This window comes from Algoriphagus oliviformis (assembly GCF_017254915.1).
GTDB classification, from domain to species: domain Bacteria; phylum Bacteroidota; class Bacteroidia; order Cytophagales; family Cyclobacteriaceae; genus Algoriphagus; species Algoriphagus oliviformis.
Map to the genome: position 1 here is coordinate 115343 of NZ_JAFKCT010000009.1, position 115343 is coordinate 230685.

Here is a 115343-nt window from a genome sequence, read left to right on the forward strand (position 1 = left end):
GTTCAGCACCGACGGTACCACCTACTTGGACAACCAAGGCCTGTTTGTAGATATGGCCCCAGGAGACTACCAAGTCTGGGCGAGAAATAAGTCTACGGGATGCGAGGATAGCGTGGCGGTGACACTCACGCAGCCCGCCGAGCTGCAATTGACCTTGGTCGAAAGCCTGCCTGCGTTTTGTGACGACGGCAACGGTACGCTGGAACTGGCTATCATCGGAGGAACGCCCGGCTATATCCTAACCATGAATGGTGCCGCGGTGCAAGGGTATAACCTGGATAGCGACGGTTCTCAGTTGGTATTGGAAAATTTGACTTCAGGAGACTACCTGTTTAGTGTGGAAGACTCCAATGGCTGCATCACGGAATTGCAGGTCAGCTTGGCTCTTACCCCCAAGTCTGTCTTCGAGGCAAAAGGTGCCGAGATCTGTGAGCTGGACGGAGCGACCGGAAATGCAAATACCGCCGTTTTGGAGCCCGTGGCGGTAGAGTTGGCCGGTTCAAGTCCTGTCTATTCTTGGTATTACAAAGATGCGCAAGGACAGGAGATTGAGATTCAGAGTGGAGATAAAGTGATGGGGGCAGACGCATCGATCACTTCCTCTGGAGTACTTTCCCTCACAGGTCTACTCGGCTCGCCTGATCCCTATCTCCTGTATATGGGCGTGACGGGTGACAAGGTCTGCGACCAGGAGCTGGTAGAGGTAGAAGTAGTGGTCAATCCGCAGCCTGAAGTGGAATTTGACATCTTGATGCCTTCCTGCAACGGAGGTGGAGATGGCAGAATCCAGGTCGCTGCAGGGGGAGAAGCCGGATTTGTCTACAGTCTCAGCACCGGCACCAGCAATACCTCCGGCACTTTTACCGGCCTCAGCGCAGGCAAGTACACCGTGAGGGTAGAGTCCGCCAGCGGTTGTTTTACCCTGTATGACTTGGAAGTGGCTCAGCCCGAGCCCTTGGCACTTGCGGCGCTCAATTTTGAAAACCCATCCTGTGGCAAGCCAAACGGGGTGATCTCCTTTGCCGTCACGGGCGGTACTCCTGACTATGTAGTCAAGATCAACGGGCAGCCAATTGACGGATTTGTCTATCAGGAAAATGGAGGGCAGTTCACCGTCACCGGTTTGGGGCCTGGCTCCTACAGCGTGGACGTAGCCGATCAAAACGGATGTCTGGTGGCCCCGGTCAGATTGTTTGATTTGGTCAACAATGACGGCTTTGACATAGACTCACAACCCATCCAAGACCAGATCTGCGAGGGGGAAACGGCCGATTTGCAGCCCTCCATCACCATGCCTCCTACCGGAACACCGATGTTTGAATGGTTCAGTGACGGGGGGATGACCAAGCCGATCAACAACGGTGCAGACCCAGCCGATGCATCCTTGGTCTATCGTCTCGGTGCAAACGGAAGGCTTTCCATCGATGGCTTGGCTCCAGGAAACCATCAGTTCTACCTGAAGATTTCAGGGGAGGGGCTGTGTACCCAAGTGACCGTCGCGGACGTGGAAGTCTTTGCGGAGATTACGGCGGTGGTATCTACATCGGATGTTTCCTGTTTTGGAAATTCGGACGGCGTGATTACCCTCTCAGACCTCAGTGGCGGAAACGGGACTTATGAGTTTAGCCTCGACGGAACTGCTTGGCAGTCAGATCCGGAATTTGCTGGTCTCTTGGAGGGCGACTACACCGTCAGGGTGAGGAGTGTGGAAAATAGTACGGTGTGTGCTGTAGTGCTTCCTGTTGCCACGATCAATGCCCCCGCGAGCGAGATCACGGCAAACAAGCCGGACATCCTTCGCGCTTCCTGTGATTTGCCAAACGGAAGTATCGAAAATCTGGCCGTAACAGGCGGATGGGGGGACTTCACTTTCGAGTGGAGAAAAGACGATCCTGCCACGGGAGCGGTGATGGCCCAAGGAAGCCTTATTGGACTTTCGGACATCTACTCAGGGAGCTATTACCTCAACGTCGTTGACGCGGGAGGCTGTGCGCAGACATTTGAGTTTGTGGTCGAAGAATCCTCCGATCCGGAGTATTCTATCGTTCCTCCTATCAACGGCTGTGAGGGAACGCCTGTGGAGATAGCCCCTCTGCATTTGGCACCAGATCCGTCCTTGCCTCCGACCGCCTATACCAATGTGTTTTGGTACAAAGGAGCAGGTCAGGTAGGGCTGATCGAGGAGGGGACAGACTCTGCGGATCCTGCGGTCAGCTACCAGGTCGATGACACAGATTGGATCAATCCAAAATTGCTCGTTTCCGGTCTCAAGGCTGGAACCTATACCTATTATTTCTTTGTGGAGTGTACCGGAGTGGAGATTCCCGTCGAAGTGATCGTGCACCCTATTCCCGCCCCGGTGTTTGAGGCGGATAAAGAAAGCTGTTCTGGCAGTGAAGATGGCAAGATCAGAGTCGTCGCCGGAGCTGATCCTGGACTGACCTACTCCGTCGATGGCGGTAGCTGGATAGACCAGGCCCAGCTGGAAGCACTGGATTTCGCCCCAGGTTCCTACTCGGTAGAAACCAGAAGTACGCAGGGTTGTAGCCCTGAAGCCGCTATCGTGGTAGTGGAGGGGACAGCACCTCTTCTGCTGGATCTCGTGGATTCAAAAAATGCGGCATGTGGCCAGGCAGACGGATGGATCAAGGTAAGCCTCCAGGGGGGATGGGCACCTTATCAGCTCACGCTTCGAAACACCACTACCAACACGTCCAGCACGGTAGTCACATCCGATTCGGAATATACCTTTGACGGACTGGATGTGGGAAGCTATGTAGTCGAAGTGGCAGACGCCGAGTCCTGTGTCGTCAGCTTGTCCAGCCCTGTTTCCATCGTGGATGGCCCGACGGAAATCCTCTTGGACGACCTTGTTGAAATCTGCGAGGGCGAGCAGGTGGTTTTGGCACCACAGATTAATCCCGACGCAAGCCAAAAAACATTCACCTGGTATCTCAACGCCGTGGCCCCTGCCAACGTGATCACCGATGGACAGACCGTGGCCGGTGCGACGTTTGCCATCCGAAACGACGGGGCTTTGGTCGTCACAGGGCTTACCACTGGAGACTATGTTTATTGGGTGACGGTGGATGGACCGGAGATTTGTGCTGGGGATGAGAAGAAAGTCGATGTCAGCGTTTTCCCCGAGCCCCAGTTTACGGCAACGGCGGAAGCTGAGCAGTGTTTCGGAGAGGGCGGAGCTTTGGTCATTTCGCCGATAGTCGCAGCATCCAATATTACCTACAGTGTGAACGGTGGTCCATTCATCACCTACTCCGACAATAGGATAGTGGGCCTAGCTCCGGGTAGCTATACCTTGGTAGCCAAGCATGGCTCCGGCTGTACCTACAGTCTGCCGATTGCGCTGGTCGTGGACGGGCCTTCCGGTCCGGTACAGGTTGACCAGGCGTCTTCATTTGATGCTACCTGTGGGGAGTCCAACGGCGGCATAGACCTCTCGGTTTCCGGTGGTACCCAGCCTTACACCGCGGTCGTCAGAGATCAAAATGGTGTCCAAGTTGCCGCAGCCGTCCAGTGGAACGGTACCCAAGGACAGGTCTCAGGACTAGCTGTTGGTACCTATACGGTTCAGGTGCTTGACAGCTTTGGGTGCAGTGCGGCGGAGACAGGGCCCCAGACGATCAGCAATAGTCCCACCCAGATTCAGATCGATGATGTGCAGCTTTGCGTAGGTGAAACGGCAAGCTTGACCCCAAGGACGCCGAATCCGGGACTATCGCCCAGCTATCAATGGTTTTTTGACAGCGAAGGAAAGCAGGCGATACCGGTCGGTACCTCACAAAGGGGAGGTGCCACCTATGATCTCAATCCTGCAACGGGACAGCTGGAGATCGAGGGATTGCCTGCAAGCGATACACCACTTTCATTCTATGTGACCGCCACGGGCAGCGGCGTTTGTAGGGACGGACTGGAGGAAGTACAGGTGATGGTCAGCCCTATCCCTAATCTGAGGACGTCTAACCCATCCATCGTGTGCGATCCTACCCAAACGGTCGATTTGACCCAGTTTATCGAAGGGTTTAACCCTGACGTATATGAATACCTCGTGACCAGTCCATCGGGAGCAAACATGAGGCTGGAAGACCTGAGAAAAATCTCTGTCTCCGGGTCCTACCGGGTCAAGACAAAATTCAAAAACGGCACCTGCTATACCCCCGAGCAAAGAATACTGGTCTTGATCTCGGATTTTGAGCTGATAGCGGCATTTGACTACGCGGTGGAGGTTTCTAGTGGCCAGTTTGTGGTAAACCAGGACGTCAATATCCAGGAGGAAGTCGAGTTTTCCGACAGCTCACAGGGCGATGTCGCGATATGGCATTGGGACTTTGGGGATGGAAGCACTAGTGCAGAGGAAAACCCGGTGCATACCTATGCCGAAAAAGGCACGTATGAAGTGACTCTGAGCACGATCGACCAGATGGGTTGCCAGTCGGAGTTTAAGAGGATCATCCAAGTGGTGGACGACTACTATGTCCAGATACCCAACGCGTTCACACCGTCGCGACTGGACGGCAAAAACAATTTCTTCAAGCCTTTCTACCGGGGTGTTACCAAAATGGAGTTTATGGTGTTTGACACCTGGGGCAATTTGTTGTTTATGACCACCGACATGGAAAGCCCAGGCTGGGATGGCCGATACAACGGGGCTGATGCTCCAAACGGCAACTACGTGTACCGAGCCGAATTTGAAAGCCTGGGTGGAGAAAAGATCAGCAAAGCAGGCGCATTTATCCTGATTCGTTGACGGGCCAGCTTGGCAGTAACTAGTATTTTTGAATGAACTGTACCCTTTTGAATATCCCCAACTTTTGTAGCTCTTACTACCTGTTGGGACTTAGTAAGCATCTCCGACTACAATACTCTGGAAAGGGGGAGTTTTCCCGCTTTGATTTCCGGCCTTTGGCCATCATGGAGATAGGAGGAAAGCTGGTCGTGGTGGACAACAGCGACCCTGTAGGAGTCGATGCAGGACTTTTGGCCCAGGCAGATCTCTACTTTGCCACAAACAAGCTGTCCGACAGTCCCAACTATGCACACGACAAAATCATTCCGCTGGCTCCCCACTACCCGGTGAACAGTGCCTCTGTTTTTTTGAAGGTTTTTTGGACTAGGCTGTTTGGCAAAGAGGGCAAGGAGGTGGCGAAGGAACTCTACAGGCTTCAGAAAAGGCCACAGTTTCAAATCGAGCAGGAAAACAGGGTAGAGGGAAACAGCCTCTTTTTTGCAGGCTCGATCTGGAAAAAGGAAATGGAAGCCAACCAGCTGAGGTATTCCTTTATCAAGGCTTGCCAAAAGCACCCCGGAGTGGATTTTGAAGGTGGCTTTTTGCCCCGGGACGACGGAGACAATCTGGGCTTTGACGATGCGCTGGCACCCCGGCGCTATCCCCCAAGGGAGTTTATGGATTTGTCCAGAAAGTCCCTCTTTGGGTTCAACAACGCGGCGGTGCTGGGGGCCATCAGCTGGAGAGTAGCAGAGTATCTGAATATCGGTATCCCCATCGTCTCCCTGCCTTTCCGGATCGAGCTGCCCGAATATCCCGCCCATGGGGAGCAGATTCACATGATCGCCGAGATAGGGGAGATCCCGGAGTTTTTGGACTTTGCGGTAGCCAACCATGACTATCTGAACAAGCTCTCCAAAGGAGGCAAAAGGTTCTTTGTCGAACATTGCCTTCCTGAAGTACAAGCCAAGCGAATTCTTGCTTACCTATAGTGCTTTAGTATACTCGGTGATGGGTATCGTGTACCAAATCGCGACAGTTCTCAAAACTGAAGCTTGACCGGCATCGGTCTTGCCTTAGCCAGTCCTCCGAAAGGGGGATTGTTTTCTTTCAAGAAGTCTGCTGCGAGAGACCGGGATTGCTGAAGATGGGCGATTTTGCCTGTCTCTCTTCCAGCGTGTCCAAGTAGGCGGGCAGCATCCCTTTGGCGAAGTTTTCATAGGCTTGATTGACCGACTGCTCATCAAAGTCCTTGTTTCGGTAGTATTTCTCTGCCAATTCGGGAAAATACCCTTCGGGGATCTCTTCCAACGACCCAGAATGGATGAGAAGGGATTCGCATGTCTCAGCCGCATCAGCAATCAGCCTGTTGCCTATCGTGTGCATGCTGTCCCAAGGGTGTATCCTCGCCCGGATCTGGTGGATGATCTTTCCAGTGTCTATACCGCTGTCGATGTGCATAAAGGTGACACCTATGAACTCCGGCTCCCCATTCACAAACGGCCAAAAATTGGTTCCGGATCCTCGATAGTAGGGAGACAGTCCAAGATGGACGTTGATGAATCTGTTTTCGAAATGCTGGATCAATTCGGACTTGATGATCGAGCATCCATAGGACACGATAAAGTCCGGATTTAGCCGGATGATTTCCCTCACGTGCACTTCGCTGTTGATTTCGCCCTTGGGGATGACCAAAGGATTGGAGCTGTCCGGGACGCGCTGGACGAAGGCCTGGAAAAAATCCACTTCGGTTTCCGTCCGCTGCTTGAGGTGGGTGGATCGGGCCTCGCTTTCCGACTCTTTGTTCACTTTTTCTTCCAGGGTGGCGGCAGATTCACAAAAGGTTTTGAGTACGTTTATTTCCCGGGAACTTCCCAAAAAGGTTCTAAAAAAGTTGTGCCGCAGCTCATTGCCGGTCAGTATGACGATTTTTTTCATTTAGTTTGGAAATTGGTGCCTTTCTGGGAGGATTTTGTGAAAAAGGCTGGAATTAAGAGCCAATTTAGCCATTGGATCCTAGAACCGGGGCCTGATCTCTGTTTTTTGGTTGAATTCATCAAAACATTTGGCGATTCTTGTACCCGTTTGACAGACAAAGGCTGAGTTTGGCGCTTGCGGGCTTGGAGTATATATGGGCTACAGTGGCTATGGGATGCGACTGCGTTGACTTAGCTGATATTCCTCTCCCTCTGCATGTTTCTCCGCAATATGTTCGACGGAGTGATAGACAAAACCAAAGAGGATGTTGAGCCGCCCGCCGACGGAGCCTTCCCATATCGGGCAAAAGAATCCGAACTGTGCCCAGTAAAGTTAAAATGCTAATTTTAAGTTTTTCCATTTCATAAATAATGATTCTTTCCTATCTCATTGTCTTTCTCTCCCTCTTGCTAGCCGGTCTGATCTACTACCGGATGGCCAAGCAGTTTGGCATTGTGGATAGGCCCAATCAGCGGTCTTCGCACTCCAGGGTGACGGTGAGGGGAGGAGGGATTCTCTTTCCACTGGCTGTCGTGTTTTGGTGGATGTCCCATGACTTTCCCCACACGTGGATGGTGCTGGGCATGGTGCTGATCTCGGTGGTCAGTTTCTTGGACGATATGTACGAGATGTCCAGAAAGCTGCGTTTCGGCATACAGTTTCTCGGGCTATCCATGGCCTTCCACGACCTTGGGGTCTTTGCTCAGGAGGCTTGGTGGGCGCTTCCCATACTGTATTTTGTCGCCTTGGGAGTCATCAATGCCATCAACTTTATGGATGGCATCAACGGTCTCACAGGACTATACGGGCTGGTTTTTATGGGTTCCCTTTTGGCGGTGAACATCTACACGCCCATTTTCTCCGATAGCCTGATCCGATATTTGATTTTGGCCATCCTGGTCTTCCTGATTTTCAATTTCCGAAGAGACGCCAAGATGTTTGCCGGGGATATCGGGAGCATCTCCTTGGCTTTTATGATTATTTATTTTCTGGTGCAGTGGTATCTGGCCTCCCAGGCCTGGACTATTGTACTTTTTCTACTGGTCTATGGCGCCGACAGCTTGATCACCTTTGTCCATAGGCTGGTACGTAGAGAAAATGTCGCCCTTCCCCATCGGACACACCTTTACCAGATCTTCGCAAACCAGATGAAGAAGGACCACGTGACCATCGCGCTGATCTATTCCGCGCTTCAGTTTGCAGTCAATTTCATCCTGTTTATCTACCCCCAAACAATCCCCGGCAGCCTATTGGCTTTGGGCGTGTTGGCGGTGACTGCCCTGCTTTACCTGGCTGTCAAGCTTCCCTTGGTCAAGAAGTACGGGGTCTACACCCATTGATTTTTGTGCTTTCACCTCGAGACTGGCGGCCATTTTATTAAATTGAATAGCGCTTGCCGCGCCAGATAGGCCTTCCTTCCCTTTTCAAAGGCCGATTGAAGCGCTCTTGTCGAGTCTAGCGGCAGCTCCCGTCGTTCAAACCGTATTTGCAGCGACGATTTCACCTTAAAAAACGACCTTACCATGAAAGCACTGAAAATCCTCCTAATCATCCTCGTAGCCGTGGTCGCTTTGCCGCTTCTGGCCGCTTTGTTTATCTCCGGCAACTACGACGTCACGGAGACCATTGTCATCGATAAGCCAAAAGAAGAAGTCTTCGCTTATGTCAAGAGCCTTAAGAATCAGGAGTTTTACAGCAAGTGGCAAAAAATGGATCTCCAGATGGAGCATTATTTCGAAGGGCAGGATGGGACGGTGGGTTTCGTGTCGGGCTGGAAAAGCCAGAATCCGGATGTAGGTGCCGGCGAGCAGGAGATCATCGCGATCGAGGAGGGGGAGCGCATAGACTATGAGCTGCGCTTTTTGGAGCCTTTTGCGTCCACTTCCGGTGCCTTTATGACGACCGAAGAGGAGGGGCCCGGCAAAACCAAGGTCAGCTGGGGATTCACTGGGGACATGGAGTACCCCATGAATCTAATGATCCCGCTCATGGGGATGAAAGAATCCATCTCGGCGGACTTGGCCGAAGGACTCGCCAATCTCAAGGTTTTGCTGGAAAATGGAAACTAGCCCTCGGACTTCACCACGCGACTTTCTGCGTATTAAAAAAGGCCTCCGGAATCCGGAGGCCTTTTAATTGTTGGCTTTCGCCTGATTTAAAACTTAACACTATTCAAATTTCCATTAAAAAAAGAGGTAAAAAAATACCCTGTACAGGGTATTTTTCATGTAAATATGAAATTAGTTAGGTGTTTTTGGCAGTTTTTCATGTAAAAAATCAAATTTCGGGTCTTACTTCCCTAAAATTTTTCCAAATTGAAATTTCCAAATCATAAGTCCCGAGTGGCCTCTTAAGGCCTTGGGTTTCCGACATGCGGAGGCAGGTTTTCGCCTCGTCGGGAGAAACTGTCCTTTCCCAACAAAATGACCAGAGGATATGAGTGGCCGTCACTGAGCGGCGACCTTGTTAATTTTGCAATTTGCCACTTTTACGGATCATTTTTCCAGTATCAGGGCTCCTCACCATTTCTTTTTGGGAATATTAACCATCCAAAAAAAATAACGCTTCCGTTTAGGAATGGCGTTTGCTTTAAAGTGCACAGTTTTTATTTACTTTGCACGCAAATAAAATCGCCCCAATCCGGCAATCTTTAGTCCAATTCTTAAAAACCTAATTTATTAAAAAGATGAAACAATCCTTGTTCGCTTTTTCGCTGAGAAAAACCCTGTTCCTGGCACTGTTTGCCATGTTGGCAATGGGTGCTTGCAAAAGCAAAAAGAAAGCTGTACAGCCCGCCCCGACTCCCGCCCCGGTAGAAGAGGTCACCAAGCCTACCCCTCCTCCAGCACCGACTAGATCTGCGGAAGAGATCGCTGCCGAAAAACTCGAAAACTACTTCAATGCAGTAGCTGCAGCAGGAAGCGTCAATGCCGCCAACCAGTCCATCCAAGAGACTTTGGCTATGTTTTCCAATCAGGAGACTCCGGTTTTGATCGTGATCCACGAGGAAAACGGCATCAAGGACTACGATGAGCCTACCACTATCAAGAAGTACCTGGAATACCTGAAAGACACCAAGAAAAACCTCAATTACATCTCTGACATCAGAATGGACGCCAGCGGTAAAGTGTCTGAATTGGAACTGAGAAGAAAGTAAAAAACCACCCCGAAAATCTGATTTAACATGAAAAATAAATTTATTCTCTTCCTGGGACTGTTCCTCTCCGCTTCCGTAGCGGTAATGGCTCAGGACAACATCAGCCCAGCCAGAAAGCAGGCAATCGACTCCCTGGCCCTTGAAAAAGTAAAGGACCTCTCCAAGTACATCTCCATCATCGGCAGCAAAGAGACACAATTCTCCGAGGCCAACCGCGTTATGGATAGAGCTGAAGAGCTTTTCGCTCCGGGTGCTGAGATGGGCGTATCCTCCATCAACACCCAAGAGATCGCTTACTACAAAGTAAGAAGATACTTCGAGCGTCTGATGGCTCTGAACTACGACCGAGTGAACATCACCTGGTACGACATCCAGTACATCTCTGACCTGGAAAGACAGCCCGACGGCCGATATGTAGGCGTGATCACTATCTACCAGAGATTTGAGGGTACTTCTATCGAAACCGGCATGAACTACAAAGACACCACCAAAAAGGACATCACGATCTACGTCGAGAAAAAGCAGACTCAGATCGCCGGTCGTACCATCGAGTTTTGGGATGTCATGCTTGGTGACGTGAGAGTGACTGAAACCTCCGCATGAGAAAAACCTTTCTGATTATTGCGTTCTTTATCGCAATCATCTCTAATGTTCCGGGGCAAGGCATAGGCAGCCCCGGAACTATTAAGGATGATGGCAGATTCACCGCTTCCACGAAGCAGCTCAACCAATTTTTTCGAAGATTCAACGGCGAGGAGTCCGTGGACGGTACCGTCCGATTCTATCCCGGAGATTCCCTCTACCGAAACCTTCCCCTCAGGAAGGGATTTCTCAGCGTCCTTTTCGACAACCAGACCTCCTCGATTTCCCCGGATCTGAAAAACCAGTTTACCCAAAACGTCCTTTCCGACGTGTATCCGCATTACCTCAATTTCCACAGGGAAGGCTGGTATGCAGAGGTGGAGACTGCTTTTCTCTTCAAGGGAAAAAGGGAGAAAGTCACTCTCATCATGAAAATCCAGTCCGAAGGGCTGGGCTATGAGTGGGTGATCGACCAGGTCATCTTTGACCCGTTCAAAAATCTCTTCAACAAACCCGTGGGGGACGGCAAGGACTTCCTGCATCCCCTGAGCCATGAATTGGGTTTCATGAACCTCCGACGGGCATTTCAGGACTCCAATCTGCCCGAGTCTTTTACCGCCAATTCCTACAAGCCGGATTATCTGGCAATCTTCTTGTATGAGATGAAGCAAAACAACCTCCGATTTGAAACGGTCACGGGTCTGAAGTTTCACTTCTTCCAGATCCAAGGCTGGTACTTCGAGGTGAACCAATTCAACCGCCCCGGCTTCAACACCGGCTGGCTGATCTCCAATCTGGTGAGACTCGGCCCAGGCGACAAAGAGACTATTCTCAAGTACATCTATGATCAGGAGTAGACATTTACTGTTTTCAGCTCTTTTCTTCCTGCTTCACCTTTCGCTGAGTGCCCAGACTATCAAGGGCTACAGCAAGGAGCAAGTGCAGGAGTTTTCCTCCAAAGTGGAAGACCAAGTCAGGTTTTTGGAGTACCTGCTCAACACCGTGGGCAGCTCGGAGACCTCAGCCAGAGACAAAGACATCATCATCCGCGAGAGCTATCTGAAGATCTTTCGCGATGAAAAGGTACAGGTGGAGGATGACCTCCTGCTGGACCGAAAGGTCGTGACCAACAAGGACGTCACCGCCTACATGAAAGACATCGAGTTTTTCTACAAAAACGTCGAGTTCAAGTTTAAGATCCGGGAGGTAAAGCCTTCCCAAAAGGACAACGGGGATGTGTTCTTCCTAGCCTCGCTGGATCGGACTATCTCCGCCACCACCCTGTCCGGGGAAAAAATCACCAACACGAAGCCCCGCTTTGTGGAAGTCAATCTTCAGGAAAAATCCCAGGACCTAAAGATCGTCAGCGTCTATACGACCAAAGTAAGCCGCGATGAGGAGCTCAACGCCTGGTGGAACGGGCTGGGCTCGCCTTGGAAAAACTACTTCAAGGAGCGCTTTGATATGGCCCCCGAAGATTCCGTGACCTTGGATTGGCTCTACCGCTTCGTCAGCGTGGACTCTCTGGACATCTCCGGTCGCCGCGAGATCTTCGGACTCCAGGCGCTGTCCGAACTTCGGGATTTGAAAGTGATGGACATCTCCAATACGGCAATTACAGACCTGGGCCCCATCTCCAACGTCACCTTTTTGGAGAGCCTCAACCTCACCAATACGCCTACTTCTGACATCCAGTTCATCAAGTATTCCGATAGACTGAAGCATCTGGATATCTCCAATACCCGGATAGAGGACATCTCCCAGCTGCTCAACCTCAAGAGTCTGATTTCACTCAAGGCGGAAAATACGCCGATCATGGGTTTTGCCGTGCTCAACGAGTTTAAAAACCTGACCCATCTCGACCTAGCAGGCTCCGGCTTCAACAACGTCGAAAACATCAAGGACCTCAACAAGCTCGAGAGCCTCAATCTCAGCGGAAACTACATGATCAACTTCTCGGCGCTGTCCGGTCTCAGCTCCCTGAAAAGTCTGGACCTCTCCAAGTCCAACCTCCAGGATGTGAGTCCGCTGAAAGGCTTGACAAACTTGGAGTTGCTGGATATATCCGAGACCCAGGTCGCCGATATTGCACCTCTGGAGTCGCTGGCCAATCTGAAGAAAGTTTCCGCCGACGAAACGAAACTCACTCCGGCTGCGGCAGACAACTTTGTGAGAAAAAAGCCCAGCGTGCTGCTGATCCACCATGTCAAGGATTTGGAAAGCTGGTGGGCGGGTCTTTCCGCGGAGTGGAAGGCTGCTTTGAAAAAGAACAATCCGCAAATCACCAACGACAATCCCGGTATCGAGACCCTCACCCAGACCGTGACCCTGCCTGAGCTCAGCCTGCAAGGCGACAGCATCACGGATCTCGTTCCGATCACCAGATTTGTCAACTTGTCCAGCATCGATTTCTCCGACAATCCGGTTTCCGATCTCTTCCCGCTCAGCGAGGTGAAGACGCTGGTGTCACTGGTGGGGAAAAATACCCAAGTGGCAGACCTGTCCATGCTGAGGGAAAATGAGCTGCTGGAGCACATAGACCTGGAGGGTAGCCCCGTGGCTGGCATCCGGGGTGTCACAGCGCTGTCCAAGCTCACCTACCTGAACGTGGACGGATCGGGGATTTCTGGTGACGAAGTGGCGGAAGTACTGATACAGATGCCAGACCTCATCGTGGTATATCGATCCGAAGACCTTGCCTCTTGGTGGCAGGGACTGGATCCACGCTGGAAGGATACGTTTCGTGGAAAGTATTCCCTTGGCGAGGATCCCGATACCAAGCAACTGCACCAGCTGGCCAGCAGGCCAGAGCTGAAGTTTGAGCGTGCCAATATTCCAGACCTCACCGCACTCGCAGTCTTCGATAATTTGAGAAGCCTGGAGGTTTTTGACGCCCCGATTTCTTCCGTTGCACCGCTGAGTGGACTCAACTTGCTGACCAAGCTCCGCCTTTCACAGGTGGCTGTGACGGATTTTCTGCCGCTTTCGGGCTTGGGACTCTTGGAAGACCTAGACCTCTCCAATACCGGGATTGAGGACCTTTCCCCCATCTCCAACCTGCGACAGCTAAGAAAGCTCAACATATCCGGAACCAACCTAAGGACGCTCAAGGGGCTGGAAGGCCTCACTGCGCTCGAAGAGTTGGATGTGGCCAGCACCAACCTTCGTTCCCTGAAGCCTCTGGACGGGATCTCAAGCCTGAGAAAGCTCTCCTGCTTCAATACCAACCTCAGTTCGCGAGCAGTAGATTCTTTCCGCTCTTCGCATCCGGACTGTGAGGTGAGATACTATTGACCTTTCTTTCGGTTTCTATACCGAAAAGTACATTTCTGCAAAGGGCTCTTCGGAGCCTTTTTTTGTTTTCCCTATTCCAAAGTCACCCTGTTTAAAGTCGCTGGCAACAAGGGACATTGGCTCCCCAATTTCCTGGTTCTTGCGGATTTCTGATGAACTAGCGTAGAGGTGTTGGTAGTGATGGGGTAAAAAAAAAGTGTTACCCGGCACCGCTGGATAACACTCTTCAAGCTTTTGTCGATCCCAAATCGCGCCTGCTGAACTGATCGGAAAATTGACTTTCCAGCTGGCCTGAGAAATCACTCCGCGGTCTGCGGAAGCAAAAGATAAAGGGGGAAAAAAGTGCTAAAAAAAATCCCTTTGATATTTTTTATAAAAAGTGATGAGAAAAGTTGCTTAATCACCCTGACCAAAATTACGCTCTTGCCATTTCCCAAAAATACCCTGTACTGGGTATTTTTTGTTTTTAGGCTTTGAAGTTTTCCACAAAATTGCACTTAACTGTTGTTGGTTTGTGTATATCTAATTTGTAAAAAATTGAAATTCTTGGGCCTTGGTTCGTGATGATCGAGCTAATAGGGGGTAGGATGGAGTTGGACTTAGCGCTATGCGCTCAAAGCAGTCTGTAGTGTTGGCGATTTATTCCACGCCACTAGCCAGATCAATCCAATCTCCTTATTTTCGGCCATGGTGAGGATTTTGGCAGGCACTTCCCTGGTTTGTATAGCAATGGTACTTGCAGTCGCAAATCGGGGATTTGATATTTCCGACGAGGGCTTGTACGTCTTGTTGGCCGATCCCCTTCAGGAAAACCAAGCGGGTATTTTCAACTATGACCTGTTTTTTAAACTTCTGTTTCGCGCCACTGGCTATTCGTTTTCCTTGGTTGAGCTGAGGATACTCCGTCTGCTTAGCTATCTGCTGGGGGCTTGGGCGCTGGCGGCTTTTTGGAAAAACATTCGCTCGGAAGTGAAACTCAGTGCGGAGATGTTTGCCCTTTGCTTTCTGGGCTTGCTGTTCGGATATGGCTTTCTGCCTCCCACGCTTTCCTACAATTCGCTGGCTGTGGTGCTCCTGTGTTTTTGGCTTTACCACGTTTCCTTTCCGCAAGCAGATCTTGGGAGGATGCTATTCATCGGTGTCATACTGGGCCTGTTGGTCTATGTGAAGATTTCCCTTGCATTGGTCTTTTATCCCCTCACGCTTTTTATCCTTTGGAAAAAAACCAGGCCAGCGTCTCTCTTTGCGCTGTTCCTGCCATTGCTTTTGCTGGAGCTGCTGTGCCAGGCGGTGGTAGGGGAGAGCGCCTCCAGTAGGCTCGCGCTGGGGATTCCTCAGACAGGCCTAAGGCCCGGATACCAAGTCGGGGTGATGCTGAAAGTCATTGCTGTAGGAGTGCTTTGGACGCTCCTTCCTGCCGGAGCTTTTGCTTTGCTCGGCTACCTCCGGCGGACGCGCCAAGTCTATTTTTACCTGCTCCTCCTCCCGGTGATCGTGGGGGCCATTTGGATTTGTAAGCTCACCAGCATCGCAGAGGAATGGACTCACGTCGTTCTGATTGGGGGGGCTGGACTGCTTGGCTTTTGTTTTGCGTACTACCCCCGACTCCCTGTGAAATTTAACCCTTGGGCGGTGCTGCTCTTCCTTTTTCCATACCTCCTGCATTTTGGCAGCAACGTTTACTGGCTAAGGATTGCCGTGCACTATGGTGTGTTTTGGATGTTGGGATTGTATTTTTGCTTTGGGCACCTTAGGAAAGAGGTCTTGGTCTTGGCCTCGGTTTTTGCTGTCGTTTTGGTTTTCAACGGACTGTGGTGGCATCCTTTTGGACAGGACGAGGCCCTTTGGAAGGAGAAGGTAGCCTGGGTGAGACCCGGAGGAGGACAGGTTTACCTGGATCCGGTACTGGTGAAGATCTTGAAAGGGATGGACGGCGACAAGACCGGCGAGCGTGCAGGAGAGCTCCTAGCTATCTACCGGATGCCTGGGCTAGCCTGGCTTTCCGGGAAGCGGCTGCCAAATACACCCGGGATCTGGGACAGGGAGCAGCTGGATTTTTTCATAAGGCATCAACCTGAGCAGGTGGTTTACAACCAGCAGCAGGCCCTTCCCGCTGAATGGGTTTTTGGCCATCGGCACGTTCTTGGAACCTATCAGCAGGACAGCCTCATCAAGCTATGGAAGTGATCAGAAAGAACAGGCTACTTGCTTTTTGGGCAATTGCAGCCGGACTGGCGGCAGTATTGATCTGGCACCTGCCCTGGAGATTCCAGGTCAACGACGACGAGGTGATGATGTGGCTGGTGTCGGGAGCTTATACGGGAAGGCCAGCGCCCTACGCGGTTTTTCTCCACCCGCTGATGAGCTGGTGCATTTCCGGACTCTATGGCCTTGCCCCTCAGCTTCCCTGGTATCCATGGCTTTGGTTCCTTGGTATGTTTTCCAGTTTTGTTCTTTTGGCGTCCCTGGTCCAAGACAAGTTTGGTACTGCGCTTCAAGGGCATGTTTGGACGCTCTTTCTTTTTGCTTTTTACATCCACTTCCTGTTTTTTCTACAGTTTTCCATTGTCTCAGGCTTTGCGATTTTCGCAGGTTTGCTTGCGAGGTATGGAACTGTGGGCAAAGGGGGGCAGCAAAAGACCTTCTTCAGGCCGACGGATCTATTTTTGGTCATTGGGTTTCTTGTCAGACCGGAGGTTCTGCTTCTTTTTTTAATGGGAGTATTCGTGCTTAATCTGCTGTTTTTCAGGGAAAAATGGTTTTTCGGATTGAGTTTTGTTCCCTTTTTGGTAGCCGTCGTCGGCTACTCGATCAGCTTTGTATGGATAAGCCAATCGGGGCTTTCGGAATTCGAACGAGTGAACAGGCTCAGGTCGCAAGTCTTTGACCATCCAGTCTTGCAACTTCAAAAAGAAGAAATCAAGCAGAGCCATCCCGACCTGTATCACTTTTCCAACGGTCTGATCGATTTCCAAAACGATCCCCAGCTGGTCGGACAGCTGCGGCACTGGAAGCAAGAACTGGACGCGGCTAGATGGGAGGATTTTGGGGCTGGAGCTGTCGCAAAGTCCTTTGGGACCTATGTAGAGCACGAGCATTTCCTGATCGGGCTTATGGTTCTTTTCAGCCTGTTTTCCCTGTTTTTTGCGGGGGTCAAGGCTCTCCGGGTGTTGCTCGCGTTGGTGCTTGGAATGCTCGCACTGAGTCCTTTTTTTCTCCTCAAAGTGCAGATCTACGGATTGGTGTTTTTGGTGCTGATGTTGTCGGTGTTCTGCTTCCTTCCCCATTCACCGGGGCAGCGGCCAGTTTCATGGCTGTTTGCATCGCTGGTGGTCTTGGCGGTCGTATTTCATTTTCGCTCTTTTTTCCTCAGTTCAGCCAATTGGGTTCCAGCCGAGGGGCTTGACCAACGCTTGGGTCGATTGCAGGCAGACGGCTACGAGGACATCTTTGTCATTGCCCCAGCCAATGTCTATTCCGAACTGCTTTTTCACAATCCCGGCAGGTTTAAAGTAATGGGCTGGCCGACACTTTTGGAACAATACCAAGGAAAGCTCCCCTCTGACTCCAGGGCCTATCTGGTGGACTCGGCTACCTATCGGGGCAACGAGGCGTATTTTGAGGGGGATGAAATGGCCGGATTTGAATCGGGATTGTACCTTTTACTTTCCAGACCATGAGGGAAAAGCGCTTTTCATATTGGACATGGGTATCGCATCTGGGGGTGGCCGGGATGTATTTTCTCACGTTGGCCTACATGATCAAGTACTTTGATGTCCAGTCATTCGACATCAAGGTCCACAATTTCCTGCTTGAGGACTACCTGGCCCAAGGTGCCTTTCCCGTGCCTCCGGGATACTATGCGCTGATCTACGGAGTGGACATGCTGCTGCGCTACAAGTACCCCTTTGTGCTGAGCGCCTTGCTGGTGTTGACCGTGTTTATGTGGCTTAAGTTTCGCATCACCTACCGCTGGCTGGATCAAAAACTCGGCATCGGGGATCGCCAAGTGGCATTGCTGTCAGTGAGCATGCTTTTTATCAGTCCGATTTTTATTCCCTACATCGACGGTTCCTATTGGTACCTGGGCAAGTTCACGCCGACCATCTGGCACAATTCTACGCTCATCACGGTATTTCCTTTTTGTCTCTTGCTTTTTTTTCAGACCCAGCGCTGGGAGGTTTCCGGGGATTGGCGGGCCTGGTGGGGTATGCTGCTGTGCGGCGTCCTTATCGTCCTGATCAAGCCCAGTTTTCTGTTTTGCTATATTCCGGCGCTTCCGCTCTATGCCTTGCTGCAGGACAAGGGGCTTGGTCCACGATTTTGGTCGTCCCTGGTGCTTTCGGTGGTCTTCTTGGCCATGTTGTTTTTGGAGAAAGCCTGGATCTATGAGATGGATCCCATGATCGACCTCATGTACACGCCGGAGGAAAGGTCCGCTGTGGTGCTGAACCCGCTGCGAGTCCATCTTTATTTCGCCAAAGAGCCCTTTTTTGACCTGTTGTGCAGCTTTCCCAGCACCTTGGTCTTTATGGCCTTTTGGGGGCGGGAGGCTTTGAGGGACAGGTCCTTTGTCTTTTCCTCCATTTTGCTTGTTTTCGCCCTGATGGTCTATTTGCTATTGGCCGAGACGGGTTTCAGGGAGCTTCACGGCAATTTTTACTGGCAGATTCCCATCGCTATGTACCTCCATTACCTCTGTATGCTCGTTTTCTACGTCCGAAAGCTTCGTGGCGAGAAGCGACCCGGCTGGCAGTTTTACCTGTTTGCCGGAGTTTACCTTGTCCAGATTGGGATGGGGCTGGCCTATTGGCACAGGATATTTTTTGGACATGCGCTAAACTGACCTGGTGAGAGCTCAACGAGCTGATGGCTGGCCGCTGTGCCGGGATGCTCGTAGTAGGGGAGGATGTAGCGAATCGGCCGACCGCTTTCGGTTTTCACCGGAAGTTGATATAGTGCCAAGCTTTCCAATACTTGTTGGTCGACATAGACCAAGGGGCTGTCCAATCGTTCGAGTTCGGCCTTCAACGTGGCAGATACCGCATGAATGCTCGGCCGGTTTCGGATGGAGATCAACACGCTTACCAGAGGCAGGATCAACAAGAGCGAGCCGAAATTCATCGCTGCCAGTCCTCCCATCACGGTGCGATGCCTTTGGCTTTTCACCATAGCCAATACCAGGAAAAGCACTACAGGACTCAGTATCCGCAGCTCGACCCAGCCGTAGTTTTTGTAGACCAGTAGGTTGAAAACCGCCAATAAAAGGGTCATGGCCAGGCCGAATCTGACCTGGTGGTCTCTTCTGTACAGCAGCAGGGCGGCCAGTATGGCGAGGACAATAAAGGCTTTTTGCAAAGTGTAAAACCAGCCCTCGGTGTAAAATGCCGTGAAATAGAGGTTTCTTTTCAGGTTAAACAACAAGGAGTCCGCAGCCAGACCCAGGGAGCCATCCCGAATGTGCCCCAGCGCCTGCGTGAAAGCATTGGTAACTTGCTCGTGCAGAAAGTGCTGATGGAGGTAAGCCAGCACTACTGCCGCTAGTGCGTAGCAGAGCTTGGCGTATCCTTTGATCGGTCCGGGGATCGCCATCATGCCCAGAAGTGCAAAAAACCAGGTGCTTCTGAAAAATCCCAAGACCAGCACCGTGGCAAGTAGTCCGATGAAATTGGACAGACTTTGGTTCACCAGATACCGCCTGCTCATCACATACAGCCAGACTCCCCCTGCCAGGTGCAGCAGCTCGGGCATGAATGTGAAGGCGTAGAAGAGCGCAATCGGACTGCCCGATACAAACAGCAGCTGTAGCCAAACCGTGGACTTGTCCCCGCGGCCAGACCGGTATAGGGCATACAGAGACGCGAGAAATACCAGGAAATTGACCAGGGGGATGGTGAGCTTATGCCAGCCTGTCAAGCTGGATGTCAGCCCGTACAAGAGGGGATAGGCTGGGCCATGGGCGTCAGTCCCGAGGTAGTAGGAGCCGGTGCCGCCGTAGGTGAAGCTGGCTTGGAGCGTCTTGTTCTCGGCAAAGTTTCGGGCATTCTGAAAGTAAAAAAACTCGTCGCCATAGAATGGGGAAAACCCGGCTTTCATCAGGGAGAGGCAGTAGCAGAACAGGCAAACGGCCACTGCGATACCCAAAGGCAGTAGCCAGTCCGCCAGGCTATGAATAGGTTTTTTTCTCAAGGTAAGCCTACTTGGTTTGCGCGAAAAATATCCAAAGGATCCGTGGATAAAGATTGGCAATAAAACTTCGGAATCCTATCCCCAGCTTTTCGCAAGTTCATCAGCCTGGCCTTTTGGCGGCTCCCTTTGCAGCTCTTTGGGCAAGCTGCTCCCAGACTGCTGCTGGCCCTTTTGATGCGCTTGGGGATAATCCGCCCATTTTTTGGAGAAAAGTCCAATTCCTTTAAATTTGGCTCACCGAGTAATTTTTTTACTCACTCGCTAGGCAGTCCTGTGGCCGACCGGGCGAAGCTTTCATTAAGAATTTGAAGTTTAAAGTGAGGGGTTTAAAGTTTAAAGTGAGGAGCTTAAAGTGAGTTCTTCTTTGTGTTCATTAGCCCTAACTAAAACTCTAACCTCTTCCCTTTAACCCCTTCACTCTAACCTTCCGTAGTTGCTCGACTCTCTCGTTACTTCCAAGACCCGCGTCAAACTTCTGCTGAAGTTTTTCTCCCATTCCAACTCCGGTTACCTGCGTTCGCTGGCCAAGGAGTTTGATGAGTCCACCAATTCCGTCCGCGTGGAGCTCAACCGCCTGACCGACGCCGGCCTGCTCTTGGCCGAGGACGAGGGAAAGACCAAAGTCTATCGGGCCAACCATTCCCATCCTTTTTTCTCCGAAATCAAGGGGATGGTGTCCAAATTCCTCGGGCTGGACGAACTGATGGAGAAGATCGTCAAGCGCATGGGCAATGTGGAAAAAGCCATCATCGTGGGCGACTACGCGCAGGGCCTGGACTCTGGCACCATCGATTTGGTGCTGGTGGGCCGAGACCTGGATCTGGAGTACCTGGACTTTATCGTCAACAAGACTTTTGAGAAAATCAACCGTCAGGTGAGGGTGCAGGTGCTGCCGGAGCTCACGGACGAGATCCACGGTCTGCTGGTTTACGGCAAATAGCGTGGTGTTGCGAGGGGATTTTCTTTTCCCATTTCTTTTGAAAAACTGATAGCGGCGCGGCTCCCGGTAGGAAGCAGGTCGGGCCACTACTTTTAGACCTTGCCCGGTCGGGCACCGAGTCAATTCTAAACCCAAAAGACAAAATTTTTGAAAGCTGGACTGGTATCCATCCTGGTCGCCAACTACAACAAGGACAATTACTTGGCAGCCACGCTGGAATCGATCATCGCACAGGACTATCCGGACTGGGAATGCATCGTGGTGGACGACCATAGTACGGATACTTCCTTGGAGATCCTCCGTAGTTTTGGCGAAAGGGACCGGCGGTTCAAAGTCTTGGAACGGCCACTCGATATGCCGAAAGGGGCCAACTACTGCCGCAACTATGCCTTTTCGCATAGTCAGGGCGAATTCATCCAGTGGTTTGACAGCGACGATCTCATGTACCCCTGGTTTTTGAGAGAGAAAGTAGCCTACCTCACAGCCAATCCCTCCATGTCCTACGTGGTATGCAGGGGTGAGATCGAGTTTGACAGTGAATTTGAAGGGAATACCAAGTTTGGGCAGCGCATCCAAAGTGATTCGCCTATCGCAGACTACCTGAGGTTTCGTCTGCTGTTTTTCATCGCTGGGCCACTCATCCGACGCCGGGTATTGGAGCAGATCGGCCTTTTCAATTTCCGCCTTCGCCGCCATCAGGAGTGGGAGCTTTTTTTCCGGATGCTGTTGCTCCAGGCGGACTGGGGCATTGTCGATCGGGTGAGTTTTCGCTACCAAGTCCACAACGAGTCCATCACCTCCCGCCACCAGGAAAAAAGAAAGGTGGTGGAGTCGGAGTTGATCCTCTTCCAGGAGGTACTCCGCCTGTCCAACCGGAATTTTACCGGGGCCATTCCTCTCCGGGAGAGGCGCAGGCTGGCCTTCAAATACCTGCTGGTGGCGGCTTACCATCGTAGATTGGGCTATGCCGCCAGCTACTTGGGCATGCTGCTCCGGGAGTTGGCGAGGTTTTGAGCTAATGAGAAAGAGCCCTGCGCGCCGCACATTCCCCCAGCTTTGGCCTGTCCAAGCTAAAAATCAATCAAGGAAACCACCATTCCAACCAACCAGAAATGTCCAGTCCCCAAGCCCAACAGCCCACCCACTATAAAGTCATCGAAGCCAGCTCCGGTTGGAAGATGGTGGACTTCAAGGAACTCTGGAGGTACAAGGATCTCCTGTATTTCCTGACCCTGCGCGGGATCAAGGCCCGCTACGCACAGTCCGTATTGGGGGTGGCCTGGGCGATCATCCAGCCGCTTTTCACTACGCTGGTGTTTACGCTGGTCTTCGGTGGCCTGGCCAAGGTGGATTCCGATGGGATGCCCTACGTGCTGTTTTCCTATCTCGCCCTTTGGCCTTGGAATTACTTTTCGGGCACCTTGACCGAGTCCGCCAACTCGCTGATCCAAAATGCAAACATGATCACCAAGGTGTATTTTCCCAGGATGGTGTTGCCCCTGTCGGCGATCCTGTCCAAGCTTTTGGATTTCACCATCGCCTTTGTCGTCGTTTTGGGAATGCTGGTGTATTTCGGGCAAGTACCGGGTTGGGGTGTGGTCTTTCTGCCCCTGCTGATCGTGCAGCTGCTGCTCTGCAGCCTGGGGATAGGGATGTTTCTTTCTGCCTTGGCTGTCAAGTATAGGGATGTGAAGCATGCTCTGACCTTTGTAGTGCAGCTGCTGCTCTACGCCGCGCCGGTGGTGTATAGTACCACGGCTGTTCCGGAGGCGTATCGGCCTTTTTATATCTTCAACCCGATGGTAGGAGTGATCGAGGGATTCCGTGCGGCATTTCTTGCCCGTCCAATGCCTTGGGACTGGATCTGGCCGGGCAGTATCGTGGCAATGGTGTTTTTTGTTTTCGGCATGTTTTATTTCCGCAGAATGGAGCGGATTTTTGCCGATGTCGCGTGAGGGGAAGTTGGAAGACGGGATGCCGGGAGGCAGGAAGATCTACCCGCTTCGGTCTTCCGGTCGATCAGGGACAAGTACGAAATACGAGGAATAGAGCACCTCAGGGGCTTTTTTCGATTTTAGCGTGCTTCATCTGACGCCGGGCATCCAATAAGTACGATCTACGAAGTACGATTTACGACGTGTAAAAGAACCTCAGGGGCTTTTGCGATTTTAGCGTGGTTCATCTGACATCGGTCATTCAGTAAGTACGATCTACGAAGTACGATTGACGACGTGTAAAAGAACCTCAGGGGCTTTTGCGATTTTAGCGTGGTTCATCTGACACCGGGCATCCAATAAGTACGATTTACGAAGTACGAAATACGACGAACAGAGAACCTCATGGGCTTTTGCGATTTTAGCGTGCTTCATCTGGCACCGGGCATCCAATAAGTACGATCTACGAAGTACGATTGACGACGTGTAAAAGAACCTCAGGGGCTTTTGCGGTCTCAGCTTTCGAAATTCAGCCGTCAGCTTTTATACTTCAGCCTTCTCTATCGGTCTCCGTACTCCGGCAGGGGTTTAGGTGGTCTCGGGGGCTGTACTGCGCCGGAGGGAATAGGCTTTTGTCTGGCTTACCCGGGGTTTTGCCCTATCGGGCTTCACCCCGGGCTATTCACATTTGACCCCTTCAGGGTCAGGAGGCATTCGGGAAATACGATCTCCGAAGTACGAAATGCGAGGAATAGAGGGCCTCAGGGGCTTTTGCGATTTTGGCGTGCTTCATCTGGCACCGGTCATTCAGTAAGTACGATTTACGAAATACGATTGACGACGTGCAAAGAACCTCAGGGGCTTTTGCGGTCTCAGCTTTCGAAATTCAGCCGTCAGCTTTTATACTTCAGCCTTCTCTATCGGTCTCCGTACTCCGGCAGGGTTTTAGGTGGTCTCGGGGGCTGTACTGCGCCGGAGGGAATGGGCTTTTGTCTGGATTACCCGGGGTTTTGCCCTATCGGGCTTCACCCCGGGCTATTCACCTTTGACCCCTTCAGGGTCAGGAGGCATTCGGGAAATACGATCTCAGAAGTACGATTTACGGCGATCTACCAGCTTCCGTCTTCGGTCTTCCGCCCCATCAGACACAAGTACGATTTACGAAGTACGAAATACGGGGAAAAAAGAACCTCAGGGGCTTTTCCGTCTTTCAGCTTTCGAAATTCAGCCTTCAGCTTTCAATCTTTAGCCTTCAGCTTTTTCCATCCGGCATCGGACACCAGACATCGGACACCAGACATCGGACACCAGACATCGGACATCGGACACCGGTCATCGGACACCGGTCATCCGACATCGGACAGCAAGCATTCCTCACCCATGATCACCGCCTTCTAAACCATGTATCTCTCCATCGTATCGCCGGTATTTAGAGCGGAAAACATCCTTCATCAATTGGTTGCCAGAATCAAGACGGCGGTGCCCGTAGCGGATTTTGAGATCATTTTGGTGGATGATTGCAGTCCGGACAATTCTTGGCAGAAGATCACGGAACTGGCTGCAGACCATCCCGAGGTCAGCGGCATCAAGCTTTCGCGCAACTTTGGCCAGCACTATGCGATCACAGCCGGTCTCGATGCGGCCAAGGGGGAATGGGTGGTGGTGATGGACTGTGACCTGCAGGATAGGCCCGAGGAGATACCTGCCCTGCTTGCCAAGGCCAAGGAGGGTTTTGACGTAGTACTCGCGCGAAGGGCCAATCGTCAGGATGGCCTGCTCAAGCGTCTTTCATCCAGGGTCTTCTACCGCACCCTGGCTTGGCTCACCGGCTCACATCAGGACGAGACCATCGCCAACTTTGGCATCTACAGCAAGGCGGTAGTCCGGGAGATTTCCAACATGCGCGAGAGCATCCGGTACTTCCCCACCATGGTCCGATGGGTAGGTTTTCGACAGACCGTCATCGACGTGGTACATGCCGGGAATGAAGGACGCCAAAGCAGTTACAACTTCAAAAGACTTTTTAACCTGGCCTTGGACATCATGCTGGCATACAGCGACAAACCCATACGCCTCACCGTCAAACTTGGTCTCTTGGTGGCCCTTTCTGGGTTTGTATTTGCTTGCTACACCTTGTTCAGGTATCTGCACGGCGACATCATCGTGGCGGGCTATGCTTCGCTGATCATCTCCCTGTGGGTGCTTACGGGGTTTGTGCTCGTGACTTTGGGGATGGTCGGGTTGTATGTGGGAAAGACCTTTGAGGGGGTGAAAAGCCGCCCTATCTACATTGTCGAAAAAAGGACGGGGGGAAGCAGTGTAGACAGGAAGCAGTAGGCACGATTTGCGAAGTAGGGTCTGCGAAGGACGATGTAAGAAATACGATCTCCGAAGTACGAAATACGAGGAATAGAGGGCCTCAGGGGGTCTTTAGCGATTTTAGTGTGGTTTATTCGGCACCGGTCATTCAGTAAGTACGATTTACGAAGTACGATTTACGACGTGTAAAAGAACCTCAGGGGCTTTTGCGGTTTCAGCTTTCGAAATTCAGCCGTCAGCTTTTATACTTTAGCCTTCAGCATTCTACTTCGGTCTCCGTACTCCGGCAGGGGTTTAGGTGGTCTCGAGGGCTGTACTGCGCCGGAGGGAATGGGCTTTTGTCTGGATTACCCGGGGTTTTACCCTATCGGGCTTCACCCCGGGCTATTCACCTTTGACCCCTTCAGGGTCAGGAGGCATTCAGGAAGTACGATCTCCGAAGTACGATTTACGGCGATCTACCAGCTTCCGTCTTCCGTCTTCGGTCTTCCGCCCCATCAGACACAAGTACGATTTGCGAAGTACGAAATACGGGGAAAAAAGGACCTCAGGGGCTTTTCGGGATTTCAGCTTTCGAAATTCAGCCGTCAGCTTTTATACTTTAGCCTTCAGCATTCTACTTCGGTCTCCGTACTCCGGCAGGGGTTTAGGTGGTCTCGGGGGCTGTACTGCGCCGGAGGGAATAGGCTTTTGTCTGGCTTACCCGGGGTTTTGCCCTATCGGGCTTCACCCCGGGCTATTCACCTTTGACCCCTTCAGGGTCAGGAAGCATTCGGGAAATACGATCTCCGAAGTACGAAATACGAGGAATAGAGGGCCTCAGGGGCTTTTCCGGATTTCAGCTTTCGAAATTCAGCCGTCAGCTTTCAATTTTTAGCTTTCCACCTCGGACATCCGACCTCGGACATCCGACATCCAACATCCAACATCCGACATCTGACATCTGACATCGGACATCTGACATCCGACACCGGTCATCCGACCCCCGACAATCCACATCCATGATCACTCCATTGCCCTTTGATTCTGCGCTCTTTGGCTATTCCGTGGGGAAATGCGTAGTCGGGCAGGGGTGGACCGAAACCGGTTTTCTCATCGAAGCAAAAGGCTTTCAATTGGTTTATCTCTTTTCAGATGCGCCAATCGAGCCGCTTTCTCCTAGGTTTTCACTGGTGGATACCAAGCTTATTTTCGAAAAAAAGCTTTGCGGCCTCAGTGAAACCAAACCGGAAATCAGGGCTTACGTGGGCGGGGTGACGGACGGGCTCTTGGCTCTGGCCATGGAAAGCGGTATTTTTTCCAGATTCAAGACAGATCAGGGGTTTACTGAGGGGGAGTTTGAAAAGCTCTATGGGAAATGGATAGAAATGGCGCTGGAAAAAGAGGTGGTGTTCATGGGGCCGAAGGGGGAGGGCCTGGTGAGCGTTTCCGTGGAGGGGGCTCAGGGGAAAATTGGCCTTCTGGCAGTGGAGGCGGCGCACCGAGGACAGGGCTGGGGCAAAAGGCTCGTGCAGGCGGCCGAGTACTACGCCCACGAAAAGGGAGCCGATTGCCTGCTCATTCCCACACAGGAGGCAAACGTCCCCGCATGCAGTCTGTATCGAGCCATGGGGTACAGCAAAGCCCAGCGCCAATTTGTATACCATTACCGATAGGGGAGGTGTGAAATACGATCTCCGAAGTACGAAATACGGGGAAAAAAAGACCTCAGGGGGGCTTTTGCGATTTTAGCGTGCTTCATCCGGCACCGGGCATTCAGATAAGTACGATTTAGGAAATATGATTTACGATGTGTAGAGAACTTCTGGAGGCCTTTGCGATTTCAGCGTGCTTCATCCGACATCCAACATCCGACATCGGACATCTGACATCCGACATCGGTCATACAGTAAGTACGATTTACGAAGTACGAAATACGAGGAAAAAAGGACCTCAGGGGCTTTTGCGGTTTCAGCTTTCGAAATTCAGCCGTCAGCTTTTATACTTTAGCCCTCTCTATCGGTCTCCGTACTCCGGCAGGGTTTTAGGTGGTCTCGGGGGCTGTACTGCGCCGGAGGGAATGGGCTTTTGTCTGGCTTACCCGGGGTTTTGCCCTATCGGGCTTCACCCCGGGCTATTCACCTTTGACCCCTTCAGGGTCAGGGGCATTCGGGAAATACGATCTCAGAAGTACGATTTACGAAGTACGATTTACGACGAGCAGAGAACCTCAGGGGCTTTTCCGGATTTCAGCTTTCGAAATTCAGCCTTCAGCTTTCAATTTTTAGCTTTCTACACCGGACATCCGACACCGGTCATCCGACATCCGACATCTGACATCTGACATCCCACATCTGACATCCGACATCCCACATCCGAAATCCAAAATCCGCCGTGATCCCTTTTAACAAACCCTTTCAAACCGGACGGGAACTGGAGTACATCCAAGACGCGATCCAACGGGGAAAAATCTCAGGCAACGGCCACTACACGCAAATGTGCCAGGCGTTTTTTGAACAACGCTATGGCTTTGTCAAATGCCTGATGACGACCTCCTGTACCGATGCCTTGGAGATGTCCGCGCTCCTGCTGGATATCCAACCGGGTGACGAGGTAATCGTTCCCTCCTTCGCCTTTGCGTCTGCAGCCAATGCCTTCGTGCTCCGGGGGGCGAAGATCGTGTTTGTGGACTCCAAAAAAGACCATCCCAACCTGGACGAAAGCCTCTTGGAAGAGCTCGTCACCGCCAAGACCAAGGCCATAGTGGTCGTGCACTATGGAGGGGTAGCCTGCCAAATGGACGCCATCATGGCTATCGCCGAAAGGCATGGGCTTTTTGTGGTGGAGGATGCCGCCCAGGCGATAGACTCCTATTTCGAGGGCCGGGCACTGGGTAGCATCGGCCATCTGGGGGCGCTGAGCTTCCATGAAACCAAAAATATCCAATGCGGGGAAGGGGGGATGCTCCTGATCAACGATCCGGCCTTTGCCAAGAGGGCCGAGATCATCTGGGAAAAAGGAACCGATCGGGCGGCCTTTTTCCGTGGGGAAATCGACAAATATGGCTGGGTGGACATAGGGAGTTCATTCCTTCCCGCCGAACTCAATGCCGCCTACCTCTGGGCGCAGCTCGAAAATCTGGATGCCGTCCAAGCGCTGAGAAAGGCGATCTGGGAAGACTACCGGGGTATCTTTGCCGACTCGACTTTTACGCCCCAGGTCCTCGGTTTCGCATACGCCGACGCGGTCCGACTGCCAAATTCCCCCTCACCGGAGTTTCGGTTTTCTGATGGCCAGTCTGCCAACCACCACCTTTTCTACCTGGAGTTTTCCGATTTGGAAAGCCGTAGCTCCTACGCCGCCGCTTTGAGGGAACAAGGGATTTTGGCGGTTTTCCACTACCAAAGTCTCCACAAATCCTCATTGGCAGCAAGACTCTTTCCGGATCAGTTTCAAAGATGCCTGCCCAATTCCGACCGCTTCGCTGACTGCCTCCTCCGCTTGCCCCTGTTTTGCGAATTGCCGGAATTATCCAAAAATTGGAGTCCTATTTCGACAACCCATTTGACCCAAAACAAACAAGCGCGATGAAGACCTTGCTAACCTACCCTTTCCCATGCTGATCGCCGGTGCGGGAGGACACGCCCTGGAAGTCCTCGACCTATTGGTCTGCGCAGAGCCAGAGGCCAGTTTCGTTTTTTTGGACGAACTCAGCCGCAGAGCTCTGTTTCAGGAAAAATACCCCGTCATCCAGAGCCAAGAGGAGGTCCTAGAGGCCTTTCTGTCAGATCCCCGTTTTGTCCTTGGCACCGGCAAGCCCGCGGTCAGAAAGCGCCTGTACGAAAAGCTGCGTGGCCTGGAGGGACGCCATGTGGGACTCAGGGGCACGGGAAGCCTTATCAGCCCAAGTGCCCGTTGCGGCGAGGCGGATATCCTGAATTTCTGTTTTGTCGGGCCCAATACCCAAATCGGCCTCGGCTGTCTGATCAACACCGGCGCACAAATCCACCATGAGGTGATTCTAGGGGAGTTTTCCGAAGTGAACCCCGGGGCGATCGTGCTGGGGGCTGCCCAGATCGGGAGCTTTTCCAGCATCGGCGCCAATGCCACTGTCCTGCCCAAAGTCAAGATCGGTGACCGGGTCACCGTTGGCGCGGGAGCCGTGGTCACCCAAGACCTGCCCGATGGGGCTACGGCTGTGGGCGTGCCTGCCCGGGTCATCAAATAATCCCTTTCCCTGGATGGGGTTGGGAACCTAAAGTCGCCCACTATTTTGCCCCGGGCTCAGCCTCGGGGTATTTTTTTTGCTTTCGGGCTCTGCCTGCTTGGCCTCTGTACCGGGAGCATCCCCCGCTCTTTCTCCCGCCGGACAGCGCCAATCCCTACTTTTTCGTCACCGGCTGGATCCAGGCTTCCTCCATGTCTCCGGGTCTATAGGGGTTTTCCTTGGACTTGGAGGAGGTGACCTTGGCGCGGACGTAGAGCTCTGTCCCGTCGAGGAGATAGCTGCCCTTCGTGCCTTGGATCTCCTGCAGCAGGACTCCTGCCTCATCGGGATTGGATTTTTTGGTTCCAAAAAAGCGGATGGTGTAGCTGACTCCCGCTTCGGGCCGTATCGAGAGGCTCAGCTTTTCCCCATCAAAAGCCAGTTCCTCGAGCAAAACCCCGGTGCTCGCATAAAAGTCCCCAGCCTCCATCGCCTCGATCAGGTCCTCTGGGCTGAGGGATTTGGCGCGAACTTCCACCCAGCCTCGGCCGGGGTTGCTTTGTTTTTCCCCAAACACATGGTAATGGTGCGCATCGTCCACTGCCAGGCCATACAGCAGGGGCTTGGCGGACAGGAGGTAGGACACCTGTACCCGATCCCAGAGCGCTTCCATGCTCGGCCGGAGGCTGTCTCCATAGTTGTGGACCTCCGGATGTCCATTGTACACCTCAAAAAAGCGCTCCCCGCTCAGGGCCATCATGTCCTCCGGGGTGATGGCCCAGATGAAGTTGGGGTGGTTGATATGCAAAAACATGGGGTGCCCCGTCTCATCCCGTTGCTTTTTGACCAAGTCCAGATTGCGCTGCAGCACTTCGGAAACGGAATTGCCCGTCGCCGGCTCGATGTACTGCTGGATATTGGTCACGTTCATGTGCAGGGGTTTTTGCTCAAAGCTGGCGGAGAGCTCCTCCGAGGGGATGATCAAAAACTTCCCCTTTTCCTCAAAGAGGGGGCGGTATTCCCCCAAGGTCTTGAGGCGTACCTGGACTCTTCCCGCAGAGTCCGTGCGCTGCTCCACCCAGTCTTCCCCGTATTTTTCGAGGTAGTTTTCCAGGGCCTGCTCATGCATGGGGGATTTTGGAAGCTGCTTCCACCGTTCCCCCACCTGCAGGGTGTTGTGGTCGGAGAGCACGGCAAAGTCATAGCCCTGGGTCTTGTACCAGTCCATGATCATCTCGGGATAGTTGTCCCCGTCGCTCCAGTAGGAGTGGGTGTGGAGGTTCCCCTTGTACCATTCCCTGGAGGAGGAGCAGGAAAAAAGGCAGGTCAGGGCGAGGCAAAGGAGGTAAAAGATAGGTTTCATAGCGAAGGGTTTGGAAAAAGCCGGCTGCCTTCTGGGGCAAAAGCTCCGGCCACGTGCTGGGAATTTAGGGAAATCTGCCCGCAAAGGCCTTAGCATACCCTTACCCAACTGGGAAATAATGCCTGGAAATCAATTTTCCGCCCTCCCTCCCCGGTTGGTGTCTTCACCAAGCGGAAATATCCCTTCCGCCCCGGTTTGTGTCCCCACAAACCGGAAGTACCAAACCAGCTAACAGTTAAGAAAGATTGGTTGAGATTGCTTCACTGCGTTCGCAATGACGACTTTCCCGTCACTGCGAGGTACGAAGCAGTCTAGTCTCTTCTGGTCAACGTGAGATTGCTTCGTCGTACCTCCTCGCAATGACGAATCCGGGCCGTCACTGCTCCTTCCCGTCACTGGGCCTTCCCGCCGTCACTGCGAGGCACGAAGCAGTCTTTACTCACTACAAATCTTTTAGATTGCTTCGTCGTACCTCCTCGCAATGACGAATCTCGACCGTCACCGCTCCTTCCCGTCACTGCGCCTGTCCGCCGTGGCGGGAGGTACGAAGCAGTCTAGCCTCTCCGCCCCGGTTTGTGTCCCCACAAACCGGAAATACCAAACCAGCTACTAGTTGGGAAAGATTGGCTGAGATTGCTTCGTCGTGCCTCCTCGCAAAGACGAATCCCGACCGTCACTGCGCCTGCCTCCTGCTTGGACAAAGTCCTATTCCCTTGCAAATCAGCGCCTATGCCGCCCATCCGCCAAATCAGCGCCCCAGTCTCTTGCAAATCCCAAATGACCGAGTAATTTTATTACTCAGTCGCCATTGGGCTGGTCCGCCTGTGGGAAGTGAGGTATCAACAAAGGCAAGCTTGCCTGGACCAGCCACGGATTCGTTCCTCGCGATTGTCCCGAGCGATTCGGGACTGACAAGCCTCTGAAAGCCATTGCGATTGGCTGCTGTAGCGGAAAGCAAGCTTTCCGGAAATCCCCGATTCTGCTAAGTTTCCCTCCAAAACGATGGGACTGAAAGGGCGAAGCTGTGGAAGTAGGGAGATGGAAGCGTGGAAGACGGGAGGTATGGAAGTTGGGAAGTGGGGAGCCTGGAGGTAGGGAAGTCGACCAAAGTAAAGCGATTTTTAACTAGAAGGAGTGGCGCTGCAGTTCAAATTGCCTCAGAAATTTGAGTCAGACTTTTGACTGTCGGTTTACAAACGGGTTTTGCTATACCAATGAAATATGAAGGGCTCGTGATGTTGGAGTTTTTTCCAGATTTATTTGGATCTAGTTTTACTTACTAGTGAATAAATCAATTATTTTGCCCTTATTTATTGAATTAGTGAGGTCATACTGTTAGAAAAAAGATCTGAATACTGTCGTATCTCGAGATATGTAGTGAATAGTTTTGTTCGGAAACATACACCATATTTTTTATATAATACTAATTTGTGGAATTGGTTTTTATAGCTTTTTATATTTTTTAGTCTTTAAAAATTAATATGATATCGATAATTGTCTGTTCAGTTGATAATTTGCTATTTGAGCGATTTTCTCAATCAGTTAGTGATACTATTGGAGTTCCCTACGAAGTGTTGAGTTTTGATAATAGAATTGATCGACTATCGATTGCAACGGTATATAATAATGCGGCCAAGGCAGCTGTCTTTAAAATTTTGGTCTTTGTTCATGAAGATGTTGTTTTTCATACTATAAATTGGGGTAAGAAGCTGGTGAGCTATTTTGCCCATTTGGACAGGCCGGGCGTGTTGGGTGTAGCAGGATCTTCTTACTTGCCCATTTCACCTTCTGATTGGTGGCTATGCGATCCGAATTACCTCCATGCCAATTTTATTTCCAATAAAAAAAATGGAAGAATGGGCGAGGGATATCTTAAAAAATGGGGAGAGCAGATGGCTCAGCCTGTATTTGCGCTGGATGGTATGTTTCTGGCAATGAAAAAGTCTGTTTGGAAAGATTTTCATTTTAACGAAGATCTTTATGGATTTCAGGGTTATGATACGTCCATCTGTTACCGTGTTTCCCAGAAATATCAGAATTATTTTATCCCCGGGATACTTATGGAGCATTTCTCCAAGGGATGTCCCAATTCTATTTGGCTTATAAATACGGTCAAAGCCAATGAGTCCATTGCGCAATTCCTAAAAAAAATAAGAAAGGACCAAAAGCTGGATAGGAATCTTGAAGTGAAGGCCTACCATTTGTTTCTAAATCAACTTGCTAAGTATTCAAATCGCTGGATTTTCAATTTTCGGTATTCCTTTATTTATGGATGGGAAATTACTAAATGTTTTTTTTCCTTTCGAACAATATACCTTTGGCTTGTATTTCAGGTCTTATACTTTACTAAGATTATAAAAAAATGAAAGGGTTGCTTCGCAGGTTTCTTTACCCACAAAAGACCTATTCCCTAAAAGAAATCCATGAGGGTCACTACAAGATGGAATATAGGGGAGTAGCCTGCCAAAAATGCCCATTTGACTATGTACTCTATCAGATGATTATTCACGAGGTCAATCCGGACCTGATTATCGAGATTGGCACCAATAAAGGTGGTAGTACCTTGTATTTGGCGGATTTGTTGGAAATCAATGGTAATGGAATAATACATTCCATCGATATATCGGATAATTGTTCCCCATTGGTCAAGAACCACCCCAGAATCAGCCTTTTCCACCAAGGTTGGGAGCAATATGATCGGACTTTGGCAGCCGGTTTTGAGCGGGTATTGGTTATTGAGGACAGTTCTCATACCTATCAAAATACTTTGGATGTGATGAGTAGGTTTAAGGACTTGGTGAGCGTAGATTCTTATTTGATTGTGGAGGATGGGATCGTTGAAGATTTGGGTTGGGGCAAAAGCTATCAAGGTGGTCCGGTCAAAGCCATCAAAGAGTTTATGCAGACTAATAGCAATTTTGTTGTGGACCTCCGTTGGGAGAATTTTTTTGGGAAGAGAGCAACATTTAATACTAGCGGTTTTTTGAAAAAATCTCAATTATGAATTTAAGAAGGAGGATCTATTCTAAAATATTGGAATATTCTTATAAAATGCAATCCTTATATGATAAGGATTTTATTTCCATTTGTCATAGTGATCCTTCGATTAACCATCTTAATTGGAAATTTTTTATTTTAGATAATTTCGATAGGCCTGGGTTGAAAGTTCTAGAGGTAGGAAGTCGAGAGGTTACTGGGAAGTCTTTCTTTAAAGACAGGTTTAAACAGGCGAATTATGTCGGATTTGATTTTTATCCTGGGGTTAATGTAGATGTCGTTGGTGATGTGCATAAGCTCGTTTCATATTTTGAAAATGAGAAATTCGATTTGATATTTTCTTCAGCTTGCTTCGAGCACTTTGCTATGCCATGGGTAGCTTCTAAACAAATTATTCAATTACTAAATGTTGGGGGAAGGGTATTTGTGGAGACACATTTTTCTTTTGGATTGCATGAGCTCCCATGGAATTTTTTTCAGTTTAGTCATTTTGGTTTGGAGGTACTGTTTCCGCCAGTATTTGGGATTAAAAAAATTGATTCTGGGGTATCGAATCCAATCGTTGGAAGGTTTTCAAAATTTGCATCGCCATACCTAAGGTATAAAAAGGTTAAAAATTTATTTTGTCACAGCTATTTTTTTGGAGAGAAAGTAGAAGATGTGAAAGAGTTAAATTATTCTGATATCGATCTTTCAAAATTGTTGACAGACTCTGTATATCCTGTTCCAAAGTGACTGAGATTTTTTCCTACTATCTTCCACAGTTCCATTCTATTCCTGAAAACGACCGTTGGTGGGGAGCAGGCTTCACCGAGTGGACCAACGTCAAAAAGGCCAAGCCGCTATTTCACGGGCATAAGCAGCCCATTATTCCTGGCGAACTGGGCTACTATTCTTTAGACACGACTGAAATTCTACGTAGGCAAGCGCTACTTGCAAACCAATATGGAGTGGATGGATTCGTGTTTTATCACTACTGGTTTGGAAGTGGGAAGTATCTTCTGGATAAGCCGTTGTTAAATTTTTTGGCCGATCCGACCATAGACATTCAAATTTGCATCTGCTGGGCCAATGAGTCCTGGAGGGGTACTTGGCATGGAGCTGCTAAGGATCAAATGCTTCAAGAACAAAAGTATCTGGGGATAGAAGACTATAAAAAACACTTTGAATTTCTCCTTCCCTTTTTTCAGGATTCCAGATGTCTTCGTATAGAAGGTATGCCCGTCTATCAGATTTATGTTCCAGAGTCGATTCCGGATTTGGCTGTATATATTTCTACTTTCAACGGTCTCGCTACTGAAAATGGTCTGCCAGGGATTTATTGGATTGGGGTAAAAGCTTCCTCTGGTTTCGACCCCCAAAGCTTCGGGATCCAGGGGATGGTCAATGGGAATTTGGCCAATATCAATCGATATCACTTTCGTTCTTTTTCGGGATTTTTCAATCGCATCGTACTTAGCAACCCAGTGGTAAGGAAGTTGTTTAAATGGCCCAAGCGAATCGCATACGGAATAGTAAGGGCGTGTCTGGAGGATTTTAGCACATCCTATTCCTATGATTTCTTTCCCTTAGCAATACCCAATTGGGACAATACGCCGAGGGTGAAACATGAGGGTACGGTCTATACCGGGGCATCTCCATCTTCCTTTGGAAAGCACTTGCTCGCCTGCATCCAAAGGGCAAAGAAAAATTCCCCAGGAAAAAAATTGGTGTTTATCAAGTCATGGAATGAATGGGCTGAAGGAAACATATTGGAGCCTTCCCAAGAGTACGGAAGGGGATATTTGGAAGCTTTAAAGTCAGTAGTTGATGGGTAAGACGATCATATCAGTTCAGAATCTTTCCAAGCGCTATCGGCTCGGTCTGAAGGAAAAGCAAGCTGAAACGCTGGTGGGGCAAATTGGCAATGTGATCAAGTCCCCATGGCAAAACCTCAAAAGGCTGCGTGAAATGAATCGTTTTGGTGTAGAAGACGAGTCGGTTTTCTGGGCCTTAAAGGATATCAATTTCGAAGTAAAGGAAGGAGAAGTGCTGGGCATCATCGGTAAAAACGGAGCTGGGAAGTCGACATTACTTAAGATTCTTTCCCAAATCACCGAGCCCACTTCTGGGAAAGTGGAAATATTTGGTCGCGTGGCCTCTCTTTTGGAGGTGGGAACTGGATTTCACCCCGAGCTTTCGGGGCGTGAAAATATCTATATGAACGGAACCATCCTGGGGATGACTCGCCGGGAGATCGATTCCAAACTGGATGAGATCATTGACTTTTCTGGTGTGGATAAATTTATTGACACCCCAGTGAAGTTTTATTCCTCCGGGATGAAAGTGAGACTAGGTTTCTCCGTAGCAGCCCATCTTGATCCTGAGATTTTAATTGTTGACGAGGTGTTGGCGGTAGGGGATTTCGAGTTTCAGAACAGATGTCTTGGGAAGATGGAGGATGTGAGTAAAAATGAGGGGAGGACAGTTTTGTTTGTAAGTCATAATTTGGAGGCTGTCAGGGTTCTTTGTTCTAGGCTAGTTGTTTTAAAAAATGGCGAGGTTTCTTTCGAAGGGGTTGTCAATAACGGAATTGCTAGCTATTTAGAGTCCAGGAAAATAGGTGGTACATCTAAAATAGATTTGACACATCACGAAGACAAAATCAGACCAAACTTAGGTTTAACTTTAGCAACAGTTTTTGTAGATGGGAAATTGGGAAATGAAATCCATGCTGGACAGCAATTGAAGGTTGTGCTAGAGTATTGTGTTGAGGAATCCCATTTGAATACTCCAATGGATATCGGATTCGGATTGTTTGATCAGTTGGGGAATGCTTTGATGGCATTTAATAATTCTAATTTCAAGCAGAAAGTTGAATTGAAAAGAGTAAGAGGGCAGGTCGAAGTATGTGTTCCAAAGTTCCCTTTGTATAGATCGGAGAGATTAAATTTTTCATTTTATTTTGGTTATATGGGGGATTACTACGAGGTTCTTAATAATGCTGCATCTTTATATTGCGTCCATAGTGACTATTTAGGGACTGGAAGACCATTGGATGATCGGTTAAATACCGTGTATCTTCCGGAAATTTTATATAAAGTAAGTTGAGCCTTTTTCGAATTTTTATTCTCGCGGTTTTGAATAAGTTGCCAGGACATTTGAAATGGCAGGTTTATTCTAGTCCATTCCTTAGAAATCGACTAAGAATCGATTTTTTTCAAACCAGAAGACGCCTTTTATCAAGCGCAAGTAAATTGATTATAATCGGCGCAAATGATGGCTTTAGTTTTGACGATTTGTTTCAGAACCTGAATCCGGATTTTGTGTCGGGATTAGTTATTGAACCATCCAAAAAGTATTTCTCCATACTCAGACAGAATCTGGTAAAGTTTAAAAATGTTGAATTTTTGAACGTAGCCATAACCCATTCAAATAGTTACTTCTCTCTATATCAATTAAATGAGCAGGGCTTAGGCAAGCTTCCAGATTGGGGGAAAGGATTGGGATCTTTATCAAAACAGAACCTGTTAAAATTTGATGAGATTTCAGAAATGGACATTGAAGTAGAAGAAGTCAAGGGCTTGACCTTTGATAAAATAATTGAAGATTACTCATTGACCAATGTTGATTATCTTCAAATTGATACAGAAGGATTTGATGGGAAGATAATTAGAATGATTGATTTTGAAATTTTCACTTCCCAACTTATTAAATTTGAGTGGGTTAATCTAGCTCAGTCCGAGTTGGAGGAGTGCAAATTGACTTTGGTGAATAACGGCTATCACATTTCGGTGCTTGGTGGTGACGTGGTTGCATATTCTAGGGATTTAAGTATATTCTTCTATTGATACCAAAGACTGTCCATTATTGCTGGTTTGGGCCCAACAAAAAGCCAAGTTATTTTTATAAATGTAGAAATTCTTGGATTAAGTTTTTCCCAGGGTTTGATTTCGTTGAATGGAATGAGTCAAATTGTGAATTGTCCGATCCCTTTTTAAGGGAAGCAGTGAGACGTGAGAAGTGGGCCTTTGTGAGTGACTACATACGGATTCAAAAACTGTTAGAGCATGGGGGTGTGTTTCTTGATACAGATATGCTTTTTATTAAGCCATTCGATTTGACTCTATTGACAAATAGTTACTTTGTAGGGATGGAAAACTCTCAGTATATAAGTGCTGGCGTTATCGGATCCGAAAAAAACGGAGAATATCTGGAGTTGGTGTTTGATTTCTACAAAAGCTTGTACCAGTTTGAATTTGATAAGCTAACGATCCCGACTATTTTGACAGAGGTTTTTAAAAAATATACAGGAGATGATTGCAATCCAGGATATGTGAAAGGTGGATTAGTTTTATGGTATCCAGTGTTTTATCCACTTCCTTTCAAATTGAGAAGTTTCCACTGGAATAGATTCGTTTTGGAGGAAACCTTGGCCGTTCATTTATGGGCGGGTTCATGGTTGGTAAATCAAAAATTATCATTATTTCAAAAGTCGATTTATGTTATTAAATATCATATTTCCCGTTTTTATGTGCCTCATTCTTTGATCAACTATTCCAGAAATATTTGATGGAAAAAAGAATTCTATTTTTATATTTTATTTTGGCCTTAGGGATAAAATTGGCCCTGTTTTTTATATTGAATCAATCTAAAATCTTTCAATTCTCTGGATTTATAGGGGAACTTTCAGGTGATTCAAATGGGTATTTAAATCCAGTAGATCAATTGTTTGAAACAGGCGTTTTTTATTCTGCCCATAGGATGCCGGGATATAGCTTGGTTTATTTTTTCTTTTCTTTATTTTTCAATAAAGTATTAAGTCTAAATCTTTTGGTCATATTTCAAGTTGCTATGTCTGCACTGTCTTGTGTGATATTAGCACATTTGAGTTATTTGATATCACATAAGATGTGGGTTTTTATATCCACATTTATTCTCACTTTGTTTTCCACCTACCTAACTTGGTACGACGGATATGTTTTGACAGAAAGTCTTACAGCGTCCGTGTTAATCCTTTTGGTTTATTTTGTAGGCATCTATTTCCTAGTGAAGAGAAATTGGAGATGGATGCTAGTAGCGGGGTTATTGTATTCATGGTTGGTTTTCTTGAGACCAGTCTTTTTTCCCCTAAGTTTTCTATTTTTTTTACTTTTTTTTATAAACAAGTTGAATTGGAGGGCATTTGGATTTAACGTTGCAATCTTTATCTCTCCCTTTCTGTTTTTCGACTCCCTGTGGATTTTAGCTAATTGTCATTGGCATAAAAAGTTTGTTCCTTTACAAGTGTCGTTTTTAGGGCCATCTCAAAGCAATGTATTCTTTGAGCCAGCCTTTCGTTTTATACAAACTTGGGGAGGCAACTACCAATGGTGGGATCCCGGGGCGGAGATACGATATTTTGGGGTAGGACATGACAGTCTTGTTTATTCTGATCAAGATAAAATTGTGTTTCCCAAGGAAATATTTACAAGTGAATTTACTATTGACTCATTGGAGGTCTTGCGACAAGAGTTGCTTGCTTTAAAGCTTGACTCTGGCTTTATTATCGAATCGGAATTCGACTTGCGTTCAAAATCGATTTACCGAAAATTTGAAGACTATTCTATGTCTATCAAAAGGGAAAATCCGAAACTCTACTGGTTTGATTCTAGACTTTCGCTTATTCATCAGTTTTTTTTTACCACCAAGATACGAAATCCCTTTTATAATGTAGATTTTCCATTAAGAGATCAGTTTATTTACATAAAGTCATTGGCCTATATTGGAACTTTGGTTTTCGGTTATATTTCATCTGTCATACTATTGTTTTTCTTGAAGAGAGAACCCGTACTTATGCTACTCACAGGTATAGTTTGGTATGTGTTCCTAATACACCCTATTGTACTTCGGGTAGTTGAAAACCGGTATCTTTTACCTTCCTATCCGTTTTTGGTGCTTTCTATTATATTAGGCTTTTATTTTGTTACTAATAAATATGTCTTTAGAAAAAAGCAGGTTGACACTAGTGGTGCCCCAGCATAACGACTGGGAATGTGCTCAGGTACTTTTAGATCAGATTAACGAGCTTGCCGATCGTTTTTCTGTTGATAAAATCAGCGTTGTGCTTGTTGACGATTTTTCGGATCAAATAAACGGATTAATCGAATTGGATTGGGATAGGCTAGATATTAAGATTATTCGATTGGTGCAAAACTTGGGACATCAACGAGCAATAGCGATTGGTCTGTGTTATGCTTATGACCATTACGATGGTGACTGGATCGGTGTCATGGATGCGGATGGAGAGGATCGTCCTGAGGACCTATTCAAATTGTGGAATCAAGCGAAAAAGCAATCAGCCAGTGTTTTTGCACATCGTAATAAGCGAAGTGAAGGAATGTTGTTTAAGCTTTTTTACTGGCTTTATAAGTTTGTATTTTGGATTTGCTCTGGAAAGAGGATTAGTTTCGGAAATTTCAGTGTCATCAGAGGAGATAGATTAAAGGCGCTCGTTCATGATCCAAATCTTTGGAATAATTATCCAGCGGCCTTCCTTAAATCCAAAATTGGCTATTCAACACTATCAACGAGCAGAGGAGTTAGATATCATGGCTACTCCAAAATGAATTTGACTAGCCTTGTGATTCATGGGCTAAGTGGAGTTGCGGTTTTTGCCGATGTTGTAAATACTAGAATGATTATTTTTTCCCTTGCGATCATATTGTCGGCACTTTTAGGAATAAGTATCGTTGTCAGTATTAAAATCCTTACAGATTCGGCAATTCCAGGATGGGCAACCTATTCAGTACTAGCCTTTGCAATTTTGTTGTTTCAGGCCTTAATTATTGCGTTTTTTACACTTTTCATCTTTTTGTCAAACCGTAGCGTGATGGCAGTGCAGCCTGTCAAAGCATACGTCAATTATATCGACTGATGGAGTATCCGGGAAATGAACTCGAGCTTTTTGAAAATGCAATAAACTGGAAGGCTTATTTTGCTTTCAAGCTTTCTCCATATATTAAGGGACATGTAGCCGAGGTAGGTGCAGGAATCGGCGGATCAACTACATTTCTCTTTAATTCTCAGGTAAAGGATTGGACTTGTTTTGAGCCGGATTTGAGATTGTTCAAACAGCTGAAAAGATCGAGTGATTCCTGGTCATTTAATTCTCAGCTCATTTTAAAAAACGGTTTTCTGCCGGATGAAATAAACCTATATGACACTATTCTCTATATTGATGTTTTGGAGCATATAGCAAATGATAAAGAGGAATTAGAGAAAGCATTAACAGCGCTTCGTAAAGGTGGAAACCTTATTGTCCTAGTTCCTGCCTTTAAATATTTATTTAGTCCATTCGATGTCAGTGTCGGACACTTTAGGAGGTATACCAAAGCAATGCTTAAATCGCTTGTGCCGAATAGCTTAAATAATTACGAGTTTTTTTATTTAGATAGCTTGGGCTTTGTTTCGAGCCTAGTAAATAAATGGGTTTTAAAGCAAGCCTATCCTAGCCTTCAACAAATTCAATTTTGGGACCGGGTATTGGTTCCAATGTCGAAGGTATTAGACCCAATCCATGGCCACAGTTTTGGTAAATCCTTGGTTATGAGGATAGAGAAATGACCCTTAGTTATATTTAAATGATGTCTAGACTATATCATTCCCAATATCAACAAGATCTTTTTCTTGACCAAATTGTCTTTAATGGAAAGAGGAAGGGGGTATTTGTCGACATTGGTGCTTATGACGGGACTACAATCAGCAATACTTTATTTTTTGAGCGGGTAAGAGATTGGAAAGGAATCTGTTTTGAGCCAAATCCAGAAGCTTTTGAGAAATTAATTGCTAATAGGAGTTGCGAATGTCACCAAGTCTGTATTGGAAAAAAGGATAATGAGGTATTTTTTACCCAAGTGGTCGGAGGCTCGGAAATGTTAAGCGGGGTAAGCGATGAATATCACTCATTGCACTTGTCCCGTATCAAGAAAGAAACTTTAGCAAATGGTGGATGTACAAGGGAATTAAAGGTTCAAATGCGAACTTTATCCGGTTTTTTGAAAGGTGATTTTGCCCAAGTCGATTTTGTGAGTATTGACACAGAGGGCAATGAATTGTCTATTTTGGAGACGCTCGATTTTGTAGGCTATACCATCACCGCATTTGTAGTAGAAAACAACTACCGTAATAACAAGGTCAGGGAGGTTTTGGAATCGAAGAATTATGTCTGGATGGCTAGATTGACCTGCGACGAGGTTTTTGTTCACCGATCTCAAGTATCTTTCGCTATGCTCTTGCGTCTAGGGCTTTTTCTGTTTCAAAGGAGAATGAATCTGCATGGTAAGGGAATGCGTAAAAGGATAAGGAATCTATGGCGGTGAGAATTCGTTTTGTCGATTTTTTTTCGGGTTTTGATCAGGAGCGGAATGGAATATTTGTTCTTCTCTCTCGATTTTTTGAACTTCAGATATCGGAAACGCCTGACTTTGTGTTCTATTCAGTATGGGGGAATAAACATCTTGATTATTCTTGTACCAGAATATTTGTTACTGGTGAAAATATCCGACCTAACTTTTTTTTATGTGATTATGCAGTAGGTTTTGATTTCTTATCCAGAGACAACTATCTAAGGCTTCCTTTATATGTGTATTGGAAAGAATTTAATTATAGGAATTTGCTGCTTCCCCATTATCACAGGATCATTGAATCCCATCCCAAATCGAAATTTTGTTGTTTTGTTGTTTCCAATGGTGTATCAAAAAGACGACTCGAATTTTTTGACAAACTGTCTACCTATCAATTGGTCGAGTCTGGGGGGAAAATAAAAAACAACCTTGGTTATGTTGTAAAGGATAAGTTAGAGTTCATGAGTCCTTACAAGTTTATGATCGCATTTGAAAACTCCAGCTATCCCGGGTACGTCACAGAAAAAGTGTACGAATGTTTTTTCACAAATACGATTCCGATTTACTGGGGAAGTGAGAAAATAGGCCTAGACTTCAATCCATCTCGCATTCTGAGTAGACATGATTTTGATTCAGACGAAGCTTTGATTGAACGCATCGCATACTTGAATGAAAACCAACTAGCTTATCAAGAGTTCATTTCTCAGCCGGTTTTCGTTGGCAACGAGCCAACTGAGTTTTTCGATGAACAAAGAATCCAATCCTTTTTTGGACGTGTATTTTCGGGACCTATTAAGACATCCAAAATTGGACTTAGCCAATCTATTGGAATATTGGAGAGAAAGCGAAGGAATTTCTTTGCAAAGTATATCGATACACCCTTTCGATGAGCGTGCCCACGATTTCCCTGATAATTCCCTGCTTCAACCAAGGTCACTTCCTCCGAGCTTGCTTAGATTCCATCTCCCGACAGACTTATCCCTACTGGGAAGCGTTGGTGGTCAATGATGGCAGTACCGATATTACATCCTCAGTTGCAGCCGATTATATCGCTAGGGATGCCCGTTTCCGATATATCGAGCAGCCTAATTTAGGACTTTCAGGAGCCAGAAACAGTGGGTTGGAGGGAGTTCGGGGTGAGTTTGTCTTGTTTCTAGATGCAGATGATTGGCTGGAACCAAAATGTCTGGCAGTTTTTGTGGCCGCATTTCATGCACAGCCCGACAAGCTTCTCTATCGCTGTGGCTATTCCTACTGGGATGCTCCAGCTGGAAACAAGTACCACACACATGTTCCTGTCGCCAATGGTGCAATTTTTCCGGGTGTATTGACTTCTAATCTAGGTCCATGTCATTCTATCTTGATTCGACGGGATTTTGCGATGTGTTTGGGTGATTTTGATACTCGACTCAAGAGCTGCGAAGACTGGGATTTTTGGATTCGTGCGGGAAGGATGGGCGCCTCGATTCACTCTATTCCCGAAGTATTGGTAGCCTATCGCTATGTAGCGAACAGCATGAGCCGTAATCCTATCGTGATGTATGAGGCGCTCACTGAGGTCAGTCGACGTGCGGGTGAGGCAGACGACCGTCTGCCCGACAGCGCTCTTCATAACAAGCCCACCTCATTAGACTATCCGTCTATTCAAAGGAAACATCTTATTGTCTTATTGGGAGTGATGCTCCACCAAGGACGTGTGGAAGAGGCTGCGAAATGGTATTGCCGTGAGCAGGCTAAATGGATTTGGGAAGTAAGGGACGAAGACTGGAAAGGCTTGGCTTCCTACTTGAGTTGGGGATATTTTTTTGGCCTTCTGGACATTGAGGCGTTGCTACGGGAGACCTATCCCTTGGTTTGTCAGTTTTTTGGGGATATCGGATACGGGGTTTCCAAATCTAAACGGTTGGCAAAAATGGCATTTGATGCCCAACTGAAGAAAAGGAACCATTTGCTTTTCGGTCGCTACACGGGGGCAGCTCTCAATAGGCTGGGAATCTTTCCACTTTAGCATAGACGAAGGTGATGATGAACAAGTCTATTCTTTTCCTATCCGAATCCGGCCCATTTCCTCCCAGAGACGGGAAAAAGCAACGTACGCTTGCATTGCTAGATGCCCTTGCCGAAGCATATCAGATAGATTACTTGATAGTTGGTAATAGACGTGATTTCGAAGTGGCTCAGAACGAAAATCCGTACGAATCGACACAGTTTCACTATCTACCGGTGACCACGTCGCGAACTGATTATTGGAAAAAGAAATTGGGCTATGTCTTTGGGTACGATGCCAATCTAGTCCAAGCTTGTCGTGCTATGGTGCTTGGCAAGGAGTATCACTTGGTTTTCTCGAGATATATCAAGCCAGTTCACTTGGTACCTGAAGGAATTAGAATCGTTGCAGATGTGGACGATGATTTCGAAGAGCTGTACAATTCACGAATCAAGCGGGCGACGTCCATGTGGGAGAAGGTCCGCCTTTGTCAGATAAAATGGCTTAACCTCGGAACATATCGGAAATTGCAGTCCAGATTGAATTTGGCGGTAGTCACCAAGCCAGAAGGACTGTGTGTACGCCAATTGGTTTTACCGAACCTTCCTTTTCAGAGCATGGTGAAAAAGAAGGTTTCATTTACATCCTGCTCGGCACTTCGGATTTTATATGTTGGAAAACTTAGCTATGAACCAAATATCAAGGGTCTTACCTGGTTTTTGGATTCGGTGCTTCCCATCCTCCGGCTGCTCTTGCCGAGGATGGTGACAACGGTTGTTTCAAGCGAAGTGCCCCAAAACCAGGAGTTGGCCCAGCTGCTGGATGATTCCGGTGTCGAGGTATTTTACAACGTGGAAAGCCTCGATGTTTTCTATGCGAAAAGCGCTGTGGTCGTAGCCCCCGTCTTCCAGGGGGCTGGTACCAACTTGAAGGTAGTGGAGGCCCTATTTCATGGAAGGCCAGTAGTAAGCACGGAGTTTGGATGCAAGGGCTTTTCCTCGGAAGTTCCTGAAGGATATTTATTCTGTCATGACTCTCCCGAGGACTTTGCCAATCAGGTATCAGTACTTTTGCAATCGAGTGAACTTTCGACATTGCAAGCTAGCCTTAGAGATTGGGCGATTGCAAAATACTCCATAGAAGCTTGGTCTAAAAGTTTGTTGGAAGCATGTGTTTGATATCGATCATAGTACCAACTATAAATAGGGGGGCGCAACTCCTTCAACTTGTAGAGGAGTTGGAGAAAGTATATCAAGAGCGAGTAGAATTGGTAGTCGTGGATGATTCTGCCCAACCCGCCCAAGTTGATTTTGCCAATTGTAGATACCCCGTGGAATACCTTTTCAGGGGAAAGAAGCTGGGGGTGAGCTCAGCTCGAAATATGGGGGCTCAAGCTTCGAAGGGTGAATACTTGATTTTTTTGGATGACGATGATCATTTTACGGATTGTTGGCTAGGGGATTTTGTCCAATCGACAGGCACATGCCCCGACTTGGTATGCTGTAATATGAAAAGAGTGGAGCCCAATGGGGCGGAGTCGTTTGTGGACTGTAAGGACTTTGGCTTTGGAGGTAGAGGAAACGGCATTGTTATTCCTGGAGCATGGATGATAAAAAAAGAAGTGTACAATCGCGTAGGAGGGTATGATGAAAGGTTGTCGTACTCAGAGAATACCGAGCTGTATATCAGAGTTGACAAAATGGGGGTGGAAAGGAATTTTATCCCAAAGGCTAACTTTCTCTACTATCCATCTCCTACAGGCGGTTCCAAGAACCTCCAAAATATGGTCGATTCCTTGACCATCATTTTGGACAAACACCGTGATACCCTTAGCGGGCATGTGAAGCACCTCTACCATCAGATCATCGGGGTCAACCAGATGCGTTTCCGCAATTTTAGCCAAGCTAGGTACCACCTCTGGAAGTCCATCCAATTCAAGCCAACCAAGATGGCCACTTGGGCCCGTTTTTCCCTGGCATGTATGCCATTCCTGGCCAAACACCTCTACTCCGAAACAGTCACCCATGACTAAGCTCGGAGCTTTCGTCATCACCTACCAGCGTCCCCAAATCCTGGTGGAGACCATCCAGTCTATTTTTGCCCAGACGACTCCCCCTGACTTTGTCTGGATCATAGACAATTCGGAGGATCTGGAGACGGACCATGCTGTGGCGACACTGCAGGATCGCCGCATCCGCTATCATCGCATGGGATTCAATGCGGGCCCGGCAGGAGCTGCGGCCGTGGGCCTACAGCTTTGTGTACATGACAGAGCCGACTGGATCTATTGGGGAGATGACAATGATCCTCCCTTTCGTGCCGATTGCTTTGAGCGCTTGCTCGCCATCCGCGAGGTGAATCCCTTTTGCGGGGTTTTGGGAGCTGTAGGACATTTCTTTGACCGTAAAAAGGGCGTGATCAAGCGTATCCAAACCCGCCTTTTGGAAAAGAAGGAATGGGTAGAGGTGGATTCCATTGCGGGCGGCATGTGCATGCTGGTATCTGCGGAGCTGGTGAAGGCAGGAGTGTTGCCAGACAAGGATTTGTTCTTTGGATTTGAGGAGCTCGACTTTTGTCTGAAAGCCTCCCGAAAGGGCTTTGCTTTGGTAGTGGACTGCGCGTTGTTTTTGGAAGCGAGGGCACAGGCAGGAAGATTGGAATTTGAGCGTCCGGTCTATCAGCCCAAAAAGAATCTATCCAGGGAGTACTACAGCCTGAGGAACCTCCTCTTTATTTCCGATACGCTCACGCTCAATTCCATGAAAAAGCAGCTAATCCTAAAATGGACAGGAAAGGCTTTTTATGGCTACCGCTATGGTCTGGGCTATGGGTGGGAAAATATGCGGATGATAGTTTTGGCTTTTTGGCATTATTTCAAGGGGATAAAGGGAAAGACCATTCCCCTGGGCTGACAGATCCGTTAGGCAGTCTTTCTATCCAAACGACATGGACGGTACCCACCCCGGTCGGTGTCCCCACCGACCGGAACACCTTCACGCTTAACTCCCACTCTGGTCGGTGTCCTCACCGACCGGAACACGCCTATTCTTTAGGTGGTCGCCGACCGGAACACTTGGCTTTTACGGCTAAGTCTGCTCCCATGGAAGAGAAGCCGCTAGATTGCATAGGGGAGTGTATTAGCAAAGCGAACAACATCAGCAGGAGGCCTGTAAAAGTGGAAAAGTTGGCCTGGGTTGGCACTTGCTAAGTAGAGTGACTACAGACAGTGGCCTGTGGGGACACAGGCCACGGAGAAAGTGATAGCCCCGGATGGTGTCCACCCTGGTCGGTGTCGCCACCGACCGGAACACGCCTATTCTTTAGGCCGCCGCCGACCGGAACACCTCCCTTAGTCTACATCCAGGCCAAGAGCCCCACGGCAAAGATCGCGAATTGAAAAGTTTCCGCTATGCCTTCAACACCGAAGCGAACAACATCGGCGGGAGGCCTTTAAAAGTGGAAAAGTTGGCCTGGGTTGGCACTTGCTAAGTAGGGTGATTACAGACAGTGGCCTGTGGGGACACAGGCCACGGAGGAAGTTTTAGCCCCGGTTGGTGTCCACCCTGGTCGGTGTCCCCACCGACCGGAACACTTGGCTTTTACGGCTAAATGTGCCCCCATGGAAGAGAAGGTCTTAGATTGCATAGGGGAGTGTATCAGCAAAGCGAACAACATCGGCGGGAGGCCTTTAAAAGTGGAAAAGTTGGCTTGGGTTGGCACTTGCTAAGTAGGGTGATTACAGGCAGTGGCCTGTGGGGACACAGGCCACGGAGAAAGTGATAGCCCCGGTTGGTGTCCACCCTGGTCGGTGTCCCCATCGACCGGAACACTTGGCTTTTAGGGCTAAGTCTGTCCCCCTGGAAGAGAAGGTCTTAGATTGCATAGGGGAGTGTATCAGCGAAGCGAACAACATCGGCGGGAGGCCTGTAAAAGTGGAAAAGTTGGCTTGGGTTGGCACTTGCTAAGTAGGGTGATTACAGACAGTGGCCTGTGGGACACAGGCCACGGAGGAAGCCACCGACCGGAACCCAATCCCAACCACACAATTTCTAGCTAACCCAGCAGATGAGCGATATTTTTAGAGAATCCAGAAATTCACATATGGCCTTTGATCGGGTATATTTCTGGACGGACACAATCAAGGATTGGAGGCATATACTGGTAAATGAAGAGTATAAAAAACTCATCATTTCTAGCCTTGCTGAGCTGGTCAACCGGGGGACAATTCTTGTGTACGGATTTGTGATCATGCCAAACCATCTTCATCTGGCCTGGGAAATGAAGGAAATGAACGGAAAGGAGACCCCTCAGGCAAGCTTCAACAAATACACCAGCCATATCATTTCGAGTTCCCTGAAGACTTCCCAGCCCGAAGTGGCCGAGAAGTTCCGTGTAGATGAGCCCGATAGGAAAATTCGGATTTGGCGGCGCGATCCTCTGGCGGTAGAGATGGATACCCTCTCCAAAATGGAGCAGAAATTGGATTACATCCATTGCAACCCACTGCAGGCCCATTGGAATTTGGCTGTGAGACCTGAGGACTACGTATGGTCTTCCGCGGGCTTTTATGAAACTGGGAGAAAAGACTATAGTTTTCTGACGGACTATCGGGAAAGGTTTTAAGCTGAACTAACTGCTAGGCAGGATAGAGTGGCCTGTGGGGACACAGGCCACGGAGGAAGTTTTAACCCCGGATGGTGTCCTCCCTGGTCGGTGTCCCCACCGACCGGAACACCTCCCTTAGTCTACATCCAGGCCAACAGCCCCGCGGAAAAGAACGCGAATTGAAAAGTTTCCGCTATGCCTTCAACACCGAAGCGAACAACATCGGCGGGAGGCCTTTAAAAGTGGAAAAGTTGGCCTGGGTTGGCACTAACTTCGGTCATTACAGACAGTGGCCTTTGGGGACACAGGCCACGGAGAAAGTAATAGCTCCGGATGGTGTCCACCCTGGTCGGTGTCCCCACCGACCGGAACACGCTTATTCTTTAGGCCCTTACCGACAGAGGGCTTTTCCATTAGATGCTTGCGGACCAGTTTGCCGACAGAGGCGTTTTGTCGTAAGGAAGTGAAGAGTAATTTCTGTCAGCTTCACAATGCCAAAGGAAAAAATGCCTGTATTAGCCTGTTCATCGGGGTACTGGTCGTGGATTTTCGGTTGAAGAGCTGTTGTTAACTTATAGTCAAAAAACGATTTGTTGTCAAGCAAACCTGTCATTGTTTACCTTATAGACGGCTTGCAAGCCGGAGGAGCTGAGAAGAGCCTGTTGGAAATCACCAAGCGGCTTTCAAGGTTTGTTCCGATAGTCTGTGTTCTGTCGGATTCTCTGGAATTGAGGCAATCCTTTGAAAATGAAGGTGTCAAGGTAATTCCATTGCATTTAGAGCGATCTTATAGATTTCCAAAACATGCCAAGCTGATACGCGACACTCTACTGGGGCTAAATCCGGCGGTGATACATTCCTGCCTGTTTCATGCAGACATGACGCTACGGTACCTGGATGTTCGAACTCCCAGGGTTACGGGCTTGGTCTCAAACATGTATTCCAGTCGGCGCCTGAGGCAGCTTCCCCTTACCACCCGGATTAAAGTAAAAATGCTCAGACACTGGGATCGCCATACCTCAGGTAGAATTAATCATTTCATTTCCAACTCATTTGTAATCAAAGAAGCATACAAAAGAATCCTGGGAATCGAAGATCAAAAAATCACTGTGATACCCAGAGGTAGGGCTATTCAAAAGCCTGCCGAGTATCTTGAAAGACCTGGGCAATATCTCCTTTCCGTTGGAAGGTTGATAGCCTCCAAAGGCTATTATGAGTTGATCCAGGCATTTGGGCAATTGGCAATGGAAAAGCCAGGCTTAAGACTGGTGATACTCGGGGATGGGCCGGATCGCAAGCGTTTGGAACGATTGACGGAAAGATTGGGCTTAGCGACGCGGGTTGATTTTAGGGGAACGGTGGCAAATGTGAATGACTTTTTGCATGAGGGTAGACTTTTTGTGTTTCCATCCCACTACGAAGGCCTTCCTGGTGCTTTGATCGAAGCGATGCTAGCCAGAATTCCTATTGTCTGCTCGGACATTCCGGAAAACAAGGAGTGCGTGGATGAGTCCATGTGTTTATTTCACAGGGTAGGGGATTGGCGCGATTTGGCCCGACAAATAGAAAGGGCTCTGACCCTGGAGGATTGGGACTTGCGGACCCATCGTGCATTTGACTATGCTGCCGAGCACTTCGAGATCGGCCAGGTCGTACGTCAATATGAGGAGGTCTATCTGCGGCTGTTGGACTCTTGAGTAGATCGTGGCAGAGTGTGAGCCTGTGAAGTCCCTCTGCATCGGAAAACAAGTAGTTTCAAACGTTTTTGTCTCAGCGAAAATCGTTTTCGAAACCTAGGGATTTGGTCAGAATATCGTCCATTTTCCTTTTTCACCCCCCAGTATGAAAATTCTCCAACTTATTCAAAAGCCCCAGCTCCGAGGAGCGGAGATTTTTGCCTTCCAGCTAGCAAGTAGATTGGAAAGTAGGGGGCACCAAGTGAGATTGGTGGCTTTGTTTCCTGGAGAGGCAGACTTGGGGGATCAAGGTCTTATCCAACTTCATGCTGATCCAAGTGTGCGGCTTCTTGACTGGAGGGCTTGGAAAAAACTAGCCGAAATTATCCGGGAATTTGAACCGGATATTGTACAGGCCAATGCCGGAGACACTCTGAAATATGCAGCTTGTTCTCGTGTTTTTTTTCGGTGGGGAGGCAAATTGGTCTTTCGCAATGCTAACCTCATTTCCGGATTTTTGGACTCAGGAGCAAAGCGCCGTTTCAACTCGCTGTTGCTAGGCCAGGTGGACGGGGTAGCCTCTGTCTCGGAGCACTGCATGAGGGATTTTGTAAGTGTTTTTCAATGGAGGAAGCCCATCGTCCACTTGCCAATTGGGGTGCCACAGGCATTGGTCGAGCCTGCCTTGCCGAATGACCTAAGGCTGCTGTTGCAGGATACACCGTTTCTGATCCATATTGGGAGCTTCGTACCCGAAAAGAACCATGCTGGCCTTTTCCAAATCTTTGAGAAAGTAAAGTCGCGGATGCCTAAGATCAAGTTGTTGCTTTGCGGTTCGGGGCCTCTTTTTTCGCAGATTTTGCAATCCCTTCCCGATGGAGTCATTGCCTTGGGAGCCAGAGCGGATGTAGGAAATATTCTGCCGTTTGCCCATGCGCTGGTCTTGCCTAGCCAGATAGAGGGGCTTCCGGGAGTGATCTTGGAAGCAATGGCGGCAAGGGTTCCGGTGGTGGCGTATGATGTGGGAGGGGTTTCTGAGGTTATTAGGCCTGGACAGACTGGATCTCTGGTACCAAGAGGGGAAGCCACTCTTTTTGCGGAGGAATTGGTACAAATACTGTCTATGGATAAAATCACCATCGCTCCGGTATTGGAAAACGCATCGAATCTAGTCCGAGAAAACTATAGTTTGGATAAAGTGTGCGATGGGTTTGAGAAGTTCTTCTTTAGGTTGCTCAAGGGATAGTTTGAAAATACTCTTTGTTGATACTTCTCCTGTTCGAAGGGGGGCGCAGGTTTTTGTGGAGGAACTGTCGTCCCAACTTGATCTGCTGGGACTCGTCACCAAGAGGGTCTATCTTTTTGAAAATGCCGGGACTACATCAGTTTCCCTGCGGCGCCAAGATCTGGTTTTGCCCTATCTGGAGTCTTCTTTTTTTGAAAAGATCCCCTCGTTTCATCCCGGGCTTCTCCGGTCTCTTGGCGGCTTGGTTGAGGAATTCGACCCGGATATCCTCCTTTTTAATGGCTCCAGGACGCTCAAGTATGCGGCTTGGCTGAGATATTTCGGTTACGTAAAAGGAAGGCGGCTAGTCGGGAGGTTCATAGACGACGCGGAATTTTGGAATCCTGGGGGCATAAAAAAATGGGCCTACACGCAATGGATTGGGCAACTGGACGGGATCGTTGCCGTGAGTGCCGCCTCTTTGGACTCGGTCGTGAGACATTATAGTTTCCCTGGGTCAACTAGGGTGATCCATAGGAGTTTCGACCGGAACAAGTTTGGAGGGGTGCCCGGTAGAGAAGAGGCAAGAAAGATACTGGGGCTCACGCGAAACGATGAGGTGCTGCTTTTCCTTGGGAATCTCACCGCCCAAAAGCGCCCGGACAAATTTCTCCAAATCGTCCAAAGCTTAGCCCAGACCCGCCCGCAGCTGAAAGCCTTGCTCGTCGGTGATGGGACTCTGAGAAGGGAATTGGAGGATCAGGTAGCGTATAGTAGGGGTAGAGAATCAGGAGCAGGGATGCTTAACACGGGATTTAAGCCATCGAACGTCATTTTTTCAGGGTATCAATCGGACGTCGGTCCTTTTATCTCTGCTGCGGACATTCTGGTCCTTACTTCCGATACGGAGGGCCTTCCGGGAGTCGTGCTCGAGGCCGCTTATCTGGAAGTACCCACAGTGGCTACCGAGGTTGGCGGGATTCGCGAATGCTTACTGGACGGGGAAACCGGCATATTGGTTCCAGATCGTTCGGTTGGTACTTTTTGCGAAAGGATCGAGTCACTCCTGGACGACAGTTCAGTCCGCAAAGGGATGGGAAGAAAGGCAAGAGTTTTTGTTGAGAGTCATTTCAGAATGGAGTCCATTGCGGGTCAATACCTGGATTTTTTTGGCAAGATTCTTTCATCTACTTCCCGGTAAGGCGCTACCGCCTTTAGCTCTCTGATTGTTTTCTGTCCATTTCCTTCCTCCGACAGGCTTTTAGGTATTGCATAAAGTACGAAATACGAGATACGAGGTACGGCGCTGCCGCTTTCAGCTTTCTGATTTTTTTCTGTCCATCTCCGTCCTCCGGCAGGATTCTAGGTATTGCATAAAGTACGAAATACGAGATACGAGGTACGGCGACTCCAACCTCAGCTTTCCTACTTCAGCTTTCTGATTTTTTCCTTTCCGTCTCCGTCCTCCGGCAGGTTTTTTGGGATTTCTGGGGACGGTACTGCGCCGGAGTCCATGGTGTTTTGGTCTTTTCTACCCGGGGTTTCACCCCGGGCTATTTACATTTGACCCCTTCAGGGTCATCGGTCTCCAGTTTTTTGGATTGTCCCGGCGACCAAAATACGACCTGGAAGGTACGAAATACGAGGTACGAGGTACGGCGACTCCGCTTTCAGCTTTCCTCCTTCAGCTTTCTCCTTTCGATCTTCTTTCTCATCCGACATCGGACATCAGACATCCGAAATCCAAAATCCGACATCCAAAATCCGACATCCAACATCCCCCATCCCCATCCACGCCCGACAAGCTCCCAACATTTCCCTATCTTTAGCCCTGACTAACCTGTAACACCTTGTTTGGCGCAGCACTGCTTGTCCTTTTCCTGTTTTTTGCTTCCCAGCCCATCCTTGCGGCGCTGCAGCGGGAGCATAAGTGGCTCAAGGCCGGCCTGCTCAACCAAATGTATTGGTACCATATGTTTTTTGGCTTGGTGTATTGGACTTACTCCCAGTTCAACAGGTCGGATTCGGTTTCCTATTTTTTGAGCTACAAACATTACAGGAATTGGTTTGAAGCCTTCGTGCCCGGTACGCTCTTCATCGAGTGGGTCAACTATCCCTTTGCCAAGTGGCTGGGCTTCAACTATGACATGATGATGTTCTTCTCCACTTGGGTGGGCTTTTGGGGCTTCGTCTATTTTTATTGCTTCATGAAGGAAAACCTGCGCTTCAACCCCAAATTTGAGGGTTGGGATGCAATTACCATCTTTATGTTTTTGCCCAACATGCACTTCTGGACCGCCTCTCTGGGAAAAGGGGCTTACATTTTTGCAGGGTTGGGGCTCTTGACCTATGGGCTGTCTTGGCCGGGTAGGCGGATCACCCACATGGCTTTGGGCGGCTTCATCTGCTATATGATCCGTCCTCACATCCTTTTTGCCGTGTTGATCGGTATGGGCGTCGGGTTTGTTCTCGGCAAGGAAAAGGTGCCTACCTATCAAAAGTACCTGGCGGCTCTCGGGGGGATTGCGATGAGCATATTTGTATATGAGGATTTGCTGTTGTTCCTGGGCTATGACCCAAACAACGTGGTGGAAAGCTTTGAAGAGGAGTCTGCACTCAATTCCCAACGCCTGCAATCCGCGGGATCGGCTGTGGACATGTCTTCCTACAGCCTCCCGATGAAGCTTTTTACTTTTTGGTTTCGCCCGCTTTTTGTCGACTCTCCCAATGCCATTGGCCTGATCGTGTCCCTGGAAAACGCCCTCTATATCTACATGTTCAGCCGAATACTCAAGAAGGACTTCATCACCTACATCAAGCAGGCTCCCGCCATGGTCAAGATGTCGGCCGTGGTCTTCATCTCCATCTCCATCTCCATGACCTTCGTCATGTCCAACTTGGGTATCATCATTCGACAAAAGTCCCAGATCATGTACTTCATGCTCTTTGTGATCGTGGCCTATATGGATTGGGAAAAACAGATCCGCATCCGCAAGCGGGCGGAGATATTCAACCGTATCGTGGAGGAAGAGCGGAAAAACCGGGAGCTGTCCGAATCAGCTTCCTAATACAGTCAGGGTGCCCAGCTGCACGGCGCTGTCGTCTGCCTCAGCCCGTTCCAGGTCGGTTTTCCGTTTTTGGGGACTGGCTCGGCTGTCGCCTTCGAGTTTGCGCCAGGGCAAAAAAAGAAAACCCCAATCACCATTTTGTCAAGGCAACTGGGGTTTTGACTCGCAGAGAGTGGGGGATTCGAACCCCCGGTACAGTTTGACCCGTACGACAGTTTAGCAAACTGTTGGTTTCAGCCACTCACCCAACTCTCTAATCCTGTTTAGCCCTTCGGCTAAAGTGTTGCAAATATAATCCAATTGATAAGATTTAAACAAGCCTCCGCGTATAATCAGGCCCACTTTCCAGCATTCGGGACTAATCCTCTGGAAATCAACTTCAATATTTCCGGTATTTTTTAGCTCTTTGCCCTCCTCTGGGCTTTGTGGCGGTAGGGAAGGCTTTTGCCTGTTTTTTCAACCCGCCGGAAACTCCCTCGCACCGCCCAGGTTTTTTCCGCTTTCCCATGGAAGCCCTTGTTGGGGATTTAGTATATTCGAGGAGCGGATACAGTTTTGATTTGTTTCATTTTGGCTAAAAATACCCAGTACAGGGTATTTATTAGAGAGTGTAAGAACCTACTTTTATCAAAATTCTGAGAGATTATGATTATCCAGACTTCAAAGTGCGATTTTTTGATCGAAGAAAACAGCGTCAAATCCGGGTATATTTCGGTTTACTCCGAGAACCTGGAGGAAATGCAGCGGTTTTTCGGTTCCTCGGAGACTGAAATCTCTGCCAAGGGCGAATGGAAATACTGCGTCTCCATTTGCAAGCAGGATTTGGCAAACGCGCTTATTTTGATGGTGAAAGAGGTGAACTACCAAACCTTCACTCCGGAGAAACTCCAACAGGCCTGATTTTTTTCGATCTGCTGCATTAGGCAAGCCCTTTCTAAAACCTTGCTACCTAAATCCCTAGATTGTTATGCCGGCAACGGGACAGCGGCTCGAGGCGTCGATGGTGTTTTTTTCTCTCCGCACGCTATGGGCTTGATCTTTTGCCAGTGTTTCGGCGAGGTCTGCCGTATCCGGATTGATCTTTTGGATTTGCTCGCCTCTTGGGTTGAAAAGCATTTTTGTCTATTCCATCTACCTTTATCTCGCTTGATTTGGAATTTTATGCTGAAAAAGGTAAATAATTGGTATTTAATTTCAATCCTATCGGTTTTTGTACAATAAAGTTTTTTGGTGACCTTTGTGGCAATCACCCTATCCCCACCCAGAGACGGTCTTGATTAGCACCAAAAGCCTAGAACATCTGATCCCGGACTTCCTGATGGAGTCCAGCCTTTTCCACTTCGTGATCATCGATGTGGAGGGAAAGATCCTGCGGTGCAATGGGAGTTTTTCTAAGTTGGGAGGGCCTCAAGGCGATACGCAGTTTGGCGACTTTTTGACACCTGGTTCCTCCGCCGAATTTCACTATTCCCTCGAGCTTTTGCTCAGCGCCCCGAAAATCCGCCGCCACCTGATGCTGGACCATCCTGAGCCGGAAGGGGAAAAGGCTGCCAAGGTCTGGTGGGAGTTTTCCGTGGTGACCAACCCCGAGATGGATTTGTCGGGGATCATCGGGATCGGTGTGGGAGTGCATTTCCTCGAGCAGGAGATGCCCTGGGACAACCTGGCCGACGTGCTCGACTTTGGAAAGATCACGCTGGACGCAGAGCAGAGGATCCTTGGTTGGGATGGGCAGATATCGGGCTGGTTTGATCCCGAGGGGGAAAACTGGCGGGGCAGTCTGCTGACGGCGGTGCCTGCTTTTGAAGGACTGGAGTCGCTGGCCGAGGTGCTGGAGCACATGTCTCCCCAAAGCAAGCCCAAATGCTTTCCGCTGGAGCCTCAGACTTCGCTGGAGCCCGTTTTTGCCGCACTTTTGGCGAGCACGGCAGGGGGCTATCATCTTTTTTTGGTGCCAAAAGAAATGCGGACCAACGTCCGCTCCCAGAAACAACTGATTCCCGCTCGGGTGCTGGATACCCTGCCGGGAGCCGTGTTTGTATTGGACAGGGCGGGAAAGCTTTCCCAGCAAAACGATGAGGCAAAGGCCCTTGGCCGGGTCTGGAAAGGACGAGCTTATTCCGAAGGGTTTTCCCTGACCTTTCCAAGCCAATCCAACCGCTTTTCCAAACTCTTGAGAGCTATAGAGGATGCCAAAAGGGGAGTCAGCCACGAGATGGAGATCAGGATGCTGATGCCTGAGCAGGAGTTTGGCTTCTGGAGCGTAGTTGTCCGACCCATCTCTCTGGAGACGGGTTTGGCTGAGGGGATTTTTATCCAGGTGATCAACATGTCGGACGTCAAGGCAGAGCTATTTCGCGTAAACCGGGAAAACGAGCGCCTGAGGGATTTGGCGCTGAGCCCTTCACACATCTTGAGGGGGCCGCTCTCGTCCATGATAGGCTTGCTTGAGCTCATCGATGCGAAGCAGCTTGATGCCGAAAACCAAAAGCTCTTTGGGTACCTCAAGCCCCTCACCAAGGAACTGGACGAGATCATCCGGCAACAGGCCAAAAAAATAAGCACCTTTGGCTAAGGTGCTTATTTCTGAAGGGGGGAGTCGATGCTTTGCGCCAGAGGTCGGGAACGACAGCTTTTCAGCCCGCCGCTCTCGCAGCCGCCCAATCAGGTTTGATCTCAATGCGGGCTCATTTTTGGATCGCCGTCCGCCGTTATTTCAGGATTTTTAGACCCACTGCCTCTAGGCCGACTAGGCTCTCCTGCCTCATGTATTGGACAAAACTCACTTGGGCAGTTCCCTCGGAAAGTTCAAAAGGAAGCGTGTCGTACCGTGTAAAGGTGTTTCCAAATCCCTTGCCCATGGGCTGTCCGGACTTGGAGTCAAACAGCGGGACGTTGATCAGTTTGTTGTCCAGGACAGCGCCGCTGCTGTCGCTGCTGATCACCCGCACGTAGCAGTTGGAGAAGGGATACTCTTCGTTGTACTTCAGGGCAATGAGTTTTGGCCCGGAGGCTGACTGCAGTGCAGAGAGGTCAAAACTCGCCGTGTCCCTTTCGCTCCAGGCCTGAGCCTGAAAGGAGTGGAATTCCTCGAAGGCCCGATCCCCGCCGCAAGCGGATGCCACCGCCAAAAGAGCGACCGCAGCGAAAGTGCTACTTTTATTCATTGCCTCCGTTGTTTGGACCTTGGTTTCTACGCGGCGGAAATCTGCGTTTCCCTTCTCCCGACTTGTTTCCCTGGTTTTCGCCTTTGGGTGCGGGATTCTGGTTTTCCTGCTTTGGTCCCGCGTTTTGGTTCTGTGCGGGACGAGGCCTGTTTCTGCTTTTCCTTCTCCGGTTGTCTCCCCCTTCTTTTTGCTCCGGTCTGCCACCGGTTTTGCCATCTTGGGCTTTTGCCTGCTGTGGGTTGCCGGCAGGCTGATTTTGACGGTTTTGGGGCTTCTGTCCCTGGGATCTTGGAGATTGGGATTTGGGAGAGGCCGAGCGGGTTTGCTGGGCGGGTTTGCTTCCGCTGTTGTCGGCTTGGGCTTCGCCTTGGGGCTTGGTTCTTGGCTTTTTCTTCTTTTTCTTCTTGGCAAATTTCTTGTCCAGCAGCTCGAGCTCCCTTGTGGATTGGGCTGCCAAGTCTTCCAGGTCGGTGGACTTGTCCACCTGCAGGTTGAAGACCTTGATGCCTTTTTCGTTTAGCGCCTGGATCTCGCGAACCCGGTCGCAGCTGATGCTGTGCCAGTCGTTGTCATTGTTGTAGCTGAACCACATCAGTCTTCTGAAGATGTCGGTCTTTTGGAGCTTCACCGGGCCTGACTCGGTTTGCAGGGGTTTGTCCACCTGGGGGATGTCCTTGATCGCATCCATGTAGGTGTCCAGCTCATAGTTGAGGCAGCACTTGAGTCTGCCGCATTGGCCGCTGAGTTTCCCTGGGTTAAGGGAAAGGTTTTGGTAGCGTGCTGCGGAGGTGGTGACGTTTTTGAAGTCCACCAGCCAAGTGGAGCAGCAGAGCTCGCGTCCACAGACCCCGATGCCACCCAGCCTGCCGGCTTCCTGGCGAAGGGAAATCTGGCGCATTTCCACCCGGATCTTGAACTCCCCGGCCAGCGCTTTGATCAGCTCCCGGAAGTCCACGCGGTCCTCGGCTGAGTAATAGAAGGTCGCCTTGGAGTTGTCCGCCTGATATTCCACGTCGGACATCTTCATCTGCAGCTTGTATTCCTCCACGATCTGCTTGCAGCGATAGAGGGTAGGGATCTCCCGGTTTCGGGCTTCTTCCCATTTCTCCATGTCTTTTTGGTTGGCCACGCGGTAGATGCGGGTGATGTTGTCATCGTTTCGCACCTTGCGCTTCTGCATCTGCAGGCGTACGAGCTCCCCTTGCAGGGACACGTAGCCGATGTGGTGGCCGTTGGGTACGTCCACGACCACGGGGTCTCCCGTGTGGAGCGTGAGGTAGTCCACGTTTCGGAAGTATTCCTTCCGTCCGCCTTTGAATTTGACTTCGACGATGTCAAAGTTGTCGACTTGGGGGATTCCCATGTGGGAAAGCCAGTCGAATGAGTTCATTTTATTGCAATCGCTCGTGCCGCAGCTGCCGTTGTTTTGGCAGCCCCCGGTACCTCCCGAGGAGGTGGAGCAGGTACTACATCCAGCCATATATCTACAGGGCTTTCGCCTCGTTTAGTTTTTTTGGGTTCAATTCATCAGTTTCAGGATATCCTGTCCGATATCCCTGCGGTGGTAGGCTTTGTCCCAGGAGATCTGGCCCACCGTGGCAAAGGCATTGTCCAGGGCTTCCTGCAGTTCTTTTCCAAAACCAGTCACGGCAATCACCCTGCCACCTTGGTTTACGATGTCGCCTTGGCCGTTTTTGGCAGTCCCAGCGTGGAAGACCACGCTTTTCTCAACACTAGCTGGGAGAGAAATGGGGAAACCTTTCTCGTACGAACCAGGGTATCCCCCGCTGACCATCACCACCGTGGTGGCATAGTCCGGAGAAATCTCCAGCTTGTAGTCCGCAAGCGTGCCAGTGGCGATGCCCTGGAGCAGTCCTACAAAGTCGCTTTGGATCCGTGGCAGCACCGCTTCGGTCTCCGGGTCGCCCATGCGGACATTGTACTCGATGACGGAGGGATCTCCGTCTTTGTTCATCAGTCCGATAAAGAGGAAGCCTTTGTAGTCTATGCCTTCTTTTTCCAGGCCGGCGATGGTCGGCTTCACGATGCGGTCTTCTACTTTTTGGATAAAAGCCGCGTCCGCGAAAATCACGGGGCTCACAGCGCCCATCCCGCCGGTGTTCAGGCCGGTGTCGCCTTCGCCGATGCGCTTGTAGTCTTTTGCCTCGGGCAGGATCTTGTAGCTCTTGCCGTCGGTGGCCACGAAAATAGACAGCTCGATGCCGGAGAGAAACTCCTCGACGACGACCTTGGACGAGGCATCGCCAAACTTGGCATCCAGCAGCATTTCCTTCAGGGAATCTTTTGCTTCTTCCAAGGTCTGGCAGATCAGCACACCCTTGCCTGCGGCCAGCCCGTCTGCTTTGAGCACGATCGGGAGGCTTTGTTTTTCCAAATAGGCCAAGCCCGCTTCGATCTCCTCGGCGGAGAAGGTTTCGTAGGCTGCCGTGGGGACCCCGTTGCGCTGCATAAAGCGCTTGGAGAAGTCCTTGCTTCCCTCCAGGGTGGCACCCAGTTGGGAGGGGCCGACGATGGGCAGCTGGGCGGTGTCAGGCTGGGACTGGAGATAGTCCACCAGACCCTTGACGAGGGGCTCTTCGGGACCTACCACAACCATGTCTATCGATTCGTCCAGTATGAATCGATGGATCGCGGGAAAATCGGTGATGGAAAGTGGGATGTTTTGGGCGATGTCGGCGGTGCCGGCATTTCCAGGGGCGACAAAAAGCCTGGAGCAGTCCGGGCTTTGTACGATCTTCCAAGCAAAGGCATGCTCTCTGCCTCCGCTTCCCAATAAGAGTATATTCATTGACTCGGTTCTTGTTTAGTTGGCATGTTCGGAGATGAACTTGATGCGATAGACCCGCAGTTCGTCCTCTGCAAAGTCCTCGTCGCCGAGTTCCTCCAATGCCGATTTGATACGATCGCTTTCCGCATTCATGAAGTAGTCATGGAGCGTGTCTTCCCGCTCTTCGTCCATGATGTGCTGAATGTAGTAGTCGATATTTAGTTTGGTTCCGCTATAGATGATCTGCTCTATTTCCTGAAGCAGTTCATCCATTGAGATGTTGAGATTTTCTGCAATCTCATCCAGGTCGATCTTGCGGTCAATCTGCTGGATAATCGAAATCTTCACCTTGGATCGGGTTCCGGAGGTTTTTACCACTACTTCAGTGGCAGTCTCGATTTCGTTTTCCTCCACATAGGCATTGATCAGCTTCAGGAACGGAGCCCCAAATTTCACAACTTTTCCCATACCTACACCATTTATCTGCGCAAGTTCTTCGCGGGTGGTGGGGTAGACGGTGGCCATTTCTTCCAAAGACGGGTCTTGGAAGATGACGTAGGGGGGAAGGTTTTTCGTCTTTGCGACGCGCTTGCGCTCGGCCTTGAGCAGCTCAAAGAGCTTTTCGTCGTAGGCTGGGCCGGTGTTGATCTGCACCTCCACGGTCTCCGACTCGGTGAGTTTTTCGTAGTCGTGATCCTTAAACAAATCGACGGCGTAGGGTGCCTCCATAAAGTCAGAACCCTTCGGCGTCAGCTTGAGTATCCCGTAGTTCTCGATGTCCTTTTCCAAAAGCGCAGTGATCATCGCCTGGCGAACGACCGAGGTCCAGTGCTTGTCCGACTCGTCCTTTCCCTTTCCGAAGACGGGCAGGAGGTCGTGCTTGTAGCTTTTGATGTAGTCGTCCACTTCGCCGCGGATGACCTTGACCAAGTGCAGCAGGCTGAATCGCTCCCCGGTCTGCTTGACCGCATCCAGGGCAACCAGCAGCTCGTCCATTCCCTCAAAGGTCTCCCGTTCACGCTTGCAGTTGTCGCAGAAGCCACAGTCCTCTTCGAGCGTCTCCCCAAAGTAATTCAGGATAAACTTCCTTCGGCAGACGCCGGTTTCGGCATAGGCGGCCATTTCCTGCAGGAGGATTTTGGCGTTTTCCCGCTCGGTGACTGGCTTGTCTTTGTTGAATTTTTCGAGCTTGATGATGTCTTCGTAGCGGTAAAACATCAGGCAGTGTCCTTCCAGACCGTCCCTGCCGGCACGTCCGGTCTCCTGGTAGTATCCCTCCAGGGACTTGGGCACGTCGTAGTGGATCACATAGCGCACATCCGGCTTGTCTATGCCCATGCCAAAGGCGATGGTGGCGACGATCACGTCGAGCTCCTCGTTGAGGAAATCATCCTGGGTTTTGATCCTCACGGATGAGTCCAATCCCGCATGGTAGGGAGCTGCATTGATCTGGTTGACCTTCAGCAGCTCGGCGATTTCCTCGACTTTTTTTCGGCTCAGGCAGTAGATGATGCCCGACTTGCCCTTGTGCTGCTTGATGAACTTGATGAGGGACTTTTTCGACTCGTTTTTCACTTTTGCCCGCACCTCGTAGAAGAGGTTGGTGCGGTTGAAAGAGGACTTAAACAGGTCGGCCTCCTCCATCTGCAGGTTGCGCTGGATGTCCTGCTGTACTTTGGGGGTGGCAGTAGCGGTAAGGGCGATGATCGGCAGGTTGGGGGCGATCTGACCGACGATGGTCTTGATCTTCCGGTACTCGGGCCTGAAATCATGGCCCCATTCGGAGATGCAGTGGGCCTCATCGATTGCCACAAAACTCAGGTGGGCGGACTTCAGGAAGACGATGTTTTCTTCCTTGGTCAGGGACTCCGGCGCCACGTACAGCAGTTTGGTCTTTTTCTTCAGCACCTCGTTTTTCACCTTGGTCGCTTCGGACTTGGTCAGGGTGGAGTTGAGGAAGTGGGCGTTGATTCCCACGGCGTTCAACTGATCCACCTGGTTTTTCATCAGTGCGATCAGGGGTGAGATGACGATGGCCGTGCCTTCGGTCACCACTGCGGGGAGCTGGTAGCAGAGCGACTTGCCCGCTCCGGTAGGCATGATCACAAAGGTATTGCGATGGTTGAGCAGGTTGTCTACGATGAGTTCTTGGTTCCCACGGAACTGGCTGAATCCGAAGATTTTCTTGAGATCTGCTTTTACTTTTTCCTCCACGAGAAGAAGCTGCTTAGTAGGTGATAAATGCCTGTAAACAGGAATGAACGATTAGTTTTATACCTTTGTCCAAAATTAGTGATTAACGCAGGTAAAATTGAATTTAGCTAAAAATATTAGAAATACAGCCACCCGGGTTTTGCAAAATGAGGCAAACGCGGTCCTAAAACTGGTCGATTGTATAGATGGCGATTTTGAGGCTTGTGTGGAGAAAATATTGACGTCCCAAGGCCGCGTGGTGATCACCGGCGTGGGCAAAAGCGCCATCATCGCCAACAAGATCGTGGCTACCCTAAATTCCACCGGAACGCCTGCGCTTTTCATGCATGCCGCCGACGCGATCCATGGCGACCTGGGCATGATACAGCGGGAAGATGTGGTCATCTGCATCTCCAAATCCGGAAATACCCCCGAAATCAAAGTGCTGGTTCCGCTGCTGAAGAAGCTGGGTTCGGTCTTGGTAGCCTTGGTGTCCAACACCAATTCCTACCTGGCCGAGGAGGCCGACTTCGTGCTCAACGCAACGATAGGAGAGGAGGCTTGCCCGCATAATTTGGCTCCGACGACCAGCACGACAGCCCACATGGCTCTGGGCGATGCCCTGGCGGTTTGCCTGCTGGAGGCGAGGGGATTTACCTCGGACGATTTTGCCAAGTACCATCCTGGAGGATCTCTCGGCAAGCAGCTTTACCTCAAAGTAGGCGATGTGCTCTCCAAGGGCGTGGTGCCCGTGGTGAAGGAGGATGCAGACATCCGTGACGTCATCATCGAGATCTCTGGGAAGCGGCTGGGCGCCACCGCCGTGAACGATCCGGAGGGCAAGCTCACCGGCATCATCACCGACGGCGATCTGCGGAGAATGCTGGAAAAAACACTGGATATCCAACAGCTGAAGGCCAAGGATATCATGACGCTTCGGCCCAAGACCATCTCGAAAGAAGAATTTGCCATTCGTGCGCTGAATCTGATGCGCAATCACAATATCACCCAATTAGTCGCCCTCGATGGGGAAAAAATCGCCGGTTTTGTCCATATTCATGATTTGATGAAAGAAGGCATAGTTTGACCCCCATGCAAGATAGACCCTATATCGTGATTTTGGCTGGTGGCATCGGATCCAGATTTTGGCCATATAGCAGAAATAACCGACCCAAACAATTTTTGGATATTCTGGGCACCGGACGCACGCTGCTCCAGATGACCTACGACCGATTTTTGGAAATCGCCGACCCAGAGCGATTCTACGTGGTGACCAACCAAATCTATCAGGATCTGGTGAGGGAGCAGCTCCCTGACCTCCAGCCCGAGCAGATCCTCACCGAGCCTCTCCGGAGGAATACCGCTGCCTGCGCTGCCTATGCAGCCTACAAGATCCACGCGCTCGATCCGGAAGCGACCCTGGTGGTGACTCCTTCGGACCAGTTGATCCTACAGGAGAGCCGATTCCTGGCTACTATCCAAAAGGCCATGCAGGCGGCAAAGGTCAAAGGCAGGCTCATCACGCTGGGTATCAAGCCTAACCGTCCCGATACTGCCTATGGCTATATCCAATACCTCGAGAGTGAAAATGGCGACTATGCCCTGAAGGTGAAAACCTTCACGGAAAAGCCGAATATCAAACTGGCCAAGACCTTTTTGGAAAGCGGGGATTTCGTCTGGAACTCGGGGATGTTTGTCTGGAAAGTGGCCAGCCTATTGGATGCCTTTCACGAGAATATGCCAGACGTGGCCGATGCTTTTGAAGAGGGGAGGCATCACTTTGGACAGGCCACGGAGCAGGATTTTATCGCCCGGGCCTATTCCCTTGTCAAAAACGTGTCACTGGATCTCGGCATCATGGAGAAGTCCGACAACGTGTACGTCATCCTCGGAGACTACGGGTGGTCAGACTTGGGCTCTTGGCATAGCCTGCACGGCTTGAGGGAAAAAGACGAGCACAACAATGTGGTCGAAGCCAATGCGCTCCTCTATGATACCAAAAACTGCTATGTAAAAGCCAGCGGGGAAAAGCTCGTGGTGGTGGAGGGACTCGACAACTTCCTGATCAACGAGTCAGAAAATGTCCTGCTCATCTGCAAGCTGGATGGGGAAAAGAAATTCCGTGACTTTGTCGCCAGCGCCAAAAAGAAAGGGGAAGATTTCGTCTGAAATCTTCCCCTTTTTTGAAGCTCGCAGTCCCTCTTGCTGGGATAAAGTGAATGGAAAGCATCCAATCTTGCCTCTAGGCTCTAAGTTCTGGGCTCTTGATACTTGCATCCAGCTACTTGATACTAGCTACTTGATACTTGGTACTAGCGCCTTGCTACTTTTTTCGCTGGCGGATCGCCTCATAGATCGCCACGCCCGCAGATACGGACACGTTTAAGCTTCCGATATTTCCTGCCATTGGGATTTTGACCTTGTCGTCCACGATGCCCATGATCTCTTGGGAAATTCCGTCCTCCTCTGAGCCCATCACCATCGCAACCGGGGAGGAAAAATCGGCCTCGTACATGATTTTGTCGGTCTTTTCGGTGATCGCTACTAGGGTCAATCCCATTTTTTGCAAGTCTCGGCAGGCATAGAACAGGTTGCGGACACGGGCCACGGGCAGGAAGTTCAGGGCTCCGGCAGAGGTTTTGACCGCGTCGGAGTTGATCTGTGCGCTGCCTTTCTCGGGGATTACGATGGCGTCCACCCCGGCGCATTCGGCAGTTCTGGCGATGGCGCCGAAGTTTCTCACATCGGTGATGTGGTCCAACACTAGGATCAGGGGGGACTTGCCGACGGCAAAGCAGTTGTCTATCACGTTGTCCAGGGAGGCGTAGGCGATGGAGGACATCTGCGCGATCACACCCTGGTGGTTTTTGCGGGTGATGCGGTTGAGCTTGGCGTCTGGGACGCGGACTACCGGGATGTTTTCGGCCTTGCAGAGCTGGAGCAACTCCTTGCTCAGGTCGTTGTTCAGCTCTTTTTGCACCAATACTTTGTCGATTTCCTTGCCGGCATGGATGGCCTCCATCACCGCTCGGGTACCGAATATGAAATCTTTGTCAGTGGCTCCTTTTTCGATCAGAAAGCCATCCTTCCGCTTCTCCATTGGGAAATGTTTTTGAACCAGACCGGCTGGTAGGCACGGGATCGGTTCAGGGTGTAGAAATGTGGGCTGAGTAAGGTCTTAGCCCGCGCAAAGGTAAACCTAATTTTTGAGCTCTCGTCCATCCCCGCATAGCTCCATACCTCTCTGTCGAGGTAGAAGTTCACTTCTTGGGGAGGCCCCATCACGATATAGACCATGCCCCGGTCTGTTTTCCAGCCTTCCTTGAAGTCGGTAAAAAGGATGTTGGCAAACTCGACCATCCGGAAATAGTTTCGAATCAGCTCCTTGGCGACTTCGGGATTGCGGGTAAGTGAGATCCAGTAGCTGTCGAGGGCCTTTTTCTTGTCCTCTGCCAGCAGCAGCGTCTCGTGCTCTTTGCGGGTGGAGATGTAGGTCACCATCTGCACCATTTCCTCCCAGTCTTTTACCTTCGGATAGGACTCGTGCGTGGTTTTGAGCAAAAGGCCCGTGGAAGCTGCCGTATCGGTCTGGAAGAAATAGTAGCCTTCCTCATTGAGCTGCTTGGGAATATTGGACAGGAAGTCGCCCATTTTGATCACGTTGAGCTCCTTGGGAATGTCGGCTGGGCGAGTTTCCATAGGAGGATAGGGCACGTCAAACTTCATGGGATAGAAAAAGGTGTGGATAGCCGGACTGCTGACCGTCTTGAAGAGCAAAGACTCCTCTTTGTTGAGGTAGCTTTGGTCAAAGGGAACCTCGTTGGCATAGTAGGCCCCAAAGTCCGGCTGGTCAAAAACATAGGTGCTCTTGAGGTCGATGTGGTACACGTACTCGTCGCCTTGACGCGTATCCACCACGCTGAGCATTGCAATGGCGGTTTGCTGGCTGTCGGGCACTTCTACGTTTTGCTCAAAGATCCAGTGTCTCTCGGTATCCGCCTTTAGGTCTGCTTCCTGGAGCGTAGTGCTGAGCTCGTCGGTGATTTCCTGTTCGTAGGAGTTCAGGATGGCGTGGCTGAAGGTGAAGTCGCTGAAGGTGGGGTTTTCCTCGATCTTCTCGATCACGTACTGCACCTTGAAGGTGCTGGGGCCGGTTTTCAGCGGGATGATCTTCAGTCCCAGGCGGGAATAGAGCGAGTATCTCAGGGCCTGGTCGGTGGAGGAAAGTGTTTTTTGGGCTTGGGAAACAAGGGGGACGGAAAGGATGCAGAGGAGAAAAAAGAGGTGTAGGGGGGTGATTCGATTCATTGGGTCTTCATCTCGGTTTTAAAAATTAGACTTACTTTTGCCAAAATACTAAAATTCCGAATGGCTACCTACACTACGGAAATCGCCTCCGACAAGTTGATCAGCGACAATCCCATCCACCAAAGACTGCTCAAAGCCTACATTGCCGCCAAGCCCTGGATTTCAGGCGACTTGCTGGAGGTGGGCTGTGGCGAAGGCCGTGGAGTGGAGGAGTTGCTTCCCTTGGCCAAAAGCTATGTAGGTCTCGACAAGATCGGCGAAGTGATCGCGATGCTGCAGGCCAAGTTTCCCGGTGTGGATTTTCGTCAGGCCGTGATCCCGCCTTTCGTGGGTTTTGTGGACAAAAGCTACGACACGATTGTCAGCTTCCAGGTGATCGAGCACATCGCAGACGACCGCCTTTTTCTGCAGGAAATCTACCGCATGCTCAAGCCTGGCGGCAAAGCCATCATCTCTACCCCAAACATCAACCATACCCTTTCCCGAAATCCCTGGCATGAGCGGGAGTATACCCCCCAGCAGCTGATCGACCTGGCCTCGTCGATTTTTGACCAAGTGGATGCCAAGGGAGTGGGCGGAAACGGGAAGGTCTGGGAGTATCACGAGGCCAACCGCAAGTCTGTGAACAAGATCATGCGCTTCGATATTTTTGACCTCCAGCATAGGCTGCCTGCGTCGGTCTTGAGGATGCCCTACGAGATTCTGAATCGCATGAACAGAAACAAGCTCCACAAACAGCAGGGAACTTCTGTCGTGGAAATCACCCACCAGGATTTTCCTCTGGTCGAAAATCCCGCCGAGGGCCTGGATTTGTTTTATGTGATGTGGAAAAAATAATTGGGTTAAAAATGATAGGCTATACAGATCGCCCCTTCAGGGCTCATGTGTTGTCGATTGTTTTTTAGCCCCGAATCCCATTCGGGGCTAAAACAGGGCGCGCCTTCGGCGCTATTCTGCCCCGTTGGTAAGTCGTAGTGCCGACGGCACGCACGGTAATCGCTGCAAACGCCAAACCCGCCTTCGGCGATTTTCGGTGTTCCGGCGATGTCTATTTAGACAGGCGGGTGTCAGTCACAGTGCCAAAGGCACGCACCGTACTAGCCCGGAATGAAATTCCGGGTTTTCGTGTGTAGTTGTTGTTTTCAAGAGTGCCACAGGCACGATCTGTAATGGAACGGGTAGCTGTCTAAATGAAAAAAGGGACCCGATCTAATCCGGGGCCCTTTTTTCGTGTTCAATTGTTTGGCGTTACCTTCTCTCCAACATGCCAGGCGCGGCGCTGTCGGCGCCGATCAGGCTTTGGAGGCGTGACTGTAGGCTTTGGGCTTCTTCCTGATAGCCTCTTTCCTCCAGGAGCGGGATGAAGTATTTCACCATCTCGATGGAGATCATCATCTCGCGGTCATAGCCCCTGTCTTCACGGGTATAGAACTCGATCATGTCCAGGGATTTCTTGGAGATTTTGTCGATGATATCGAGGGCTTTTTCGTCTTCTCCCACTTCGAAGAAGAGCGGCACGGACTGTCCGCTGCTCAGGTCGTAAGGAACAGCCTCGTTGGGGATGGTCTGCAGGCCATAGTTGAGCAGGGTTGCGGCTTCCTCCATCTTGTTTTCGTCCAGCAGCGCCATGACGATGCTGTTTAGCGAGCTTCGGTGGTTGGAGGTGAAGCGTCTGTATTCCTCGTCGTAGTATGCGTCGGGATTGTCCATGCCACGGAAGGAAAACTTCTCCATGTAGTTTTGATAGGCGATGTCTGTGTTGACCAGCTCGTCGCGGACATAGTCAGGCTTTCTCACCGGCAGGAGACGGTAGGTCATTCCCTCCATCACCACGTGGTCGGCGACGTTGATCCCGATGGTGGAGAGGGAGGTGTTGTTGAAGTAGATGGGTCTGTCCCAGTTGTTGCTTACGATGAGGTCGATGAGCATGAGAGTTCCCTTGGTGACATACTGTCCTTTGATCTGCAGGTTCATCTGCGGCGCAAAGAACTCGCGGAACTGGGTCGGTACGATCTCCTCGTTGGCTACGAAGCTGCTGTCGACTTCCATGATCAGGTTTCGCGAAGGTACCATGTTGACCACGCTTTTGCCGCCGGTCTTCATCTTCAGGAGGTCTGAGCCGCTGTTGATCAGCTTGAGGTATTCCCTGGCAGAGATGGCGTTGAGGTTTTCCTGCTCCATCACATAGAGTACGTCGTTGGTGCCTTTTTGGTAGCGTTCTTTTGGCAGGGAGAAAGGCAGGGGATCGGACTCGTTGGCTTGGCTGGTCATCTGCTGCACGTACCAGTCGGTGTCAAAGTAGCTGAGGACGATCACCCGCACGTCGGTACGGAAGCCTTCGACCTCCTGTACGTACCAGAGCGGGAAGGTATCGTTGTCCCCGCCGGTGAAGAGGATGGCGTTGGGAGCACAGGATGCGAGGAAGTTTCTTGCCGAATCCACCGAGAAGAAGCGTCCCTTTCTGTTGTGGTCGTTCCAGTTTTGGGCTCCCATGAGTCCAGCCACCGGCAAGGTGATCAGAGTGGCGATGATCCCGGCCGTGCCGAGGTTTTTGGTCGCTTTGGCCAGGCCGTGGGCGATGGCGAGTACGCCCATCCCCGCCCAGATGGCGAAGGCGTAGAAGCTACCCACGTAGATGTAATCCCGCTCTCTTGGCTCCACGGGCGGCGAGTTGAGATAAAGCACCAGCACCACGCCCATCATCAGGAAGAGCATGAGGTTGACGTAGAAATACTTGGGGTCTTTTTTGGCTTGGAAGAAAATACCGATGATCCCCAGCAGCAAAGGCAGCATCAGGTAGTTGTTGTGGCCTTTGTTTTCGGTGATGTAGTCCGGGTACTTGTCGCTGAAGGCATCCGCGATCCCCATCCAAGGAGCGTCGCTGAAGTCGCTTTCCCTCCCGGAAAAATTCCACATGAAATACCTCCAGTACATGTGTCCCAGCTGGTGGCTGAGCATGAAGTAGATGTTGTCGCCAAAGGTCGGCTCCTGTCCCTCGCGCAGACCGAGCTTGGAGCGGTAGATGCGCTTGTGGTTTTCCTGGGTGGAATAGATTCGGGGTAAAATGGTGGTTTTGCTCGGATCGTAGGTGTTTTTCAGCTCGTAGTCCACGATCTCGTATTTGTCTTTGCCCTTCATATAGACCGGCGCACCTTCTTCCTGATCCACCAGCTGGGCGGTGAAGTATTGGCCGTGGAGCAGGGGACGGTAGCCGTACTGCTCACGCTTCAGGTAAGACACATAGCTGATGATGTCCTTGGGCGCGTTTTGGTTGATGATCGGGTCTTGGTTGGAGCGGACGATGATCAAGGCGTAGCTGCCGTATCCGATCATGATGAAGGTGAGCGAAAGCAGAATTGTGTTGAGTAGCGTTTTTTGCTTCTGGATCGAATAGCGGATGCCGTAGACCAAGGCTCCCAAGAAAAGGATCATAAACACCACAATGCCGGAGCCGAAGGGCAAGCCCATGCTGTTGACAAAGAAGATCTCCATGGAGCCGGCGATGCTGGGCAGGCCGGGGATGATCAGGTTGTTGATGATGATGAGGGCCACGCCACCGAGGAACATCGCGGCGATGCCACCCTTAAAGCTTGGGTTGGGGTATTTTTTGAAATAGTAAACCAGCGCCAAAGCAGGCAGCGTCACCAGGTTCAGCAAGTGGACACCGATGGAGAGGCCAACGAGGTAGGCGATGAAGATCATCCACTGGTTTTCCAGCTTGGGATCTTTGATCACGTCCCACTTCAAAAAGGCCCAGATCACAATCGCCGTGAAGAAGGAGGACATGGAGTACACCTCGGCTTCTACTGCCGAAAACCAAAAGCTGTCAGAAAATGTGTAGATCAGCGATCCCACGATCGCGGAGCCCATCAGGGCGATAGTCTGGCCCTTGGTCTCCTGTCCGTCCTGGATGGAGAAGAGCCTTTTCCCAAAAAGCGTAATCGACCAAAACAGAAACAGGATGGTAAATCCGGAGAACAGCGCACTGCCGACGTTCATCCAATAGGCGACCTGCAGCCCGTCACCCATGGCGAGGAAACCGAACATCCGATAGACCAAAAGAAAAAACGGAGCCCCGGGAGGGTGGGGTACTTGGAGTTTGTAAGAGGAAGCGATGAATTCACCCGGATCCCAAAAACTGGCGGTTTGTTCTACGGTCAGGATGTAGACCAGTGTGGCAACAGCAAAAATGACCCAGCCGGTGACGTTATTGATCTGCTTATAATTGAGCATTAAGAGGGGAAATTAGTCGCGGCGAAAATATGAAAATTTACGCCAAGTCCGGGTTTTTTAGCACTTTTTAAAACCGCCTGGAGTTAGCCCAAATGCAGGTGTGACAAATATTACTGTGTCAAAGACCCGAGGGTCTCTACATTTGTATCATCCAAAAGAAAAGAGCCATGAGTACGCAAGCGAAAACATTTCAAGAGCTGATAGATGGGGACACGCCCGTGTTGGTGGATTTCTTCGCCGTCTGGTGTGGACCCTGCAAGACGATGCAGCCCATCCTGGAGGACGCCAGCAAGCAGCTCGGGGGGCAGGTGAAAATCATCAAGGTGGACGTGGACAAAAATCCCTTGGCTGCGAGCAGATTCCAGGTGAGAGGGGTGCCCACGCTGATCCTCTTCCACAAAGGCAAGCTCCTCTGGAGACAGTCGGGAGTTGTGCCAGCCCATCAGTTGGTCCAAACCGTCAAGTCCAACCTGCTCGCGCAGGCCTGATCCGACTGTGACAAAAGTCGCTTCCAGTAGCGGAGGACTTTGATAATTTTGAATTGAAATTTTGAAAAAATCCAAAAAAACAGCCATATGAAAATCGAACAAATCTATACCGGATGCCTTGCCCAAGGAGCCTATTACCTGGAGTCCGAAGGGGAAGCCGCGGTGATCGACCCACTGAGAGAGGTGCAGCCCTACATTGAGAAGGCCGAGCGCCGCAATGCCACGATCAAGTACGTCTTTGAGACACACTTCCATGCGGACTTCGTGTCGGGCCATCAGGATCTGGCGGCAAAGACCGGAGCCAAGATCGTCTATGGGCCTACCGAGATGAAAATGGGCTTCGAAGCCATCGTTGCCAAAGACAACCAGGAGTTTACGCTGGGCAAAACCAAAATCCGCGTGCTCCACACGCCCGGCCACACCATGGAGTCCGTCTGCTACCTGCTCATCAACGAGGAAGGGAAAGAGGAGGCGATCTTCACCGGGGATACCCTCTTCATCGGCGACGTGGGGCGTCCCGACCTGGCGCAGAAAGTGTCCGATGACCTGACCCAAGAGAAGCTGGCAGGCCACCTCTACGACTCGCTGAGAGACAAGATCATGCCGCTTTCCGACGAGCTGATCGTCTATCCAGCCCATGGCGCAGGGTCTGCCTGCGGCAAAAACATGAGCAAGGAGACCTCCGACACCCTGGGCAACCAGAAGAAGACCAACTACGCCCTCCAGCCGATGAGCAAGGAGGAATTTGTAAAGCAGGTGCTGACGGGTCTGACTCCGCCGCCGGCCTATTTCCCGCAAAACGTGATGATGAACATCCAGGGATACGACAGCATTGACGAGGTTTTGGAGCGGGGCGAAAGACCCCTTTCCCCGGCCGAGTTTGAGGCTGCGGCCAACGAGACCGGTGCCTTGATCCTTGATACCCGAGACGCGCAGACCTTCGCCAAGGGCTTTGTCCCCAACTCCATCAACATCGGTATCGACGGCAGCTTCGCCGTGTGGGTAGGGGCGATGATTCCCGATCTGAAGCAGGAGATTCTTGTCGTCGCCGAGGAGGGCAGAGAGGAAGAGGTCATCACCAGACTGGCCCGGGTGGGCTATGACTATGCCATCGGATACCTCAAGGGCGGCTTCAAGGCTTGGAAGGAAGCCGGAAACGAAGTGGACTCCATCACGTCCATCACTGCAGAGGAGCTTGCGAAAATCAAGGAAAGCGATCCCGACATCCATATACTTGACGTCCGCAAAAACTCCGAGTTTCTCTCCGAGCACGTCGTCGGCGCCGAAAATGCGGCTTTGGACTACATCAACGAGAGCATGCTCCAGGTGGACAAGGACAAGACCTACTACGTGCACTGCGCAGGCGGCTACCGCTCCATGGTGTTCAATTCCATCCTGAGAGCGAGAGGCTATGACAAGTTGGTGGACATCGCCGGTGGATTCAAGGCCCTCAAAGACTCCGGCAAGTTTGCCGTGTCAGACTACGTCTGTCCGACGACGCTGCTGTAGTCTGAGTAGATGGTAGCTAGAAGTTAGTATCAAGTAGCAAGATGTGAGTGGTGAGTAGTAAGTGGTGAGTAGTGGTACCACTTACCAACTTACTGTTTACCACTTACCGTTTACTCTGACGGTGCGTTTGTAAGGAGTGAGTCTTAAGTAGTGAGTAGTGAGTAGTAGAACCGATTACAGCGACGACTTACCACTTACTGTTTACCACTTACCGTTTACTCTGACGGTGCGTATGTAAGGAGTGAGTAGTAAGTAGTGAGTAGTGAGTAGTAGAACCGATTGCAGCTACTACTTACCACTTACCGTTTACTGCTTACCATTTACCTCTGACGCTGCGCTTGTAAGGAGTGAGTCGTAAGTAGTTAGTAGTGAGAAGTAAAACCGATTACAGCTACCATTTACCACTTACTGTTTACCACTTACTATTAACTACTCCCCGCTCTCCCGTCTCATACATTTCCAATCTCCCTGATTTACAGATATTCATGAACACCTTTCTTCAATGGCTTTCCCAGCCTTGGCCCTGGTATGTGGCCGGGCCAATAATCGGACTCACGGTCCCGGCATTGCTCATCTTGGGAAACAAAACTTTCGGCATCTCTTCCTCGCTGAGGCACATCTGCGCCGCCTGCGTGCCCGCGGGCATTCCCTTTTTCTCCTACAATTGGCGAAAAGAAACCTGGAATCTCCTCTTTGTGCTGGGGGTAGGGATCGGCGGCTTTTTGGCAACAAATTTCTTGGCCAATCCGGACACCATCGTGATCTCCGAGGCTACGCAGCGTGACCTGGCCGCTTTGGGCATTACGGACTATTCCGACCTGATGCCCTCGCAAATATTCTCCTGGGAAAACCTCTTCACCGGAAAGGGGCTGCTCTTCTTCGTGCTGGGGGGCTTCCTGGTGGGATTTGGAACGCGCTATGCCGGAGGCTGTACCTCAGGCCATGCGATCATGGGAATCAGCTCCCTGCAGTGGCCTTCGGTGATCGCCACGATCTTCTTCATGGTCGGGGGATTCCTGATGACCCATGTGCTCCTGGAGCCACTGATGAAACTCGTAGGATTCTAAACCAACAAGAACATGTCAAAAGTAGCAGTAAAAAATACAGGGGTTGAGGATCCAAATTGCGTGGCTCCCAACCTTCAGCAAAACCACGACAAAGGCCTAGAGCTCCTGAAATACCTCATTTTGGGGACACTTTTCGGGATTGTGTTTGTGAAGGCCGAGATCATTTCCTGGTTTAGGATTCAGGAGATGTTCCGTCTCCAGTCCTTCCATATGTATGGGGTGATCGGTTCGGCGGTGGTGACGGGAATGATCTCAGTGCAGCTGATCAAGCGCTTGAACATCAAAACCATCCACGGCGAGACCATCTTGATTCCCGACAAAGTCTTCAAAAAAGGCCAGGTGATCGGAGGATTTATCTTCGGTCTGGGTTGGGCGATCACAGGAGCCTGTCCCGGGCCGCTCTTTGCGCAGATCGGCAGTGGCTACACCGTAGTGCTGGTGACCCTGATCTCCGCTTTGGCTGGAACTTGGGTCTATGGCAAGTTTGCCGATAAATTGCCGAATTGATTAACCTGATGCGATGAACTTTTCCAAAGTTTCAAACTTTGGAAAAGTTGTTTGTCTGCGCCCGAGCGAGTGTCCCCACTCGCTTTTTTGTTTTCTGTAGCCGCAGGTGGAGACACTTGCGGGGCGGAGAGCTAGGGATAGTTGCAAATTGGGAAGGGATAGGGGCATGAAAAAAGACGACCCAGAAAGGGTCGGATGTTTATAGCTCGATCAAGTTATGATGGGTACGACCCCGATGGGGTCGAATGTCCTTGGCAGAATGTTTTACTATAAACATGCCATCCCTTCGGGATTGGTCGCCATTCTCTATGTTTGCGATTTTCTGGCGCCCGAGCGAGTGCCCGCCCGATTTTTCCTCTGTTCTATTGAGTTGCAAGTGAGCTTGTCACAGGTAGGTGAGCGCGTTTGGTTAGCTTGTCGAAACATGTCGAACCTAAGGGGGGAGAAAGGAATGTCCAAGAACCAAAGCAACCCCGAAGGGGTTGAGCCTACCGATGTAAGTTCGACACCCTTCGGGGTCGGGGGCGCTTGGCGACCTTTTTTTGGCCATGGGTTACACCCATGGCTAGCAAAAGGTTTGACCCCTTCGGGGTCTGGGATTTTGGCCAATTGCAAATTGGAAGGGGTAGGAGGGTGGAATTGCTCGTGACGGTTGTCGAGGATTCCACTCAGCACAAAATAAATATTTTACGCCTAGTGGGGGGCTGTTTCTATAAATTTTGCGTCAGCTCTTTAGGCAAAAGTTTTTCCAAGATAAACTTCTGGTCTTTCTCAACGACGACAAACTTCCAGTCCGAATTGCCATTTTCGGAAATTCCGTAGGCGTTTTTTATCGAGTGAATGTTGTAGTCCGTTGATTCTTCGTCATAGACCACATTCCCGGGACCGAAAGTCTTTTCCAATGCCAGTCTTAGGAGATTCTGATTCATTCGATTCTGCTCTTCGTCATCGCTTTTCTCCATATTGTTGAATCTCATCTTGATATCATAGCTGTAGCTGATTTCTGAATAGTATTTGCCTTCGATTTGCCTTATGTCTCCAACTTCGCCTATCGTGGGTTCGCCCATCTCAAAATCCAGATCAGGGTTTTGATAGATTTGATTCATCAGCGTGACCATTTGACTTCTGGGCACGATCTCGAAAAACTCTGGCAACATGTAATCCAGTGATTTTTCAAACTCTTGGTCGATGATAAGTTTGTTGTAGGCTAGAAATGACTTTTGCAGGTTCTCTTTGGAGTCCGAGCCCCTGACTTGGCAAAATGCCGCCTGCACCGCTACAAAGTATAAGAGAAAAAGGAGTGTTTTTTTCATTGGTTCAATAGGGCGTTTTGCCGTGTAAGGATGGTTTCTTTTGGGAATTGCTTTCATGCTGACTGTGTAGTCTGGAGCAGGGTGGGTGAAATGCCTTGTCTTCTAGACTGATAGCCAATCTTGGGTTAAAAAATTGGATTTGGACTTTCTCATTTTAACCCTAAAGATATCATACTTCCCGAAAACAAAACTAAATATCCCCTAGGTGAAGTGGTTCTCTGTTTGGTTTTGTGTCTAACGAGGATGGCCATCACGCCGAGATAAACTTTTCCAAAGTTTCAAACTTTGGAAAAGTAGTTTGTCTACGGGGGCGGGAGTGGCTCTTAACTTGGAAAAATAACCGAAGCACCCAATAATCCCCATCAGGCCAGTCTTCGGTCTCACCCGACATCGGACATCCTACCTCCAAACCTCCCACGTCCCAGCTTCCTACCCAAAAACCTTCTTGACGATAAACCTGATCAGAAGTATGGCCGAGATGACCACGGCGCCCACGATTACAAACTCCATTTTCTTTCTTTTTTGACAAAACTACCACCTGTGGGCAATAGTTTGGCCCCCTGGTGATTCTTTCCTGATTTGCGGGGCAATTTGGCTATCTTCGCAGCGCCATCAAACCTACCAACTATCCTATGAACTACCTCTCCAAACGCCGTGTGGCCGTGGGGGCGATGTTTTTCTTCGTCGGCCTCTGCTTTTCCACCTGGGCTTCCCGGATCCCCGATATCCAAACCAAATTTGGCCTCTCCGAGGGACAGCTTGGAACTTTGCTGCTTTTCTTGCCTATAGGCTCCGTCATTGGCCTGCCCATCGCGGGCTGGGCTGTCCACAGGTTTGGCAGCCGTGCCGTAGCCCTGACTGGAGGGGTTGCCTATGCGCTCACCCTGCCCCTGATCGGTCTGAGCCCCAGCACTTGGGCGCTGCTGCCCGTCCTGGTGTGCTACGGCATGCTGGGCAATGTCATGAACATCTCGATGAACACCCAAGGCCTGGATCTCGAAGACCAGATGGGCAAGAGTATCCTGGCTTCGTTTCACGGGCTCTGGAGTCTTGCCGGATTTACCGGTGCCGGGCTGGGAGGGGCGTTGATCCTCTTGGGGCTGAGCCCCGCGCAGCATTTTGGTGTGGTGTCGGTGATATCCCTGCTGATCATCTTCTTTTCCAAGGGCCTGATCGTGAAGGAAGAAAAATCCTCCGAGGGTGGGGGACTGGTACTGAAGAAGCCGGATGCACTGCTGCTGCGGGTGAGCCTGATCGCTTTTCTGGGCATGATGAGCGAGGGCTGCATGTTTGACTGGAGCGGGGTGTACTTCAAAAAGGTCGTGCTGGCCGATCCCAAACTCGTCGCTCTCGGCTATGTTGCGTTCATGGGCGCGATGGCCTCGGGGCGATTTGTCACCGACAAGCTGGCCGCCCGCTACACCAAGGTGGCCGTGATCCAGGTCAGCGGATTCCTCATCTTTTTGGGCCTGCTGCTATCGGTACTTTTGCCGACGGTGTGGTCCGCGACGCTGGGCTTCCTGCTGGTGGGATTGGGAGTGGCTTCGATCATTCCCCTGTCCTACGGCATCGCCGGCCGGTCCAAGCTTTATGCGCCCAGCGTGGCGTTGGCATTGGTGTCCACGATTTCCTTCTTCGGCTTTTTGCTCGGCCCGCCCCTGATCGGATTTGTGGCTGAATTATTTGACTTAAAAACTTCATTTGCCTTGGTGGCAATGTGTGGAATGGGTATTTTGGTGCTCTCAAGCGTTCGAAAACAGGTGTTTTTGATCCCACCCAAGTTCCCAAAGAAAGCCACTGCATGATCTTAACGGAAAGCTTCCAATTCACCCTTTCATTTGAAGTAGGTTCGTACCAAGTCAACCCCGAAGGAAACATCCGCTTGAGCTGTCTCGCGGACCTGTTTCAGGAGATCGCTTGGGGACATGCGGACTCGGCCGATTTCGGGAGAAACCTCTCCGAGATCAGCCTCATGTGGGCCTTGGCCCGGCTGGAAATCGAGATCGTCGAGTTTCCCAAGTGGGGCGATTCGATCTGTCTCTATACCGGATCCAAGGGGGCGGACAAGCTTTTCGCCTTTCGCGACTTTCTCGTCACCGATCGGCACGGACGGGTGTTGGCTCGCGGGATGTCCTCTTGGCTTCTGCTCAACTCCTCCACCAAGCGTATCCAGAAAGCGGAAGTCGTGCTGCCTCCGGCGCTTTACGATCCCATGGTGAAGCCCGACCATCAACCCCAAAAGTTGGTTGCCAAGGGGGATCTGGTCGCCACTGAGGTGATCAAGGTGCGCTTTTCCGACCTGGACCTCAACTATCATGTAAACAATACCGCCTACATCCGTTGGGTGGAAAACCTCCTGGCCGACCGGAAGGTTTTTCCCTCCAAGATCGCCATCAACTACCAGGCGGAGTGCTTTGGCGGAGACCTGGTGGAGCTGCGGCTTTTTGAAGGGGCTTCCGAGAGCTTCGTCGAGGGGAGGATAGGGGAGAAGCTCGTCTTTATCGTCGCGTTTTAGCCTTTGGGGCGAAAAGCGTACCCTTTCTCCAAGCGCGTTGGAATTGTTCTTTTTATGCCAAGACGTGACTCCAGTCACAGATTTGGCCAGGCAGAGTTGCCGATTTTTGTACCTTAACCAGACGCAATGGATTCGATGAACAGCTCCTTTGTCAAATTGATCGGGCTTTTGACGGGCTTGTTGGCGCTGACCGTGGTACTGACGGCCGTCGTCGGTGGGTTAGTCTACCTCGGCTCTTTCGGGTGGGTGTTTTCCGACAGGCCTGACTTGGCTTTGACAGAAGAAAAACCTCCGGTCAATATTCCCGCCAACCTATCACTCGCAGATCCCGCAGGCATGTGGCTAGCACCCGACTGGACTTCCGTGGAGGCCGAAGCCAATGCGGACGACATCCGGTATGGCAGGGAGCTCGTGGCCAATACGGCGGCATTTTTGGGGCCTGCCGGCAAAGTGAAAGCCATGTCCAATGGCATGAACTGCCAAAACTGCCATCTCAATGCGGGCACGGCACCGCTGGGCAACAACTACGGTTCCGTCTTGGCCAACTATCCGAAGTTGCGCGCCAGGTCGGGCACCGAAGAGGACATCCCCAAGCGTATCAACGACTGCTTTGAGCGCAGTCTCAACGGGCAACCGCTCGAGCGGGATTCCAGGGAAATGAAAGCGATGGTCGCCTACATCAGCTGGCTAGGCAAAGACGTCCCCAAGGGACAGATGGCAAAGGGCTCGGGCATCTATGAAGTGCCGCTACTGGATCGCGCGGCAGATCCCGCAAAGGGAAAGCTGGTCTATGAGCGCCAGTGTGCCAGCTGCCACCAGCCTGACGGGCAGGGAGTGGGCAAACCAGACGGGACGGGCTACCTCTACCCCCCGCTTTGGGGAGCGCACAGCTACAACTCGGGCGCGGGTCTTTTTAGGCTGTCCAGGTTTGCAGGCTATGTGAAGGCCAACATGCCGCTGGGGGCGAGCTATGAGTCGCCGATCTTGTCCGATGAGGAGGCCTGGGATGTGGCCGCCTATGTCAACAGCCTGGAAAGGCCGCAAAAAGACCTGTCCAAGGACTGGCCGGATATTTCCAAGAAACCCATGGACCACCCATTTGGGCCCTATTCGGATGGGTTCTCAGAAGAGCAGCACAAGTTTGGTCCATTCGGCCCCATCCAGGATGCAAAAAGCAAATCCAAATGAACCTCAAGCGGATAGGCTTTAGCCTTTGGTTTCTTGGGTCAGCGCTTCAGGCTTGGGCTCAGGAGCCAGCCGACAGGTTTCTCCTCAGTCCAGACCTGCACTTTCGGACGTTTTGGATGAGCACGTCCTATCCCAGTCGGGACTTCAAGGAAGACTATGCCTTGGGCATGAGCCTGAATCTGGGAGGCAAAATCACCTACGCGGAGCACTTGAGACTGCATGCTGGATACCGGCTGTTTGCCAACGTGGCCAGTTCGGACATTTGGAATCCTGACCCGACTACCGGACAGGGCAACCGCTATGAGGTGGGCTTGTTTGACCTGCTGGATTTGAGGGATAGGTTTTTCGGAAAGCTGGAGACACTTTCCCTGGAGTATTTCACGGAGAAGTTTAGCATCAAGGCAGGCCGTATGGGGATCAACACCGACTGGGTTAATCCGCAGGACGGCCGGCTTTCCCCCACCGCGGTGGAAGGGCTGCATCTGAGCTACAGGCCCGACGACAAATGGGCGCTCCGGCTGTGGGTGATCGGCAGAATGAGCATCCGGGGGAGCAGCGGGTGGATGGGCGTGGGGGAAACCGTCGGCGTCTTTCCCGTTGGGAGATCCGTCGAGGGTGGGCCTTCGCGCTATTTTGGCAATACCGAGAGCAAGTGGATCGGCATAGCCGAAGTGGGGAGGACGCTGGGCGAGGGGCTGGAGGGCAGTTTTTCGCAGACTTTGGCCCACAATCTTTTCTCCACCACGAGCCTAAAGCTGGAGCGCAGGCGAAAGCTCGGCGCTGGCACTGGCATGGCCGGCTTGCAGAGTTCCTTGCAGCTTGGGGTAGGCGAGGGCGGCAACACCGACCCGCAGCTACGCTACAAAGATCCAGGGGATGCCAACTTCGCCCTCTCGGCGAGGGCTGGCTGGTCCACTTCCCGATGGACCACCCATCTCAACTATACCCATGTGGGCGGCGGAGGGCGCTGGCTGAGTCCGAGAGAGTGGGGCAAAGACCCTTGGTACAGCTTCATCCCCCGGGAGAGAAACGAGGGCTACCAGCGGGTGGATGCCCTGTCTCTGTACGGGGAATACAAGATGGAAAAGGCAAATCTGGACGTTTATGCCCATGCTGGACTCCACTGGCTGGCGGATAGGGACGATCCCGGTGGCAATAAGTACAACTTCCCGAGCTACCGCCAACTGAATCTGGGGCTGAAATACCACCCCCGCTCGGTCAAAAACGCGGATATCCACCTGCTCTTCGTGGCCAAAGGTCCTCTGGGCGAGGAGGAGCTCACCCCAAACCAAATCTACAACAAGGTGGAAATGCTGCATGTAAACGCGATACTCAACTGGCGCTGGCACTGAGGGGCGGAGGAGCACTTTGCGGCGCTATTAGGAATTGACCGGGGGATTGCCCACCTTTGTAGCGTCGAAGAAATGTTTTCGACACTTGACATCCAAGTTAGCATCGGTGATACACCTGCCTAAGTAGCAAATCAAGAGTTCTCCAAAAAAAGGTTTTAATTCTTCTTCTTCTACTTTTTTGATTCTAAAGACGGCCTAGGCTGTTTCGGGAGTTGAAATCTGCAGTTAAAAATCCTTTTGAGAAACCAAGATTTTCTTTTACTTAAAACAATCCATTATCAAAACTATCCGATTTTCGGAATCAGAGCTTTCTGATTTCTCCCTCGCCCTCAGAAGAAGGGTAAATTCATATTTCAAATCCTCCCAAAAGTCAAAATTTGCAAATAGCGAAATGATCGTCAAGACCGTCTTCATGATGAGTCTTTATTTCATTCCCGTCATTTTGGTAGTTACCGGGGCCGTAGACCAGACCTGGCAGCTGTTTGCCTGCTTTGTGCTCAGCGGTTTTGGCATGGCCGGAATCGGAATGGGGGTGATGCATGACGCGATCCACGGTACCTATTCCAAAAATCCCCTAGTCAACAAGCTGCTTGGCTACACGCTCAATATGGTAGGGGCGAACGCGACCGTATGGAGGATACAGCACAATGTGCTTCACCATTCCTTCACCAACATTTCCGAAGGTGACGACGACATCAATGCGCCGTTTTTTTTGAGATTCACTCCCAACGCCGAGAAGAACGCCTTGCATCCTTACCAGCATTGGTACACTTGGTTTTTCTACGGATTGTCCACCATCTCTTGGATCACTTCCAAGGACTTTATCCGGTTCAACCGCTACTACGGCATGGGCTTGATCAGGGGTAAAAACATCTACCGGAAGACGATAGTGAAAATCGTGGCCTGGAAGCTGGTGTACTACGCATTTACGCTGGGTTTGCCGATTGCTTTTTCCCCGTTTGGCATAGGGGAGATTCTGCTGGCGTTTTTCGTCCTCCACTTTATCACTGGCTTGTGTATTTCGCTGGTGTTTCAGACGGCCCATATCATGCCGGATGTGGACTTTCCCCAAGCCAACGAACAAGGAGAGGTAGAAGGAGAGCGGATGCTTCATCAATTGGCCACCACATGCAACTATTCGGAGAAAAGTCGGGTTTTCTCATGGATGATCGGCGGATTGAACTATCAGGTAGAACATCACCTGTTTCCCGATATATGTCACGTGCACTATCGGAAAATCGCTCCGATCGTCAAGGCCACAGCGGCCGAATTCAATATTCCTTATCATTCAAAAAAGACATTTTTTAGCGCTTTACGGGCACATTTCAAGATGCTGTATTTCCTGGGAAACGCCGAGGTCGTACCCGTAAAAGCCTAAGCAATCTATCATGAATCAACAAAGAAAAAATACAAGACCCCACGGGGGAAAGCCATCTGGCGGTACCAAGCCGTCCGGACCTGCCAAGGGCGGGACTGTGGACAGAAGGCAGAAAAAGAAAAAGGCGTCCACGCTGGACCCAAAGCTTTTTGTGAAAAAGGCCAAGCCCACCGGACAGGCGGGTTTCCGGACCGAAAAGTCCTTTCAGGATATTAGCCTGGACTCCAGGCTTCTGTCCAACATATTGCACAAGGGCTACCAGACCCTGACCACGATACAGGACCAGTCCATTTTGCCCCTGCTGGACGGCAGGGACATGATGGCGATCTCCAAGACCGGATCGGGCAAGACTGCCGCCTTTCTCATTCCCATCATCGAGCATGCGCTGAAAGATCCCCGGAACTATACGGCATTGGTCGTGACGCCTACGCGCGAACTGGCCTTGCAAATCGAGAATGAGTTCAAGAGTCTGACAGCGGGACTGCACCTGTACTCGGCGACCTTCATCGGCGGCACCAACATCAACTCGGACTACAAGCAGCTGGAGCGCAAGCTGCAGGTGATCGTGGGTACACCGGGAAGGCTGCTCGACCTGTCTGACCGCAAGCTGCTGAAGCTTAACCAGGTCAATACGCTGGTGCTGGACGAGTTTGACCGTATGCTGGACATGGGCTTTGTCAACGACGTGAAAAAGCTCGTAAACCTGATCGGCAGACGCGACCAGACGCTGCTCTTCTCCGCGACGCTGGAGCCTGCGCAAAAGCAGCTCATCGCGTCCCTGCTGCACAATCCCATCGAGGTGATCGTGGAAAATGCCGGGGGAACCAACGAAAATATCGAGCAGCAGACCGTCCACGTGCCAGAGGGTGCCGACAAGTTTGGCATGCTGGCGGCGATGATCAAGAGTCCAGATATGGAGAAGGTCATCCTTTTTGCGGAAACAAAACGGCTGGCCGACCGGCTGGCCAAGAAACTGAATCAAGCCGGCGTCACCGCGGGGCAGATTCACGGTGATAAATCCCAGAACTTCAGGGTGAAAATGATCGAGGAGTTCAAAAAAGGGAATATTAGGGTGCTGGTGGCGACGGATGTCGCAGCCAGAGGAATCGACGTAGCCGATGTGTCCCACGTGATCAACTATCAGCTACCGATGACCATGGATGCTTACATCCATCGTATCGGCAGGACTGGCCGTGCCGGCAAGGTAGGGCACGCCATCACTTTCGTAGACTAAAAACAGTTTAATGTCAAAAAACCAGAACACATTCATTAAAAAACAGAAAGCGGAACTCAAGAGACGCAAGCAAAAGGAAAAGTTCGAAAAGAAGCTGGAGCGCAAAGCCCAGCCGAAAGACGGCAGCCTCGACAATATGATCGCATATGTCGACGAATTTGGTAACATCTCTGACACTCCACCTGAGCCGCCCACTGAAAAAAAATCCAATTCAAATCAATCCAATCAAAGTAGAGTAAAACCAAATCAAAATTTCAGAAATCATGAATGAAGGAACAGTAAAATTCTTTAACACCACTAAAGGATTTGGATTCATCACCCCAGATGATCACAGCGAAGACGTATTTGTTCACCACAGCGGCCTTGTCAACGAGATCCGTGAAAACGACAAAGTAACCTACGACTTGATCCAGGGAAAAAAAGGCGTCAACGCCGTGAACGTGAAAGTGGTTCGTTAATCGAAACTCATTCAAACAGCAATCCCCGCCGGTTCGCCGACGGGGATTTTTTTGTTGCTAGGGCTGATAGTCCATAGCGGATAGTCCATGGTCCATAGCAGATAGTCCATGGTCTATCTGCTATGGACCATGGACTATCAACGACTAACCACTTACTGTTGACCACTAACTATTTCCCAGCCACCACTTCATTCACCAGTTTTTCGCCTTTCTCAAATGCCGTCACGTTTGCCAGGGTAGTGGAGGAGATCTGCGCGAGGGCTTCCTTGGTCAGGAAAGCCTGGTGGCCGGTGACCAATACATTGGGGAAGGTCATGAGGCGTGCGATCTGTTCGTCCTGCATGATTTCCTCGGAGAGGTTTTTGAAAAAGATGTTTTCCTCTTGTTCGTACACGTCGATGCCGAGGAACCCGATTTTTTTGGTTTTCAGCGCCTTGATCACGGCTTTGGTCTCCACCAGTGCACCTCGGCTGGTGTTGATCAGCGCGGCTCCATCCTGCATGAGGGCGATGGACTCGGCATTGATGAGGTGGTGCGTGTCGGGCGTGAGGGGACAGTGCAGGGAGATGATATGGCTGGAGGCGAGCACTTCCTTGATGCCGAGGTATTGCACGCCGAGCTGCTTCATCTCTTCGTTTTCCACCACGTCATAGGCCAGCACCTTGCAGCCAAAGCCCATGGCAATGCGACAAAATGCCCTTCCTATTGCACCGGTGCCGATCACACCGACGGTCTTGCCGTGGATGTTGACTCCTGTGAGGCCTTCGATGGAGAAGTTGTTGTCGCGGACCCGGTTGTAGGCTTTGTGGGTTTTCCTTGCCAAAGTGAGGATGAGGGCAAAGGCATGTTCAGCCACCGCTTCGGGGCTGTACGCGGGCACACGGACGATCTTGATACCCTGTTCGGCGGCGGCCTTGAGGTCGATCTGGTTGTACCCGGCGCAGCGCAGGGCGATCAGGCGTATGCCCATTTTTGCCATTTTTTTGGTCATCGCCGCGTCGATGTGGTCGTTGACAAAGGAGCAGATGGCCTGATGTCCCTCGGCCAGGGAAAGCGTGCGGATGTCCAGCTTGGCGTCAAAATAGCTCATGCTGTGTCCGGGCTCCGGAAGTATCCTGTCAAAGCTGGCCCGGTCGTAGGATTTGGTACTGAAGGAAGCGATTTTCATAGGTTGGGAGGCAGGGATAAAAATTTAAATAAGGACTATCCTCCAAAAGTTGGGGAATTAAACTCGATTTCTTTTTAGTTTCAGGGAAAAATATGTCCATGAAAAAACTGATCTATCTCATCCCTATTGCGATTTTTTGGTCTTGCAGCCAGCCTAAGACCGAAGAAAGCTCGTCTGAAATCTCAACCGAAACCCCACCAAGCCCCATCGAAACCGCCATGCCAGATTCCGTACTCCGCCACGTAGTTTTATTCGGATTCAAAGACACTACCTCTCCAGAGGAAGTCACCAAGATAGTCGAGGCGTTCAGGGCTTTACCTGCGCAGATTTCCGAAATCAAGAGCTTCGAATGGGGAACCAACAACAGCCCAGAAGGCCTCAACCAAGGCTTAACCCACGCTTTTACGCTGACCTTCCACTCCGAGGCTGACCGGGATGCATATCTTCCCCATCCCGCACACAAGGCTTTCGGAGAAGTGCTGGGCTCCAGCTTGGCAAATGTGACCGTGGTGGACTATTGGGCTAAGCCCTGATCGCCGCTAGCGATCGATAGGAAGTGTGCCCCCGTCGCTGCCTGCTGATTCTTGGGCGTTGATGACCTCGGTCACGACAAAGACACTGGTGCCTCTCCAGGGAAGCATGCCGTTGAATTCTTGGTAGCGCAGTTCGAGGTGTTTGCCCGAATTGCGCTCCAGTACGGCGGCTACCTCTGGGTCGGTCACGCTAAATCGGAACTCGTTGCTTTGCAAGGCTCCAGAGGTCGGACTTTGGAATCCCTCCTGGACCATGCGTCCCTCCCAGGTCTTGAACACCACACCCTTTTTCACAAAATAATTGAGGCTGCCGGCTTTCACGCCCTCGCCGAAAACAAAGTAAAACTTCCACCAAAAAAAGATTCCCAGTACCAAGACTAGAATCAAACCGGCGATCCAAGCGAATTTTTTCATGCTTCCAGAAAATGTTTGACTAAATATAGACAGGGAAGAGGATAAAAAAACATGATTATCCGCAATCTTACAATTAGGCGAATTTGCTTCTTCAATAGGGCCTGACTGCTCGGGCAGGCTGAAAGACCGAAGATCGACGGTGTCAAAAAAACTGGTGATTGGTTTTGGCTGCTCCATTTTCAAAAACACCTGGAATTTGCCTGGACATTTCGAGGAAGTGTCGCTAGGCCGATACCAGCAGCTATGTGTAAAGTCCACTCAAAACTAAGCCCATGCACAATCCCTATTGACCATGAACCATGGCTCATGGACTGTCAACTATCGACCAGAAACTATGGACTATCGACTAGGAGCCATGGACTACCGACATATCAATCCACCAGCCACAGGTAGTCTCCATAGCCAGCGGCTTCCATCTCGTTTTTGGGGATGAACTTCATCGCGGCGGAATTCATGCAGTAGCGCAGATTGGTAGGCTCGGGGCCGTCGTAGAAGGAGTGGCCCAAGTGGCTTTTGCCATACTTGCTTCGGATCTCTACGCGCGTCATGCCCTCAGACCTGTCCGTAGGTTTTTCCAGCGCGCGGGCATCGATGGGTTTGGTGAAGCTTGGCCAGCCTGAGCCAGACTCGTATTTGTCTTTGGAGCTAAACAGTGGGGCGCCAGAGACGATGCAGACATAGATACCCGATTCCTTGTTTCCGTTGTATTCGTTTTGGAAAGCATACTCCGTGGCATCTTCCATGGTGACTTGGTACTGTAGCGGAGTGAGTGATTTTTTCAGCTCTGCTTTGGACTTGGCTGGATACGTTCCCTCGCTGATCACCGGCCAGTTGGTCAGGATGCACTCCTGACGGCCGCTGCCGATCTTGTAGGCTTTGTATTCGTCGGGATTTTTGTCGTAGTAGTCTTGGTGGTACTGCTCGGCAGGGTAGAAGTTGCTGTACTTGATGATGGGTGTGGCGATGGGCTTGTTAAACTTCCCGGAGCCGTCCAGCAGGGCCTTGCTTTCCTCCGCTACCTTGCGCTGGGTGTCGTTGTGGTAGAAGATCGCCGACTCATATTGCGTACCTCTGTCAAAGAAAGATCCTCCCACATCCGTGGGATCAAAGGTCTGCCAAAAGATGTCGACCAGCTCGGAGTATGAAATCACCTCTGGATCGAAGGTAATCTGTACCGATTCCCGATGAGAGGTCTTTCCGGAGGAGACTTCCGCGTAGGTGGGGTTTTTCTCCTTGCCTCCAGAATAGCCCGATACCACCGAGATCACGCCATCTATTCCCTCAAAAGGCGCCTCTACGCACCAGAAACAGCCCCCGGCAAAGGTGGCCAGCTGGGTCTTGGAGGAGAAAGTTTCTTTGGGAGTGGAGTCGGCATCTGCCACGGCGGCCTCTTTTTCGGCAGGAGAGCTGCCGCAGGCCATCATCAGGCCCACCAGTAATCCGATCATCAGCATAGCAATCTTTTTGAATGGGTACATAGGGGATTTTAGCAATGGTTGTCTATTTCTTGTCTTGCGGGAGGACGTCTCAGACCCAACCCGACACCTAGGGATACGCCCTGCTTTGGCGGTGGGTTACGGGCAGGCTGTTAAACGTTGTTGGTGCCGCATGGGCTAAAATACGCAAGAAGGCGGAAATCGGATTGGTCTTGGGGGAAAGCCGCGGCGGATTTTTTGGTTTTTCCGACAGGCCTCCCCAGGACAAACGGGATCAGACGAGATGCGTGGAAAAGAATTCCTTCAACTGTTTGGCTTCGGCATCGTCCACTTTGTTGTCTTTGAGGACGTTTTTCAGGATTTCCATCAGTTCGTCGAGAGGAGACTGGCTTTGGAGCTGGCTGTGTTTTTCCAGCCACTGGTTGAGTTTGTAGATTTCGTAGGTGTTTACGTCCCCGCTGGCTACGATTCCGTGGAAGACCCCGCCAAGAAAGTGGATGTTGGTGCTGGGGTCTTTTTCCACTCCCTGTCGGTCGAGAAAGTCTTCCAGAATCTCCCTTATTTGCTCCAGTTCCTCGGAGTTTACGTTTCCGTCGTCGATGATGGGGCGGATTTGGCTGTAGAGGTTTTGAAAGTTTTCCTGCTCCGCCAGCCGCTCGTACTCTCGGCACCAGTCCTTCAGAGCCTGAAACTCGTTCCAGTTGACCACCCCGTCGAGTGAGACGCCGTAGATCAGTCCTGCGAGCTGCAAAGCAGCATTTTTTCCTTCGGTTACATTTGGGTTTTCCATGGGCTTGTTTTTCCAGAATTTACAAGCATTTCTCCTAAAATACTCAGGATGAGCGGGGTTTTTTCCCTTGGTCTTGACTTTTCTCCCGACCTACTCCCAAAGGGTAACTATAAAAAGCGCCATCCCCCAGATGGAAAGGATGGCGATAGTTGGCAAAGCCGGAGCTTGCGTAAGTCTAGCGGAAATTGAGCGAGAATACGGTCCGTTCGTTGGGTACCGAGCTTACCTGCAGGCTGCCGCGGTGGAGGTTCATGATTTGGCGGGAGATCGCCAGCCCGATCCCCGATCCGGTTTTCTTCGTTGTGTAGAAGGGGACAAAAATCCGCTCCAGGGCCTCTGGGATGATGCCAGCACCATTGTCTTCCACCTGTAGGCTGATTCCCATGTCGCCTTGGCCTAGGGCCCTGAGGAAGATAAGCCTGTCGGCTTGGTTTTGTACGGACTCGCCGGCATTCTTGACCAAGTTGATCAGGATCATGGTGATCTGATCCGGGTCGCAGTGTACTTCCAGATCGCTTGGGGTGATTTCGGTGTGAATGTCGATCTGGTGGGACTTGAGTTCCTCCTTCATGAGCCCGATCACGTTTTCGAAAAGCGTCTTGACGGCTATCAGTTCCTTTTTTGGCTCGGGGATATTGGTGTAGTCCCGGTAGGCATTGACAAAGGTGACAAGCCCTTTGCTCCGGTTGGCGATGGTGTCCAAGCCCTCTTGGATGTCCTGAAAACCGTCCTTTTTGATCAGCATGCCCTCTTTTTGCACGTAGCTGTCTTCGTCCAAGATCGTTCGGAGCGACTCCACCAAGCTGGAAATCGGAGTGATGGAGTTCATGATTTCATGGCGGAGGACCTTGGTGAGGTTTTGCCAGGCTTCGAGCTCGTTGGATTGGAGTTCCGCGTTGATGTTTTGGAGGGAAAGCAGCGTCCAGCTTTGGCCGCCCATCTTCAGATAGGCAGACTGGATGATGAGGTGCAGGCTGCTGTTGACCCGAAAGGAGATCCGCTGTCCCGGCTTCAGGTCCACCACTTCCTTGAGCAGCTTGGAAGAAAGCTTGCCAAGGTCGGTGATGTCGCGAAACTGGGGGATCTGCAGCAGGTGCTTGGCGGCGTTGTTGACCACGCCGATTTTGCCCTCTGAGTTGAAGGAAATGATCCCCGTGGTGATGTGCTGGATGATGACCTGCATGAAGAGCATCTGCTCCTCCTTTTCCGCCCGGGTCTGCTTGAAGACTTCCATCACCTCGTTGAAGGCCTTGTTGACCTCGCGAAAGGAGCCCCCCATCTTGCTGTCGGAGGTGAAGGAGGAGGAAAAGTCGGTGAAGCGGATGGAGTCCAGGAAGCGCGCCAGCTTGTGGTTGATCGAGTTGACGTAGTAGATCATCTCGCCCGTGAGGACGACGACGATCAGCGCCAGGATGGCTGGCGCCAGCCACAGGTCCTGGACGTAGTACAGCCAGATTCCCAAAAACAGGCAGATCGTGATCAGGACGATGCGGATGGATATTCCGACCGAAAACCGCTTATAAACCATACTTTTCGAGTCTTCGGTAGAGTGAAGATCGGGTCAGCCCCAGTTCGTCGGCCGCGCGGGTGATGTGTCCGTTGTGCTTTTGAAGCGCCTTTCTGATCAAGATTCGCTCCACATCCTCGATGTTCAAGTGTTCCAAGCTTACGGATTCCTCTTTTTGGTCTGGCTGGGCCATTTTTTGCAAAAACAAATCCTCGGGCTGCAGCACGTTGTGGTTGCTCATGATGACCGCGCGCTCGATGCTGTGCTGGAGCTCCCGGATGTTGCCAGGCCAGTGGTATTTCATCATCCGCTTGACCAGAGGTTCGGAGGCTTTGCGGATGTCCTTGTTGTATTTTTTGGAGTAAAAAGAGATGAAATGATCAGCCAATAGCGGGATATCATCGACCCGTTCCCGCAGCGGCGGCAGCTGGATTTCTATGGTATTGATCCGATAAAGGAGGTCTTGGCGGAAGGTGTTTTCGTACACCATGCTGTGGATGGGCATGTTGGTCGCCGAGATCAGACGGATGTTCACGTCCACGGGGCGGTTGGCGCCTACCCGGGTGACCTGTCTGTTTTGGAGCGCTGCCAAAAGCTTCGCCTGCAAGGGGAGGGGTAGGTTTCCGATTTCATCCAGGAAAAGTGTACCCTTGTGGGCCTGCTCAAAGCGCCCGGCACGGTCTTCTTTCGCATCCGTGAAGGAACCTTTTTTGTGCCCGAAGAGCTCCGATTCGAAGAGGGTCGTGGTGATCGATCCCAGATCGACACCTACAAATGCCTCCCGGCTTCGGCGGGAATGCCGATGGATAGCCCGGGCGATCAGCTCCTTTCCCGTTCCATTTTCCCCCAAAATCAGGACGTTGGCATCGGTAGCCGCTACCCGCTCTATGGTCTCGAAGACCTTTTGCATGGACGGACTCTGCCCGATGATGTCCTTAAACTTGTTGTCAATGTCCTGCTGTAGCGTTTCCTTTTGATCCTTGAGTAGGTTGACCTCGAGTTTTTTCTGCCGGAGCTTCAGCGCGGAGTTGAGCGTGGCCAGCAGGCGTTCGTTTTCCCAGGGCTTCAGGACAAAGTCCGTCGCGCCTTCCTTGATGGCTTTCACGGCCAGGTTCACGTCTCCATAGGCGGTGATCAGTACCACGACAGCCGAGGGGTCGAGTTCCAGTATTCTGTCCAGCCAGTAGAAGCCCTCCTGGCCGGAGCTCACGTCTTTGGTGAAGTTCATGTCGAGCATGATCACGTCATACTGCTCGTTGTGCGTGAGAATGGGAAGGAGGTCGGGGTTGGTTTCGGTATCCACCTGCGCAAAGTGGCGCTTGAGAAAAATCTTCGCGGCCTTCAGGAGGTCTTCGTTGTCGTCTACGATGAGGATCTTGCCGAATTTCTGGTCGTTCATGGGGTTGCTTTTTAAAGAAGGGAGACCGAAGGCTGGAGACGGAAGTAAGAAAACGCCTCTTCTGAAACTGAGCCGCCAACTATTGCGAACTGGTTTGCGAAGTTTCAAAGGCGCACCGCCTACTGCCTACAGACTACTGCCGACTGTTGTATTCCCAAAAGTTTGCCGCTTTTTCACAAATGCCGATTTCGGGCAAAAAGGGCCGTTTTCGGACAAATTAGGCGGATTTTTACTTCAACTTTTTCTTGAAGGACAAAGAATAAATATATCGCCTTTGATTCACTTTTGTTCGGTGGCGGACGAAAATGTTCGAGACTTGAAAATCGATTTTTTCGCAAATCCTGGTTTGGAGTGTCCTGAGGCGATTTTTTGCATGGCACAGCCTTTGGCACAAGGAGGACAGCCGACTTAGGGCATTTTCACACAATGGATAGAAAAATACAAAAGAAAACCTGGACTCCCCGAAAGATCGCCGCCGTCTTGGGTGGCGCTGTTTTGTTGGGGGGGATTATTTACCAGATCGGATTTGCGGACCACCGATCCACCATGAACGTCGAACAGGACCGTCTCAGCATCGCCACCGTCAAAACCGGGGAGTTCACCGATTATATCCTGGTCTCCGGGCAGATCGAGCCTTCCCGCACCGTGTACTTGGATGCGATCGAAGGGGGCGTGGTCGATCAGGTGGTGCGTGAGTCCGGAGCTTTGCTCAAGAGAGGCGATACCATCTTGGTGCTGAGCAACTCCAACCTACAGCTGGACGTGATGCAGCGCGAGACCATGCTCTACGAGCAGATCAACAACCTGCGCCAAACCCGCCTTTTGCTCGACCAAAACGACCTGAGCCAGCAGGGACAGCTCGCCGAAATCGACTATCAGATCAGTCTGCTCAAGCCACAGTACGACAGATTCAAGGAGCTTCACGAGAAGAAACTGGTTTCCGACCGGGAGTTTGAGGAGGTCAAGGAGCAGTACGAATACAACGTGAAGCGCAAGAAATTGACTTATGCTTCCTACCGAAACGACTCCATAGCCCGCTCCATACAGCTCACCCAGCTGAGGCTCTCCGAAAACCGGATGAACGCCTCCCTGACCGGTGTGGGAAACATCCTCGACAACCTGGTCATCACCGCCCCGATAGGCGGTCAGCTGGCCACTCCCGAGCAGCTCGAGATCGGCCAAGCGATCAATCCAGGCCAACGCTACGGGCAGATAGACATGCTGGACGAATTTAAGGTACGCGTGCCCATAGACGAGCTTTACCTGCCAAGGGTGAGCACGGGGCTTCGGGGCAAGTTTACCCTGAGTGGCCAAGACCACGAACTTGAGATCATCAAAAGCTATCCAACTATTACCAATGGGCGATTTGAAGTGGATATGGCCTTCACCGGCGAAAGTCCCGACGGCATCCGCAGAGGCCAGAGCGTACGCATACGCCTGGAGCTCGGCCAAAGCGAACAAAGTCTGCTCCTGCCTACCGGCGGCTTCTTTAAGGACACGGGTGGCAACTGGGTCTTCGTACTCAACCCGACCACCGGTGTGGCTGAAAAGCGAAACATCCGCTTGGGCCGGAAAAACCCTGAATACTACGAAGTACTGGAAGGCTTGGTCGAAGGCGAAAAAGTCATCGTCAGCGGCTATGAGAACTTCGGGACGAATGAGGTGCTGCAGCTCAAATAGTCGGATGTCTGATGTCGGATGACCGGTGCACGATGACGGAAGTTGGGTGTCGGATTTGTGGTGTTGGAATTTGATGAAGAGGTTAAGTTGTCTTGGAAAATGGAGGAATTCAAGCCGCAGTTTAAGTACGAAAAGCTTCAGATCTGGCAAAAGGCCATGGATTTCGGAGAGGAGATATTTCGGCTTAGCGCCACGTTTCCGAAAGAAGAGCAGTACAACCTGACTTCCCAAGCGCGTAGGGCGGCCGATTCGATTGCCTTGAACATTGCCGAAGGGGCAATTTCGCAGTCCAATCCGGAATTCAAGAAGTTTGTCGGCTATGCGGTTCGGTTCTTGGCCGAAGTGTTGACTTGCTTGGAAAAGGCAAAACGCAGAGAATATCTGAGTCAGGATCGCTTCAGGCAGCTTTATGCTGATGCTTTCCACCTGATGAATATGATGCAATCTTTTAAGTCTAAAATAAACTAGTCATTCAATACAACCTCTTGAAGTGTATTGGCATCTAAACCAAAGAGAAGCGATAGCAGCCATTAATAAAAATAAATCAATCATAGAAGCGTCGGTGGCCTATGGGCTTTGCTCATCGGACATCCGACATCGGTCATCTAACAACAAAAAAACATGAACGTCATCAAAACCGTCAACCTTCGCAAGCTTTATGCAACCGAGGAAGTGGAAACCACCGCGCTGGATGGGATTCAGATCGAAATCAAAAAAGGGGAGTTCGTCGCCATCATGGGCCCCTCGGGCTGTGGCAAGTCCACCTTGCTAAACATCATCGGCCTGCTGGACAATCCGGATTCCGGCGAATATTTCTTCCTTGATCAGGAAGTGGCCAAGTTTTCCGAGCGTCAGCGCTCTTCCCTGCGAAAAGGGAACATCGGCTTCGTCTTTCAGAGCTTTAACCTCATCGACGAGCTGACAGTATTCGAAAACGTCGAGCTTCCGCTGCTTTACCTGAAAATCCCTTCAGACGAGCGCAAGAAAAAAGTGGAAGAAGTCCTCACCCGCATGAACATCATGCACCGAAGGAACCATTTTCCGCAGCAGCTTTCCGGTGGTCAGCAGCAGCGTGTGGCCATCGCCCGCGCCATCGTCGCCAAGCCAGCCGTGATCCTCGCCGATGAACCGACCGGTAACTTGGACTCTACCAACGGAGAAGAAGTAATGAGGCTTTTGGAAGAACTCAACAACGAAGGAACCACCATCGTGATGGTAACCCACTCTCCACACGACGCGAACTACGCCCACCGTGTGATCAACCTCTTTGACGGCAAGGTGGTCACCGAGAATATTAGGGAGCAGTTTCACGTGTAGGGAAGTTGGAGGTAGGAAGCAGGGAGGTAGGGGAGCTGGCCGGATATGCTTGGCCGGCTCTTCCGCTTGATTCACGCACGACGGATGATGTTTCGAAAAGCAGCGATGCTGTTCATCAGGTCAAATGCCTCTCTGTAGGTTTGGTCAAACTGCTCAGCCGTCAGGTAGCCTCTAAGCCTAGCTTTATGGAGGCAGGTGACCACCTCTGCCAATGAGCGGAGAGAATACCCCACAAATTTGCTGAACTCAGCTTTGGAGTTACCGGTTGCTCCTTCCGCAATATTCAATGCGACAGAGTCCACCGCCCTCCGCATCTGAGAGGTTAGACTGTAAATTTCGTCCTTTGGAAAGTGTTTAGAAAGGGTGAAAACGGTTTCGCCAAACCGCATGGACGTTTGCCAGATACGTAGTTTTTCAAACTTGAAGTCCATGAGCAAAGGTCTTTATTCCAATTAAATTAGTTCTTTTTTTTGCCCGAATCAATGGCTTGGGGAATATTCAGCGGAGCAAGACTTCCCTACCACCCAACCTCCTGTTTCCCTACTTCCAAACCTCCTTGCCTCCCACCTCCCGACCTCTCATGCAACCATTCCCGCGCAACCAGCATCTCCCTATTTGAAAGCTAAACCAACTCCTCTTCTCCCATTTTTACCCAGTCCGTCATGCTAAAGAACCACCTGCTCATCGCGATCCGGAATCTCAAAAAGCACAAGTTTTACTCCTTGATCAACATCCTGGGACTTTCGGCAGGTGTGGCGGTGTGCCTGATCATCTGCCTGTTTGTGATCAATGAGCTCTCCTACGACCGGCACTTCAAAAACGCCGAGCGTATCCACCGCATCCACAGCGACATCATCTTTGGCGGCACCCATTGGGACATGGTGCTCGCTCCGGCTCCGATGGCGGAGGTGCTGCCCCAGGATTTTCCAGAGGTGGAGGCTGCCGTGCACTTTCGATCCCGAGGCTCCTATCTGGTGAAGCGGCAGGGCGAAAGTGAAAACATCAAAGAGGACGGCGTGATCTGGGCAGGCAGGGATTTTTTCAAAGTCTTTGAGATTCCAGTCTTGCAAGGCACGGCAGACCAGGCGCTGGCCGAACCCAATACCATGGCGATCAGCCAAAAGGCGGCCGACAAGTACTTTCCCGGCCAAGAAGCCGTGGGCAAATCCCTGATTTTGGATCATGACCAGGAGTTTCGCATCACGGCGGTGTATGCCGATATTCCCAAAAACAGCCACTTTCATTTTGATTTTCTGCTCGGCGCGGCCGGGCTGGACGAGGCCAAGCGCATCATCTGGCTGAGCAACAATTTCCAAACCTACCTCTTGCTCCGCGAGGGAGCCAATCCAGCCGATCTCGAAGCGAAGTTTACCAGTTTGATCCAAAAGCATATCGAGCCAGAGATCGCGCAGCTCTTCGGTGAGGGAGCGGGCGTGAAAGACCTCGTCAACGCCGGGGGCAAGCTGGAATTTAGCCTGCAACCCTTACTGGATATCCATCTAAAAAGTGACCTGCTGGGCGAGTTTGAGCCCAATTTCAACATTACCTACGTCTACCTCTTCATCGCCATCGCGCTCTTCATCCTGGTGATCGCCTGTATCAACTTTATGAACCTGTCCACGGCCCGTTCGGCCAATCGGGCAAAAGAAGTGGGAATCCGCAAGGTGATGGGTTCGTTCAAATTTCACCTCGTTCGCCAGTTTCTGATGGAATCCATGGTGATCAGCGGCATTGCCTTTTTGTTGGCGATTCCTGCGGTGGCTTTGGCGCTGCCTGTCTTCAACGAGCTGGCCGGACGTAGTCTGGAGCTGCCTTTTTCGCAGTGGGCATTCTACGCCATCCTCCTGCTGGCGGCCGCCTTTACCGGGATTTTGGCGGGGATCTATCCGGCTTTTTACCTCTCCGGATTCAAGCCCATTGAGATTTTGAAGGGAAAAGTCTCCCTAGGCATGCGCAGCGGGCTCATCCGCAGCTCCTTAGTGGTGTTCCAGTTTTCGATCTCCATCATCCTGATCATCGCCACGCTGGTGGTTTTCAAGCAGCTCGATTACATCCAAAACAAAAAGATCGGCTTCAACAAGGAGCAGATCATCACCGTGGACGATGTGTATGCCCTGCAGGACAACAAGCAGGCCTTCAAGGAGGAGGTGCTGAAAAACAGCATGATGGAGAGCGGGACGCTGACCGGGTTTTTACCCGTGGCGAATACCTGGCGAAGCGACTCGCCCTGGTGGTCGGAGGGCAAAGACCCCAAGCAGACCGAGAACTTCGTCAGCATGCAAAACTGGTCTGTGGACTACGACTACATCCATACGCTTGGGATGAAGATCATCGACGGTAGGGATTTTTCCATCGAGTTTCCCTCCGATTCCAACGCGGTGATCATCAACGAAACCGCGCTGCGAAACCTCAACATCGAGGGCAACCCCATTGGGCAGCGCATCTATTCTATGCTGGATGGCGATGCCTTGGATTTGGAAGCGACCACCCATCGAACGATAGTAGGTGTGGTGGAGAATTTCCACTTCGAATCCCTAAAGGAAAACATCGGCGCCGTGATGATCTTCCTGAGCGAAAACCCTTCCGGCATCGCTTCTTTCCGATTTCAGTCGCAGGACACCGAGGCGGTGATCGCCCATCTGGAAACTACTTGGAACCGATTTGCACCGGGTCAGCCCTTTAATTATTCCTTTTTGGATGACCGATTTGGGAACATGTATGCCTCGGAAGTGAGGCTGGGCAAGGTGTTTGGCATCTTCGCGGGTTTCGCGATTCTGATCGCCTGCCTGGGTTTGTTCGCTTTGGCGGCATTTACTGCGGAGCAACGAACCAAGGAAATTGGCATCCGGAAGGTGCTGGGCTCCAGCGTGGGCAATATCGTCGTGCTGTTGTCCAAGGAGTTTACCAAGCTGGTGGGAATATCGTTCCTGATTGCCACACCGGTCGCCTGGTGGGCGGTGAACAGCTGGATTCAGGAATACCAGTTCCGAACCGAGATCGGTTGGGCGGTATTTGCGACAGCGGGGCTTTTTGCCTTCGTGATTGCCCTGGCGACGATCAGCTTCCAGTCGGTCAAAGCCGCGACCTCCAACCCTGTCAAGTCGTTGAAGAGCGAGTAGCCGTCATTGCGAACGACGAAGGAGTGAAGCAATCTTTCTGAAGTATCAAGTAGCTAGTAGCAAGTATCAAGAAGCTAGAGTCAAGAGCCTAGAATTTATGATTTGCGATTTGTGATTTACGACGTCAAAAGTGAGATGAGCGATTGATTTAAGTTTTGGCCTCTGAGGTTCTGAACCTTGTCACTTTCCCACTTTACAACCTTGCCACTTTCTCTGAGGTGCTAAACCTTACCACTTTCCCACATTACAACCTTACCACTGTCCGCTACCCCAATTTTCAAATCTTCCAATCCGTCATGCTCCAAAACTACCTGAAAATCGCGCTCCGAGGCTTTGCCAAGCATAAGCTCACTTTTTTCATCAACCTCTTCGGGCTGACCCTGGGACTCTGGGCGGCGATTCTGATCGGACTTTGGGTGGATTCGGAGCTGAAAGTCAACCGGGAAATCGCCGACCTAGACCGCATCTATCGCGTGATGGAGCACCAGAGCTATGGGGCGGATATTTTTACCACCAGCTCCACGCCGGGAGTCCTGGCGGAAAGCATGAAGGAGACGCTCTCCGAGGTCGAATACGCCTCGACTTACACTTGGAGCCAAACCCAGTTGTTTATCCAAGGGGACAAGCGGATTCGGCTGGAGGGGGTGTATGCCATGCCTGACTTGCTGAAAATCTACCAGTACGAAGCCGTGCAGGGCAATTTGGACAAGATGCTCACCGAAAACAACCACGTGATCCTGACCGAAAAGGGCGCCATTTCCCTCTTTGGACGCACCGACGTGGTAGGGGAGGATGTGGAGATCCGCCAGGGTTCGGATTCCGAAAACTTCATCGTCCAAGGCGTGTTGAAGGACTTGCCGCGCAGCAATTCCCTACAGTTTGACTACCTCTTGCCCTACGCGCTGTTCTTTGAGCAAAACGACTGGCTGAGCGATTGGGGCAACAATGGGCCGAGCACCATCCTGAAGCTCCGAGAGGGCACCGACGGGGCTGCTTTTTCCAACCGCATCACAGACTATATCGCCGAGCGAAACGAGGAATCCAACGTGAAGCTTTTCACCTATCCGCTAGGGGACATCTACCTCTACGGGCAGTGGAAGGACGGGCAACTCGTGGAGGGAAGGATCAAAAACGTGAAGCTCTTTGCCATGATCGGGGTCTTTGTGCTGATCATCGCCTGCATCAACTTTATGAACCTCAGCACGGCCAAGTCGCAGAAGCGAGCCAAAGAAGTAGGCGTGCGTAAGGTCGCAGGGGCGGACAAACAATCGCTGGTGTTCCAGTTTCTCAGCGAATCCATCCTGTTGACGGTCTTTGCGGCAGTCATGGCAGTGCTGCTGGTCGCGCTGACCCTGCCGATATTCAACAACCTCACGGGCAAGGAAATGAGCGTTCCCTTTCTGTCCGGTGTGTTTTGGCTGCAACTCCTGCTCGTGCTGCTGATCACGGGCTTGGTCGCCGGCAGCTATCCGGCTTTTTACCTCTCCGCCACCAAGGTCGTATCGGTTTTCCGCTCCTTCACCAAGGCTGGGAAGGGTGTCGTCTTGGCCAGAAAGACGCTGGTGTTGTTCCAGTTTATCCTCGCCACGATCCTCATCGTCTCCACGCTGGTGGTCTATCAGCAGATCAACTATGCCATGAACCAAGACCTGGGCTATTCCAAGGACCAGCTCATCCAGGTCACGCTGGAGGGAGAGCTGCTGGAGCGCTTCGACATCTTCAAGGCCGAGCTGGAGAAAAACGAGGACATTCTCGCGGTCAGCCGTTCTTCCTTCGGTTTTTTGGGAAGGAACTCCAATACCGGCGGCGTGTCTTGGGAAGGAAAAGCTCCTGACAATGCGGCCTTGTTTGAAGTCATCCGCGTGGACTACGACTTTCTGGAGGCTTCGGGGATAAGGCTCGTAAAAGGAAGGGACTTTGATCGTGCCAACGGCGCCGACTCGGTCACGGGAGCGATTCTGAACGAAACCGCCTACAAGCTCATGGAGCAGGACCATGAAGGAAGCGAGTTTTTCCGGATGTGGGATGTGGAGCGATCGATTACGGGCGTGGTGAAAGACTTCCATTTCGAGAGTTTTCGCCAAAACGTCGCCCCGGCGATATTCCTGCTGGATCCCGACAATACCTGGCAAGGCTATGTGAAAGTAAATACCGGCAAGATCCGCGAAACGGTCGCTTTTTTGGAATCTACCGCCCAAAGGCTAAACCCTGAGTTTCCGTTTGACTACAGCTTTATGGATGAAAACTACGCGAGACTCTATCAAGAAGACGTGCGCTTGCGAGACTTGGCGCAGTACTTCAGTATCCTGACCATTCTGATTTCCTGCTTGGGACTCTTGGGCTTGTCTGCCCATATCGCGGAGCAAAAGACCAAGGAGATCGGCATCCGCAAGGTGCTGGGCGCTTCCACCTTGTCCATCCTGCAGGTGATCAACCGGGAGTTTATCCTGATTGTGATTCTTTCGGTGGCCATTGGTTCGGGTGTTGCATTTTGGCTGATGCAGGACTGGCTGTCCGGCTACCAGTACAAGATCAGTTTTGAGTGGTGGTTTATCCCAGCTGCCGCGCTTTTGATCCTTGGCATCGCCTTGCTCACCGTCTGCCTGCAATCCTTGGGCGCGGCAAGGTCAAATCCCGTGCAGGCGATCAAGAGTGAGTAGGGGGCGCGATTTTGCGGCTTCTGCGTTCCTCGGGATTTGTAATCCCGAGGACGAATCGTAAGGGTTTTTACCCGGATTTAGTTCTACACGATGGTTGTTTCACAAAAAGATGATCTGGATCGAAATCCAGACCCAAAATGGGTCACATGTTTATAGGATAGTGAGGCGATGGAATAGGTACGACTCCGTAGGAGTCGAATGCGCTTGGTAATACGTTTTCTATAAACATGCCATCCCTTCGGGATGAGGTGTGGCGTACCTGCATCGATTGCCTCCGGCTTAAGCCAGAGGCAATCCAACACGTCCCCAGACCATGGCTTTAGCCAAACGCTGACGACTTTTTTCTTGGGATCTCGCGAATTGCAAATTCGAGAGAATAGAAAGGTGGAGTCGCTCCCGATGGCTATCGCGGACTCTGCCTAGGCAAACGTCAAACTACACTCGGAGGGGGCTTTTTACGCCTGAAATGAGCCAGCTAGGATGTAGGACCACGAAGTGGTCTAACTTTTCAATAACTCCCGGCGAAGCCGGGAGCTAAAAGACACAACAAACTCCACGACCCCAAAGGGGTCGAACTCAAAGCAAAAATTTCTCATCAAACTCAATTTCGTATTCCTTCAGCATGGTTTTGTATTCTCCCAAAAACTGTCAACTTTTTTCAAGAGGGGTCAAACTTTTTCAGGACGGGTCGGAGCCTCGAAATAGCAGTTCAAAGCCTCGTAATCGAGATAAAAAGACTCGAAATATCAGTTCCAACACTCGACATCGAGTATCAATCACTCGATATACCGCTTCCGTCACTCGTGATCGACTATAAATCACTCGAGATATAGTGAAAATGTCTCGTGATCGAGGTAAAAAGTCTCGAAATACCGGTTCCAACACTCGGCATCGAGTATCAAACACTCGAAATACCGCTTTCATCACTCGTGATCGGGTATCAATCACTCTTTGCCCTGGCCTGTGTCTCCACAGGCCAGTCAGATTTCGGCCTTATTCCATGGAAGAATGTTAATCCGATAGGTTTTATTATGAATAAGAAGTGGTCTGTGAGGACACAGACCACGGGGGGCTTTGGTATGATTATAAATCCTAGAATACCTAAGAACGGAAGTTCCGAAGCGGGGATGTAAGTGAGCTTAGCTACATCCCAATTTTAGTCAGCTTGTTGATTTGGATTTCCAGTGATCGGATACCGGAATTCTCAACTTCTATTAAGGATTTCTGCTTGATCAAAAAGGAAGTTCGTTCGAAGTTGCCAATAATTGTTGTTCCTTGGTTCGCTACGAGCGTCAAGGTGTCTCCATTAATTTTGTATGTTCCTTCGGAGGTAACCTCTACAGAAGAGTAGCCCAGCTGCCATGTTTGATCATCGTAAACCCCTAGCCAAATCCCTCCGATTGGAGCTTCGCGATATGCTGATAATATTAGTTTTTCAATCTTTGGGTTAGGCGGAAAGAGAATTGTTTCTTGAATCGTAATGAGGGTGAGCGTTGTCAGAATCGTAGCAGCCAGACTAATTCCGAACCGTTTCCAGCTATTGGGGCTTTTCTTGAATATGGCGATTGTAACAAATGTCAAAGTCACCAAGAGTCCTATCATTCCAACGAACAAAGTGAAGATTCCAAAGAGTAACATGATCGAATTGGTCATTGGTTCTCAAAAGTGTGTCATATAGAATCCCCTGAATACCGTGTCACTCTTCTATTCGCCTGGAGTTAAACCATTCTTGTCCGTTCCAAATGACCTTTGTTTGACCGACCGGTTCGATTTCAAAATAGGGGTCGTCAACTTGTGCTAGGGTAATCAATCTATTTCCAAATAACATATGTCGTCTTGAGGCGTCAGCAAAAATATCCAAAACCGCGTGAGCCGTCTGTTTCTTAATGCTGTCCATGTGCCTGAAGGAGACGACAAGACCAGTCTTTATTATGCTTAAATCAGATAAGCTATCTCTAAGCGCATTAAAGTTTTCTCCGTAGTGGTCGGGGAAAGCGAATTTGTCTTTAAACAGAGAATGCATGACCGTCTCGTCGTTCCAGGTTCGGCAATCGAAGTTAATAGTTACATAGTTTTCGCTCTCAAACCATTTCAAATCATCATCCAAAACATTTGTGCGAAAATATAGGCTCGTCCATCCGTTTTGGAGTATATGCCAATCAAGCCCAGTTGGATCAGTGCGCCCCTTTCTTTTAAACACTCCCATTTTTGATTGTTTTGTCGGGTAATCCAACCCTCTGACAGAATTGCTCACACATCCATACAAGTCCCACTACAGCTTCCGAGTTTCGTGTATATCCGTTTTGGAAGGAGATTGGGATTTCTTTCTGCTATACCCGGGATCTTTCCCTAAAGATATCAGATCCCCTGAAAACGAAACGATCTTTTTTCGAGGGGAGTTGATTTTCATTTCAGACTTGATGCACCAGTCACCCTTCGACTTCGCTCAGGGTGACACTTCCCTGCTTCCAAACCTCCAACCTCCAACATTTTTCAAAAATCCCCTGCAACCTTTCTTTCCCGACTGGCATCTCATTTTCAGAAAGCTAAACCAACGCATTTTTTCCAGAACCCTAAACCAACACCCCAGCTAGCCATGTGGAAAAACTATCTGAAAATCGCCTGGCGCAACCTGAAGCGCAACAAGGTCTATTCCTTCATCAACATCATCGGACTCAGCCTAGGCATGGCGGCAAGTATCCTGATTTTTTTGTTTGTGTTGGATGAACTGAGCTATGATCGCTTTATCCCGAATTCGGATCGCATCTTTCGGGTCAACATTTCGGGAAAACTTAATGGAAACGAGTTTACCTCGACCAACTCCGCCACTCCTGTCGGCCCTGCGATGAAAGCGGAAATTGCCCAGGTGGAGGACTATGTGAGAATGGGGGTGATGCGTACCTATCCTTTGATTGAGGGAGAAAAGGCTTTTACGGAACCCATCGTCATGGTCGCCGATTCGAATTTCTTGGACTTTTTCAGCTTTGAATTGCTCTTGGGGAAACCGGAAACCGCTCTGCATGGACCCGATAAGATTATCCTCACGGAGACCGTTGCCAAAAAGTATTTTGGAGACCAAGACCCGATAGGAAAGACCATTTTTGGAGGTTCGGACAAGAAGCCGCTTGAGGTTACCGGCGTGCTGGCAGATTTGCCTTCGAATACCCATTTGGATTTCGATGCGGTGCTCTCCGGGGAGAACTGGTGGTATTTTGAGCAGGAAAACTGGACGAGCAATAATATCCTGACCTACTATCGCATCTCCGAAGGCGCCGATCCCGCAAGCGTTCAGGAAGCCTTAAATGGCTTGGTGCTAAAATACGTGGGCGCGGAGATTCTCCAGTTTTTGGGAATTTCCATGGATGCCTTTTTGGAGCAGGGGAATGCCTATGGCCTGATTGCGATGCCTATGCAGGATATCTACTTGGAATCCCACAATTCGGATGAGATCAAAGCGCCGGGAAATCGACAATACCTCTACCTGTTTTCCGGAATAGCCATTTTCATTTTGTTGATCGCCTGTATCAACTTCATGAACCTATCCACCGCGCGCTCCGCCAACCGAGCCAAAGAGGTAGGCGTGCGGAAATCCATCGGAGCCCAACGCCAGCGGCTTATGGGGCAGTTTCTCTCCGAATCCATGGTGTACAGCGGCATTGCCGGGGTGCTTTCCTTTGTGATTATTCTGGTCTTTTTGAAGCCTTTCAATGCGCTTGCCGGAAAGACCTTGGAGTTTGGTGTTTTGTTCCAACCTCAGTTTGTGCTGGCATTTCTAGTCTTCCTTTTGGTGGTTGGGTTATTGGCTGGTTCCTATCCCGCGTTTTACCTGACTTCCTTTTCTCCGGTGGCTGTGCTTAAGGGCGAGATTCGTTCCGGAGTGAAGCGATCGGCTTTGCGCAGCAGCTTGGTGATCTTTCAGTTTTTTATCTCCATAGCCTTGATGATCAGCAGTCTGGTGGTCTATAAGCAGTTGAAGTACATGCAGGAGAAAAACCTGGGCATAGACAAGGAGAATGTCCTGGCCCTGCTTCATGTCCGTTCCTTGGGCAACAACTCTGAAGCCTTCAAGCAGGAATTGTTGGCCCAGACAGGATTCACGGCTGCTGCCTACAGCAATGTCCTGCCGCCGAGGTTGGACTGGACTTCCGTGATGCGGACCAAGGACAAGCAGCAGGACGTGCTTTGCTACCAAAACTATGTGGACGAGGACTACTTGGAAGCGCTGGGGTTTAAGCTTGCGGCTGGCCGCTTCTTTTCCAGGGAAATCCCGTCCGACACCGGAGCGCTGCTGATCAACCAAACGGCCATGGCCCTGATGGGCTGGACAGAGCTTGACGGAACCCAAGAGGTCGGGGGATTTTGGAATGAGGATGGTACTGTCACCTATCGCAGGGTGATCGGAGTGATCGAGGATTTCAACTTCGAAAGCCTGAAGCAAAGCGTGAGGCCGCTGGTCGTCATGAACGGCGCTGGCAACAACTTCTATGAGATGGCCATCCGAATCAGCCCCGGCCAAGTCACGGAAAAGATCAGCCAGCTGGAAGCCCTCTGGAAAAAACACTCCGGTGGCGCACCCTTTGAATACTCTTTCCTGGACGAGGACTTCAACCTGCTTTTCCAAAAGGAGCAGAAGATGAGCCAGATCATTTTGATTTTCACCATTCTGGCGATTGGGATCGCCTGTTTGGGATTGTTTGGATTGGCTGCCTATACTACCGAGCAACGATCCAAGGAGATCAGCATCCGCAAGGCGCTTGGGGCTTCCATGGCCAATTTGGTCACCATCCTTTCGAAAGACTTCACACTGCTTGTCGTGATTGCCTTTGTGATCGCGGGACCCTTGAGCTATTTCCTCTTGGAAAAATACTGGCTGCAAAACTTTGCCTACCGCACGGAGATAGACTTGGTTTTGGTCTTTTTGGCGGGATTATTTGCCATCGTCATTGCTTGGCTTACTGTGAGCTACCAAAGTTTCAAGACCGCGGCGTCCAACCCGGTGGATTACCTGAAAAACGAATAGAAACTGAAACAGATGAATCGTCCGCTCTCGGTCAAAATCAGCTTTGCTCGGACAATTGATTGCCTGTAAATCGGCTTTTGAGGGTGTGAAGGCCTGTTTTGGCCTTGGCACAATCTCTGGCACTTAACTAAATCCGGAAACTACTTCAACCCCATCTATCATGAATACCACAAGAATTTTAGCCCTCGCATTTCTCTTGTTTATAAACATCTCCGTGGCCAAGGCCCAAAGGTCAGAAACCCGGACGCCGGGATCCTTTAACCAGATCGAAAACAGCGGCAGCTGGGACGTGGAGATTACCAAGGGTTCAAAAGATGAAGTCCGGCTGGAGTCCAACAGCTTCGACCTCAGCAAGGTCATCACCGAACTGGACGGGAAAAGGCTTGAAATCAAGCTGGAAAAAGGGAACTACCGCAACGTCGACCTGAAAGTGTACATCACGGTGCGCGAACTCGAATCAGTCGGCAACGGTGGCTCCGGTGACATGCGGATCAACTCCGACTTCGGCGCCAACTCCTTCAATATCGGCCTTTCCGGTTCGGGAACGATCACCGCCAAAAACATCAATGCCGGCAAGATCAACATCGGCATGAGCGGCTCAGGCAAGATGATCATCGAGGGAGGCAGAGCCGAGGACGCCAATATCGGGCAGTCCGGTTCGGGCGATCTGGAGGCGATGAACTTCGTGGCGGAAACGGTGAAAATCGGCAAGTCCGGCTCCGGTGACACCTCGATTACCGCTTTGGAATCGCTGACCGTGGGTTCCTCCGGTTCCGGCAATGTCTATTACAAAGGCGACCCGGAGAAGAAAAACATCGGAATCTCCGGCTCTTCGAAGGTAATCAAGCAGTAGGGGAGTAGCTAGTATCAAGTATCAAGAGGCTAGAGCCAAGAAATTAGAGCCAAGAGCCAAGTAGCAAGACGCTAGTATCAAGTATCAAGAGGCTAGAGCCAAAAATTTATGATTTATGAAATACGTCCCGATGGCTATCGGGATACGAGGTCAAAAGGGGAGTAGAGGCTGAATCCCCAACTGCCGTTTGGGGTGCCAAACTTTACAACTTTCCCACCTTACAACCTTACAACAATATTCACGAAAAGGCCTTCGACTTCGCTCAGGCTGACACCCGAATTTTCCAATTTTCCAATCTTTCAATTTTCCAATCCGATGCTCAAAAACTACTTCAAAATCGTCTTTCGCAATGCCAAGAAGCATCCCATGTACGTGCTGATCAACCTGGTCGGACTCGCGATAGGGATGGCGGTGAGCATCGTGATTTTGCTTTATGTGCAGTTTGAGTTGAGTTATGACAAGTACCATCCGGACGCGGACCGCATCTATCGGGTGTCGCGGGCTTGGTACAATGCCGACGGAGAGGAAAGCCTCCACCTTGGCCACTTGGCTCCGCCTTTTGGCCCGCTGATGCAGTCGGACTTTCCGGAGGAAGTGGAGGTGATGGCCCGCCTGTTCAACGTGAACGCCCTGATCAAAAACGGCAGCAACGCCATGGAGGAGGAGCGGTTTTTCTTTGCCGATCCGGAGGCCTTTGAGCTCTTTTCCTGGAAAATCATCGAAGGCGAAGCACAGCAGGCGCTCACCCAAGCCGATGGGGTCATCCTCACCGAGAGCACGGCCAAGCGCTATTTCGGCAATGAATCGGCGGTGGGCAAAGAGCTCCGCGCCAACCTCGCAGGACAGGAGTTTACCTTCCAGGTGCGGGGCGTGATGGAGGATATGCCGGAAAATTCCCATTTCCATGTCGACTTTCTGGGTTCCATGGTTCCCGTGGTCCAGTTCTACGGCGGGCAGGAGGCCTTCATGTCCAACTTTGGCTCCAACAATTTCTCCACCTTTCTCAAGCTCGCGGAGGGCGTGGACTGGAAGGCTTTCGAAGCCAAACTTCCCGCGATGATCGATCGCCGCATGGGCGAAAACCAGGCGGGAATCCCCATGTCCAAGGGCACCGCACTCACGCTCTGGCCAATCACCGACGTCCACCTATACTCCAACCTCGCCTCAGAGATCGAGCCCAACGGCAACATGGACTACGTGATCGTGTACTTGGCCGTGGCGCTCTTTATCCTCCTGATCGCCTGCATCAACTTCATGAACCTGTCCACCGCACGCTCTTCGCTCCGCTCCATGGAGGTGGGGCTTCGCAAAGTGATGGGGGCGGACAAGCTGGTGCTGGTGCGTCAGTTTATGGGGGAATCCTTCGTGATGACCTTCTTTGCAATGATCCTGGCGGTGATTTTGGTGTTTTTGTTTCTGCCGACTTTCTCCGACTTCACCGACAAACCCCTTAGCCTGAATTTCTTTGCCCACCCCGAATACCTGCTATTCGTGATCGGTCTCGCGGCCTTCGTGGGATTGATTTCCGGGAGCTATCCGGCGCTTTTCCTGTCCGGGTTTATGCCTGCGAAAGTACTGAAGGGAGCCTTCAAGGCTGGAAAAGGGCATGAGAACTTCCGGGCATTTCTGGTGGTGGGGCAGTTTGCCATCTCAGTGATGCTGATCGTGGCGGTCTTGGTCGTTGTCCGGCAGCTGGACTTTATGCAAAACAAAGACCTGGGCTTCCAAAAGGAGGATATCGTCGTCCTGCCAAACAGTGGGCGGATCAGCGAAAACTACCTGATCATCAAAGACCGCCTCGAAAACCATCCCGGAATCCAGGAAGTGAGCATGTCCAGCCGCGTGCCCTCGGGTCGGCTGCTCGACTCCCAGGGCTCTACGGCCGAGGTGAACGGGGAGCTGACCCAGCTCAATGTGCGCATCGCCGATATCCATGTGGCGCACAATTTCCTGCATACCTATGGCATTCCTCTGGAGGCAGGGCGGGACTTTGATTTTCAGCGCGCCAGTGACTCCACGGAGGCTTTCATACTCAATGAAGCGGCGATCCGTGCCGTGGGTTGGGCCAGTCCCGAAGAGGCCGTTGGCAAGCAGTTCTTGTATGGGGGAAGACGTGGCTTCGTGACTGGCGTGATGAAGGATTTCCACTTCGAAAGCCTGCACCAACCCATCGTGCCCATCGTCTTTATGATTTCACAAGACCGAAATAACCAAGTAAGCATCAAGATTGATGCTGCCCAGCGCGAGGAGGTGCTCGACTACCTCAAGGGTGAGTGGGCACAGCTGCGGCCGGATTATCCCTTTGAGCCGATTTTCGTCGACGAGGGATTCAACCGACAGTACGAAGCTGAGGCGAGGGTGAAGACTATTTTCACCTTTTTCTCCGCACTGGCGATCTTGATCTCCATCCTGGGACTGCTGGGCTTGGTGACCTTTGCCACGGAGCAGCGTACCCGCGAGATAGGCATTCGCAAGGTGATGGGCGCCGAGACCGGCAATATCCTAATCCTGCTGGGCAAGGACTTTCTGAAGCTGGTAGGCATTGGATTCCTCATTGCCATTCCGATTTCTTGGTTTGGGATGAGCAGCTGGTTGGAGGATTTCGCCTACAAGACCGGCATCAACTGGACGATATTCCTCTGGGCGGGGCTGATTGCGGGAGTCATTGCGGCGCTGACCGTGGTCTCCCAAACCCTCAAAGCCGCTTGGGCCAATCCGGTGAAGAGTATTAAGAATGAGTAGGAGAAAATTACGAAGTATCAAGTACAAAGTACCAAGTATCAAGACGCTAGAATCAAGAACCAAGAATTTTCGATCTACGAAGTACGTCCCGATGGCTATCGGGATACGAGGTCAAAAATAGGAGGAAGGTCAATGCTGAGATCGGCGTCCGAGGTGCTGAACCTTCCAAACTTGAAACCTTACCACTTTCCAACCAACCCTAACACAATTTTCCAATCCGCCCCGGCGGACAAGTCTTTAAAATTTTACAATATTTCAATTACTATGAAAAACACGACAAAAATCTGGGCATTTGGAATCGCCCTTTTCACCATGGTTTCCTGCTCTTTTTCCCAAGCGCAGGAATCGGAAACCAGAAATCTCGGCCCCTTCACCAAAGTCCACTCCGGCGGAAGCTGGGACGTGATCCTCGTCGAGGGCAACAAGGAGGAAGTGAGGATAGAAGTCAAGGGCGTGGAGCTCAGTAGGGTGAAAACCGAAGTGGACGGCGATGTCCTGAAGCTGGGCTTGGAAAACGGAAACTACCGCAACGTCTCCCTGAAGTTTTATGTAACCTACCGCAGCCTGGAGGGGCTGAAGTGCTCTGGATCGGGCAAGATGACCGTCAACTCCGACGTGGTGGCGGACGAGTTTTACATTGGGCTGTCTGGCTCCGGGGACGTGATCATGAAGGGACTTCGCGCCGATGAGCTGGAGGCTTCCATCTCTGGCTCCGCAAAAATCACGATTGAATCCGGAGCGATCGGCGAGGCCGAGATCAGCCAGTCGGGCTCTGGCGACTTTGTGGCGGAGGACTTGGCCATCGAAGAGCTGGAAGTGTCCAAGTCCGGCTCGGGCAGTACCAAGGTGGGCGATCTGGGCGAGATTTCGGTTCGCTCTTCCGGTTCGGGAGACGTGATCTACTCCGGCTCCCCACGCATGGGCGAGATCCGGGTCTCCGGCTCCAGCAGCATCCGAAAGAGGTAAGGAAGCCTTAAAATTTACGATCTAAGAAATACGATTTACGACGCTCTAACAATTGAGCGTCGTATCTTTTTATAGGAGGCCAATGGTCTAGTTGGCCTCCGACGTGCTGAGCTTTCCAGCTTTTATGAATTTAGGGTTTACTAAGTACTATTTATGAGGTCTTCGGTCTCTTAGGCGTCTTTTTCTCGATCGGGCGTTTGAGATGCTGAACTTTGCAACCTTCCAACCTTGCCACTTTACAACTTTTTACTTCCAAACCTCCCAAACTTCCCTACATCAGGAAGCCGTTTTCGACCGGATAGGGCTGGGGAATCTCTTTTTCCTCCAGCATCTCCAAGAGGTCTATCTCGATGACGCGGGAAATCGAGGAGATCGGCACGTCGTTGTAGCCGGCTTCAAAGGGGTTTTCGGAGTAGTCCCCGATGCGGTCTACCAAGAAGAAGATCCAGATGATGATCGTGGAGAAAGGCACCGTGAGCCAGTAGTGGAGCAGTTCGGACTGGGTGAAGATGTCCAAGAGCCCAAAAGGGATCAATGCACAAAAGATGTAGTTGATAAAAAGCCCAGTGGATGCGTACTGGCGGGGGAAGGGGAAGTTTTTGATGCGTTCGGAGGCACCCTGACTGTCGATCAGCCTGGCAATCAGCTGTTGCAGCCACACATGTTTGTACTCGGTGATGCCGCCGCTTTCCTCTAGTTTTTTCAGTTCCAGACTTTGGGCCTTGAGGATATGGATGGGGATGTTGGTGAAGGTTTTGAAGCGCTGCGCCTCCTCGGACTTGAGGTATTTTTCCAGTTCGATGTCCATGCCGTTTAGGCCTTCCTCGCGGAAATAGGGCGTGAAAACCAAGTTTTCCAGCTTGGACTCATGCTCCCAGGATTTTCTCTTTCGCATCGCGTGCTTGAGCGCCATCACCCAGGCGATGTGGCGGAAGACGAAGGTTTTTTTCCACTCCGATGAAACGCCCGCTGCAGGCAAACTCAAAATCCCCACAGCAAGGGAGCGGCTGTCGTTCACAATGGCTCCCCAGATCTTGCGGGCTTCCCAGCCCCGGTCGTAGGAACTGTTGTTTTTGAAGCCCAGGTAAAAAGCCACCGCGATACCGATCACGGAGATGGGCTGCCAAGGAAGCGAAAAGGGGATGTCGGTGAGCTCGTAGAGTACGATGATCGCAGCGGAATATAGGGCGGCGTTGAAAAGTGGTTTTCTGGACCAACGCACCGTGCTGTAGATATGGTAGTGCCTGTTTACATACATAATTTCTTGATTTTCATTAAGCTAAAAAATACGGCTGATATTATTGTGATTGAAAAATTGAAAAATTGCGAGATTGGAAAATTGATACCGGGTTCTTCCCAGGTTTCTTCTGTTCCTCGGGATTTGCAATCCCGAGGTTATATCGCAGGATCTCCAATCCGTTGTTTCTTTCAGAACTGGTTTTCTCGGATTACAAATCCTACGTTACGACTTCGGAATTGCAAATTCCGAAGTACCGGGAAGAACCGGGCAAATAGCCGAACTATCCGTCTCCGAATCCCGTCAAACCAATGACCCGGTTTCGTACTTTTACCCAACTTACCCCACACCACATGGAGGATCTTCTCGCTGCCCGCTGGCAGATGGCAGTATCGCTCGGCTTTCATATCATTTTTGCCTGCATCGGGATGGTGATGCCCTTCTTCATGGCTACGTCCCACTACCAATACCTCAAAACCAAAAAGCCCCTTTACAAGGATCTGACCAAGGCCTGGAGTAAGGGCGTCGCGATTTTCTTCGTGACTGGGGCGGTTTCCGGTACCGTGCTTTCCTTTGAGCTGGGCCTCCTTTGGCCCAAATTCATGCTGCACGCCGGGCCGATATTTGGAATGCCTTTTTCCCTCGAGGGTACGGCTTTCTTTATCGAAGCCATCGCCTTGGGCTTTTTCCTCTACGGCTGGAACAGGTTTAATCCCTGGTTCCACTGGTTTACCGGTGTGGTCGTGGGGCTGAGCGGCCTTGCCTCGGGCATCCTCGTCGTCGCCGCCAACGGCTGGATGAACAGTCCCGCGGGCTTTGACTATGTGGATGGGCAATACCTGAACATAGACCCCATCGCGGCGATGTTTAACGACGCTTGGTTTACCCAGGCGCTGCACATGACGCTGGCGGCCTTTGTTTCCACGGGATTTGCCGTGGCGGGCATCCATGCTTACCTGATGCTGAAGGGAAAAAACGTCGCCTTCCATCGCAGCGCCTTCACGATTGCTTTGGTGTTTGGAGCCGTGGCGGCGCTTTTGCAGCCGATCTCTGGGGATATCTCTGCCAAGGACATTGCCGTGAGGCAGCCTGCCAAGCTTGCCGCGATGGAAGCGCACTTCGAGACGGCTGAGTCGGTTCCGCTGATCATAGGCGGCATTCCCGATGTGGAAAAGAAGGAAGTGAACTATGCCATCGAGATTCCTGGAGCGCTGAGCTTTTTGGCGCACGGGGATTTTGGGGCGGAGGTGATCGGCCTGGACCAGTTTCCGGAGGAAGACCATCCCCCGGTTTTGATCACCCACATTGCCTTTCAGATCATGGTGGGACTGGGGATGGCGCTGGTTGGGCTGAGCCTCTTGTTTTTGTTTTCGAAGTGGAAAAAGAAAGAATGGCTGGATGCGCCTTGGTTTCTCTGGCTTTTTGTGCTGGGGACGCCGCTTGGGTTTATTGCGCTGGAAGCTGGCTGGACGGTAACCGAGGTGGGCCGGCAGCCCTGGATCATCTATGGGATTTTGCGAACCAAAGACGCCGTGAGCCCGATTCCCGGGATACAGTATTCTTTTTACCTTTTTACGGCGGTGTACCTTTCCCTCGCCGTGGTGGTGACCTTTCTGCTGACCCGGCAGATCGGGGCAGTGCCTAGCTACCCTTCCCAAGACGCCACCCTGTCCGACTCTTCCGCTTCCCAAACTTCCTGATCCGCCATGCTCTACGTCGTCATCGTCTTTTTGATCCTTGCCATTTTGATGTACATCCTGCTGGGAGGGGCGGATTTTGGGGCGGGCATCCTGGAGCTGACCACGCCGGATCGCATGAAAACCAAGCTCCGCAAGCGCACCTATGAGACTATCGGGCCGATCTGGGAGGCCAACCACATGTGGCTGATCATTACCATTGTCATTCTTTTTGTGGGATTTCCGGCCGTCTATTCCCTGCTGTCCATCCATCTGCATATCCCGCTGCTCTTGATGCTGTTTGGGATCATCGGGAGGGGTACGGCCTTTGTCTTCCGTCATTATGATGCGGTGGAGGATGAGATGCAGAAGGTGTACAACTGGATCTTTACCTACTCCAGCTTTGTGACGCCTTTTTTCCTCGGACTGATCTTTGGGGCGGCTGTGGGTGGAAAGATCGATCCCCATGCAGGCGACTTCCTTGGAACCTACATTTGGCCTTGGCTCAACGGCTTCAGTATTGCCGTGGGCCTGTTTACGGTCACGATCTGCGGCTTTCTGGCTGCGGTCTTTTTGGTTGGGGAAGCTGGATTGGAGGCGGAAAAGCGCTTCTTGGTCACCCGTTCGCGGGCTTTCATCGTGGCGACCGTAGGGGCCGGAGGCTTGGTGTTTTTGGCTGCGGAGCTGCAAAATGTCCCTCTGATAGGTTTGTTGCTGAATGAATCTTTGACCTTGGGAATCCTCTTTTTGGCGAGCGTGGCGATGGCACTTCTTTGGATTCAGCTGCCCAAGGCCAAAAAGGCATTTTCGAGATTCCTGGCCGGTGCCGTGGTGACAGCGATCCTGATGGCCTTTGGCTACCATTATTTTCCGGATATGGTGATCTTGCAGATTGGTGAAAACCTCAGCGTCTTCAACTCCGCGGCCTTGGGAAAACCCATCGAGACCTTGGCTTGGGCCTTGCTGATCGGCAGTATTTTTATATTACCGTCGTTGGGGTATTTGATTTATAGCTTTCAGAGGGAGAAGGCGGGGCATTAAGAGCTGAAAAAAAGCTAGAATAGCTAGGGCTTGTCATTAAGAGAAGTCGATCACTGTTACCCGCAAAGCTTCCGCTTAGACTATTCCCAAATACACCGAATCCGATAAAATCAATTTCTTGGCTCTGGGATTTTCTTGACTGAAGGCCAAATATGCATGCCATTCTCCTCCTGAATTCCCGAATTTATAGCTGAGCAAATGCTCTTCTTGACTTCTGGTGCTTCCCATTTCTTCACAATAGGCGATCTTTTGTTTTGGATTGTGGATCACCAAAAAAGCAATGTCCTGGGGTTTGGCACTGGAAGTCCAAGAATTGTCTTTCCATGTAAACATTACACCTTCTGATGTCCTTTCAGCTTTTGGATTCTCCGGCCCCATCAGAGTGCCTCGGCTTATTTTGAAAAGGGCCGGATCAATTTGATACTCTTGCCCGGTTAGGGAAAAGCAATTCATACGGGTGAAGGAAACACAAGCGTGATAGGCATGTCTAGCTCCATTGGCTTCTCCCTGAAAGCCAAATCTGATCACCTGAGTCAGCCCTTTTAGGTAGTCGTGGACTGCGGAGAACATGCCCTGAGAGCGTTCATTGATCGGCGATTTTTTCATCCACTTTTTTTGCGCGTTGCTTCGCTTTTGGGGTTTCCTTCGGACATAGGTGATGCCATTGATTTGGTAAAAAATCATGTCGCCCATATTACCATTCAGGCCTGCTAGCGTGCCGTTTGCTACTCTTGCCATATCTTCCTTTGGTTAAAACAATAGTTGATTATAGTGAAAGTCTACTTAATTAGCTATATATCAAATAAACAAAAATCAAGAGATTGTTTTCTTAGGCTAATTACCACCATTTAATTAATGGCTTTTCAAAGCTTAAAGAATGGAGTTACTATGGTTTTACTATGGTTTAGATATTTAGGAAACGGATCATCTTGCGGTGAAGTGCAGCGCTTATTGTGCTGGTTGCTGTAGGCCAAACTAACTTCTGGTGCCGCTCAAATTCCAATGGAAAAACCTCAGTTCAGGTCCGGAATTTAGGGTTTGAATAAAAATGGGGGTCATAATATTTCCAAGGTGGATTGCTCAATCTTCCGACCGTTTTGTTCGAACCATCGCTTAAACCAAAACTCGATGTACATGTGGTTGCTTTTCCAAAAGAGTTCTTTCTCCAAATCCTCCATCTCTTGGCTCGTATCACAGATTTTTAGATTGGCCTTTAGCTCGGCAAATAGCTGGCGGATCTGTTTTTCGGAATAGTATGGCCTTCCATATTGACAGGAGAGAAAGAATTTCCTGCCAGCCCTTCTCTGCTTTTCAGTAGTGCCACTGATGTAGGAATAGCTCAGTTTCCACATAAAGTCCATCAGTACCCGTTCTGGCTTAATATCAAGGATGGCACAAAGCATACGGAAATTACTCGGAATAAATAGCTCCAGCGTCCGCCATTTTGAAGCATAGGCCTCATTGATTTCGGAGTATTGACT

General features: G+C 50.6%; 94 protein-coding genes, 1 tRNA gene and 1 pseudogene (2 of these 96 running past the window's edge). 71 read left to right on the forward strand and 25 right to left on the reverse strand.

Annotated elements, in window-relative coordinates; all coding sequences use genetic code 11:
• Together J0A68_RS18325 and J0A68_RS18330 are read left to right on the forward strand one after the other, a co-directional pair.
• Nucleotides 1–4765, forward strand: the 3' portion of a protein-coding gene (locus tag J0A68_RS18325; protein WP_206579691.1) for a PKD domain-containing protein. 4046 nt of this gene lie to the left of the window's left edge; the window shows 4765 of its 8811 coding nt (coding positions 4047–8811); the start codon falls outside the window, past its left edge; its stop codon occupies nucleotides 4763–4765.
• A 32-nt stretch (nucleotides 4766–4797) separates the two neighbouring features.
• A complete protein-coding gene (locus J0A68_RS18330; protein WP_206579692.1) occupies nucleotides 4798–5736 on the forward strand; it encodes a glycosyltransferase in 939 nt (312 codons plus the stop codon).
• A 118-nt stretch (nucleotides 5737–5854) separates the two neighbouring features.
• Here the strand turns inward: J0A68_RS18330 and J0A68_RS18335 are convergent, their stop codons facing one another.
• Nucleotides 5855–6682, reverse strand: coding sequence for a formyltransferase family protein (locus tag J0A68_RS18335; protein ID WP_206579693.1), 828 nt, complete (start codon nucleotides 6680–6682; stop codon nucleotides 5855–5857).
• Between the two features lie 410 nt (nucleotides 6683–7092).
• On the opposite strand from J0A68_RS18335, the gene J0A68_RS18340 reads away from it, so the two are divergent.
• The 6 genes from J0A68_RS18340 (at nucleotide 7093) to J0A68_RS18365 (ending at nucleotide 13754) form a co-directional block, all read left to right on the forward strand.
• On the forward strand, nucleotides 7093–8061 hold the full coding sequence (locus J0A68_RS18340; protein ID WP_206579694.1) for an MraY family glycosyltransferase: 969 nt from the start codon (nucleotides 7093–7095) through the stop codon (nucleotides 8059–8061).
• A gap of 183 nt (nucleotides 8062–8244) precedes the next feature.
• Entirely contained in the window at nucleotides 8245–8790 is a 546-nt protein-coding gene (locus J0A68_RS18345; RefSeq protein ID WP_206579695.1) for an SRPBCC family protein, read from the forward strand.
• Nucleotides 8791–9407: 617 nt separating this feature from the next.
• Complete coding sequence (locus J0A68_RS18350; RefSeq protein ID WP_206579696.1) at nucleotides 9408–9878, forward strand: nucleoid-structuring protein H-NS; 471 nt, start codon at nucleotides 9408–9410, stop codon at nucleotides 9876–9878.
• 27 nt (nucleotides 9879–9905) lie between these two features.
• Entirely contained in the window at nucleotides 9906–10481 is a 576-nt protein-coding gene (locus J0A68_RS18355; RefSeq protein ID WP_206579697.1) for a hypothetical protein, read from the forward strand.
• Nucleotides 10478–11317 (forward strand): hypothetical protein, encoded by an 840-nt coding sequence (locus J0A68_RS18360; protein WP_206579698.1) that lies wholly within the window; start codon nucleotides 10478–10480, stop codon nucleotides 11315–11317. Before J0A68_RS18355 ends, J0A68_RS18360 begins: the two co-directional genes overlap by 4 nt.
• Nucleotides 11304–13754, forward strand: a complete 2451-nt coding sequence (locus J0A68_RS18365; RefSeq protein ID WP_206579699.1) for a leucine-rich repeat domain-containing protein — start codon at nucleotides 11304–11306, stop codon at nucleotides 13752–13754. The genes J0A68_RS18360 and J0A68_RS18365 overlap by 14 nt, the downstream gene beginning before the upstream one ends.
• A 15-nt stretch (nucleotides 13755–13769) precedes the next feature.
• On the opposite strand, the gene J0A68_RS18370 is transcribed toward J0A68_RS18365, so the two are convergent.
• On the reverse strand, nucleotides 13770–14057 hold the full coding sequence (locus J0A68_RS18370) for a hypothetical protein (RefSeq protein WP_206579700.1): 288 nt from the start codon (nucleotides 14055–14057) through the stop codon (nucleotides 13770–13772).
• Between the two features lie 426 nt (nucleotides 14058–14483).
• On the opposite strand from J0A68_RS18370, the gene J0A68_RS18375 reads away from it, so the two are divergent.
• The 3 genes from J0A68_RS18375 to J0A68_RS18385 are packed head-to-tail and all read left to right on the forward strand — an operon-like array spanning nucleotide 14484 to nucleotide 18600.
• Nucleotides 14484–15941: a hypothetical protein gene (locus tag J0A68_RS18375; RefSeq protein WP_206579701.1), complete on the forward strand. Its 1458-nt coding sequence runs from the start codon at nucleotides 14484–14486 to the stop codon at nucleotides 15939–15941.
• Complete coding sequence (locus J0A68_RS18380; protein ID WP_206579702.1) at nucleotides 15932–17434, forward strand: hypothetical protein; 1503 nt, start codon at nucleotides 15932–15934, stop codon at nucleotides 17432–17434. The genes J0A68_RS18375 and J0A68_RS18380 overlap by 10 nt, the downstream gene beginning before the upstream one ends.
• On the forward strand, nucleotides 17431–18600 hold the full coding sequence (locus tag J0A68_RS18385) for a hypothetical protein (protein ID WP_206579703.1): 1170 nt from the start codon (nucleotides 17431–17433) through the stop codon (nucleotides 18598–18600). The genes J0A68_RS18380 and J0A68_RS18385 overlap by 4 nt, the downstream gene beginning before the upstream one ends.
• Here the strand turns inward: J0A68_RS18385 and J0A68_RS18390 are convergent.
• A complete protein-coding gene (locus J0A68_RS18390; protein WP_206579704.1) occupies nucleotides 18561–19943 on the reverse strand; it encodes a glycosyltransferase family protein in 1383 nt (460 codons plus the stop codon). The two genes, J0A68_RS18385 and J0A68_RS18390, sit on opposite strands and share 40 nt — an antisense overlap.
• A gap of 433 nt (nucleotides 19944–20376) precedes the next feature.
• On the opposite strand from J0A68_RS18390, the gene J0A68_RS18395 reads away from it, so the two are divergent.
• The 7 genes from J0A68_RS18395 (at nucleotide 20377) to J0A68_RS18425 (ending at nucleotide 29343) form a co-directional block, all read left to right on the forward strand.
• The gene (locus tag J0A68_RS18395) at nucleotides 20377–20883 is read left to right on the forward strand and encodes a winged helix-turn-helix domain-containing protein (protein WP_206579705.1); all 507 of its coding nucleotides are present in this window, start codon (nucleotides 20377–20379) and stop codon (nucleotides 20881–20883) included.
• A 147-nt stretch (nucleotides 20884–21030) separates the two neighbouring features.
• Complete coding sequence (locus tag J0A68_RS18400) at nucleotides 21031–21897, forward strand: glycosyltransferase family 2 protein (RefSeq protein ID WP_206579706.1); 867 nt, start codon at nucleotides 21031–21033, stop codon at nucleotides 21895–21897.
• Between the two features lie 98 nt (nucleotides 21898–21995).
• On the forward strand, nucleotides 21996–22838 hold the full coding sequence (locus tag J0A68_RS18405) for an ABC transporter permease (RefSeq protein ID WP_206579707.1): 843 nt from the start codon (nucleotides 21996–21998) through the stop codon (nucleotides 22836–22838).
• Between the two features lie 1380 nt (nucleotides 22839–24218).
• Nucleotides 24219–25154 carry a glycosyltransferase family 2 protein gene (locus J0A68_RS18410; RefSeq protein WP_206579708.1) on the forward strand — a complete coding sequence of 312 codons (936 nt, stop codon included), beginning with the start codon at nucleotides 24219–24221 and terminating at the stop codon, nucleotides 25152–25154.
• A gap of 983 nt (nucleotides 25155–26137) precedes the next feature.
• Nucleotides 26138–26791 carry a GNAT family N-acetyltransferase gene (locus tag J0A68_RS18415; RefSeq protein ID WP_206579709.1) on the forward strand — a complete coding sequence of 218 codons (654 nt, stop codon included), beginning with the start codon at nucleotides 26138–26140 and terminating at the stop codon, nucleotides 26789–26791.
• 718 nt (nucleotides 26792–27509) lie between these two features.
• The gene (rffA, locus tag J0A68_RS18420; RefSeq protein ID WP_206579710.1) at nucleotides 27510–28706 is read left to right on the forward strand and encodes a dTDP-4-amino-4,6-dideoxygalactose transaminase; all 1197 of its coding nucleotides are present in this window, start codon (nucleotides 27510–27512) and stop codon (nucleotides 28704–28706) included.
• Nucleotides 28707–28731: 25 nt separating this feature from the next.
• Nucleotides 28732–29343: an acetyltransferase gene (locus J0A68_RS18425; RefSeq protein WP_206579711.1), complete on the forward strand. Its 612-nt coding sequence runs from the start codon at nucleotides 28732–28734 to the stop codon at nucleotides 29341–29343.
• 154 nt (nucleotides 29344–29497) lie between these two features.
• On the opposite strand, the gene J0A68_RS18430 is transcribed toward J0A68_RS18425, so the two are convergent.
• Nucleotides 29498–30685 carry a CehA/McbA family metallohydrolase domain-containing protein gene (locus J0A68_RS18430; RefSeq protein ID WP_206579712.1) on the reverse strand — a complete coding sequence of 396 codons (1188 nt, stop codon included), beginning with the start codon at nucleotides 30683–30685 and terminating at the stop codon, nucleotides 29498–29500.
• Nucleotides 30686–32166: 1481 nt separating this feature from the next.
• Here J0A68_RS18430 and J0A68_RS18435 point away from each other — a divergent pair.
• From J0A68_RS18435 to J0A68_RS18535, 22 genes and pseudogenes are all read left to right on the forward strand, one after another.
• Nucleotides 32167–33051, forward strand: a complete 885-nt coding sequence (locus J0A68_RS18435) for a glycosyltransferase (RefSeq protein ID WP_206579713.1) — start codon at nucleotides 32167–32169, stop codon at nucleotides 33049–33051.
• On the forward strand, nucleotides 33048–33689 hold the full coding sequence (locus J0A68_RS18440; RefSeq protein WP_206579714.1) for a CmcI family methyltransferase: 642 nt from the start codon (nucleotides 33048–33050) through the stop codon (nucleotides 33687–33689). The genes J0A68_RS18435 and J0A68_RS18440 overlap by 4 nt, the downstream gene beginning before the upstream one ends.
• Nucleotides 33686–34417 carry a class I SAM-dependent methyltransferase gene (locus tag J0A68_RS18445; RefSeq protein WP_206579715.1) on the forward strand — a complete coding sequence of 244 codons (732 nt, stop codon included), beginning with the start codon at nucleotides 33686–33688 and terminating at the stop codon, nucleotides 34415–34417. The genes J0A68_RS18440 and J0A68_RS18445 overlap by 4 nt, the downstream gene beginning before the upstream one ends.
• Nucleotides 34414–35499, forward strand: coding sequence for a glycosyltransferase WbsX family protein (locus J0A68_RS18450; RefSeq protein ID WP_206579716.1), 1086 nt, complete (start codon nucleotides 34414–34416; stop codon nucleotides 35497–35499). Before J0A68_RS18445 ends, J0A68_RS18450 begins: the two co-directional genes overlap by 4 nt.
• Nucleotides 35492–36772 (forward strand): ABC transporter ATP-binding protein, encoded by a 1281-nt coding sequence (locus tag J0A68_RS18455; RefSeq protein ID WP_206579717.1) that lies wholly within the window; start codon nucleotides 35492–35494, stop codon nucleotides 36770–36772. The genes J0A68_RS18450 and J0A68_RS18455 overlap by 8 nt, the downstream gene beginning before the upstream one ends.
• 29 nt (nucleotides 36773–36801) lie before the next feature.
• On the forward strand, nucleotides 36802–37512 hold the full coding sequence (locus J0A68_RS18460) for an FkbM family methyltransferase (RefSeq protein ID WP_206579718.1): 711 nt from the start codon (nucleotides 36802–36804) through the stop codon (nucleotides 37510–37512).
• Nucleotides 37509–38234, forward strand: a complete 726-nt coding sequence (locus J0A68_RS18465; RefSeq protein WP_206579719.1) for a glycosyltransferase family 32 protein — start codon at nucleotides 37509–37511, stop codon at nucleotides 38232–38234. Before J0A68_RS18460 ends, J0A68_RS18465 begins: the two co-directional genes overlap by 4 nt.
• Complete coding sequence (locus J0A68_RS18470) at nucleotides 38234–39685, forward strand: hypothetical protein (RefSeq protein WP_206579720.1); 1452 nt, start codon at nucleotides 38234–38236, stop codon at nucleotides 39683–39685. The genes J0A68_RS18465 and J0A68_RS18470 overlap by 1 nt, the downstream gene beginning before the upstream one ends.
• On the forward strand, nucleotides 39639–40577 hold the full coding sequence (locus tag J0A68_RS18475; protein WP_206579721.1) for a glycosyltransferase: 939 nt from the start codon (nucleotides 39639–39641) through the stop codon (nucleotides 40575–40577). Before J0A68_RS18470 ends, J0A68_RS18475 begins: the two co-directional genes overlap by 47 nt.
• Nucleotides 40577–41266: a class I SAM-dependent methyltransferase gene (locus tag J0A68_RS18480; protein ID WP_206579722.1), complete on the forward strand. Its 690-nt coding sequence runs from the start codon at nucleotides 40577–40579 to the stop codon at nucleotides 41264–41266. The genes J0A68_RS18475 and J0A68_RS18480 overlap by 1 nt, the downstream gene beginning before the upstream one ends.
• Before the next feature lie 20 nt (nucleotides 41267–41286).
• Nucleotides 41287–42021 carry an FkbM family methyltransferase gene (locus J0A68_RS18485; protein WP_206579723.1) on the forward strand — a complete coding sequence of 245 codons (735 nt, stop codon included), beginning with the start codon at nucleotides 41287–41289 and terminating at the stop codon, nucleotides 42019–42021.
• Nucleotides 42012–42935, forward strand: coding sequence for a glycosyltransferase family 10 domain-containing protein (locus J0A68_RS18490; RefSeq protein ID WP_206579724.1), 924 nt, complete (start codon nucleotides 42012–42014; stop codon nucleotides 42933–42935). The genes J0A68_RS18485 and J0A68_RS18490 overlap by 10 nt, the downstream gene beginning before the upstream one ends.
• Entirely contained in the window at nucleotides 42932–44053 is a 1122-nt protein-coding gene (locus J0A68_RS18495) for a glycosyltransferase family 2 protein (RefSeq protein WP_206579725.1), read from the forward strand. The genes J0A68_RS18490 and J0A68_RS18495 overlap by 4 nt, the downstream gene beginning before the upstream one ends.
• Before the next feature lie 17 nt (nucleotides 44054–44070).
• Nucleotides 44071–45210 carry a glycosyltransferase family 4 protein gene (locus J0A68_RS18500; protein WP_206579726.1) on the forward strand — a complete coding sequence of 380 codons (1140 nt, stop codon included), beginning with the start codon at nucleotides 44071–44073 and terminating at the stop codon, nucleotides 45208–45210.
• Nucleotides 45201–45557, forward strand: a pseudogene (locus J0A68_RS23180) (glycosyltransferase family 2 protein); the annotation flags it as partial. The gene J0A68_RS18500 and the pseudogene J0A68_RS23180, both read left to right, overlap by 10 nt.
• Before the next feature lie 258 nt (nucleotides 45558–45815).
• Nucleotides 45816–46064, forward strand: a complete 249-nt coding sequence (locus tag J0A68_RS22885; protein ID WP_236025663.1) for a hypothetical protein — start codon at nucleotides 45816–45818, stop codon at nucleotides 46062–46064.
• Entirely contained in the window at nucleotides 46057–46944 is an 888-nt protein-coding gene (locus tag J0A68_RS18510; RefSeq protein WP_206579728.1) for a glycosyltransferase, read from the forward strand. The genes J0A68_RS22885 and J0A68_RS18510 overlap by 8 nt, the downstream gene beginning before the upstream one ends.
• Nucleotides 46945–48097: 1153 nt before the next feature.
• The gene (locus J0A68_RS18515; RefSeq protein WP_236025664.1) at nucleotides 48098–48655 is read left to right on the forward strand and encodes a transposase; all 558 of its coding nucleotides are present in this window, start codon (nucleotides 48098–48100) and stop codon (nucleotides 48653–48655) included.
• A 575-nt stretch (nucleotides 48656–49230) separates the two neighbouring features.
• Nucleotides 49231–50334, forward strand: a complete 1104-nt coding sequence (locus J0A68_RS18520; RefSeq protein ID WP_206579729.1) for a glycosyltransferase — start codon at nucleotides 49231–49233, stop codon at nucleotides 50332–50334.
• Nucleotides 50335–50479: 145 nt separating this feature from the next.
• A complete protein-coding gene (locus J0A68_RS18525; protein WP_206579730.1) occupies nucleotides 50480–51559 on the forward strand; it encodes a glycosyltransferase family 4 protein in 1080 nt (359 codons plus the stop codon).
• Between the two features lies 1 nt (nucleotide 51560).
• Nucleotides 51561–52739 (forward strand): glycosyltransferase family 4 protein, encoded by a 1179-nt coding sequence (locus J0A68_RS18530; protein ID WP_206579731.1) that lies wholly within the window; start codon nucleotides 51561–51563, stop codon nucleotides 52737–52739.
• A gap of 649 nt (nucleotides 52740–53388) precedes the next feature.
• Nucleotides 53389–54606 (forward strand): hypothetical protein, encoded by a 1218-nt coding sequence (locus tag J0A68_RS18535; RefSeq protein ID WP_206579732.1) that lies wholly within the window; start codon nucleotides 53389–53391, stop codon nucleotides 54604–54606.
• A 166-nt stretch (nucleotides 54607–54772) separates the two neighbouring features.
• Here the strand turns inward: J0A68_RS18535 and J0A68_RS18540 are convergent.
• Nucleotides 54773–54861, reverse strand: a tRNA-Ser gene (locus J0A68_RS18540).
• A 390-nt stretch (nucleotides 54862–55251) separates the two neighbouring features.
• On the opposite strand from J0A68_RS18540, the gene J0A68_RS18545 reads away from it, so the two are divergent.
• The gene (locus J0A68_RS18545) at nucleotides 55252–55506 is read left to right on the forward strand and encodes a hypothetical protein (RefSeq protein WP_206579733.1); all 255 of its coding nucleotides are present in this window, start codon (nucleotides 55252–55254) and stop codon (nucleotides 55504–55506) included.
• Nucleotides 55507–55843: 337 nt separating this feature from the next.
• Nucleotides 55844–57181: a nitrogen regulation protein NR(II) gene (locus J0A68_RS18550; protein ID WP_206579734.1), complete on the forward strand. Its 1338-nt coding sequence runs from the start codon at nucleotides 55844–55846 to the stop codon at nucleotides 57179–57181.
• A gap of 136 nt (nucleotides 57182–57317) precedes the next feature.
• Here the strand turns inward: J0A68_RS18550 and J0A68_RS18555 are convergent, their stop codons facing one another.
• From J0A68_RS18555 to recQ, 4 genes are all read right to left on the reverse strand, one after another.
• Nucleotides 57318–57773, reverse strand: coding sequence for a gliding motility lipoprotein GldH (locus J0A68_RS18555; RefSeq protein ID WP_206579735.1), 456 nt, complete (start codon nucleotides 57771–57773; stop codon nucleotides 57318–57320).
• Nucleotides 57766–59163, reverse strand: coding sequence for a PSP1 domain-containing protein (locus J0A68_RS18560; protein WP_236025665.1), 1398 nt, complete (start codon nucleotides 59161–59163; stop codon nucleotides 57766–57768). The genes J0A68_RS18555 and J0A68_RS18560 overlap by 8 nt, the downstream gene beginning before the upstream one ends.
• 129 nt (nucleotides 59164–59292) lie before the next feature.
• On the reverse strand, nucleotides 59293–60582 hold the full coding sequence (purD, locus tag J0A68_RS18565) for a phosphoribosylamine--glycine ligase (RefSeq protein WP_206579737.1): 1290 nt from the start codon (nucleotides 60580–60582) through the stop codon (nucleotides 59293–59295).
• Between the two features lie 15 nt (nucleotides 60583–60597).
• The gene (gene recQ / locus J0A68_RS18570) at nucleotides 60598–62775 is read right to left on the reverse strand and encodes a DNA helicase RecQ (protein WP_206579738.1); all 2178 of its coding nucleotides are present in this window, start codon (nucleotides 62773–62775) and stop codon (nucleotides 60598–60600) included.
• A 97-nt stretch (nucleotides 62776–62872) separates the two neighbouring features.
• Between recQ and J0A68_RS18575 the strand changes: the two genes are divergently transcribed.
• Both J0A68_RS18575 and J0A68_RS18580 read left to right on the forward strand, forming a co-directional pair.
• Complete coding sequence (locus J0A68_RS18575) at nucleotides 62873–63841, forward strand: KpsF/GutQ family sugar-phosphate isomerase (protein WP_206579739.1); 969 nt, start codon at nucleotides 62873–62875, stop codon at nucleotides 63839–63841.
• 5 nt (nucleotides 63842–63846) lie between these two features.
• A complete protein-coding gene (locus J0A68_RS18580; RefSeq protein WP_206579740.1) occupies nucleotides 63847–64923 on the forward strand; it encodes a mannose-1-phosphate guanylyltransferase in 1077 nt (358 codons plus the stop codon).
• Nucleotides 64924–65077: 154 nt separating this feature from the next.
• On the opposite strand, the gene rlmB is transcribed toward J0A68_RS18580, so the two are convergent.
• Nucleotides 65078–65854, reverse strand: a complete 777-nt coding sequence (gene rlmB / locus J0A68_RS18585; protein ID WP_206579741.1) for a 23S rRNA (guanosine(2251)-2'-O)-methyltransferase RlmB — start codon at nucleotides 65852–65854, stop codon at nucleotides 65078–65080.
• The gene (locus J0A68_RS18590; protein ID WP_206579742.1) at nucleotides 65827–67062 is read right to left on the reverse strand and encodes a GWxTD domain-containing protein; all 1236 of its coding nucleotides are present in this window, start codon (nucleotides 67060–67062) and stop codon (nucleotides 65827–65829) included. The genes rlmB and J0A68_RS18590 overlap by 28 nt, the downstream gene beginning before the upstream one ends.
• Before the next feature lie 60 nt (nucleotides 67063–67122).
• Between J0A68_RS18590 and J0A68_RS18595 the strand changes: the two genes are divergently transcribed.
• Entirely contained in the window at nucleotides 67123–67899 is a 777-nt protein-coding gene (locus tag J0A68_RS18595) for a class I SAM-dependent methyltransferase (protein ID WP_206579743.1), read from the forward strand.
• Nucleotides 67900–68310: 411 nt separating this feature from the next.
• On the opposite strand, the gene J0A68_RS18600 is transcribed toward J0A68_RS18595, so the two are convergent.
• A complete protein-coding gene (locus J0A68_RS18600) occupies nucleotides 68311–71295 on the reverse strand; it encodes a glycosyltransferase family 117 protein (RefSeq protein ID WP_206579744.1) in 2985 nt (994 codons plus the stop codon).
• A gap of 167 nt (nucleotides 71296–71462) precedes the next feature.
• Here J0A68_RS18600 and trxA point away from each other — a divergent pair, with 167 nt between their 5' ends.
• The 4 genes from trxA (at nucleotide 71463) to J0A68_RS18620 (ending at nucleotide 74866) form a co-directional block, all read left to right on the forward strand.
• Nucleotides 71463–71783, forward strand: coding sequence for a thioredoxin (gene trxA / locus J0A68_RS18605; RefSeq protein ID WP_206579745.1), 321 nt, complete (start codon nucleotides 71463–71465; stop codon nucleotides 71781–71783).
• Between the two features lie 87 nt (nucleotides 71784–71870).
• A complete protein-coding gene (locus tag J0A68_RS18610) occupies nucleotides 71871–73292 on the forward strand; it encodes an MBL fold metallo-hydrolase (RefSeq protein WP_206579746.1) in 1422 nt (473 codons plus the stop codon).
• A 485-nt stretch (nucleotides 73293–73777) separates the two neighbouring features.
• Nucleotides 73778–74359 carry a YeeE/YedE family protein gene (locus tag J0A68_RS18615; RefSeq protein WP_206579747.1) on the forward strand — a complete coding sequence of 194 codons (582 nt, stop codon included), beginning with the start codon at nucleotides 73778–73780 and terminating at the stop codon, nucleotides 74357–74359.
• 12 nt (nucleotides 74360–74371) lie between these two features.
• A complete protein-coding gene (locus tag J0A68_RS18620; protein WP_206579748.1) occupies nucleotides 74372–74866 on the forward strand; it encodes a YeeE/YedE family protein in 495 nt (164 codons plus the stop codon).
• A 710-nt stretch (nucleotides 74867–75576) separates the two neighbouring features.
• Here the strand turns inward: J0A68_RS18620 and J0A68_RS18625 are convergent.
• Nucleotides 75577–76179: a hypothetical protein gene (locus J0A68_RS18625; RefSeq protein WP_206579749.1), complete on the reverse strand. Its 603-nt coding sequence runs from the start codon at nucleotides 76177–76179 to the stop codon at nucleotides 75577–75579.
• Nucleotides 76180–76811: 632 nt separating this feature from the next.
• On the opposite strand from J0A68_RS18625, the gene J0A68_RS18630 reads away from it, so the two are divergent.
• From J0A68_RS18630 to J0A68_RS18665, 8 genes are all read left to right on the forward strand, one after another.
• Complete coding sequence (locus J0A68_RS18630) at nucleotides 76812–77984, forward strand: MFS transporter (RefSeq protein ID WP_206579750.1); 1173 nt, start codon at nucleotides 76812–76814, stop codon at nucleotides 77982–77984.
• Nucleotides 77981–78694: an acyl-[acyl-carrier-protein] thioesterase gene (locus tag J0A68_RS18635; protein WP_206579751.1), complete on the forward strand. Its 714-nt coding sequence runs from the start codon at nucleotides 77981–77983 to the stop codon at nucleotides 78692–78694. The genes J0A68_RS18630 and J0A68_RS18635 overlap by 4 nt, the downstream gene beginning before the upstream one ends.
• A gap of 126 nt (nucleotides 78695–78820) precedes the next feature.
• On the forward strand, nucleotides 78821–79882 hold the full coding sequence (locus J0A68_RS18640; RefSeq protein ID WP_206579752.1) for a c-type cytochrome: 1062 nt from the start codon (nucleotides 78821–78823) through the stop codon (nucleotides 79880–79882).
• Nucleotides 79879–81234: a hypothetical protein gene (locus J0A68_RS18645; protein WP_206579753.1), complete on the forward strand. Its 1356-nt coding sequence runs from the start codon at nucleotides 79879–79881 to the stop codon at nucleotides 81232–81234. Before J0A68_RS18640 ends, J0A68_RS18645 begins: the two co-directional genes overlap by 4 nt.
• Before the next feature lie 391 nt (nucleotides 81235–81625).
• Nucleotides 81626–82612 carry a fatty acid desaturase family protein gene (locus tag J0A68_RS18650; protein WP_206579754.1) on the forward strand — a complete coding sequence of 329 codons (987 nt, stop codon included), beginning with the start codon at nucleotides 81626–81628 and terminating at the stop codon, nucleotides 82610–82612.
• A 10-nt stretch (nucleotides 82613–82622) separates the two neighbouring features.
• Nucleotides 82623–83846: a DEAD/DEAH box helicase gene (locus J0A68_RS18655; protein ID WP_206579755.1), complete on the forward strand. Its 1224-nt coding sequence runs from the start codon at nucleotides 82623–82625 to the stop codon at nucleotides 83844–83846.
• 10 nt (nucleotides 83847–83856) lie between these two features.
• Nucleotides 83857–84117 carry a cold-shock protein gene (locus tag J0A68_RS18660; protein ID WP_206579756.1) on the forward strand — a complete coding sequence of 87 codons (261 nt, stop codon included), beginning with the start codon at nucleotides 83857–83859 and terminating at the stop codon, nucleotides 84115–84117.
• Nucleotides 84110–84304, forward strand: coding sequence for a cold-shock protein (locus J0A68_RS18665; protein WP_206579757.1), 195 nt, complete (start codon nucleotides 84110–84112; stop codon nucleotides 84302–84304). The genes J0A68_RS18660 and J0A68_RS18665 overlap by 8 nt, the downstream gene beginning before the upstream one ends.
• Before the next feature lie 169 nt (nucleotides 84305–84473).
• Here the strand turns inward: J0A68_RS18665 and J0A68_RS18670 are convergent, their stop codons facing one another.
• Nucleotides 84474–85472, reverse strand: coding sequence for a 2-hydroxyacid dehydrogenase (locus J0A68_RS18670; RefSeq protein ID WP_206579758.1), 999 nt, complete (start codon nucleotides 85470–85472; stop codon nucleotides 84474–84476).
• Between the two features lie 98 nt (nucleotides 85473–85570).
• On the opposite strand from J0A68_RS18670, the gene J0A68_RS18675 reads away from it, so the two are divergent.
• Nucleotides 85571–86005: a Dabb family protein gene (locus J0A68_RS18675; RefSeq protein WP_206579759.1), complete on the forward strand. Its 435-nt coding sequence runs from the start codon at nucleotides 85571–85573 to the stop codon at nucleotides 86003–86005.
• 6 nt (nucleotides 86006–86011) lie between these two features.
• Here the strand turns inward: J0A68_RS18675 and J0A68_RS18680 are convergent, their stop codons facing one another.
• The 5 genes from J0A68_RS18680 to J0A68_RS18700 form a co-directional block, all read right to left on the reverse strand.
• Entirely contained in the window at nucleotides 86012–86419 is a 408-nt protein-coding gene (locus J0A68_RS18680; protein WP_206579760.1) for a hypothetical protein, read from the reverse strand.
• 371 nt (nucleotides 86420–86790) lie between these two features.
• A complete protein-coding gene (gene msrA / locus J0A68_RS18685) occupies nucleotides 86791–87897 on the reverse strand; it encodes a peptide-methionine (S)-S-oxide reductase MsrA (protein WP_236025666.1) in 1107 nt (368 codons plus the stop codon).
• 232 nt (nucleotides 87898–88129) lie between these two features.
• Complete coding sequence (locus J0A68_RS18690; RefSeq protein ID WP_206579761.1) at nucleotides 88130–88645, reverse strand: hypothetical protein; 516 nt, start codon at nucleotides 88643–88645, stop codon at nucleotides 88130–88132.
• Between the two features lie 175 nt (nucleotides 88646–88820).
• Nucleotides 88821–90173 carry a sensor histidine kinase gene (locus tag J0A68_RS18695; RefSeq protein WP_206579762.1) on the reverse strand — a complete coding sequence of 451 codons (1353 nt, stop codon included), beginning with the start codon at nucleotides 90171–90173 and terminating at the stop codon, nucleotides 88821–88823.
• Nucleotides 90163–91551 (reverse strand): sigma-54-dependent transcriptional regulator, encoded by a 1389-nt coding sequence (locus J0A68_RS18700; protein WP_206579763.1) that lies wholly within the window; start codon nucleotides 91549–91551, stop codon nucleotides 90163–90165. The genes J0A68_RS18695 and J0A68_RS18700 overlap by 11 nt, the downstream gene beginning before the upstream one ends.
• Between J0A68_RS18700 and J0A68_RS18705 the strand changes: the two genes are divergently transcribed.
• The 4 genes from J0A68_RS18705 (at nucleotide 91550) to J0A68_RS18720 (ending at nucleotide 94548) form a co-directional block, all read left to right on the forward strand.
• Nucleotides 91550–91963 carry a hypothetical protein gene (locus J0A68_RS18705; RefSeq protein WP_206579764.1) on the forward strand — a complete coding sequence of 138 codons (414 nt, stop codon included), beginning with the start codon at nucleotides 91550–91552 and terminating at the stop codon, nucleotides 91961–91963. The two genes, J0A68_RS18700 and J0A68_RS18705, sit on opposite strands and share 2 nt — an antisense overlap.
• 14 nt (nucleotides 91964–91977) lie before the next feature.
• Entirely contained in the window at nucleotides 91978–93231 is a 1254-nt protein-coding gene (locus tag J0A68_RS18710; protein ID WP_206579765.1) for an efflux RND transporter periplasmic adaptor subunit, read from the forward strand.
• 99 nt (nucleotides 93232–93330) lie between these two features.
• A complete protein-coding gene (locus tag J0A68_RS18715) occupies nucleotides 93331–93699 on the forward strand; it encodes a four helix bundle protein (RefSeq protein WP_206579766.1) in 369 nt (122 codons plus the stop codon).
• A 153-nt stretch (nucleotides 93700–93852) separates the two neighbouring features.
• Nucleotides 93853–94548, forward strand: coding sequence for an ABC transporter ATP-binding protein (locus J0A68_RS18720; protein ID WP_206579767.1), 696 nt, complete (start codon nucleotides 93853–93855; stop codon nucleotides 94546–94548).
• Nucleotides 94549–94619: 71 nt separating this feature from the next.
• Here J0A68_RS18720 and J0A68_RS18725 read toward each other — a convergent pair whose 3' ends face one another.
• Complete coding sequence (locus tag J0A68_RS18725; RefSeq protein ID WP_206579768.1) at nucleotides 94620–94979, reverse strand: four helix bundle protein; 360 nt, start codon at nucleotides 94977–94979, stop codon at nucleotides 94620–94622.
• A gap of 231 nt (nucleotides 94980–95210) precedes the next feature.
• On the opposite strand from J0A68_RS18725, the gene J0A68_RS18730 reads away from it, so the two are divergent.
• From J0A68_RS18730 to J0A68_RS18740, 3 genes are all read left to right on the forward strand, one after another.
• A complete protein-coding gene (locus J0A68_RS18730; RefSeq protein WP_206579769.1) occupies nucleotides 95211–97667 on the forward strand; it encodes an ABC transporter permease in 2457 nt (818 codons plus the stop codon).
• A gap of 296 nt (nucleotides 97668–97963) precedes the next feature.
• Nucleotides 97964–100327 carry an ABC transporter permease gene (locus J0A68_RS18735; RefSeq protein WP_206579770.1) on the forward strand — a complete coding sequence of 788 codons (2364 nt, stop codon included), beginning with the start codon at nucleotides 97964–97966 and terminating at the stop codon, nucleotides 100325–100327.
• A gap of 845 nt (nucleotides 100328–101172) precedes the next feature.
• Nucleotides 101173–101460, forward strand: coding sequence for a hypothetical protein (locus J0A68_RS18740; RefSeq protein ID WP_206579771.1), 288 nt, complete (start codon nucleotides 101173–101175; stop codon nucleotides 101458–101460).
• A 10-nt stretch (nucleotides 101461–101470) separates the two neighbouring features.
• Here the strand turns inward: J0A68_RS18740 and J0A68_RS18745 are convergent, their stop codons facing one another.
• Both J0A68_RS18745 and J0A68_RS18750 read right to left on the reverse strand, forming a co-directional pair.
• Complete coding sequence (locus J0A68_RS18745) at nucleotides 101471–101980, reverse strand: hypothetical protein (RefSeq protein ID WP_206579772.1); 510 nt, start codon at nucleotides 101978–101980, stop codon at nucleotides 101471–101473.
• Nucleotides 101981–102023: 43 nt separating this feature from the next.
• On the reverse strand, nucleotides 102024–102560 hold the full coding sequence (locus J0A68_RS18750; protein WP_206579773.1) for a barstar family protein: 537 nt from the start codon (nucleotides 102558–102560) through the stop codon (nucleotides 102024–102026).
• Between the two features lie 363 nt (nucleotides 102561–102923).
• Here J0A68_RS18750 and J0A68_RS18755 point away from each other — a divergent pair, with 363 nt between their 5' ends.
• The 4 genes from J0A68_RS18755 (at nucleotide 102924) to J0A68_RS18770 (ending at nucleotide 109908) form a co-directional block, all read left to right on the forward strand.
• Nucleotides 102924–105347, forward strand: a complete 2424-nt coding sequence (locus J0A68_RS18755; protein ID WP_206579774.1) for an ABC transporter permease — start codon at nucleotides 102924–102926, stop codon at nucleotides 105345–105347.
• Between the two features lie 160 nt (nucleotides 105348–105507).
• Nucleotides 105508–106200 carry a head GIN domain-containing protein gene (locus J0A68_RS18760; RefSeq protein WP_206579775.1) on the forward strand — a complete coding sequence of 231 codons (693 nt, stop codon included), beginning with the start codon at nucleotides 105508–105510 and terminating at the stop codon, nucleotides 106198–106200.
• Between the two features lie 315 nt (nucleotides 106201–106515).
• On the forward strand, nucleotides 106516–108942 hold the full coding sequence (locus J0A68_RS18765) for an ABC transporter permease (RefSeq protein WP_206579776.1): 2427 nt from the start codon (nucleotides 106516–106518) through the stop codon (nucleotides 108940–108942).
• A gap of 264 nt (nucleotides 108943–109206) precedes the next feature.
• Nucleotides 109207–109908, forward strand: a complete 702-nt coding sequence (locus tag J0A68_RS18770) for a head GIN domain-containing protein (protein WP_206579777.1) — start codon at nucleotides 109207–109209, stop codon at nucleotides 109906–109908.
• 271 nt (nucleotides 109909–110179) lie between these two features.
• Here the strand turns inward: J0A68_RS18770 and J0A68_RS18775 are convergent, their stop codons facing one another.
• Nucleotides 110180–111166 carry a bestrophin family protein gene (locus J0A68_RS18775; RefSeq protein WP_206579778.1) on the reverse strand — a complete coding sequence of 329 codons (987 nt, stop codon included), beginning with the start codon at nucleotides 111164–111166 and terminating at the stop codon, nucleotides 110180–110182.
• Nucleotides 111167–111498: 332 nt separating this feature from the next.
• On the opposite strand from J0A68_RS18775, the gene J0A68_RS18780 reads away from it, so the two are divergent.
• On the forward strand, nucleotides 111499–112845 hold the full coding sequence (locus J0A68_RS18780; protein ID WP_206579779.1) for a cytochrome ubiquinol oxidase subunit I: 1347 nt from the start codon (nucleotides 111499–111501) through the stop codon (nucleotides 112843–112845).
• A gap of 6 nt (nucleotides 112846–112851) precedes the next feature.
• Nucleotides 112852–113862: a cytochrome d ubiquinol oxidase subunit II gene (locus J0A68_RS18785; protein WP_206579780.1), complete on the forward strand. Its 1011-nt coding sequence runs from the start codon at nucleotides 112852–112854 to the stop codon at nucleotides 113860–113862.
• Between the two features lie 75 nt (nucleotides 113863–113937).
• On the opposite strand, the gene J0A68_RS18790 is transcribed toward J0A68_RS18785, so the two are convergent.
• Entirely contained in the window at nucleotides 113938–114600 is a 663-nt protein-coding gene (locus J0A68_RS18790) for a DUF6266 family protein (RefSeq protein ID WP_317195132.1), read from the reverse strand.
• Between the two features lie 317 nt (nucleotides 114601–114917).
• Nucleotides 114918–115343: the 3' portion of a hypothetical protein gene (locus J0A68_RS18795; RefSeq protein ID WP_206579782.1), read on the reverse strand. 42 nt of this gene lie beyond the right edge of the window; 426 of the gene's 468 nt are visible here — the last part of the coding sequence; its start codon lies off the right edge, out of view — the gene reads right to left on this strand; it ends in the stop codon at nucleotides 114918–114920.

What these genes read in the sequence shown, in the direction of transcription:
- J0A68_RS18330 (WP_206579692.1), top strand. Translation starts at nt 4,798, where the DNA reads ATGAACTGTACCCTTTTGAATATCCCCAACTTTTGTAGCTCTTACTAC.
- J0A68_RS18335 (WP_206579693.1), bottom strand. Translation starts at nt 6,682, where the DNA reads ATGAAAAAAATCGTCATACTGACCGGCAATGAGCTGCGGCACAACTTT.
- J0A68_RS18340 (WP_206579694.1), top strand. Translation starts at nt 7,093, where the DNA reads ATGATTCTTTCCTATCTCATTGTCTTTCTCTCCCTCTTGCTAGCCGGT.
- J0A68_RS18345 (WP_206579695.1), top strand. Translation starts at nt 8,245, where the DNA reads ATGAAAGCACTGAAAATCCTCCTAATCATCCTCGTAGCCGTGGTCGCT.
- J0A68_RS18350 (WP_206579696.1), top strand. Translation starts at nt 9,408, where the DNA reads ATGAAACAATCCTTGTTCGCTTTTTCGCTGAGAAAAACCCTGTTCCTG.
- J0A68_RS18355 (WP_206579697.1), top strand. Translation starts at nt 9,906, where the DNA reads ATGAAAAATAAATTTATTCTCTTCCTGGGACTGTTCCTCTCCGCTTCC.
- J0A68_RS18360 (WP_206579698.1), top strand. Translation starts at nt 10,478, where the DNA reads ATGAGAAAAACCTTTCTGATTATTGCGTTCTTTATCGCAATCATCTCT.
- J0A68_RS18365 (WP_206579699.1), top strand. Translation starts at nt 11,304, where the DNA reads ATGATCAGGAGTAGACATTTACTGTTTTCAGCTCTTTTCTTCCTGCTT.
- J0A68_RS18375 (WP_206579701.1), top strand. Translation starts at nt 14,484, where the DNA reads ATGGTACTTGCAGTCGCAAATCGGGGATTTGATATTTCCGACGAGGGC.
- J0A68_RS18380 (WP_206579702.1), top strand. Translation starts at nt 15,932, where the DNA reads ATGGAAGTGATCAGAAAGAACAGGCTACTTGCTTTTTGGGCAATTGCA.
- J0A68_RS18385 (WP_206579703.1), top strand. Translation starts at nt 17,431, where the DNA reads ATGAGGGAAAAGCGCTTTTCATATTGGACATGGGTATCGCATCTGGGG.
- J0A68_RS18405 (WP_206579707.1), top strand. Translation starts at nt 21,996, where the DNA reads ATGTCCAGTCCCCAAGCCCAACAGCCCACCCACTATAAAGTCATCGAA.
- J0A68_RS18410 (WP_206579708.1), top strand. Translation starts at nt 24,219, where the DNA reads ATGTATCTCTCCATCGTATCGCCGGTATTTAGAGCGGAAAACATCCTT.
- J0A68_RS18415 (WP_206579709.1), top strand. Translation starts at nt 26,138, where the DNA reads ATGATCACTCCATTGCCCTTTGATTCTGCGCTCTTTGGCTATTCCGTG.
- J0A68_RS18425 (WP_206579711.1), top strand. Translation starts at nt 28,732, where the DNA reads ATGCTGATCGCCGGTGCGGGAGGACACGCCCTGGAAGTCCTCGACCTA.
- J0A68_RS18430 (WP_206579712.1), bottom strand. Translation starts at nt 30,685, where the DNA reads ATGAAACCTATCTTTTACCTCCTTTGCCTCGCCCTGACCTGCCTTTTT.
- J0A68_RS18435 (WP_206579713.1), top strand. Translation starts at nt 32,167, where the DNA reads ATGATATCGATAATTGTCTGTTCAGTTGATAATTTGCTATTTGAGCGA.
- J0A68_RS18440 (WP_206579714.1), top strand. Translation starts at nt 33,048, where the DNA reads ATGAAAGGGTTGCTTCGCAGGTTTCTTTACCCACAAAAGACCTATTCC.
- J0A68_RS18445 (WP_206579715.1), top strand. Translation starts at nt 33,686, where the DNA reads ATGAATTTAAGAAGGAGGATCTATTCTAAAATATTGGAATATTCTTAT.
- J0A68_RS18455 (WP_206579717.1), top strand. Translation starts at nt 35,492, where the DNA reads ATGGGTAAGACGATCATATCAGTTCAGAATCTTTCCAAGCGCTATCGG.
- J0A68_RS18470 (WP_206579720.1), top strand. Translation starts at nt 38,234, where the DNA reads ATGGAAAAAAGAATTCTATTTTTATATTTTATTTTGGCCTTAGGGATA.
- J0A68_RS18475 (WP_206579721.1), top strand. Translation starts at nt 39,639, where the DNA reads ATGTCTTTAGAAAAAAGCAGGTTGACACTAGTGGTGCCCCAGCATAAC.
- J0A68_RS18480 (WP_206579722.1), top strand. Translation starts at nt 40,577, where the DNA reads ATGGAGTATCCGGGAAATGAACTCGAGCTTTTTGAAAATGCAATAAAC.
- J0A68_RS18485 (WP_206579723.1), top strand. Translation starts at nt 41,287, where the DNA reads ATGTCTAGACTATATCATTCCCAATATCAACAAGATCTTTTTCTTGAC.
- J0A68_RS18490 (WP_206579724.1), top strand. Translation starts at nt 42,012, where the DNA reads ATGGCGGTGAGAATTCGTTTTGTCGATTTTTTTTCGGGTTTTGATCAG.
- J0A68_RS18495 (WP_206579725.1), top strand. Translation starts at nt 42,932, where the DNA reads ATGAGCGTGCCCACGATTTCCCTGATAATTCCCTGCTTCAACCAAGGT.
- J0A68_RS18500 (WP_206579726.1), top strand. Translation starts at nt 44,071, where the DNA reads ATGAACAAGTCTATTCTTTTCCTATCCGAATCCGGCCCATTTCCTCCC.
- J0A68_RS22885 (WP_236025663.1), top strand. Translation starts at nt 45,816, where the DNA reads ATGGTCGATTCCTTGACCATCATTTTGGACAAACACCGTGATACCCTT.
- J0A68_RS18510 (WP_206579728.1), top strand. Translation starts at nt 46,057, where the DNA reads ATGACTAAGCTCGGAGCTTTCGTCATCACCTACCAGCGTCCCCAAATC.
- J0A68_RS18515 (WP_236025664.1), top strand. Translation starts at nt 48,098, where the DNA reads ATGAGCGATATTTTTAGAGAATCCAGAAATTCACATATGGCCTTTGAT.
- J0A68_RS18525 (WP_206579730.1), top strand. Translation starts at nt 50,480, where the DNA reads ATGAAAATTCTCCAACTTATTCAAAAGCCCCAGCTCCGAGGAGCGGAG.
- J0A68_RS18545 (WP_206579733.1), top strand. Translation starts at nt 55,252, where the DNA reads ATGATTATCCAGACTTCAAAGTGCGATTTTTTGATCGAAGAAAACAGC.
- J0A68_RS18555 (WP_206579735.1), bottom strand. Translation starts at nt 57,773, where the DNA reads ATGAATAAAAGTAGCACTTTCGCTGCGGTCGCTCTTTTGGCGGTGGCA.
- J0A68_RS18560 (WP_236025665.1), bottom strand. Translation starts at nt 59,163, where the DNA reads ATGAACTCATTCGACTGGCTTTCCCACATGGGAATCCCCCAAGTCGAC.
- purD (WP_206579737.1), bottom strand. Translation starts at nt 60,582, where the DNA reads ATGAATATACTCTTATTGGGAAGCGGAGGCAGAGAGCATGCCTTTGCT.
- J0A68_RS18580 (WP_206579740.1), top strand. Translation starts at nt 63,847, where the DNA reads ATGCAAGATAGACCCTATATCGTGATTTTGGCTGGTGGCATCGGATCC.
- rlmB (WP_206579741.1), bottom strand. Translation starts at nt 65,854, where the DNA reads ATGGAGAAGCGGAAGGATGGCTTTCTGATCGAAAAAGGAGCCACTGAC.
- J0A68_RS18590 (WP_206579742.1), bottom strand. Translation starts at nt 67,062, where the DNA reads ATGAATCGAATCACCCCCCTACACCTCTTTTTTCTCCTCTGCATCCTT.
- J0A68_RS18595 (WP_206579743.1), top strand. Translation starts at nt 67,123, where the DNA reads ATGGCTACCTACACTACGGAAATCGCCTCCGACAAGTTGATCAGCGAC.
- J0A68_RS18600 (WP_206579744.1), bottom strand. Translation starts at nt 71,295, where the DNA reads ATGCTCAATTATAAGCAGATCAATAACGTCACCGGCTGGGTCATTTTT.
- trxA (WP_206579745.1), top strand. Translation starts at nt 71,463, where the DNA reads ATGAGTACGCAAGCGAAAACATTTCAAGAGCTGATAGATGGGGACACG.
- J0A68_RS18610 (WP_206579746.1), top strand. Translation starts at nt 71,871, where the DNA reads ATGAAAATCGAACAAATCTATACCGGATGCCTTGCCCAAGGAGCCTAT.
- J0A68_RS18615 (WP_206579747.1), top strand. Translation starts at nt 73,778, where the DNA reads ATGAACACCTTTCTTCAATGGCTTTCCCAGCCTTGGCCCTGGTATGTG.
- J0A68_RS18620 (WP_206579748.1), top strand. Translation starts at nt 74,372, where the DNA reads ATGTCAAAAGTAGCAGTAAAAAATACAGGGGTTGAGGATCCAAATTGC.
- J0A68_RS18625 (WP_206579749.1), bottom strand. Translation starts at nt 76,179, where the DNA reads ATGAAAAAAACACTCCTTTTTCTCTTATACTTTGTAGCGGTGCAGGCG.
- J0A68_RS18630 (WP_206579750.1), top strand. Translation starts at nt 76,812, where the DNA reads ATGAACTACCTCTCCAAACGCCGTGTGGCCGTGGGGGCGATGTTTTTC.
- J0A68_RS18635 (WP_206579751.1), top strand. Translation starts at nt 77,981, where the DNA reads ATGATCTTAACGGAAAGCTTCCAATTCACCCTTTCATTTGAAGTAGGT.
- J0A68_RS18640 (WP_206579752.1), top strand. Translation starts at nt 78,821, where the DNA reads ATGGATTCGATGAACAGCTCCTTTGTCAAATTGATCGGGCTTTTGACG.
- J0A68_RS18645 (WP_206579753.1), top strand. Translation starts at nt 79,879, where the DNA reads ATGAACCTCAAGCGGATAGGCTTTAGCCTTTGGTTTCTTGGGTCAGCG.
- J0A68_RS18650 (WP_206579754.1), top strand. Translation starts at nt 81,626, where the DNA reads ATGATCGTCAAGACCGTCTTCATGATGAGTCTTTATTTCATTCCCGTC.
- J0A68_RS18655 (WP_206579755.1), top strand. Translation starts at nt 82,623, where the DNA reads ATGAATCAACAAAGAAAAAATACAAGACCCCACGGGGGAAAGCCATCT.
- J0A68_RS18660 (WP_206579756.1), top strand. Translation starts at nt 83,857, where the DNA reads ATGTCAAAAAACCAGAACACATTCATTAAAAAACAGAAAGCGGAACTC.
- J0A68_RS18665 (WP_206579757.1), top strand. Translation starts at nt 84,110, where the DNA reads ATGAATGAAGGAACAGTAAAATTCTTTAACACCACTAAAGGATTTGGA.
- J0A68_RS18670 (WP_206579758.1), bottom strand. Translation starts at nt 85,472, where the DNA reads ATGAAAATCGCTTCCTTCAGTACCAAATCCTACGACCGGGCCAGCTTT.
- J0A68_RS18675 (WP_206579759.1), top strand. Translation starts at nt 85,571, where the DNA reads ATGAAAAAACTGATCTATCTCATCCCTATTGCGATTTTTTGGTCTTGC.
- J0A68_RS18680 (WP_206579760.1), bottom strand. Translation starts at nt 86,419, where the DNA reads ATGAAAAAATTCGCTTGGATCGCCGGTTTGATTCTAGTCTTGGTACTG.
- msrA (WP_236025666.1), bottom strand. Translation starts at nt 87,897, where the DNA reads ATGTACCCATTCAAAAAGATTGCTATGCTGATGATCGGATTACTGGTG.
- J0A68_RS18690 (WP_206579761.1), bottom strand. Translation starts at nt 88,645, where the DNA reads ATGGAAAACCCAAATGTAACCGAAGGAAAAAATGCTGCTTTGCAGCTC.
- J0A68_RS18695 (WP_206579762.1), bottom strand. Translation starts at nt 90,173, where the DNA reads ATGGTTTATAAGCGGTTTTCGGTCGGAATATCCATCCGCATCGTCCTG.
- J0A68_RS18705 (WP_206579764.1), top strand. Translation starts at nt 91,550, where the DNA reads ATGGGGTTGCTTTTTAAAGAAGGGAGACCGAAGGCTGGAGACGGAAGT.
- J0A68_RS18700 (WP_206579763.1), bottom strand. Translation starts at nt 91,551, where the DNA reads ATGAACGACCAGAAATTCGGCAAGATCCTCATCGTAGACGACAACGAA.
- J0A68_RS18710 (WP_206579765.1), top strand. Translation starts at nt 91,978, where the DNA reads ATGGATAGAAAAATACAAAAGAAAACCTGGACTCCCCGAAAGATCGCC.
- J0A68_RS18715 (WP_206579766.1), top strand. Translation starts at nt 93,331, where the DNA reads ATGGAGGAATTCAAGCCGCAGTTTAAGTACGAAAAGCTTCAGATCTGG.
- J0A68_RS18720 (WP_206579767.1), top strand. Translation starts at nt 93,853, where the DNA reads ATGAACGTCATCAAAACCGTCAACCTTCGCAAGCTTTATGCAACCGAG.
- J0A68_RS18725 (WP_206579768.1), bottom strand. Translation starts at nt 94,979, where the DNA reads ATGGACTTCAAGTTTGAAAAACTACGTATCTGGCAAACGTCCATGCGG.
- J0A68_RS18730 (WP_206579769.1), top strand. Translation starts at nt 95,211, where the DNA reads ATGCTAAAGAACCACCTGCTCATCGCGATCCGGAATCTCAAAAAGCAC.
- J0A68_RS18735 (WP_206579770.1), top strand. Translation starts at nt 97,964, where the DNA reads ATGCTCCAAAACTACCTGAAAATCGCGCTCCGAGGCTTTGCCAAGCAT.
- J0A68_RS18745 (WP_206579772.1), bottom strand. Translation starts at nt 101,980, where the DNA reads ATGACCAATTCGATCATGTTACTCTTTGGAATCTTCACTTTGTTCGTT.
- J0A68_RS18755 (WP_206579774.1), top strand. Translation starts at nt 102,924, where the DNA reads ATGTGGAAAAACTATCTGAAAATCGCCTGGCGCAACCTGAAGCGCAAC.
- J0A68_RS18760 (WP_206579775.1), top strand. Translation starts at nt 105,508, where the DNA reads ATGAATACCACAAGAATTTTAGCCCTCGCATTTCTCTTGTTTATAAAC.
- J0A68_RS18765 (WP_206579776.1), top strand. Translation starts at nt 106,516, where the DNA reads ATGCTCAAAAACTACTTCAAAATCGTCTTTCGCAATGCCAAGAAGCAT.
- J0A68_RS18770 (WP_206579777.1), top strand. Translation starts at nt 109,207, where the DNA reads ATGAAAAACACGACAAAAATCTGGGCATTTGGAATCGCCCTTTTCACC.
- J0A68_RS18775 (WP_206579778.1), bottom strand. Translation starts at nt 111,166, where the DNA reads ATGTATGTAAACAGGCACTACCATATCTACAGCACGGTGCGTTGGTCC.
- J0A68_RS18780 (WP_206579779.1), top strand. Translation starts at nt 111,499, where the DNA reads ATGGAGGATCTTCTCGCTGCCCGCTGGCAGATGGCAGTATCGCTCGGC.
- J0A68_RS18785 (WP_206579780.1), top strand. Translation starts at nt 112,852, where the DNA reads ATGCTCTACGTCGTCATCGTCTTTTTGATCCTTGCCATTTTGATGTAC.
- J0A68_RS18790 (WP_317195132.1), bottom strand. Translation starts at nt 114,600, where the DNA reads ATGGCAAGAGTAGCAAACGGCACGCTAGCAGGCCTGAATGGTAATATG.